The sequence below is a fragment of the Erwinia sp. INIA01 genome (assembly GCF_025947915.1).
Lineage (GTDB): Bacteria > Pseudomonadota > Gammaproteobacteria > Enterobacterales > Enterobacteriaceae > Erwinia > Erwinia coffeiphila.
This window is the reverse complement of sequence record NZ_JAPDNC010000005.1, coordinates 230,506-345,848: the sequence shown is the minus strand read 5'-3', so window position 1 is coordinate 345,848 and position 115,343 is coordinate 230,506. Positions and strand designations below refer to the sequence as shown.

Genomic DNA, 115,343 nt, shown 5'->3' with positions numbered 1-115,343 from the left:
GATAGCCGCGCTCGGCGATCAGCGGAATATGCAGACTGCTGGTGGGGAGCAGAGCGGTGGAAGCGTGGCCCGCAGCCAGAATGTAGTGGTCCGCGTGCAGCCTGCCTCCGTCGCCGGTCAGGCTGCGGATACGTCCCTCGCTGACCGCCAGCCGCTCGGCGCGGTAGCGCTGCCAGCGGCCTCCGGCGGCGATAAAATTTTGCCGTAGCGTCTCCAGCAGTGCGGCCGGATCGCGCACGGCGGCGGTGTGGTCAACGGCGGTAAAAATGGCTCTTTCGGCCGCGATCTCCGGGAAACAGCGGGCAATAGTTGCAGGGGAGATAAGGCGTGTCGGTACGCCAATCTGCTCCCGCAGCCGGGTGGCCAGCGAAGCCATCACTGCCTCTGCGCGAGTGGATTCATGGCGGGAAACGGTGCTGCCGGGGCGAAACAGCGGCGTCCAGGCCTCTTCACCCAGCAGCTCACGCCAGCCCTCAATGGCCTGATGATGCAGCCTGTGCAGCCCATCGCGGCTGCGCAGAAGCTGCGCCTCGTTGGCCATCGTCAGGCTAAGCCGCAGCCAGTGCAGGGCGGTGGGTAGCGCGTGTGGCCGGACGATCACGCTCTTCCTGTCGCCGAACAGCAGGGCGGGCAGCTGTCGCCAGAAGCCGGGCGTCGCCATGGGCACCACCGAATTCGGCCCGACCATCCCCGCACTGCCAAATGAGGCACCCGCGCCGGGGCGACTGGCATCCAGCAGCAGCACCGAATGCCCCTCACGCTGAAGCCGGAGTGCGGTGGCGCAGCCAATCACCCCGGAACCCATTACGATGCAGTCCGTACTCATGCCGTCGGCAGCGTGAAGGTGGTGTGGCTGGCGAGAAAGCGCTGGGTATGCGGCAGAGAAGGGCGCAGCAGGATCTCATCCGGCGTGCCCTGCTCGTAGATCTTGCCGTCGCGCAGAAAGACGATGCGGTCGGCAACGTGCCACGCAAAACCCAGCTCGTGGGTCACAATCGCCATGGTCATGCCCTCATCGCGCAACGCCTTGATGGTGTTCAGCACCTCGCCGACCAGTTCCGGGTCCAGCGCCGAGGTCGCCTCGTCAAACAGTATCAGCTCCGGCTTCATCGCCAGCGCCCGCGCAATCGCCACGCGCTGCTGCTGCCCGCCAGAGAGCTGGGTAGGCAGCGACGTAGCTTTATCCGCCAGTCCGACCTTGGCAAGATAGTGTTCGGCGATGCTTTTCGCCTCGCTGGCGCTGCGGCGCAGAATATGGGTCTGCGCCACGGTGATATTGCGCTCCACGGTCAGGTGCGGAAACAGGTTAAACTGCTGGAATACCATACCGGTTTTCTCGCGCAGCGCCTGCAAATCGCGGTCGTCGTAGCGCCGCGCACCGTCGCGTGCGGGTTTACCCAGCGGCTGGCCGTTGAGGACAATCTCGCCGCGATCGGGTGTTTCCAGCAGATTCATGCAGCGCAGCAGGGTACTTTTCCCGGAGCCGCTGGCCCCGAGGATCACCACCACTTCACCCTTTTCAATGCGCAGATCGATGCCGCGCAGCACCGGCTGCCCGCCGAACGATTTTTGGATATTGCGTAACTCAATCATAACGACCTCGATTTGGCGGGGGCATAGCGGGCCTCAATCAGCCACGCCAGCGCGCTTAACAGCAGGATAAACACCATAATGATGCCCGCTACGGCGGTGTAGGTTTCCACCGGGCGATATTCGCTGTCGCTGATCATCCGCGCCTGGCTCAGCAGCTCAGGGAAGGCGATAGTCGCCGCTACCGCGCTGATTTTGACGATCTCAATCACCTCGTTAACCAGCGCGGGCAGGCTGTGGCGCAGCGCCTGCGGCAGCATCAGCACCGCAAACGCCCGGCGGCGGGAAAAGCCCAGCATACTGGCGGCTTCCCACTGCCCGGCAGGCAGTTTTTGCAGGCTGCCGCGTAAAATCTCGCAAAAGTAGGCGGCGGTATACAGGCTGAACGCCAGCCAGGCGGTCAGAAAGCGGCTTACCTGCATCCCGGTGTACAGCGGCAGGGCGTAGAAGAACCAGAACAGCACGATCAGCGCGGGCAGATTGCGCAGCAGATTAACGTAGATCTGCCCCACTGCGCGCACAAGCGGGCGCGGTGAAAGGCGCAGCAGCGCCAGCAGGGTGCCGAGCAGGAAACCGCTGACCATAATCGCCAGCGACAGCTGTACGGTGTTGAGTAACCCTTCCCACAGCACCGCGCGGTAGTTGAGCAGGAAATGAAAATTCAGGCTGTAGTTCATCGGCGCACCTCCTGCTGCCAGCGTCGTTCAAGCCCGCGTGCCGCCAGGCCGATCATCGCCAGCAGGACGAAGAACAGCCCCCCGAGCAGGGTGAAGGTTTCCAGCGGGCGGAAGGTTTGCGACGAAATCCGCCCGGCGTTATACACCACCTCGCTGAAGCCGATCACCGACGCCAGAGTGGTGGTTTTGATCAGATCGATCATCCGGTTCATAAACGCGGGCATCACGTGGCGCAGCGCCTGCGGCAGCACAATCAGCCGAAAGCGCGTCCAGCCACGCATATTCAGCGCGGCGGCGGCTTCCCACTGGCCGCGATCGACGCCCTGAATCCCGGCACGAAACACTTCACAGAAGAAGGCGGCGGCCTGCAGGCTGATGGCCAGCACGGCGGAGGTCAGCGGCGCGGGGCTGAAGGCAAACAGGATCGGCGCGGCAAAGAAAAACCAGTAAATCAGTACGATGGCCGGGGCCGAACGGAAAAAGGCCACGTAAAGCCCGGCAAAAGCGCGGAGCAGCGCCGACGGCGACAGGCGCAGCACCGCCAGCAGCAGGCCGAGGGGGATGGCGGCCAGCAGTGACCAGGCCACTAACAGCAGCGTACCCTCAAGCCCTTCCAGCAGCAGCGGCAGCAGCCGGAAAACCTGGGAGAAGTCCCATTGATAATGCATAACGTCCTCAGTGACTTCAGGCGAAGGAGGCGGGCGCTGAACGCCCGCCGGAAACGGATCGCATTACGCGGATTCGCGCTGCACCGGGATCACGCTTTTCGGATCGATGCCGCGGAACTTCAGGAAGGTTTCATAGAACTGCTGCGATTTGCCGGTGTAGTAGAAGTAGCCCGCACAGGTGTTCAGGTAGTTCAGCCAGCGGGAGTCGTTCTCCTGGCGCACCGCAATGCCGCCGGGAATATAAACCTTCGGTGCGGGTACCAGGGTTTTACCGCTGCCGATGCGCGCGCGCGCCAGGTCGGCAGCCACGGCGGAAATCAGCCCGGCGTTAATGCGCCCGGCCTGGAAAGCAGCAAAAATTTCCGCACTGCTCTGGAAGCGGCTGATGTTGGCCTTCGGTGCCTCCTTGGTGATGAACTCATCCCAGGTGGTGCCAAGGCCGACGCCGATAGTAAAGCTCGGGTCGTTGATCTGCTGCCAGTTTTCAATTTTGGCATCGTCCTTCGCCAGCAGCGCCAGCGGATACCACAGCAGCGGGGTGGGGATAAAGTTCACCGACAGCGCGCGGGCCGGGGTGGCATCCAGCAGCACGAAGGTATCAAACTGCCCGGTTTGCAGCCCGGCCACGGCGTTTGCCCAGGTGGTTTCTACAATCTCCAGCTGCACGTTCATCGCATCCGCCACCGCTTTGGCAAAGCTGATGCCGACGCCGCGCCAGGTCACGCCATTGCTGACTACCGCGCCCGGCAGGTCCGAGCCGCTGCTGTCTTTAAAGTACCAGGGCTCCATCACCGGTGCGCCAATGCGCAGGATTTTAGTTTTCTGGATGCGATCCCAGGTGCTGTCGCCGGGGTTCAGCGGCTGCGGGGTGGATTCGGCGGTGGCAATCAGCGGCAGGCTGGCGGCGGCAAAGGCCAGCGGCATGGCGGTAAGAAGCTCGCGACGGTTCATGATGGTGTTCTCCTGGTGAAGTAATAAAAAAGTTAAACGCTGATTTTGCTATAGATTTTTTTAACCAACCCGGTGCTGTGCCAGGCATTGCTGACGCCGCGGTTGACTGCCACGCCCTGACCCGGCCCGTAGACGAAGGATTCCCCCAGCGCGTTGCTCAGCTCGATTTCTCCCTGCACCGGATACATCAACTCGTAGTCGCCAAAGGCGGCCAGGCGACGGGTATAGGGCGTTGCCTGCCAGATCCCCACGCTGAATTTTCCGTCGGCGCTGAGGTACAGCACGCGGCGATGCACCGTCGGGCGTTCGGCGGAGCTAATCAGATCGGCGGCAGGCCCGTCGATGAGACCCAACTCCACGTCGGCGTCCACTTTGAACGGCTGCGCAGTGGCAGGACCGGCAGCGAGCGAAAACGGCGGTGCATCGCTATGGCCGTCAGCAATTGCCTCCGGCTGATAGGCGCTGAACCACACCCGGGTGCCCGCTTCGCTGCGCAGCGCAAACTGCGCACCGCGCGGGATCACCAGACTATCCTCGACGTTAGCGGTAATCTCATCGCCGTTGCTCAGCCGCAGCGTCAGCTGCCCACCGATAACAATCAGCCACAGATCGGCATCAAAAGCGTCGATCTGCTGAGAAAAGTCGCGCAGATTCGCAAAGCCGGAATAAACGCCGTGCTGCTCGTTTTTGCTGTAGTAAAAGGCACGCTCGATCAGCAGATCCTCATCAAGCTGCGGTCGGCCATCGAGCCAGCTGCGGAAAATATCGCGGCGCTGCTCGTCGCGGTGGTAGGTAATAATCGGATACATAGCAATCTCTGGTGTTAAGGATGAAGTGAAGAAGGCTCGCGGCCGTAGCGGGCATCGTTCAGACGATCCTCCAGCCGGTAGCGAGCGGTAAGGGAACTGACCAGCGGACGGTGGACGGCATGGAACCAAAGAGGCCGGACGTCGGTCAGCGGATGCACCAACCGATCTTCCTCTTCACCCCGCGCCAGCGCCGCCAGATCGCGCCCCATCAGCGTACCGATGGCGACGCCGCGCCCGCTGAAGCCGTAAGCGGCCAGCACGCCGGGCGCCAGCCGGTGCAGTCGCGGATAGTGATCGACGGTCATATCCACCCAGCCCGCCCAGTGATTTTCCCAGTTCAGCGTGGTGAGCTGCGGGAACATCATTTGCAGACGTTGGGTCGCGCCGTTAAGCCAGCCGTCGGCGTGGTGGCGAAACAGCGGGCCGTCCAGACCCACGTGCAGACGGCCATCGGGCCAGACGCGCACCCCGGAAAACATCCGGCGGGTGTCATTCAGCGGCTGGCCGCCGGGCAGGATCTGGCTGAGTATCTCCGGTGCCAGCGGCTGGCTGACGGCCTGATAGGCTCGCACCGGGATGATTTCACGCTGAGTGTGTTGGCCGAGCAGATCGCCGGTAAAGGCACCGGTAGCAAACACCACCTGGCCCGCCGTCACGCTGCCGTGAGGGGTGGCAACACGCCAGCCGCTGCCCGACTTTTGTAGTGAAGTAAAAGGTGACTGCGTGTAGATCTCTGCGCCTGCCTGCCCGGCGGCCCGCGCCAGTCCGCGCGCGTAGCCAAGAGGATTCAGCGCGCCGCCGCGTTCATCCAGCAGCGCGCAGCGATAGCGCTGGCTGCCGGTAAACTGCTGTGTTTCAGCGGCATCCAGCAGGCGAACCGGATAGCCGCGTCGCTGAAGGTCCTGCGCCGTAGTGCGCACCCACTGTTCCTTCGCCGGGTTATGCGCAGCGATAAGATTGCCGCTGCGCACCGCGTCGCAGCGGATGTCGTGCTGTTTTACCAGATTGAACACCACGTCCGGCGCGGTTTCGGCCGCGCGGTTAATACGTGCGGCGATTTCAGGCGGGAAATCCTTCTCTATTTGCGCGGGCATAAACTTGGCGGCAGCAGCGACCTGTCCCCATGCACGGCCGGAAGCGCCCCAGCCAATTTCCTGCGCTTCCAGCAGCACCGTGCGTACGCCGCTTTCCGCCAGGCTCAGCGCACAGGAAAGGCCGGTAAAGCCACCGCCGATCACCACGACATCAGCGTCAGTATCGCCATCCAGCTGCGGCCAGGCGATCGCCGGTTCAGCACGCTGGGACAGATAAACGGAAAGGGGTCCGGCGGTTTCTAAGAAAAGTTCAGCAGATTGAGGCATGGGTTGTTAACCGATCTAAAACCCAGACTATAGGGATTAACGGCAGGCAGCAGAAACGACAAAGCCTGCTTTGCTTATGCAGCCAGCGTATTTGGCCTGGCGGGCGGGCATCATGACCCGCAGAGGGGCAGCAATGAAGACGGCGGGATCTTTATTCGCTGTTATGCCGGGCGTTGAGGCAGAAAATAGCAACGAATTATTCGCTGTGCCGATTCGATTCAGCGCTTGGGAAATTAATTCCTTCAAACTTCCACATTAACGGTCAGGTAATTACGACTAATGGCGGCAATGAATAAAAGGATATATCTCATCGTACCACTTAAGGCTGGAAATAATATTTCCTGCTAACTTGTTGAATTATTTCCGCGTCTTTTGTTGTTATTTTTACCCACGCAAAAAGTGTTATTAAAATAAATAAAACATCTATTGCATAAGAAAGTGTGATCTTTATCACACATAAAGAATGCTAACGGTTATTGTCGTTGTTTTGTCAATTTTGGTAATGATATAACAAAAACCGCATAAGGGAGTGTAAAGGAATCTCCTTTATACATCAGGTTGTTGATCGAAATTTCAGGCTGTGAAGGCTTTTTCACAGCCTGCGGTAAGAGATTCTTAAAAAAGATAACATAAGAATAATTTGTTATTTTTATGTAAAATTAGCCCTTACAGAGCCTGTGGGGCAGTCTGCGTAACCGAAAGAGTCAATCGTGGGTCACGGCAATGCCGGTGATCTTTTGTTGGCTATAAATAAATTTTTTCGTGACTGAATTTACCCTGGTGATAATGGGTTTATTATTGCAAGGCAGTTGGCAACGCTATAATTATTATAATTTACACTGGAATGTACCGTGAGCAGATTCAGGTTTTTTAAAAGCCTTTACCTCATGGAGTATTACGATGAGATTTCATCGCAAAACTATCTTTGTCGCATTAAGCGCCGCGTCATTTATGGCAGGTGCGGCGTCAACCGACAAAAAAACCGATAACGAAACTAAACCGGGCGAACTGCCCACCATTACCGTCACCGCAGAAAAAGTGGCTAAAGGCGAACAGCAAACGCCAATCAGCATGTATACGCTGACGGATTTTGATATTGAACGACGCAAAATCGACAATATCTATGACGTTTCGACCTACATACCGAACTTCTACATGACCAAAGCGGGCAACACGTCCGATGCGGGATTCTTCACCATTCGCGGCCTGACGCCGGGCATGGAAGGCGAACAGGCCGTAGGCTTCTTCGTTGATGGCGTATACAGCGCGCTGTTCGACGCCGAACTGCTGGATGTTGACCGGGTCGAGGTGCTGCGCGGGCCGCAGGCCACGCTCTACGGTCGCAACACCGAAGCGGGCGTGCTTAACGTCATCACCAAAGATCCTGACACCGTGCCGGAATACAAAGTCGGCCTTTCCTACGGAAGCTACAACCGCACCCAGGCCGACGCGCTGGCAGGTGGCGCAATCGGCGACAGCGAAGACTGGTCCTACCGTACCGCGCTGAAATATGTTTACGGCGACGGCTACTTCAAACGTGAATCCGACGGCGCGAAAGACGTTGACCGCATCCGCGATTTCTACGGCCGCGTGAAGCTGCGCTGGCAGCCGATGGACGGCAACTGGGACGTGATCTCCATCTTTGAATCGCAGAACAAGCGCGACGGCAACTCGCCGTTCGTTAACTGGAACGACATCAAAAGCGGCCGTAAATACGTGAAGTCTGACTACGGCGGCCAGGCCGACGTCGACGTATGGAAAGCGCAGATGAAGGCGGTGTACTCGTGGGATACCATCGATTTCACCTCGATCAGCGCCTACAACCACGATAAAAAAATCGACAACGAGGATCTCGACTTCACCAACGTCGACGAAGCCAAACTGCTGATGGATCGTGAAACGCGCTACTTCTCGCAGGAATTCCGCCTGAACTCCACCGATCAGGGGCCGTTCAACTGGCTACTGGGTACCTACTTCCTGCACCAGGACGATAACAACACCATTGCCTACCGCTACAACTCCTACGACTACTTCCAGTCGGGCAACACGCAGATCAAAACCGACAACTACGCGGTGTTTGGTAATGCGGGCTACTACGTGCTGGATAACGTCGAGCTGGTGGCGGGCGTGCGCTACGACTACGACAAAAAACGCCTGCACTACACCTCAACCGGCACCATGATGGGCTATCCGACCGGCGACGGCGAAGACAACAACGATCGTTCGTTCGATGCCTGGCTGCCGAAGGCCGGAGTGAACTGGTACGTCACGCCGGAAGCGATGCTGTACGCCAGCATTTCCAAAGGCTACAAGAGCGGCGGCTTTAACACCCTTGGCCCGAACATGGCCCGCTCTTACGATGCCGAACACACCACCAACTATGAAGTGGGTCTGAAATCCGACTGGTTCGATCACAGCGTTCGCTGGAACACCTCACTGTTCTGGATCGACATGAAAAACCAGCAGACCGAAGTCACCTTCTATCCTGACTCCTACACCGCCAACAGCGGCAAATCGGTCAGCCGTGGGGTGGAAACCGACCTGACCTGGCAGGCGACCGACGCACTGCGTCTGGCGGCGAACGCGGGCTATACCGATGCCAAATTTAAAGACTTCCCGACCGAAGTCGATAACGGCACCGGCACCTACGTTTCCACCAACTACAAAGACAAACGTCCGGCGAATGCGCCAGCCTATAACTACGGCTTCAGCGCGGACTACAACTTCGCCAACGGCTTCTTTGTACGCACCGACTATAACGTCACCGGCAGCATCTACTTCGATAATGCCAACACCAAAAAACAGTCGGCCTACGGCCTGCTTAACCTGTTTGCGGGTTACACCACCAACGAGTACGACATCACGGCCTACGTGAAAAACGTCACCAACGAAACCTACGTCACCCGCGCGTTCAATATGAACGGTGACTGGTATGCCCGCGCAGGGGAACCGGTCAACTTCGGCGTCAGCGTTAACTACAAGTTCTGATGTAAGCGGAACCTCAGGTGGCTGCGTGCAGCCACCTTTTCTGGCCGTTTCTTGCGGCCGGGCTTTTTCAGCAGGGCCTTATTTTTTATATCCCCCGTGGGGAAATTGAGGGAGGTTGGATGAAGCGATCGTCTATTGCCAGTGGCTGGGTGAGAGAGAAACTGTTGCAGCATGCGCAACACAAGCCGGACAGCATCGCGCTGCGCTATCGTGACAAGCAGAACACCGATGAATGGAGCTATCGTCGGTTAGTGAATACCGCCTTCGCTATGGCGCAGGAGATGGGCGATTCGCTGAACGTGAATCAGCGTGCCATCCTGCTGATGCCGGGCGATGCCAATTTTATTGCCAGCCTCAGCGCCTGCATTCTTAGCGGCGTGGCCGCCATTCCGGTCCATCTGACCAACGCCTTTCGTATTCACCGCAGCGCCGGGGTTATCGGCCATATTGTCGAAGAAAGCGCGCCGGAATACATCTTCACCTACCGTGCGATGGTCGAAGAGATCCAGTCGAAGGGCTGGCATCATCAGCGCAAACTGATCGTCGTTGACGAGCTGCCTGCCAGCCTGGCATCGGGCGATCTGCCGGATAGCGCAGCGCTTGAACAGATCTACCATCCCGGCGGCCCGGTCTACCTGCAATACTCTTCCGGCTCGACCGGAAAACCGAAAGCTGTCTGCAACTACGACGACAATATTCGTGCCCAGCAGCAGCTGCTGTTGGATCTGCACTGCCGCTGCCAGCCGGAGGTGATCACCGCCAACTGGCTGCCGTTCTATCACGATATGGGCATGCTCAGCGGCCTGATGATGCCGCTGCTTTCCGGCGGCTGCTGCAACTTTATGCCGCCGGCGCAGATGGTGGCCGACCCGCATCAGTGGCTGAAGCTGATTGAAGAGTACGGTGCCAACGCCGTCGCCGCGCCGGACTTCGTCTGGGCGCTGTGCAACGAGATGGTCAGCGATGAACAGGTTGCCCGGCTGGATCTGCGCTCGCTGAAGGTGGCCGCCAACGCCGCCGAGCCTATCCGCGCCGATACCATGGCGCGCTTTACCGATCGCTTCGCCCCGGCGGGATTTGAACCGCAGGCGTTCACCCCGGCCTACGGCATGGCGGAGTCCACCCTTGCTATCACCTACAAACCGGCCAACACCGACTATGTGATCCAGCGCTTCAACGGCGCGGCGCTGGCGGCGGGCAGGGCGCAGCCGGATGAACACGGCAGGCCGCTGGTCAGCTCCGGGCGCGTCGACCCGCAGTGGCAGCTGCGAATTGTTGATGCCGACAGCCATCAGGCGCTGCCTGAAGGGCATATCGGCGAAGTCTGGGCCAGCGGCGCATCGAAAGCGTACGGCTACTGGAACAAGCCGCAGCTCAGCGCGGAAACCTTTGAAGCCACCGTTGCCGGTGAGCCGGAAGGGCATCGCTATCTGCGCACCGGCGATCTGGCCTTCCTGTGGCAGGGGGAGCTGTACATCTGCGGACGCCTGAAGGACATCATCATTGTGGCGGGTGAAAACCACATGCCCAACGATCTGGAACAGGCGATCGAAAAGCAGTGCGAAGAGATAAAAACCGGCGGCGTCTGCGCCTGTCAGGATACCGACAGCGGCGAGATCCTGCTGATGCTGGAGGCACGCCGCCATCAGAGCGGCGAGGTTTACACCGCGCTTTCCCGCGCCGCCTGCGCGGTGGTAGCGGAACACTTTGGTCTGACGGTGGGGCGCGTTGTTGTGCTGTCGCAGGGCAAACTGAAGAAAACCTCCAGCGGTAAGATCCAGCGCCGCCAGATGATGAAAGAGTGGCAGGGCAACGAGCTTAGCCCGCTGTTTGTCTGGCAGAACGATCCGATGGGCATCTCTGCCCTGGCTTATTACGCTGAAAATCCTGAAGGCGGGATGGCAGAGAAGGATCGCCTGTCTGCCGCGCAGCAAGGATTGGCTGAGTGTGCCAATCCAGCAAACGGATCTACCCGCGTTGATAATGCGGCGGCTGCACGATTAACCTCATCATCGTCATTGTCATCATCAGCAGCATTTGCCGATCACGACCTTGCGGCCAGCCGTGCTCTGAGCGATGAGATCCTGCCGTGGCTACACGACACGCTCTGCCGCCTGCTGTCTGTCAGTGAACTGGACCCGGCACAGGGACTGCTGGACGCCGGGCTGAGCAGCCTGCAGGCTCTGCGCCTGTGCCAGCAGATCAATGAAAAATACCGCTGCCGTCTGATTGTCACCGATCTGTTTGCCCATCCGACCCTGCTGCAACTGAGCGGCTGGATCGCCAGTCACACCGCCGTGCAAGGTGCGGACGAACAGCCTGTACCGCCGGTTAATGATAACGAGGTGGCGATTGTCGCCATCAGCTGTCGCCTGCCGGGCCAGCAGCATGAGGGATGGCAGAGTTACGCCGACTGGCTCTCCGCCGGGGAATCGGCGGTGCGCCACGAAGCCAACGACCTGCGCCACTTTGCGCTGCCGGTGGGGGCGCTGGCGGATATCGACGGCTTCGACGCCGCCTTCTTCGCCATCAGCCCGAAAGAGGCGCAGTTGCTCGACCCGCAGCAGCGCATGCTGCTGGAGCTTAGCTGGCACCTGTTTGAACAGGCGGGCTGGCGGCCGGAGAGCCTGAAAACGGCGTCGCTGGGCTTCTGGATCGGCCAGAGCGGCAGCGAGTTCGGCATGCAGCTGATGCAGCAGAACGATCCCGACTACGCCAAAAGCTGGCTGGCAACCGGCATCAGCGCCAGCGCCAGTTCGGGCCGTCTGGCGAAGTTTTACGGCACGCGTGGCCCGGCGCTGACGTTGGATACCGGCTGTTCCTCGTCGCTGGTGGCGCTGGACTGCGCGGTGCGCAGCCTGCGTGCAGGACAGTGCCACGCGGCGGTGGTCGGCGGGGTTAACCTGCTGCTCTCCGCGCAGGTGGAACAGGCGCTGACCAACGCCGGGATGCTCTCGCCGAACGGCCGCTGTGCCACCTTTAGCGATAAGGCGGACGGCTACGCGCGCGGCGAAGGCGCGGTGATGATGCTGCTTAAACCCTATGCTCAGGCGCTGCGCGATGGCGATCCGGTGCTGGCGGTGATAGAGAGCAGCGTAGCGGCGCAGGACGGTGAAAGCAGCAGCCTGACCGCACCGAATCCGCAGGCGCAGGGCGCGATGATGCGTCAACTGCTGGACGAAGCGGGCTGCCCGGCGGACGCGGTTTCGCTGCTGGAAACCCACGGCACCGGCACCGCGCTGGGCGACCCGGTGGAGCTGAGCGCCGTAGCGACGGTGTACGGCGACCGCCAGCAGCCGCTGCCGCTGGGAGCCAGTAAAACCCAGCTCGGCCATCTGGAAGCGGCTTCCGGTCTCTACTCGGTGTTACGCGCCGTGGCGCAGATCCAGCGCCAGCAGCACTTCGGCCACCCGCATTTCAGCCAGGTGAATCCGCAGCTGGTGGAAAGCTGGCCGCGCTATCGCTATCCACAGCAGACGCAGTCAGCCCGCGTGGAACGGGTGGCGGTAAACGCCTTCAGCTTTACCGGCACCATGGCATCAGCGCTGATTAAGCGTGCGGAAACGGCTTCACTGCCCGCTTCTCGCGAAGAGGTTAGCGGCCTGCTGCCACTCAGCGGCCACAGCGAAACTGCACTGCGGCAGACCGCCTCGGCGCTGGCCGATGTCCTGGCGAAGCACCCGGAAAACGCCGCCGCGCTGCTGGATGCCTGGTGCGCCGGGCGCGAACATCATTTCCCGCTGCGCGCGCTGATCCGCTACCGTTCGCTGGATGAGTTAATCAGCCAGCTGAAACAGCCGGAGATCGTCACCACCGAACGCCTCAGCCGCTTCCGCCAGGCGGATAACGCCGAACAATGGCTGAGCGGCGGTCGCTTCGACTGGCGGCAGGGCAGAGAGCAGGCGCATCCGGCCGCGCTGGCGCTGCTGCCGCTCTATCCGTTTGACCGCCAGCGCCACTGGCCGCCGGGACTGCGCTTCACGCCGTCAGCATCGGACACGACAGCGGAGCCGGGCAGCACAACGCGCGAAAGCAGCGCCAGTATTGAGGGACAATCCTCGCCGGACCAGCCAGGCAGCGAGTTCGTGCGCGGCTGGGTGGCAGACACCCTCAGCCTGTCAGCGGCGGATCTGAACGGCGATGACGATCTGCTGACGCTGGGGCTGGACTCCCTGCAAATGCTGGACCTGGTGGATGAGGGGAAAAAGCTCGGCGTTGCCCTGACGCTGGCGCAGCTGTTTGAAAAAACCACCCTCAACGCCTGGCAGCAGTGCTGGCAACAGGCGGAGCGGCAGGCGGAATCTGCCCCGCAGGCTGAAAAGGCGCAGGTACAGTGGGACGGCGGGGCCTTTACCCTGACCCCGGTGCAGCTGGCCTACTGGCGCGGGCGTCAGGGCGATCGCCAGCTGGGCGGCGTGGCCTGCCAGATCTATCTGGAGCTGGACTGCCCGCCGCTGGCCGATGAACGGCTCAGTGCGGCGCTGAACCAGCTGCATCAGCGTCACCACCTGCTGCGGATGCGCATTAATGCCGATGAGCAGGGGGTCATTGAAGCCTGGCGTCCGGTGACCGTTGACAGCTATCACTGGCAGGCGCTGGCCGATGACGAGGCCGAAAATCAACGCCTGGCGCTGCGTGAAAAACTGTCCCACCGGGTGGCGGATCTCAGCCGGGAAAGCGGCTTCCATCTGGCGGCCAGCCACCGTAGCGAAGGCAGCCGCCTGCATATCAACATTGATATGGTGATTGCCGACGGCATGAGCGTACAGATTCTGCTGGCCGAGCTGAGCCGGGCGATTAATCAGCCGCAGGCGGCGTGGCCCGCGCTGGAATACAGCTTCCCGCAGTATCTGCTGGAACAGCAGCAGAACGATCTCAGCGCCAGCCGCGACTACTGGCAGCAGCGACTGGTGCAGGGGCTGCCGCAGGCACCGCAGCTGCCTCGGCAAAGCCAGGCCGGGCAGGGCGCACCGCGATTCAGCCACCGTGACTGGCAGCTGGACGCGGAACGCTGGAGCCGCCTGAAAGCACTGGCGCGCGGGCAGGGCGTTACGCCGTCGATGCTGCTGGCGGGCTGCTACGCGGCCACGCTGCGCGGCTGGTCGGCGGTGCCGGATTTCAGCCTGAACCTCACTATTTTTAACCGCCGTGGCGATCATCCTCAGCTGCCGGAACTGGTGGCGGACTTTACCACGCTGCTACTGCTGGCCTGCGAAAGCCAGCCCGACGACACCCTGCTGGCCGGTATCCGGCGGCTCAACCAGCGCTTTATGGCCGACTTCGATCGCGCCGACTACAGCGCGGTGGAGGTAATGCGCGACGGCGCACAGCTGCACGGTCGCCAGATGGATATGCCAGTGGTGTTCACCAGCAATCTGGGCCGGGATCTGATCGGCAGCAATACGCTCGGCGAGCTGCACTACTGGATTTCGCAGACGCCGCAGGTGTGGATTGACTGCCAGGTGATGGAGCATCAGGGCGCGCTGCTGCTGTGCTGGGACAGCGTCGATTCACTGTTCCCGCCGCAGATGGTTGAGCAGATGTTTGGCTTTATGTGCCGACTGATCGACGGCATCGCCAGCGACGAACGGCTGCTGCATGCCCCGGTGGCGCACCATGTTGATAGCGCCACGCTGGCGCAGCGTCGGCTATCGCAGGATCGACACACCGTGCCGCCGTTCAGCCCGCGCCTGCTGCCTGCGCCGTTCTGGCACAGCGTGCAGCAGCAGCCGCAGCAGCGAGCGCTGGTGGATGCCGACGGCGATCTCAGCTATCGGCAGCTCGGCAATCAGGCTCGGGAACTGGCCTGGCGACTGCGTGAAGCGCGGGTGCAGCCGGGCGATCGCGTGGCGATCCTGCTGCCGAAAGGCCGCCAGCAGATCGTCGCGGTGCTGGCCTGCCACGCGGTGGGCGGCATTTATGTGCCGCTGGATGTGGCGCAGCCGCCAACCCATTTACAGCAGATTATCCGCCAGGCGCAGGTGCGAATGGTGGTGGGCGCGGGTGAAAATATTTTCGACGCCGGTCAAAACCCGGCGGATACGTATGGAACTGCGCCGGTCGCTGGCGAGGCCAATGCATCCGCCTCCGCACAGCATGCTGAAAAACCGGTCAACGCGTCTGCCGTGACTGGCCATGCTGATGACGCGTTTACCGCTCCCGCCGCGAATATGGAATACACCTGGCTGGATATCACCCAATCCTGCGACGCGCTGCTGCCATTGAGCGAAATCGCCTGCGGCAATCCGGCGGATGCCGCCTACATCATCTTTACCTCCGGTTCCACCGGGGTGCCGAAGGGGGTGATGGTCAGCCATCAGGCGGCGGCAAACACCGTGGATGAGATCAACCACCGCTACGTCGGCGAGGGTGCGATGCGGGTCTTCGCGCTGTCGGCGCTGAACTTCGACCTCTCGGTGTACGACATTTTTGGCGCACTCTCCTGCGGCGGCACGTTGGTGATCCCGGCGGAGGGCGAAGAGAAAGACGCCCCGCGCTGGCTGAACCACCTGCATCAGCAGGAAGTGACCCACTGGAACAGCGTTCCGGCGCTGTTCGATATGCTGCTGACCGCCGCAGAACACGATCCGCGCGGGCTGCCGCCGTCGCTTAACCGGGTGCTGCTTTCCGGCGACTGGGTGGGGCTGGATCTGCTGCCGCGCCTGCGCGCGCTGGGATCGCAGGCCGGATTTACCGCGCTCGGCGGCGCAACCGAGGCGGCCATCTGGTCAAACGCGCTGGACGTTGAACAGATCGACCCTGAATGGCAGGCGATCCCCTACGGCTATCCGCTGGCCCACCAGTCTTATCGCGTGGTGGATCGGCAGGGCCGTGACTGCCCGGACTGGGTCGCCGGTGAGCTGTGGATCGGCGGCGTCGGGCTGGCGATGGCCTACTACGGCGACGAAGCCAAAACCGCCGCCAGCTTCGTTATGCAGGGCGGCGAACGCTTCTACCGTACCGGCGATCGCGGGCGCTTTGTTCCCGGCGGCTGCCTGGAATTCCTTGGCCGGGAGGATCGGCAAATCAAGCTGAACGGCTACCGCATCGAGCTGGGCGATATTGAAGCCCAGGCCGAGCGTTTCAGCCGGGTGGGCCGCGCGGTGGCGATCTATCTGGACAAACCGCATAAGCACTTACGGCTGTTCGTTGAGGGGGAAGCGCAGCGCGAAACCCGGGCCACGGCGACTCTGACTGCGCCGCTGCCGAACGCCTTAGCGGTGGAAGAGACCGCTCAGCAGGAAGCCCACGCGGTGCGCCATCTGCTCTGCCAGCTGCTGACCACAAAGCTGGGTCTGGCGATCAGCGAATGGTATCAGCCGGATGCGCTGCTGGCTAAGGCGCAGATCGCCCGGCGCTATCGGCCGCTGGTGCGCCACTGGCTGAGCTGGCTGGTCGGGCAGGGCTGTCTGATCTCCGGCGAGCAGGGCGTGAAAGCCGGGCAGTGGCCGGGCGAATTTACCGCGCCGCCGCACCCGTACCTGGCGGCAATCGTGCAGTCGCTACAGCAGCGGCTTGAGTGGATCGCTGGGGTGGTACGCGGCGAGCAGAATGCGCTGGTACTGCTGGACGATCCGGTGCTGTCGCCGGAAACGCTGGTGGCCGGATCGCCGGAAACCCAGGCGGCTATCGATGCCGTGGTGGCGCAGATTGCCGCGCTGGCAGAGCAGCTACAGCGCCCGGTGCGCGTGGCGGAGCTGAACGGCCGCAGCGGTCTGTTCGCCAGCGCGCTGCTGGCGGCGCTGCCGGAGTCGGCGATTGAATACTGCCTGGTGGAGTCGGCCTCATCGCTGCGCCAGCAGGCCGAGTTCCGCCTGAGCGGCTATCCGCACCGCAGCCTGCTACTGGCGGCTGCGGACCCTTGCCGCTTCAGCGCCGACGTGGTGCTCAGCAACAACGCGCTGCACCGCTTCAATAACATTGCGACAGGCGTTCAGGCCCTGCGCGGACTGTGCGCCGCCGACAGCCGTGCGCTGATACTGGAAACGCTGACCCTCAGCCCGCTGGCGCAGCTGACGGTGCTGCTGCTGCCGCAGGAAGCCGCTTACGCCGATCGCCGCCGTGGCAGCCTGTCGCCGCTGCTTTCCGCCGACGGCTGGCACGCGGCGCTGGCCGAACAGGGGATGACGGTGGCATCGGCCTGCGCGGTGGGCACAGGCGCGCTGCTGCTGCAAAGCCTTGCGGGCCGGTCGCGCGCGATGCCGGACGCCGCCGCCCTGCGTAGCTGGCTGCAGCAGCAGCTGCCAGCGTACATGCTGCCGCAGCAGATCCATCTGCTGGAGGCGATGCCGCTCAGCGCCAATGGCAAAGTGGACCGCCGTGAACTGGCGGTGCGCGCCGCCGCTGATGCGCAGGCGACGGGCAGTACGGTCAGCGCCGCGCTGCACGGCGAGCGCGAGCATCAGGTCGCGGCGGTGTGGCAGCAGGTGCTCGGCGTGATGCCGGACGCCGCCAGCAACTTCTTCCAGCTGGGCGGCGACAGCCTGCACGCCACTCGGATTGTGGCGCAGCTCGGCGATATCGGCATCGGTGGTGCCACTCTCGGCCAGCTGTTCGCCAGCCCGGTGCTGCGTGATTTTGTCGGCCAGCTGCCCGAACAGCAGGCCAGCGTGCAGATTGCCGCCCTGGCCCACGATGCCAAACAGCGCTACCAGCCGTTTGCCGCCACCGACGTACAACACGCCTACCTGACCGGGCGGCAGTCCGGCTTCGATCTCGGCGGCGTGGCCACTCACTACTATTCGGAATATCAGGGCGAGGCGTTTGACGCCGCGCGGCTGGAGCAGGCGCTCAGCCAGCTGGTGGCGCGTCACGATGCCCTCCGTCTGATTTTCGACGAACAGGGAATGCAGCGCGTGCTGCCCGAGCAGCCCGGTGCCGCGCTGACCGTGCTGCGCTGTGCGGCCGCAGAATGGCCGTCCTTTACCGAACAAACGCGTGAAAACCTCTCTCACCGCGTGCTGGCACCGGGTGAATGGCCGCTGTTCCACGCCACGCTGATTGAAAGTGACGACGGACAAAATCGCTTCTGCCTGGGGCTGGATAACCTGGTCCTGGACGGGCTGAGCATGCAGATGTTTATTGCCGAGCTTGCCGCACTGTATGCCGATCCGCAGGCCGCGCTGCCAGCGGTGGATATCGGTTTCCGCGATTACGTGACCGCCGTTCACGGCAAGCAGCGGCCGGAATCGGAACAGTACTGGCTGGATCGGTTGGAAAACCTGCCGGATGCCCCGGCGCTGCCGCTGGCCTGCGATCCGCGCACCCTCGGTACGCCGCGCTTCCGTCGCCGCAACGGCTGGCTATCTGCTGAACGCTGGCAGCAGCTGACCGCTAAAGCGCGTCGCCATCAGATCACCCCGTCGTGCCTGCTGCTGACCTGCTATGCCCAGGTGCTGGCTCGCTGGTCGGCGTCACCGTCGCTGAGCATCAACGTCACGCTGTTTGACCGCCAGCCGGTCCATCCGGCGATCAATCATGTGATGGGCGATTTCACCTCGCTGCTGCTGCTGGCCTGCCACCACCAGGCCGGTGAGAGCTGGCAGCATCGCGCTCGCCAGCTTCAGCAGCAGCTGGGCGACGATCTGGCGCATATGGATGTCTCGGCGGTGTGGGTGATGCGCGAACTGAGCCGCCTGCGCGGCAGCGCGCAGACCATGATGCCGGTGGTGTTTACCAGCGCGCTGGGCGCGCAGAACGCCGACTATCCGCAGGCTGACTTCCCGCCGTCGATCTGGGGCGTCTCGCAGACCCCGCAGGTGTGGATTGACCATCAGGTCTTTGAGCGCGGCGGCGAGCTGCACTTCAACTGGGACGTCGTGGAGGGGCTGTTCCCGGCGGGTATGGTGGATGAGATGTTTGCCGCCTACGGCGATCTGCTGCGCCAGCTCAGCGAAAGCGAGAGCTGGGACGGTGTGATTCAGCCCGAACTGCCCGCGCCCCAGCGGGCCGCACGGCATCAGGCTAACGGCGTCACGCTGCCGCAAGACCCCCGTTCACTGCACGGTCGGGTGGCCGATGCCATGCGTGAGCATGCCGACCGCACCGCGCTGATCGACGGCGAACGCCAGCTGAGCTTCCGCCAGCTGGAGCTGAAAGTGCAGCGGCTGGCGCTGGCGCTGCTGGAGCAGGGCGCACAGGCCGGGGAGCACATTGGCGTGGCACTGCCGCGCGGCAGCGAGCAGGTGATTGCGGTGCTGGCCGTGCAGTGGATCGGCGCGGCCTACGTGCCGATGGCCGTCTCGTGGCCACTGCACCGCCGCCAGCAGATCGTCAGCCAGGCGGCGATCCGGCGAGTCATCAGCGGTCATGATGTTGAGTGGCCGTCGGACATTGCGCAGATTGCCGCCGATGCCCGCCCGCTGGGTTCACGACTGCCTGCCGCCGCGCAGGTGGAAGCGGATGCGCTGGCCTACATCATCTTTACCTCCGGCAGTACCGGAACCCCGAAAGGCGTGGCCGTTTCCCACGCGGCAGCAGTGAACACCCTGGTGGCGATCAATCAGCTGTACGGCGTAACGGAACGGGATCGCGGGCTGGCGCTGTCGGCGCTGCATTTCGACCTGTCGGTGTGGGATATCTTTGGCCTGCTCTCGGCGGGCGGCAGCCTGGTCACGGTGTCCGGGCAGGATGAAAAAGACGCCTGGCGCTGGCTGGCGCTGGGGCAGGAACACCGCATCAGCCTGTGGAACAGCGTTCCGGCCCTGCTGGAAATGGTGCTGCCGCTGTGTGAAATGCAGGATGCGCCCGCCGTGCTGGCGGATCTGCGGCTGGTGATGCTCTCCGGCGACTGGGTGTCGCCAACGCTGGCGCAGCGGCTGCAAGCCGTAGCCCCGCAGGCACAGGCCATCGCGCTGGGCGGTGCCACCGAGGCATCGGTCTGGTCGAATCACTGGCCGATAGCACAGCGCGTTGACGGCTGCCCGTCCGTTCCCTACGGCGTGCCGCTGCCGAATCAGGCGTTCCGCGTGGTTAACGATCTGGGCGACGACTGCCCGGACTGGGTGCCGGGCGAACTGTGGATCGGCGGGTGCGGCGTGGCGGCGGGGTATTTTGGCGATGAGCAGCGAACCGCCAGCCAGTTTGTCACCCTGAACGGCCAGCGCTGGTATCGCACCGGGGATATCGGCCGCTGGCTGCCCGGCGCGGTGCTGGAGTTCCTCGGCCGCCGCGACAATCAGGTGAAAGTCTCCGGCTATCGGCTGGAGCTGGATGAGATCCGCCTGGCCATCGACAGCGCACCGGCGGTGAACGATGCGCTGGTATGGGTAGCCGAACAGGGCGGTCGCCCGGCGCTGGCGGCGGTGGTGCAGTCCGCACAGCAGCCGGACTGGCGCGCGCTGGCGCAGCATCTTGCCAGCCTGCTGCCGGCTTATGCCATCCCCTCTCTGTGGGGCTACTGCGACAGCTGGCCGCTGACCGACAACGGCAAGCGCGACCGGCGTGCCATTGAAGCGCTGGCCCAGGGTGTGGCGCGACAGGCGGCGGATCGCCCGCTCAGCGACGCGGAACGGCAGCTGATTGCGCTGCTGGCTCCGCTGCTGGAGCGCGACGACATCGATATTTACGACAACTTTTTCGCCATCGGCGGCGACTCCTTTATTGCCACGCGGCTGGCCGCCGCTCTGCGACGTGAACACGGAACAGAGCTGCCGCTGTGGAAAATCTTCCAGTTACAAACGCTCGACCGCATCGCGGAGGCCGTGGCTTCCGCCTGCGAGCAGGCGTCGGATACCCATTTTGAGGAAGGAACGTTATGACCAGCCATTCACCATCGGCGCAGCAGGCGCTTTACCTGCTGCTTTCCCTTGAAAAACAGCAGGCGCAGTTCTGGTTAGATGCGGGCGCGCTGAAGTTTCGCGCCCCGCAGGGGGTGATTGGTCCACAGCAGGTTGAGCAGCTTAAGGCGCTGAAACCGCAGATTATCGCACTGCTTGAGCAGTGGAGCCGCGAAGATACCTTTATCGCCGAGCCGCAGGACCAGCACCTGCCGTTTGCGCTCAGCGACGTGCAGTCCGCCTACTACATTGGTCGCCAGCAGGCGTTTAACTTCGGCGGCATCGGCTGCCACGGCTATTTTGAAATCGAAGCCTCGCGCTGGGATGCCCCGCGGCTGGAGGCGGCCTGGAACCGGCTGGTGGCCCGCCATGCGATGCTGCGTGCCGTCGTCAACCCGCAGGGCGAGCAGCAGATCCTGCCGTCGGTGCCGCACTTTGACATCGCCAGCCGCAATGCGTCGCCGCAGGCGCTGCGCGAAGAGATGTCCCACCGGGTTTATGCCACCGACCGCTGGCCGCTGTTCGATTTACAGTTCAGCCACACCGACGCCGGTGACTGCCTGCACTTCAGTATCGATCTGCTGATTGCCGACGCGCTGAGTATTCAGATCCTGCTGGCCGAGCTGTGGCGTGAATATCGCGGTGAGTCCGCCGGAGATGAACTCACCGTCAGCTTCCGCGATGTGATCCAGTATCAGCAGCGCCAGCAGCGGCATCGCCGCTATGCCGAAGCGCGAGATTTCTGGCTGGATCGGCTGGAAAGCCTGCCGGAATGCCCGCAGCTGCCGCTGCTGCCGGAGGCCGCCAACGAGGGAACGCCGACCTTCTTCCGCCTCAGCCAGCAGTGGGACGCTGCGCAGTGGCAGCGCCTGCGGTCACGCTGCCAGCAGCAGGGCGTGTCGCCCTCCGCGCTGCTGCTGACCCTGTATGCCGAAACCATGGCGCGCTGGTCCGCCAGCCGTCATTTCTGCCTCAACCTGACGGTGATGGATCGCCCGGACGTGCACCCGCAGGTGGCCGCGCTGATCGGTGACTTTACCTCGGTCAGCCTGCTGGAGGCGGATCTGCGCGCTATCTGCACCCTCGGCGAGCGGGTAAACCAGCTGCAAACCCGGCTGTGGCAGGACCTGGAGCATAATGCCTTTTCCGGCGTGTCGACCATTCGTGAACTGGCCCGCCAGCGCGGCAGCCAGCGTGCCCGTATGCCGGTGGTGTTTACCAGTGCGCTGGTCAGCGATGATCACGCGCCGGATACCGCCAGCGCGCTGCCGGGCGATGCGCACTTTACCTGGGGCATCAGCCAGACCCCGCAGGTGTGGATCGACTGCCAGGTGATGCTGTTCCAGGGCGGGTTGCTGATTAACTGGGATGTGATCGACGGCGTGTTCCCCGAAGGCACCGTGGCGGCGATGTTTGATGCCTTTAGCAGCCAGATCGCTCGGGTGCTGGAGGACGATCGCTGCTGGCAGCAGCCGGTCCAGCTGCCGCTGCCCGGCGCGCAGCAGCAGACGCGCGCACGCGCTAACCACACCGCCCGCGATATCCCCAGCGGATTACTGCACGACGATCTGATGCTGCAGGCGGCACAGCGGCCGCAGGCGGTGGCGCTGATTGATGACGACGGTGAAGTGACCTATGGCGAACTGCTGCACCAGGCGCAGACCCTGGCCGCAGCGCTGGCCGCTGCGGGCCGCTATGCGCTGGTGCTGAACGTGCGTCGCCAGCAGATTATCGCCGCGCTGGCGGTGCTGCTGGCGGGCGGCACCTATATCCCGGTCGACGCCGGGCAGCCGGAGCAGCGCATCGCCCAGATCGTTGCCGACGCCGGGGTGAAGGCGGTGCTGGTCGCCGGGCAACTTGAGCAGCAGGCGTGGCAGCAGCAGGGCGTGGCGGCGGTGGATGTATTGCATCCCGTGGCGCTGGAACCGCAGACCGTAGCGGCGCAGATCGATCCGCAGGATGCCGCCTACATTATCTATACCTCCGGCAGTACCGGGCAGCCGAAAGGCGTGGTCATCAGCCATGATGCGGCACGCAACACGCTGCACGATCTGCAACAGCGGCTGGCATTAACCGCCGACGACCGCCTGCTGGCGCTCTCCCGCATCAGTTTTGACCTGTCGGTGTTCGATATCTTTGGCGTGCTCGGTGCCGGTGGCGCGCTGGTGCTGCCCGCCGAGGCCGACCAGCGCAACCCGGCGCAGTGGGCGCGGCTGATCCGCGAACATCGGGTGACGCTGTGGAACACGGTTCCGGCGCTGATGAATATGCTGACCGGCTATCTGATGACCGAAAACGCCACGCTGGATTCGCTGCGTTCGGTGATGATGTCCGGCGACTGGATACCGGTGGGGCTGCCCGCGGCCATCGCCCGCTGCGCGCCGCAGGCCCGTCAGCTGAGCCTTGGCGGCGCAACCGAGGCAGCGATCTGGTCCAACAGCTGGCCGATCGACCCGAAATATCACTATCAGCAAAGCATTCCGTACGGCCTGCCGCTGGCTAATCAGCAGTTCCGCGTGGTCAACGCGGTGGGCGAGGACTGCCCGGACTGGGTGCCGGGCGAGCTGTGGATCGGCGGGCGCGGCGTGGCCCTGGCCTACTGGGGCGACGCGGAGAAAACCGCCGATCGTTTTATCACCGACGAGCGCGGCGTGCGCTGGTATCGCACCGGCGATCGCGGCTGCTACAACGCCGACGGCGTGCTGATCTTCCTGGGTCGACTGGATCAGCAGGTGAAAATTCGCGGGTATCGCGTGGAGCCGGGCGAGATCGAAGCGGCGCTGTCGCGGCTGCCGCAGGTGGCGCAGGCGTCGGTGGTGGTGCGCGGTGGTGCGATGCAGAAAGAGCTGCACGCTTACGTGGAACCGGCGATGCTGGCGGCGGCCGGTCCGCAGGAAAATGCCCAGTGGCAGGCGGTAGTGCCGTCGCTTCAACTGGCGGCGAGCAGCGTGACAGCTTCACTGGATCGCGGGCAGATTGCCGAACTGACCGACGCGCTGGACCGCGTGGCGCTGATGCATATGGTGAAGGCGCTGTGTGACTGCCGGGCGCTGAACGTCGGCCAGCCGGTAACGCTTGATGAGATGATGCAGAGCGGCGGCGTGGCGGAAGAAAACCGCCAGCTGGTGCGCCGCTGGCTGCGCGCGCTGGTGCAGCACAACATGCTGGTGCAGGACGGCGACCGCTATCGCTTGCAACAGTCGGTTGATACCGCAGCGATCGCCCGCCTGTGGCAGCGCGGCGAACAGCTGATTGCCGGGCTGGACGACAACGGCGGCCTGCTGACCTATCTGGAGCGCAGCAGCCGCTGCCTGCCGGAGCTGCTGCGCGGCGAAGAAGATCCGCTGAATCTGCTGTTCCCGGACGGCAAGCTCGATGTGGCGACCCACGCCTATCAGAACAACCTGATCAGCCGACTGATGAACCATCTGCTGCTGCACGCGGCGGAAGAAAAGGTCCGCACGATGGCCGAACGCCGTCGGATGCGGGTGCTGGAGATCGGCGCGGGGGTTGGCGGCACCAGTAACGTGCTGATCCCGCTACTGGCGGGCTATGACGTCGAGTACACCTTTACCGACGTTTCGCCGTTCTTCCTTAACGAGGCGCGTCAGCGCTATCAGCAGCACGACTTCGTGCGCTATCAGCTGTACGACTTTAACCGCCCACCGCTGGAGCAGGGGCTGGACTGTGGTCAGTTCGACATGATCGTCTCCAACAACGTGCTGCATAACGCGGTAGTGGCGCGCGACGGGCTGGCTAATCTGCGCCAGCTGCTGGCCCCCGGCGGCTGGCTGCTGATTATCGAAGCCACCCGCGACAACTACCAGCTGATGACCTCGATGGAATTTAAGCACGGCCTGACCGGCTTTGCCGACGAACGTCTGGAGTTTGACTCGCCGTTTATGCCGCAGGATCGCTGGCTGGCGGCGCTGGATGACGTCGGGGCGGAATCCCTGTGGGCGTGGCCGCCGGAGCAGGATGCGGTATCGCGCCTGGGCCAGAGCTTTATGCTGGCGCAGTTCAACTCCCGCCGCCAGCGCTGTGAACCGCAGGCGCTGCTGGCCGCCCTGAAAGTGCAGCTGCCCGCCGCGATGATCCCGGCCCGACTGGCGGTGCTGGAAGCGCTGCCGGTAACGGTGAACGGCAAGATCGACCGCCGCCAGCTGCCGGAGCTGCCTGCCGCCGCCGAAAGTACGGCGCAGTCGGCCAGCGAGGCGGGCAGCGACGCGCTGGAAACCCAGCTGCTGAGCCTGTGCCGCGAACTGTTGAATAACGCCGCCATCGGGCCGGAGGATGACTTCTTCGCCAGCGGCGGCGACTCGCTGCTGATCACCCAGTGGGTCAGCCGCATCCGCGAAACGCTCGGTGCCGACCGCGTGCCGTGGGAGGGCAGCCTGCGTCAGGTGCTGCAACAGCCGACGGTGCGCGCGCTGGCGGACTACCTGCGCGAGCAGGGCGCGGCGCAGGAAGAGAGCGGCGACGGCTACGCAAAGGTCGCCTGCCTGAAGCCGGGCGACGGCGAAGCGGTGTTTATTTTGCATGAAGGCAGCGGCACGGTGCTGCCGTGCCTGTCGCTGGTGGAGGCGCTGAGCGGACCGGTATACGCCATCAGCGTTGCCAATACCGAGGCCTTCCTCGACCTGCCCGCCGAGGGGCTGATCGCGCGGCTGGCCAGCGACTATCTGGCGGAGATCCGCGCCGTCGCGCCGGATGCCCACCTGTTCGGCTACTGCAAAGGCGGCCTGCTGGCCTATGAGATCGCCCGTCAGGCGATGGAAAACCAGACCCCGCTGGCGTCGGTAACGGTAGCCAGCAGCTACCGCATTCCTTATGTGATTGACGATCCGCTGATGATCGATATGGCTATCGTCTGGGCGCTGGGCATTGATGCACCGTGGCCGCTGGACAGGCTGGAGCTGGAGGAGGTCTATCAGCAGATCCTGCACCGCAATCCGGCGTCCATCACCCCGCAGTGCGTGGCGCGCGTCGCCCGCGAACAGGGCAAAACCGCTTTCGCCAGCGCCTATGAAGAAGTACAGCAGCGCACGCCGGAGCAGCGTCTGAACGAGCTGACCGCCGCCATCGTCGGCAATTCCGGCGGCCAGCCTGCGCTGGCCGAGGCCGAGTGGCAGCGCATGTGCGCGGTGTTCCGCCACAGCATTCGCGGCATCTGCTGCTACAAGCCGGGCTTCTTTGCCGGGGAGATGACCTTCGCCTGCCAGCAGGGGGATACCTATCTGCTGCCTGCGCTCCAGCGCGATATGAAATCGTTCTGGGAAGGGGTGTGCATCGATGAAGTGCGCTATGTCGATTTGCAGGGCGACCATTTCAGCTGCATGAGCGCGGAAAACGTCGCGCCGCTGGCGCAGCATCTGGAACAGCAGCGGAGGGCAGGATGAAACACATTATTGTGATCGGCGGCCGGGGGGAAGTAGGCCGTGCGGCGGTGGCGCTGCTGCGGTCGCTCGATTACCGGGTAACGGTGGTCGGGCGCAGCCCCGGCGGGCTGGAAGCGGACTACCGGCAGTGCGACATCTTCGATGCGCAGGCGCTGGCGGACGTCTGTCGCAGGGCCGATCTGGTGCTCAACGCCGCCGGTCCGTCTTCGCTGATTGGCGCTCGGGTGGCGCAGGCGGCGCTGCTGGCGGGGGCGGGCTACGTTGATGTGGCGGGCGATCCACCGCTGTGGCGTGAAATCGCCCAGGACGGCAGGCTGCAACACGCGCTGGCCCAACGCGCCTGCGTGCTGGGAGCCGGGTTAACCCCCGGCCTGGCGGCGATGCTGCCGCGCTATGCGCTGGCGCGGCTGGCGCACGTTTCCCATATCACCCTTTACGGCGGCGGCATCGAGCGCTTTACCGCCGTTTCCGCAGCGGATTTCATTGCCAGCCTCAATCCTTATCAGGAGCAGGGCCGGGCAGGTACGGTGATTGCCAACGGGGAAATGCAGCGGGCTTCGGCGCAGCAGCGGGTGAAGATTCCCACCGCCGCCCGGCCGTTTGACGCGCTGCCGTTCCTCAGCTTCGAACTGGAACAGCTGGCCGGCGAGTTCGGGCTGGGCAATCTGGCCGCTTACAGTCTGGTGGCCGATGCGCAGATGCTGCTGGCCTGCCAGCAGCAGGATGAGGCGCAGGCGGAACTGGTACGGCTGAGCACTGAGCTGGCCGCTGCCGAAGGCGAACAGCAGCACTTCTGGCTCCAGGCGCGGGGCACCCAGGCCGGGCAGCCGGTCAACCTGGAGCTGCGGCTGCGCTTCGCCAACAGCTACCGCCTGACCGGCAGCGTGGCGGCGCTGGCGGTGGATGCGCTGCTGCGCCAGCCAGCGGGCGGCCTGAAGTGGCTGCCGCAGGTACTGACGGCTGAACCGCTGCTCAATGCGCTGCACGCGCATGGTCTGCTGGCGCAGTTCACTTCCAGCGTGCTGCCTGCCGAACAGCCACAGTTTACCGAGGGGGAGCTATGAGCCGTCCGTTACGCGTGGTGGTCTGCGGTACGCTGTTTGGCCAGGTCTATCTTTCCGCGTTTAATCAGCCGTTCGCCGGGTTTGAGCTGGCGGGCATTGTGGCGCGCGGCAGCCAGCGATCCCGCGATCTGGCGGAAAAGTACGGCGTGCCGCTTTATCAGCACGTGGACGATCTGCCGGGGGATATTGATATCGCCTGCGTGGTGATCCGCTCGGCCATCGTCGGCGGGGCGGGCAGCGAGATCGCCCAGGCGCTGTTGCAGCGCGGCATCTCGGTATTGCAGGAGCATCCGGTTTATCAGAGCGACGTGGCGCAGTGCCTGAAGCTGGCCCGTAAACACGGCTGCACCTACCACGTAAATACCCACTATCCGCACAGTCCGGCGGTGCGGCGCTTCATCCGCGTGGTGCAGAACGCGCTGGCGGAGCAAAAGGCGTTGTTTATCGACGCCACCTGCGGCGTGCAGGTGATCTGTAGCCTGCTGGATATTCTGGGCCGCGCCTTTGGCCGCTTCGCCCCCTGCGCCTTTGAAGCGCAGGACGGCTGGAGCCAGGCGCTGCGATCGCAGATGCAGGGCACGCCGCCGTACAGCCCGCTGCGCGGGGTGATTGCCGGGGTGCCGATCGCGCTGAATCTGCAAAATCAGCTCGACCCCGCCGATCCGGATAATCATTTCCACATTATGCACCGCATCTGCGTGGGCCTGCCGGGCGGCAACCTGCTGCTGGCCAATACCCACGGTCCGCTGCTCTGGCACGCGCAGATGCATATCCCGCGCGAACGGACCGAAACCGGCTGCCGTGAACCGCTGCCGCCGGAGCATGCGCCGCACTATTACCGCACGCCGCTGTACGCGCTGGCCGAGGATAACCGTGACGATCTGGACGGCGTGCTGGCGGAACAGTGGCCGTCGGCGGTGCGCCATGCGCTGCGTGAGTTTGCCGCGCGGATGGCCGATCCACAGCCGCAGCATGCCCAGCAGCTGCTGGCGCTGACCGCCGCCTGGAAGGATCTGATGAGCCAGGTCGGCAATCCGCAGAGCGTGACCTTCGACGCGCCGCCGCCGCTGCCTGCCGCCGCGTGGGCCGCGTTTAATCAGGGCGAGGAGCAAGACGATGACTGAACAACCTTTACGCCTGCTGCGTGCAGGCACCTCCCGGCAGCTGGTCTGCTTCCATCACGCCGGGGGCATGGCCGAGTACTTTCTGCCGTGGCGCGACGGCGTGGCGCAGGAAAGTGCGCTTTACGCCACCCAACTGCCGGGCCACGGTGCGCGGATGAACGAAACGCCGCTGACCTGCCTGCATCAGATGGCCGATCGGCTGGCCGCCGCCTGCCACTTCCTGCCGCGCCGTCCGACTTTTTTCTTCGGTCATAGTATGGGGGCGGCGCTGGCGTTTGAAGTGGCGCTGCGCCTGCAAAAACAGGGCAGGCCGGTGGACGGGCTGGCGGTGTCCGGCCGCCTGCCGCCGCACCGCAACAGCGGCAGCGACTACTACCGCCAGAGCGACAGCCGCCTGCTGGATAAAGTCACCCGGCTTTCCGGTGATGAGATGCCGTCGGGCCAGGCCAGCGAGCTGCTGACGCTATTGATGCCGGTATTTCGCGCCGATTTTCAGGCGATTGAAACCTACCAGCGCCGCTGTGCGGAAAAACTCAGCTGCCCGGTCTTTGCCGCCGTCGGCGAGCGCGACAGCGAAGTGTCGGTGGAGGAGATGTCGCAGTGGGAAAGGGTGACCGGACATCGCTTCAACCTGAAAGTGTTTAGCGGCGGTCATTTCTATCTTCAGCATCAGCGCAGTGCGCTGCTGGATTTTTTAAACCGCGAGTGTGACCGTGCATCCGGTGCCTCGGTGAAGGAATATCATGAAATATAATGCGAATATCGTCAGCCTGTTCGGCCTTTACTGCGCGCAGGGCACGCCGCTGGGCTTTGCCCTGTTTGCCCTGCCGGGAATACTGCGCGAGCAGGGGGCGGATCTGCGCTTTATCGGCCTGGTTGGCCTGAGTATGCTGCCGTGGGCGTTTAAGTTTATCTGGGCTTCGTGGCTGGAGAACCGCCGCCCGTGGGGCTTCCGCGCGCTGCCTGCCGGGCTGGCGTGGATACAGCTGTTAAAACTCTTGTCGCTGGCGGCCATCGCGGCGCTGTTCTGGTTCGATCCCGCCGGTCACATTATCGGCCTGGTGTTAATGGTCACGGCGGTGAACCTGTTCTACGCCACTCAGGATGTGGCGGTAGATGCGCTGGCGGTGCGGACCTTCGCCGGTAGCCGCCACGTTAACGTCAACGTCGGCCAGGTGGCGGGCTTCAGCCTCGGCATGCTGGTGGGCGGGGTGGTCAGCCTGTATGTCTTTTACCGCACCGGCTGGCAGGGCACGGTACTGCTGTGCCTGCTGATCCAGGTGGTGTGCCATTTGCCGTTCCAGCTTCATCTGCGCCACTTTGCCCGCCAGCCCGCTGAAGTGGCACCGCTGGGTGAGAAGGGCGCGGCGCTGCGCTATATCTTCCGCCGCAAACACTGGAAGCCGGTGATCCTCACCGCGCTGCTGTTTAAATCCGCCAGCACCCTCGGTGCCAGCCTGGTGTCGCCGCTGCTGGTGGATATGGGCGTCAGCCTCGACCAGATTGCGCTGATCTCCGGCAGCGTGCTGATCGTCAGCTATATCGCCGGGGCCGTGGCATCCGGCGTGCTGCACCGCTGGCTGAGCAGCGCGCGGCTAACGCTGATCGGCCTGTCGGGCAGCCTGCTGTGCTGGCTGGGGATGGCGCTGTCTTTAAGTGCGGATCGCGCCTCCACTCAGTGGATCTTCACCTTCTTCGTGCTGGAAGGTTTCTTCTTTAACCTGTGCTGCGTGGCGCTGTTCGCCTGGTTTATGTGCTGGAGCGAAGGGGAAAAAGACGGTTCGGTGGTGCAGCCTGGCACCGACTTTACCCTGTTGCAGTGCTGCGAAGTGCTCGGCAGCAGCACGGCAATGGTGATTGGCGGCACGCTGGCGCACTACCTCGGGTTTGCCAACACCTTCTATATGGCGGCCCTGTTCGGCGCGGTGATTGCGCTGGTGATTATGCGCTGCTTCCGCCGCGTGCCGGACCGTTCACCCGATGAACCGCAGCCGCTGAATGAGGTGGCGCAATGAGCGAGCCGCAAAACGGCAGCGCCTTTCGCTGGCTGATGGCGCTGGTCAGCACCCAGCGGGCGCGGCTGGCGCTGTCGATGAGCCTGGCGGTGTGCTATTCGCTGCTGGCGCTGGTGCCGTACGTGCTGGTCTGGCGGCTGGTGGACGGCATGCTCAGCGATCGCGCGCTGACCGCCGGACAGGTGTGGCAGTGGGTCGGGCTGGCGGCGCTGGCGCTGGCGCTGAAAATCGCCCTGCAGCTCACCTCCGGCCTGCTGTCGCACCAGGCGGCCTTCCGGCTGCTGTTCGACCTGCGCCGCCGGGTGATCGAACGGGTCGGCAGGCTGCCGCTCAGCGTCTGTCATCAGCATACTTCCGCCCGGCTGAAGAAGATTATTTCCGACGATATCGGCCGCATCGAAACCTTTGTCGCTCACCATCTGCCGGATATGGCGGCGGCGATAATCACCCCGCCCGCCGCCGCGCTGCTGCTGTTTTTCTTTGACTGGCGGCTGGCGCTGGTGGCGCTGATCCCACTGCCGGTGGCGATCCTGATGCAGTGCTGGATCTTTCGCGGCTTCAGCGGGCGCATCGGCGACTATCACCGGGTGGTGGCGGATCTGCATACCAGCATCACCGACTTTGTGAAAAGCATGCCGCTGGTAAAAACCTTCAATATGACGGTGGACTCCCATCGCCGCTATGCCCGCGCGGTGGATGAGCACTATCAACTGGTCAGCGGCTGGCTGCGCGACACGCGTACACCGATGGCGCTGTTCAAAATCAGCATCGACATCGGGCTGCTGTGCCTGATGCCGGTGGGGATCTGGCTGTTCGCCCAGGGCGAGGTGACGCTGGCGACGCTGTTTATGTTCCTGCTGCTTGGCGTGGGGCTGATGGAGCCGCTGTTTAACCTGCTGCAGTTTGCCGGGATGTTCAGCGAGCTGCTGAAAGGGGTGGAAAACATTCGCGACTTCGCCACCATGCCCGTGCAGCAGGAAGCCGGGCAGTGGGCGACGCTGAAGCACTACGATATCCGCTTCGAGCAGGTCGGTTTTGCCCACGGCAACAGTCAGAAAGCGACGCTGGAAAACCTCAGTTTTACCGCTCATCAGCATCAGATCACCGCTATCGTTGGCCCCAGCGGCGCGGGGAAAACCACCGCAGCGCAACTTATCCCCCGGCTGTACGAATATCAGCGCGGCGAGGTGCTGATTGGTGACGTGCCGATCACCGCGATGCCGCTGGAGCAACTGATGTCGCTGGTCAGCGTGGTATTCCAGGACGTGTTTATCTTTGAAGAAACGGTGGAGAACAATATCCGCATGGGCAACACCGCGCTGAGCGAGCCGCAGATCCGGGCGGCGGCGTGTGCGGCCTGCGCCGATGACTTTATCCGCGCCCTGCCGCAGGGCTATCACACCCCGATACGGCCCGGCATGCTCAGCGGCGGGCAGGCGCAGCGGCTGGCGATTGCCCGCGCCATCGCCAGAAATGCGCCGATCCTGATCCTCGATGAAGCGACAGCGTTTTCCGATGCGCGCAACGAGGCGCTGATCCAGCAGGCCCTGTCGGCGCTGATGCAGGGCAAAACGGTGCTGGTGATTGCCCACCGGCTGAACACGCTGACCGAGGTCGATAAGATTGTGGTGATGTCCCAGGGAACGAACGTGGCGGAAGGGCCGCACGCTGAACTGCTGGCGGCCTGCCCGCTGTATCTGCATATGTGGCAGGCGCACCAGCAGGCGCGCGAATGGCATCTGCCGGTACGGCAGCCGGAGGTGGTGCATGAATGATATTTTCAAGCTGATGAAACAGGTCGGCAACGCACTTAGCGGCCTGCGCAAAATGGTGCTGCTGACGGTGCTGGATGCGTTTCTCGCCTCGGTGCCTTACGCGCTGCTGTTTTACATCCTGCTCGACATGCTTTCAGGCGCGCCGGATTTGCGCTGGCAGTTCACGCTGGCGGCGGGCTGCCTGCTGTTGATGCTGGTGCGCGTGGCGCTGGCAAGGGTGCTTAACTTCAACCTGTCGCTGATGGGCTTCCGCGCCGGGTATCAGCTGCGCAAATCGCTGGGGGAGCATCTGCGGCGGCTGCCGATGGGCTTCTTTTATCGCACCGATATGAGCAGCGTGAACAATACGCTGCTGAAGGATATCGATATGAGCGAGAAGATCTTCACCCATCTGTACGCGCCGTTTATCGCCAGCGTTTCCGTGGTGTGCTTCTTCGCGCTGGGCCTGCTGTTTAAGGACTGGCGGATGGGGCTGGCGATGCTGTCGACCCTGCCGCTGGCGGTGGCGGCTTTCCTGCTGACCCGCCGCTACGCGCGCCGCTGGACGGCGCAGATGCAGGCGCTGATGTTCCGCCTGAACGACGCGCTGATGGAGTATATCGACGGCATTAAAGAGTTGAAGGCCAGCCGGATGACCGGGCAGGCGTTTGGCCGACTGGATAAGGTGCTGGAGACGACCTGGCGGCAGTCGTTGATCGCCGAGAAGGCCAGCGCCTGGCCGGTTTACAGCTTTAATCTGCTGGTGGAGTGCGGATTTATCGTGCTGCTGGCGGCGGTCAGCTGGGCCTGGCTGGGGCAGACCCTGCCGATGGCCGAGGTGCTGATGTTCCTGATCGCCGCCGTGCGCTTCTTCCGTCCGCTGCTGAATATTTCGATGTTCCTCGCCGAGCTGAACTACTTTGGTCTGGCCGCCGGGCGCATTGCCACAGTGTTCGATCTGCCGGAGCTGCCGCAGGGCAATGAGATGCGCGATCCCGACCGGCTGCGCATTCGGCTGGAGAACGTCAGCTTTGCTTATCCTGAGAAACCGGCTCTGTTCGAGCGGCTGAATCTGACCATTGAGGCACAGCAGGTGACCGCGCTGGTCGGGCCGTCCGGATCGGGGAAATCAACTCTGGCATCGCTGATTGCCCGCTTCTGGGCGCTGGAGGGCGGCACTATCTGGGTCGGCAGCGATTCGCAGCGGATTGATACCGCGAAGATGGACGCCAGCCACTGGCAGTCGTATATCAGCGTGGTGTTTCAGCAGAGCTACGTGCTGAACGATACCATCGCCAATAACCTGCGGGTGGCGCAGCCGGATGCGGGTTTGCAGGCTCTGCGGCGGGTGTGCGAAGCCGCGCGGCTGCTGCCGCTGATCGACAGTCTGCCCGACGGGATGGATACGCTGGTGGGCGCGGGCGGGGTGCATCTTTCGGGCGGCGAGCTACAGCGGCTGTCGATTGCCCGCGCGCTGCTGAAGGATGCGCCGCTGATTATTCTGGACGAGGCCAGCGCGTCGCTGGACCCGGAAAATGAGCGCGATATCCAGCTGGCGATGCAGTCGCTGACCGCCGGGAAAACGGTTCTAGTGATTGCCCATAAACTCTCTTCGGTGCGCTATGCCGACCGGATTGTGGTGATGAATGACGGGCGGATTGTGGAGCAGGGGGATCATCAGCAGCTGATGGCGGCGGACGGGCTGTATGCCGAGATGTGGGGGCTGCAGCAGCAGGCGATGAGCTGGCGGCCGGGGGCGACGGTAGCATAACTGGTCGGCTGGTCGGCTGGTCGGCTGGTCGGCTGGTCGGATCGTTGGCAGGTTGGCTGGGCGATCGGGGCCAGACCGGTGATGGCTGTGCGAAGGTCGCCCGGGCGATCGTGGTCAGGGCCGGGGGGAGACTGCGCACGCCGGAGCGGCAAAACCCGCATCCCTGCGTGCCTCGGAACGCGCCGTCCGTGGCGCGTTACGCCCGGCTTAGCGCAGTCTCCCCCCGTCCCTTTGATATCGGAGATGGCTGTGGGAAATCTGGCTCTACAGACTGAGTCCGTAACGTGGTTTTGTGAAGTGTACTAAGTTTACAGATTGAATTCGGTGGTTGTTGTCCGTGCGTCAGGCTATAGGGACATACTTGCGCCAGTGCAGCAAGCCGCCCCAACGCCTTCAACCGTGCAGCCATTTGAAGCGATGTTTGCAGCGACCGGTTTTGCTCAAATCCCCTTAGCTGCTCAGATGCAGCGGTTACTGGAAAGTTGCCGATCGATCTGGGCAGAAATGTCATCCAGTAGCTGATAGCGTTTGCGGTATTCGGACCTTTTTTTGCTCGGTATATCTTCAAGTGCCTTTCTGTGAGTGCTGGTAGGGAGCAAATAATAATCATCAAATGATGGGTAGCCGCCTGATGTTTCCCAGAATTCATCATAGTCTGCATGCATGTGTTTTTTACGGTTCCTGTATCTCAGTGACTGATAAACATGCGTTCTGTTAGATACGGCCAGTACTGTCTTCACCTTAAAGCGTTGCGCGATAGACAGTAGGAACTCGAAAACCAGCCTTTTGGGAAACATGCCGTGAAGATTTTTAGTCGCGCGCTGGATCCTTTCCTGAGCGCTTTCACCATTGGGACCCTGTAAGCCTCCCACCATCATCCCTCTTACGCCGTCACACTCAATCAGCGTGAAGGTGACGGAGCACAGCAAATCACCCGCGCCATCGCTAAGAATAAGACTGGATTCGCCTTCTCGGTCTAATTTGTGCGTGGAGACAAAGTTAAGACGAAACGATTCTGCGTATTTCGTTTCAAATTCTGCGATACACAGCGAGTTATCAAGATGCCGGTTAAAAACATCGGGAGTGACAACCGTCTGCATAACGGTGTAATGGTACAAAATCGCCTCCAACCCATCCTGTCGACTGAGGATGCTGGTCAGATAAGGGCGATGTAGTCTGCACGGCAGGCGCGGCTGAGCAAGCAGGAGTTTCTCGTAGCTGGGATGCCCGGTAAGCAGTTTTAACAGTTTATGCGTCGTAAACGGCATAAGCAGACTGCGCGCTAAAAACTTGTGACGGAATTTTTTCGAATTCCAGAGTTCATGGGGGATATGTTTTCCCTGAAAAAGCGACAAACAGAGTTTCCATGGCGATAAGGGCAGGGGAAGCATTATTACATCATCTTGATGGGACATAATATTCCTTTATGATTCGATGAGGTTGTCATCAGTCATGAAAATTAAAATTCAGGAGATTTTCAATTCTTCTGTTTCATCATGAAGTATTGAATTCAAGTATCTGAACAGGATTTCATAAGTCTGTTAATTCTGATTCGGGGATTTATCAAGACATTATCAAGATGAGAGGGTTTGGTTTTGATGCTTTCGATAGGTTAATAAGAAGAGAAGGTAAGAACTGTATTCCTTAATGCGGCCTTGACCTTGTGTTGACATAATGATTATACACTCTGATTTTTTAAAGAGTGTTAATTTCATGATTAATCTTAAACGACGTTTATATGGCTGGTCGACGTGCAGTGCAGAAATATATCGCGCGTGTTATGAGATGTTCGGCGGCAGCGTTAACGTTCACCCTGACGTCCTGGATTATGCAACGCAAAAAACAGGTAAGAAACTGGCGTATTATCATAAGAGGGTGAAGGGAAACGTTGTAGCAGCCTATCCGGTCGTTGATGATAAAGATATCGGCGTTAACCTGTGGTCCCGCTATCCCTTTTCTTATGATGAAGTCCTTTTCCCATTAGATAAAACAAAACGATTTCTTCTGCCGGAATCAGGTAATCGGATATCGCCTCTGATGAAAGAGTGTCTGTTAAATGTCAATTACACACTGGCCCGAAAAAAGACCATTTGTTTGGTAAAGGAATCATTTTCTAGCCGAACGCATAAAAATCGGCGAAATGAGTATCGGAAGTTTCTTGCGGCAGGTGGGATATGTATTGATCAGGTTCAGTTTACCGCTGAAGAACTGGTAGATATCTATATCAAACTATTCAATGACAGATTTAAAAATAAGGTGAGATGCTATGGCAGAGAGGAACTGAAGGACACAATAACCTCTCTTCGGCATCTTATGTTTGGCTATGTACTTTTTGTTGGGGAGGAGCCCTCCGCCTTCGATCTTGTTTTTAGTGCAGAAAGTTCGGGCATGATATATTTCGATGTTCCGAATGGTGGCGTTAATCCGAAGCATTCGGCATTGAGTACGGGAAGTTTACTGATGTGGAAAAATATTGAGTCTGCAAAACGTTATGCTGAAGAAAGGAATAAAATTATGCATTTTTCAATTGGTTCTCTTGAAGCCGAGTGGGATTACAAACGAAGGTGGGCTAACGTCATGAAGACCGGAAAGGTGGTGATTTAATTCTCTTATTTAAAGGGTTAACCTGTATATACCAGGTTAACCTGGGGCAGGATTATTTATTGGCGTCATTATCCTTAGGGAGGGAAACGGTAAATGTCAGTCCACCATCCTCATTTTTTTTGACTGAAATTGAGCCATGATGAGCATGGCAGATAGCATCCGCAATCGATAATCCCAATCCTGAGCCCCCGGAGTTTCTTGATCTGGACGTTTCGGCGCGAGAGAATCGTAAAAACATTTCTTCTAAAAAGGGATCAGACACACCATTGCCATAATCCCTGACATTCACGAGGATATTGTTGTCTACATTCAAGAGGGTAAGGTCTATTATTTTTCCCTCTGCGGCATATCTTAACGCATTATCCAGTAAAATAGAGATGACCTGGCCTACCCTGAAATGATCGGCATAGCACATCAACTCTTTTTCACCATAAATATTCACCTCCACACCCAGTTCCAGTAGTTTCGGCTTGAGCCATGACACTTTCTCTCGAACCACGTCGTTGATGGCAATTTTTTGATAATTGAGATACAGCTCGCCTGCCCGCGCCAGTGACAGGAGATGAAGATCTTCAACCAAATGGTTAAGGTGCTGTAACTGCCGCATGACCATTAAATGCTGATCCGCATCGGGACTGAAGACGCCATCAATCAGCCCCTGTAGTCGACCTATAGCCGCGGTAAGGGGGGAACGCAGCTCATGCGCAATGGCAACATGTGACGCTTTTAATTCTTTATCATAACGAGCGAGCTGCGCCGACATGAGATTTAAGTCTTCAGTCAATCGGTTGAGTTCGATGGGTACCGATCCCGGCGTTTCCACCTTAACGCCAAAATTGCCTTTAGCAACCGCGCGTGCCACCTCGGCCAGATGAGAAATATGTTTTGATAAGGGTCTGACAGCTCTTAGCGTGATGAAAATGATGACTGGGATAGAAGCCATGACGAGAGAGATCACCAGAGCCCAGTCGGAAAATTCAAAATCTGGATTGGAAAATTCTAGCCCGTACCATTTGTCAATAATTTCATGATAGCGATTTATGTCGATCGTAGGGTCTTTAATCAAGAAATTAAGTTCATTCCGCTCACTCTCTGGTATTTTGTTTTTCATTAATACGGAAGGAATGTAATATCTTAACCAAATAATGGAGGTGATTATAAGGATAGCGCCTATCGCCAGTGAAAGCAGTCTGGTGCAGATCCAGCGCCAAAGAGTGATAGTGTTTTTTTTATTTTTTGAAAATAAATAATTTCGAAATTTCATTTGTCGCTAAACCTGTAACCAATGCCTCTAATGTTAGTAATCATTCCTTTTTTTCCGGCGAGATCCAGTTTTTTTCTTAAATTGTAGACATGAGTGTCTACTACTCGTTCCAGAGCATCACTTTCCGGGTCACAGGCTTCAAGAAGCGACTGGCGACTAAAGGCCTTAAAAGGATGAGCCATGAAGGTAAACAAAAGCTTCATCTCTGTTGGTGTCAATTCCAGATGATTATTCCTCCCTTCGATTGCGACGTAGGCTCTGAATGCATCGGTGTCGGCATGAATATTTTCAAACTGCAGTTCCTTTACTATTTTTACAGCTGAACTCCGTCGTAAAACGGCATGGATCCGGGCAACCACTTCTCCGGGATTGTAAGGTTTGACGATATAATCATCAGCACCAAATCTTAACGCACTGATTTTATCACTGCCTTCACCAATCGCGGTGATCATAATGATTGGGACGTCGCTCTTTCTTCTGATATCCAATAAAACTTCGGTGCCGCTCTTATTTGGCAGCATTACGTCAAGAAGAATCAGGTCCGGTTTCCAACTCAGGATAAGGTCATATCCTCGTTGTCCATCACTGGCTATCATCGTGTGGAATTGATCCCTTTTTAGATAGGCTTCAAGTACATTTGCTGCATCCAGGTCATCTTCTACGATTAACACTTTTTTCATCTTGATAAAACCTTGATGGTGAGTTGTCAGTATCTTGACTGGGTCAAGTAATAATCTTTGTTTCAGGAAGTATAAGATATATTTGGGGAATGAAGAAGATGAATTTTAAATGCTTATCCACTGCGGGTGTTTTTACAGGCGTGTTTTTTTCAGGATTGGTTAGTGCAGCTGAAAATGAACACCATGTAAGTACAGTTGGTTTAGGCTTTGTCAGCGCCGGGAAATACAGCGGTTCTGATGACAGAACCTTCACTCCGTCGCCTTTCTTTCATTTTCAGTACAATAACATTTTCCTGGATGATGCCGAAGGGCTGGGGATGATGTTTGAACTTACGGATGGATTTTATTTTTCACAGGCGCTGGGATATTCATCCGGACGTAGTGATAAAAATTCAAGCTGGAAAGAAGGCTCAGCAAAACTCAAAGGAATGGGGTCGATAAAAGGAGCATTAACTTCATCGACCACGCTGGGTTGGAGTTACGGTAACCAATTCTCTATTGAAGCGAATTTAACCGCGCCATTAACCGACAGTCAGGGGGTTAAATATCGTGCGGGAATAAATTACAACATATGGTCCAATGACAGTGATACGTTGGTTATTGGTTCTAATGCAAACTTTGGTGATACCCGATCGAATAATACCTTCTACGGAATATCCGAGACACAGAGTGCGCATTCGGGGTATGCGAAATATAAAGCAGGATCGGGATTATACAGCGTAGATACCCGCCTGACATGGACACATATTTTCAATAAGAACTGGTGGAGCTATGCTGACGTCAGCTACACTAAACTCGGTAAAAACGTCCGCGAGAGCAGTATCGTATTTAAAGACCATTCCACCGATTTTTCAGTCGGGTTGCTTTATTCGTTCTGAGTGAAGGGCGGGAAGCGAGAGTCATGGTTCCGGTTAAAAAATCGGTATGGGCTCTCGCCTTAGATATCAGTTCAGGGCTATATAATCATTCATACCTGTTCGTTCAACGTGCGGTATCCGCCAGTTGCCGACTTTAAGTGAGGGATATGATGACTAACGCAGAACTGAATCAACGACGTCAGCAGGCCACACCTCGTGGCATCGGCGTGATGTGTAATTTCTTTGCCGAACGGGCGGAGAATGCCACGCTGTGGGATGTGGAAGGCCGCGAATATATTGATTTTGCCGCCGGGATTGCGGTGCTGAATACCGGGCATCGCCATGCAAAAATCATTGAGGCCGTCACCCGGCAGCTGACGCAGTTTACGCATACCGCCTACCAGATTGTTCCCTATGAAAGCTACGTCTCGCTGGCCGAGAAAATTAACCAGCGCGTGCCGATTGCCGGGCCGTGCAAAACGGCATTTTTCTCAACGGGCGCAGAAGCGGTGGAAAACGCGGTGAAAATTGCCCGCGCGCATACCGGGCGCCCCGGCGTTATTGCTTTTGGAGGTGCGTTCCACGGTCGTACCTTTATGACCATGGCGCTGACCGGCAAAGTGGCTCCCTATAAGCTCGGTTTCGGGCCGTTCCCCGGACAGGTCTTCCACGCCCGTTATCCGAACGCACTGCACGGCGTATCCACCGAAGAGGCCCTTGCCAGCCTGGAAACGCTGTTTAAAACCGATATCGACCCTAAGCAGGTGGCGGCGATAATTCTGGAACCGGTCCAGGGGGAAGGCGGTTTTAATATTGCTCCGGCCGATTTTATGCGGGCGCTGCGTGAGCTTTGCGATCGGCACGGTATTTTGATGATTGCCGATGAGGTACAGGCCGGTTTTGCCCGCACCGGCGAGATGTTTGCGATGGAGCATTACCCAGATGTGGAAGTCGATTTGCTGACGATGGCGAAAAGCCTGGCGGGTGGTCTGCCGCTGTCGGCGGTGGCCGGTAAGGCCGAGGTGATGGATGCACCTGCGCCAGGTGGACTGGGCGGTACTTACGCGGGGAATCCGCTGGCGCTGGCTGCCGCACATGCGGTGCTGGATATTATCGACGGTGAGCGGCTTTGCGAACGCTCCCGCCGCCTTGGCAGCGAACTGGCTGAGGTGCTGAACGGCCTGAAAACGGAATGCGCGGCAATTGCGGAAGTTCGCGCGCTGGGATCGATGGTTGCCGTTGAGCTAAACGATCCCGCTACCGGCCAGCCGTCGGCGGAGCTAACCCGCCTGGTGCAGCAGAAAGCGCTGGAAAACGGTCTGCTGCTGCTCTCCTGCGGCACTTACAGCAACGTTATCCGCTTTCTCTACCCGCTTACGATTCCTGATGCCCAGTTCAAAAGGGCACTGGCGATCCTGAGCGATGCGCTGAAAGCCATCTGATCGCCTTTCTCACCGAATAAAGGCCTGCATAATGCAGGCCTTTTGCGTTGTTGGGCTGCAAACAACGGGTTCAGCGCTAAAAAGCCAAATTATGCGAATTGTTGCCCGCCAATAGGCTGATTGCCCGACGGTTTTCATTACTCCTCTCAGAAAGTAAGGAAAAGGCTATTAAATATATAGGGTGTTTCAAATGTGACCCGCTTAAACCCGCGTATAGAGTAGCCAGAGAATAACAACAGGAGTAGAGCAATGAGCAATTCGACCGATCAAGAAGCAAACGATGCAAAGCCGATTGTTGAAGCAGACAGAGAAGCCCCGGCCGGTAAATGCCCTTTCCATGCGGGGAAACCGAATCAAACCTCCGGCGGCGGCACGGGGAATCGCGACTGGTGGCCTAACCAGCTGCGCGTTGACCTGTTAAACCAGCACTCCTCCCGATCTAATCCGTTAGGTGAATCTTTTGATTACCGCAAAGAGTTCGCCAAACTCGACTATTCCGCGCTGAAAGGCGATCTGAAAGCGCTGCTGACCGATTCGCAGTCCTGGTGGCCCGCCGACTGGGGCAGCTATATCGGGCTGTTTATTCGTATGGCGTGGCACAGCGCGGGGACCTACCGCTCGGTTGACGGACGCGGCGGCTCCGGACGCGGCCAGCAGCGCTTTGCGCCGCTCAACTCCTGGCCTGATAACGTCAGCCTGGATAAAGCGCGCCGTCTGCTGTGGCCGGTGAAGCAGAAATACGGCCAGAAAATCTCCTGGGCCGACCTCTATATTCTTGCCGGTAACGTGGCGCTGGAAAACTCCGGTTTCCGCACCTTCGGCTTCGGTGCCGGGCGTGAAGACGTCTGGGAACCGGATCAGGATGTGAACTGGGGTGATGAAAAAACCTGGCTTGAGCACCGTCACCCGGAAGCGCTGGCGCAGTCGCCGCTGGGAGCAACCGAAATGGGGCTGATCTACGTCAACCCGGAAGGTCCGGAACACAGCGGCGATCCGGCTTCGGCGGCTCCGGCCATTCGCGCCACCTTCGGCAATATGGGCATGAACGATGAAGAGATCGTTGCGCTGATTGCCGGCGGCCATACGCTGGGGAAAACCCACGGAGCGGCACCGGCCAGCCACGTCGGGACCGATCCGGAAGCCTCGCCGATTGAAGCCCAGGGCCTGGGCTGGGCCAGCAGCTACGGCAGCGGGTCCGGTGCGCATGCCATCACCTCCGGGCTGGAAGTGACCTGGTCGCAGACGCCAACCCAGTGGAGCAACTATTTCTTCGAGAACCTGTTCAAATACGAGTGGGTGCAGACCCGCAGCCCGGCAGGGGCGATTCAGTTTGAAGCCAGCAATGCGGGGGATGTGATCCCCGATGCCTTCGACAGTGCGAAGAAGCATAAGCCAACCATGCTGGTCACCGACCTGACCCTGCGCTTTGACCCGGAATTCGAGAAGATTTCGCGCCGCTTCCTGAACGACCCGCAGGCGTTTAATGAAGCCTTCGCCCGCGCCTGGTACAAGCTGACCCACCGCGATATGGGGCCGAAAGCACGCTACATCGGACCGGAAGTCCCGAAAGAAGATTTAATCTGGCAGGACCCGCTGCCGCAGCCGGTTTATCACCCAACGGTCGGCGATATTGCGTTACTGAAAGAGAAAATCAAATCATCCGGTTTGACGGTCAGTGAGCTGGTGTCGGTGGCGTGGGCTTCGGCCTCCACCTTCCGCGGCGGCGATAAGCGCGGCGGTGCCAACGGGGCTCGGCTGGCCCTGCTGCCGCAGCGCGAATGGGAGGTCAACGCCGTTGCCGCCCGCGTGCTGCCGAAGCTGGAAGCGATCCAGCAGTCGGTGCAAAAAGCTTCGCTGGCGGATGTGATTGTGCTGGCCGGTGCGGTGGGCGTGGAGCTGGCGGCGAAGGCGGCCGGAGTGGACATCGAGGTGCCGTTTACCCCGGGCCGCGTGGATGCACGTCAGGATCAGACCGATGTCGATTCGTTCGCCTGGCTGAAGCCGCTGGCCGACGGTTTCCGCAACTATCGCGGGCACGGCGGCGGTTCGACTGAAAACCTGCTGATCGATAAAGCCCAGCAGCTGACGCTGACCGTGCCGGAACTGACGGTGCTGGTGGGCGGGCTGCGTGCGCTGGGTGCCAACTACGACGGCAGCCAGCACGGAATATTTACCGACCGGCCGGGCGAACTGACCGCCGACTTCTTCGTAAATCTGCTGGATATGCGTACCGAGTGGAAAGCGACAGATGCCAGCGCCGAGCGGTTTGAAGGGCGCGATCGTCAGAGCGGAGAGGTGAAATATACCGCCACACGTGCTGATCTGGTGTTTGGCTCCAACGCCGTGCTGCGCGCTTCGGCGGAGGTTTATGCCAGTGAGGATGCGAAAGAGAAGTTTGTGAAGGACTTTGTTGCCGCCTGGAACCGGGTGATGAATCTGGACCGCTTCGAACTTTGACCGACTTTTCCCCGGTGATATCCGCCGGGGAGAACAGACGCCCGCCCGGTTTATGCGGCGAAGGCCGAACGTTATACGCTTAACGTCCGGCTTCGCGGTTTGAATCGCGGCGGGCTTTTTGTTTGATGTATAAAGGCTTAGTGGCTTTGATGAAATGGTAAGAGAATCATTTTATGCGCTTGCAGGATCGCGCGGCTTTGAAGTAATAAAATTATTCTTGCTGCGGATATATCAGAAATTACCTATTGTACAGTTCGTGATTACAACAGGATAGCGAGGGGCGGTGACAAATTATGGTAGCCGATAATATTGAACAACGAATCTACGAGCTTGTAAAACCTTATGCAGGTACGTATCTCTTTACCAAAAAAAATATCACTCTCACGCCTGAAACAGACTTGGATTTTGATTTAAGTATTGATGAACTTGAAGCCGAGGATTTGATGGCTGAGTTTTTTAACACTTTCCTCGTTCAAAAGGGACGCTTCAATATTAAAACATATTTCCCGGATGAGAATATGTCGCTAAACCCATTCAGAAAAAACGCCCCGACAGCTGTTCCTGATTTTACTATTGGAATGCTCATAGCATCAGCCAAAGCGGGTCGTTGCTTATACGATTAAAAAGGAGTTTTACTATGGCCGTACCTGTTCACCTTTGGTTGAAAGATGATGGCGGAGCTGCGATCAAAGGTTCTTGCGATGTCAGAGATCGTGAAGGAAGCATCGAACTTCGCAGTATTCACCATAATCTGTGTATCCCTACTGATATGAATACAGGGAAACTAACAGGAACTCGTCAACATGCGCCCTTTCAATTTGAAAAGGAGATTGATAGTGCCTCCCCTTACATTTATAAAGCTGTTGCTACAGGGCAGGCGTTAAAAAGTGCCGAAATTAGGTGGTATTGTATTAATGATGCGGGGCAGGAGGTTGAGTATTTTAATATCCTATTGGAAGGTGTGAGGGTTATTTCAGTTACACCTACGATGCATGATACCCGGACCAGCACAGGGACCGGACACATGGAAAGTGTTGCTCTGCGATATGAAAGAATTACCTGGAAATATGTTGATGGTAATATTCAGTACACCGATGCATGGAACGAACGAGCAACTGCATAATCATGCAATAAATTTATGTTGGGTTGCCGCCAGCCAAAATCCCTTAAAGTAATACCACCGCGCCTGTCTGATGTGCTTTCGCAGGCGCAGCGGCTATCGGTAAGTATGTTACAGCGCTTTCTGCGGATGGTTCGCCTTAAGCTTTTTGCTCTGCGTATCAGATGCCGAAACCGATTCAATCTTCAGCACAAAAGTCAGCAGCGCATAGATCCCGCCGCCGGACACCATCGAGACAATCACGCCAATATTAGCGGTGGCAAACAGGCTTTTGCGGGCTTCATCGGTCAGTAAAAATCCGACGATATGTGCGATATAAGGATCGCTGGAGGTAATGGTCCCCAGGCCGACCAGCGTGGCGACGCACAGCGCCAGCAGCGCCGTCTAGCGTCCGCTTCTGCCGCCCGATTCGGGTTTGTTGGCCAGGGTCACATCCCAGCCCAGGCGCTTCTGCCGCACGAAATCAATCAGCTGAATAGCTCCGGCGGAGCCGATGACCACCGAGATCGACGCCAGGAATGACTGGAAGGTCGACAGGAAGGAGTCGGAGATAAACATCAGATAGAACGCACCGAAGCCGATAATCAGCGCATTGATCGCGGTGGTCGCCGCGCGGCTGACCGGCAGGCCGAGCGCCAGCAGCGCCAGACCGGAGCTGTAGATACCGGTAATCGCCGCCGACAGCAGGGAGATAATAATCACCACGGAGAACGGTACGTAGAACCACATTGGCAGCAGGTCGGTCAGCGAGGATATCGGTGACTGCGCCGCCGCTGCGCTGAGGTCGGGGTTGCTGTCGGCCAGCAGGGTTCCCAGGATCAGCAGAATACTGACCGGGAAGGAGATGCCCGCCGTGGTCCAGAAAATCACCTTCGAGGCCGGGGTTTTCTTCGGCAGATAGCGGGCAAAATCGCCGCCGTAGTTCAGGAAGCCCAGTCCCACCATGGTCATCGCCATCACCGCGCCGCCGATCCAGGTCAGCAGGCTGCCCTGATGGGCGCTGACGCCCACGCGATCCCAGTGAATGTGCGGCAGGATCAGGAAAATAAAGATAATGCTCATAAATCCGGTCAGCCAGGCGATGTATTTTTCCACCTTCATAATCAGCTGATGACCATAGACCGCCACCGACATGGTCAGCACCAGGCTGAGAATAAACCAGCCGAGTATGCAGCCGAGCGTCGGCTTACCGTCGGCCAGTGCGAAGGCGGCGGGCCAGAGTTTGGCAAACAGCGCCGCGCCGGAGGTGGAGGCGAGGGTGATCAGGGTGATCTTCCAGCCCATATTGGAAATATAGGCAAACAGAGTCGGGAATTTATTGCCGTGATAGCCAAAGCAGAAGCGGGTCTGGGTCAGCGTCGGCAGGCCGGTTCGCGGGCCGCCGACAGCCAGAATACCCACCAGGAAGCAGGAGATCAGATAGCCGACAATACCGGCGCTGATCGACTGCCAGACATTCAGTCCCAGGGAGTAAACGTAAATCCCGTAGGCGATGCCGAGGATTGAGACGTTCCAGGAGAACCACACCGGGAACAGCCCGGACGGCGAGCCGTAGCGTTCAGATTCCGGGACGGTATTGACGCCGTTGGCTTCAACTTTTAGCCCGCCGGAGGTGGGCTGCTGTGTAGAGTTTGTCATCGGATAAGCCTTATCAAGAGGTTCAATCGCTAAAAATGGCGGTTTCTAATGCCAGCCGGAACATATTGTCTAACGCGGTTTGTTGTTGTTCTTCGGCGGGTTCTTCGCCGGTATTGCTGTTAATGCAGGCGGTCAGCAGGCTCAGTGCCCTGGCGCGATGCTGTGCGGCGAGGGTATACAGCGCCGAGGTTTCCATTTCGACGGCCAGTATGTTCATTTTGCGCAGCGCGGGCAGCATCCCGGCGGGCTTGTCGTACAGCAGGTCGTTGGTGAAGGTGTTGCCGAACTGCGCGGGGATCTGCTGATGTTGTGCCACGGTCCAGCAGTGGCGCAGCAGATCGAAATCCGCCACGGCGGCGTAGTCGTAGCCGCCGAAGCGGTCGCGGTTGACCGACGACGAGGTGCCCGCACCGGTGGCGACGATAACGTTGCGCATATCCACGCCGTCATCCACCGCGCCGCAGGTGCCCACGCGGATCAGCGTTTTCACCTCAAAGCCGGTAATCAGTTCGTGGACATAGATCGAAACGGAAGGGATGCCCATGCCGTGCGCCATGACGGAGAGGCGTTTCCCCTTGTAGTAGCCGGTGTAGCCGAACATGTTGCGGGTATCGCAGACGCGTCTGGCGTCGGTCAGATACGTTTCCGCAATACGCTGCGCGCGCAGCGGATCGCCCGGCATAATTACGGTGTCGGCGAAGTCGCCGGGTCTGGCGTTAATATGTGGCGTCATCAGAGTGCTCCTGCTGTGGTTCAGGCCCCGATGGTAGAAATCCCCGCGCGGCGTGAAAAAGGCAAATGTCCGGGCCTGGCCGACGGCGATCACAAAATTCATTTATTTGCCGTTCTGTGCGGCGGTGAATCCACAGAAAACGCGGTGTGCTGAAGAAAGGAGTGCGAGAATGAACGGCTGATAGCGTATTGACAATGCTTCAGCCGGGCGGCTAGTCTCAGCCACTTTTTTGCCGTTGAGAGCGCGATATTATGACAATCATTCAGCAGTTTGCGCAGCGTGGGCATCAGATCCTGCGCGATGCGGTTAATGCGGCACAGTTGAAAAGTAAACTGATGGGAGCCGGTGAGGTTATCCTGCGACAGGGTGAGGAGATTAAAGCCCTTTACTGGATTGCGCTGGGTGAATACACCATGCATTACAACGCGGGCAACGGGAAAACCTTCAGCCTCGGCCAGCGCTTCGTCAGCGATACGATCATCGGGGAAATTGAATATCTGACTCATACGCCCAGCCAGTTTTCGGTGGTGGCCCATGAATCGATGACGGTGAAGGTGATCCCCCGGGTGATGATGGACGAGCTGCTGACCCGTCATGCGGAGGTTGGCGTCTGGCTCAGCCAGCTGCTGTCGACCAGCTACCAGCGCGGTATGGCGAAAACCATGGAGCGTTTCCTCCAGCCGCTGATGTTAAATATCGTGTCGGATCTGTATGAACGGCATCAGCAGAACAAACCGCTGGTCGATTTTTCACAGGTTTATCGGGAAGCCGAACGCTTTGGCTGCTCCGAGCGCACCTACCGCCGTGCGCTGCATCAGCTGGTGGACGAAAAGTATCTTGAGAAGGTCGCCAGCGACTATGTCATTTGCGATATCGATAAATTCCGCCAGCTACTGTTGCACCCGGAGAAATAAACCGGCCGATGGCGGATCGGCCATCTGCGCTCACGCTTTCAGTACGGATGAAAAGTAACCCGCCGTGGCGGCGGGTACTCTGCTATCAGGCAAAGAAGCGTTTTGCCAGCCGCTTCGCGCCGATCAGCGCCAGCGCCTGGGTGGGGGCATTGGTGTTGCCGCTGGTGATGGTCGGCATGATCGACGCATCAATAACGTACAGGTTTTCCACGCCGCGCACCTGCAGACTGGCATCCACCACCGCGTCGTCATCGCTTCCCATACGGCAGGTGCCCACCGGGTGCCACATAGTGGTTGCCACGGATTTGACAAAGGTCTCGATCTCTTCATCACTCTGCACTTTTGCTCCTGGCATCAGTTCCTCTTCAAGAATACCGGCCAGCGACTCCTGCTTCATTACTTCGCGGATCGATTTCACCGCCTGAACGCCCACGTCGAGGTCCCACTTATCGCCGATGAAGTTCGGATCGATCAGCGGCATCTCCAGCGGATCTTTGCTGGCGAGGCGAACCGATCCCCGACTGCGCGGTTGCAGTACGACCAGGGCAAATGTGACGCCGGAGCGGGTGCCGGTCGGGCTCAGGCCGTTGGTGGAGATGATCGGTTCGTGGTAGCACTGCACCGTCGGCTCTGCCGCCAGATCCAGCGGATTCCAGTAGGAAACGGTTTCGATACCGTTGCCGGATGCCGGGCCATCTTTGGTGATGTAGTAGCGCATACCGGCTTTAATGGTGCCAAAGCCCAGCGCGGCGCTCTGATAGCCGAGTACGCCTTTCACGTAGGCGCTGACCGGGATAATCGGATGATCGTGCAGGTTTTCCCCGACCGCAGGCCGATCGACCTTCACGTCGATGCCGAATTTTTGCAGTTCCGCCGCCGGGCCGACACCGGAATGCATCAGGATTTTCGGTGACTGCACCGCTCCGGCGGACAGAATGACCTGGGCGGCGTGAATGCGCTGGATTTCACCATTGACGTCCACTTCCACGCCGGTGGCTTTGTTTTCTTCAATCAGCACGCGGCGCACGGTGCGGTCGGTCAGCAGCGTCACCCGTCCGGAATCGACGTGGCGTTTCAGATGGGCGACGTACGCGCTACAGCGCTTCTGTTCACTGACGTTGCTCTGTACCGGGGAAACCCCGAGCTGGCTGTCGCCGTTGTAGTCGGCATTGTACGGCACGCCGTATTCCTGGAATGCCTTCATGCAGTACTGATTCAGGGGATTGATACCGTGGGGCAGCTGTACCGCCAGCGTGCCTTTAATGCCGTGATGCTGATTGTGGAAGGTGTCGTTTTTTTCCTGCTCGATAAAGGTGTCCCAGATGTTTTCAAACGACCAGTCAGCATCGTGGCCGCTGGCTTCATGCCAGTAGTCAAAGTCGCGCTTTTGCCCGCGCACGTAGCACATCGCGTTGATTGAGGTGCCGCCGCCGACCACTTTGCCCATGCGAAAACGTCTGACTGTGCCGTGCTGCGGCGTGGTGTCATAGGGCCAGACGTGGCGATCTTTCGCCAGAATCTGGCCGTAGCCCGCCGGGATATGGATCATCGGATCTTTATCTGTTGATCCGGCTTCCAGAACGGCGATTTTTGCCTGGGTATTTTCGGCCAGATAACCGGCCACCACGCATCCTGCCGCGCCGCTGCCAATCACCAGTACGTCGTAATCTTGCTGACTCATTCTTTTTCCTTACTGCGAGTTATTTTGCATAGCCGTCATTAATTAACAGCAGGTGGGAGGGCTATTTCTGTTATGCAATATGATTAATTATGTGAAAAACATCAATTGAGAAGTTAATAAATAGCCGGGAATGATAAGAAAATGACATTTTTTAAATTATTGATAAATAATAGATAAAAATTAAATGCACCGCAGGATAAAATTAAATGCACCGAGGAATAAAATTTTTTGTATCCAGATTGTTAGATTGGCCACACTGAAAGTATGAATTAACGTTTTTACCGCTGACGATATTCATACCGCGCTGCGGAAACGTAACGAATGCTATTAATGACGGGAGCAAAGAATAGAAATGATTAATCAACAGGGTATTACCGAACTCTTTCATGGTCAGAAGCGGGCATTTCTTGCCGGTAAAACGCAGAGCGTTGAGCAGCGTACTGCGGCGTTGCACAAGCTGAAGCAGGCTATCCTGGCTAACCGCGAGGCAATTCATCACGCGCTGGAAAGCGATTTGGGTAAAACGCCGGACATCGTCGATCTGGCGGAAATCGGCGCAGTCATCGAGGAAATTGACGGCGTGCTGGCCGGGCTGGCCGGGTGGGCTGAAGATGAGGTGTTTCCCCTCAGCGGTTTTCTCGCCGGTTCCGAAGGGCGCATCTGCGCTGAACCGTACGGTGTTTGCTATATCATCGGCCCGTTCAACTATCCGTTTAATCTGGCGCTGACGCCGCTGGTGGGGGCGATTGCCGCGGGCAATACGGCCATCATCAAGCCTTCAGAGGCCACACCCGCCACCTCGGCGGTCATTAAGACCGTGGTGGAGCAGGCTTTTGCCGCGGAGTGGGTGGCGGTGGTTGAAGGAGGCCGGGCGGAAAATGAACTCCTGCTGTCGCTGCCGTTTGATTTCTTCTTCTTCACCGGCAGCCCGGCGGTGGGCAAGATCGTGATGAAGGCCGCCGCCGAGCATCTGGCCCCGGTGGTGCTGGAGCTTGGCGGTAAATGCCCGGTGGTGGTGTTTGAGGACGCCGATCTGGACCATCTGGTTGAGCGGCTGGCCTTCAGTAAATACCTGAATAGCGGGCAAACCTGCGTAGCACCGGACTATCTGCTGGTGCCGGAGGCGCTGCGGGATACGCTGGCATCGAAGCTGGCGGCGGCGCTACGGGCCGGTTTCAACGGGCAGTCGATCGGCAAAGTAGTCAGCGAGCGGCAGATTGAAAAGCTGGCAGGCTATCTGGAAAAAACCGGTGGTAACGTGGTGGTCGGCGGCGGTTACGATAAGGCTTCCCGGCAGTTTGAACCAACGGTGGTGACGCACGTTGGCTGGGACGATGCGCTGATGCAGGATGAGATCTTTGGGCCGATCCTGCCGATTATTACCTACGCCGATCTGGACGAATGCCGTCAGAACATCATCACCCGCCATGCTAAACCGCTGGCGCTGTATGCGTTCAGCCGCGATGAAGAGCGCGCGCTGGCGTTTATTAAATCAATCCAGTCGGGCGATGCGCAGATCAACGATATTCTGACCCACGTGTTATCGGCAGAACTGCCGTTTGGCGGCATTGGGCCATCGGGAATGGGAAAATATCACGGCAAAGCCAGCTTTGATGTGTATTCGCACCGGCGCTCGGTGCGCACCGTTAGCTGCAAATAATACGGACGTTAATGCGGGCGCGCTGCCCGCATTTCCCTTGGGCTGAGGCCAAAATGCCGACGGAACGCCTGGGAAAAATGGGACTGGCTGCTGAAACCGCACTGCCAGGCAATTTCGGCCATTTGCATGCCGCTGGTCAGCGGCCGGGTCAGCAGGCAGCGAGCCTCTTCCAGCCGCATCTGCCAGACCAGCTTCATCAGCGACAGGCCTTCTTCCGCCAGAATGCGGTTCATGTAGTTAACGCTCAGGCGCATATGATCGGCGATCGTTTCGGGACTCAGATCCTGCGCCTGCAAATTCAACGCAATATAGTCCTTAATGGCGACGATATTGTGCATTTTCGACACTTTCTTCGCGCTGGTAACTTTTTCGCTGCTTAACAACACCTCGCCCAGCGTGGCGATAATCATCTGGCTGCCGATGGTGGCCAGTGCAGGGCTGAGCTGCTGCGACTGGGAAACATACTGATCGATCAGCTGCGTCAGCCAGGCGAAATCTTCAGTGGCAAGCTGCGTTGAGTAGCCGCCATGCTGCTGTGCGAGTGGCATAATGCGCTGGCACAGCGCACGGTCGCAGCCGATGACATACAGCGAGGTGGGCGCGGTAAATGTCTCTTCAAACTGCGGATTCCACGGCATTAATGACAGGGAACCGTGCGGCAGGGACAGCTCGCCGAAGCGGTTTTCGATGCGTATATCCCCCTCTGTGACCAGTTTAAATACCACCTGGTTGCTGAAAGGCGTATCGCGGCAGGGCGCGAGTGCATCGCTGAAAGCGCTGAACTGCGAAAATGTCGCCGCCGGAGTTTTCAGATAGCGGAAATGGCCGTCTGAAAGCGGCGTGGCCTGTGGTGGTTTGAGGAACTGCAGGCCGTAAGATTCGGCCAGAAACAGCGAGAGGTCGGTGCTTTTCATCCTGCTACTCCTGGCGTTATAGCGACAGGGGCCAGTATAAAATAATGTTCTGGCGGCATCTAGCGCGCTTTCACCGCCGTTTCCAAATCGACAACGCCGAAAGCCTGCAACAGCGCGGTGATCTTCGGTGAACGGTGGCGGGAGGGCGAATAGATAAGATGCAGCGGGCGGGTAAAGCCGGAAAAGTCGGGCAGTACTTCCACCAATTTGCCGCTGGCAATCAGCGGTTCCACGGCGAAATCCATCACCTGCACCAGCCCGATGCCGTTGAGCGCGGCGTCCAGTAGCACATCGGCGTTATCGACGCTCATATTGCCCGTCACGCTGACCCGCAGATCTTCTCCCTGATTCCGAAACATCCAGTCTGTACTGCGCCCGTCCTTTTGCCCTTTCACCGTCAGGCAGTTGAAATGGCTGAGTTCGGCAGGCGTCGCGGGGCTACCGTAACGTGCAACGAAGGACGGGGAAGCGACGGTGACCAGCCGCAGATCTTTTATCCGGCGGGCAATCACCTGCTGATCCTCAACGTCGCCGATGCGAATGGCGGCATCAAAACCGTCCTCAATGATATCTACCACGCGATCGCTCATTACGGTATCAATGGTCAGCTGCGGGTGGCGATGCAGCATGTCCGCCAGCAGCGGCATGGCGACCAGGCGGCCAAAGGCGGAGGGCGTGGTGATTTTCAGCGCGCCTTCGACCACGCTGCTGCGCTGATCTAAGCGGTGCTCAATCTCATCCATCTGCCGGATCAGTCCCCTGGAGGCTGCATAGAGAAACTGCCCGTCCGGCGTCAGGCTGATGCTGTGGGTGTTGCGGTTGATCAGCGAGATTTTCAGGTCTTCCTCCAGTCGGGCCACGGAGCGGGAGATGCCGGACTGAGTGAAGCCCAGTGCGTGCGCCGCACGGGTAAAGCTTTGCAGCTCGCCGACCTTAACGAATATTTTTAACGCGTTCAGATCCATATCGTTGCCATTCTCTGTTTGCCGCTGTGGAATATCGCCCGACTATATTAGCGAGTTTGTCACTTCAGGGATAACGGGATGCTTATGATTTTTATCATAACCAATATGAATATCGGCGCGTTTACCGGACAGCGATTTTTAAATTAAGGTCGGAATCATCTAAAACGCTGTATTACTACCGGATGGTTATTATGCCTTTGCCAATATATATACTGGGATTTACGTTATTTGCCATGACCACGTCTGAATTTATGGTGGCCGGATTAATCAGTTCGATGGCGCAGGACCTGCAGGTTTCTATTTCCGATATCGGTTATCTGATCACCATTTATTCACTGGGGATGGTGGTTGGCGGTCCGCTGCTGGCGGCCGTTTTAATTAAGGTGGGTAATAAGACCGCGCTGCTCGTCATCAGCCTGCTGTTTCTTGCGGCGCAGAGCGTTGCCACCTTTTCGCACTCCTGGGAACTGCTGGCGGTGGCGCGATTCTTTACCGGTTTATCCTCTGCCGCATTCTTTGGTTTTGCTCTGCTGGCGGCGTCGAAGATGGTCGATCCTGCCCGTTTTGGCGTGGCGGCGTCGATTGTGTTAGGTGGAATGATGATAGCGATGGTTTTTGGCCTGCCGCTGTCAGCGCTGCTCGATCGCTATCTCGGCTGGCGTGCGGCATTTTCTCTGGTGATTGTGCTGACCGCGCTGGCTGCGCTGGGAATTATGCTGTTTGTTCCCGAGGTGAAGGCGGAAAAACAGGGCAGTATTCGGGCTGAGGTGAATTCTGTATTTCACCCCGGACTGTGGCTGGCCTACAGCACCAGCTTCTTTATTATTGCCGCCACCTTTGCCGTATTCAGCTATTTCGTGCCTTATTTTTCCGGGGCTGCGGGTTTCTCAACAAAATCGATCCCCGCCATTCTGTTTGCCTACGGTTTATGCAGCGTGATCGGCAATATTATCGTTGGCCGCGTGGCGGATAAAATGCCGCTGCGGGTGATATTTTACGGTGGCCTGCTATTAATTGCGGCGCTGATCGGGCTTTACACGCTGGTGGAAAGTAAAACCGCCGTGCTGCTATCGGTGATGATGATGGGACTGACCGGGATTACGTTGACGCCCGCGATGTCCGCCAGGGTGTTCAGGGTGACCGAAAACACCTCGCTGATTAATACTCTGCATACCTCGGTGATCTGCCTTGGCGTGGTGGTTGGGTCGTGGGGCGGCGGCTACGCTATTGATGCCGGGTTGGGTTTTCGCTCACCGATTCTGCTGGGGCTGGTCCTGGCCGCGATCGCTATGCTGACCATGCTGCCCGGCGTGCGGTTGCGCCGGAGAAGGATGCTGCAAGCGTAATTGCACTAAGCAGAGGCGATGTAAGCCGAAACCTGTCAGAGCCTGAAGGGGACAGATGCAGTAACGATGAGCAGGCCGCTTTTGCTGAGGGCAGAGGCGGCCTGCTGTTCAGTGAGTTACTCGTTGCCCCACTGATTGAGGAAATTGGCGATGTCGTCAATCCGCTCCGCTTTAATACCGGCTTCCGCTGCCATCTCTCCCTGCGCTTCTTCGCTGATCTCTTCATTGTTCGCCAGGCGGGTGAGCAGTAGCTGGAAGTAATGTGCCAGTGAATCAAACTCTGCCTCATTCACCGGCAGCGCGGTTTCCTCCGCATATTCTTCGGCCATATCGTAGTATTTCAGAGGGATGTTATTGCTCATTGTTTGCTCCGGGTGTTAGCACCGGGCCAGCTGTGGTGTGCTTTGTCTGGCCCTGTGAATATCGTTATCCAGTTATTCTCTGTTTTGCCGGTCTGTCAGCGCGATCGATCTCAGATCTTCAGCATTTTCACCGTGGCATCCACGTCTATCTCATCTTCCGAGAAGATTAATGTCGTCCCCTGGAAGGTGTTGATCGCCAGTTTTTTTATTGAACGCATTTCGTCAGGATTCACGGCAGCTTTAGGTTTAATGCTGCTCATCAGCGCACCCACGGACAACACCACATGTTCTTTATCAATGCGGGTGTCGGCAGGCACTTCTTCGTTGTAAACCAGCCAGGATTTGATCGAGGTGAGCTTAATTCGTTCACCGGCAATAAAGATGTATTTGCTCTCTGGAGCGACCTTGACGTTGAAGGCGGACAGGCCCTTGTTATTGGTGGTTGGTTCGAAGGTAACCGCCGCGTCTTTCTTTATCAGGTCCGGGTTGGCGACTTTGATCACATGAAAATAACGGTTGTCGCCGTTTTCATCTTTGATAAATCCAAAGCCTTTGTCTTTAAACCAGGTTGTGATCGTTCCGTTCATCGCCATTTTTGCCTACTTAATCGTTTATCTACTCGGTTTTTGCAGCGCGCAGTGTAAAACACAATCCCCGCGCAGACCACGCCTTTGCTATCAGTCTGGATGATAAATTTCAGCTGTGCCAGGTTGGCGGGGCAGGGCATTAATCAGAAGGAGTAAGGACCGGGTCAGTAACCCCGTCGCAAATTCGTTCCCCGGCTTAAAATGGGTTATTATCCGCAGCCACTTTCGCTCCGGGTGACCTGATGTCCGAGATTATCGACACCTTTATTGCTCCGCCGTGCCATGACAGCATCGAAACGCTCTATCAGGATCAACATCTGGTGCTGATCGATAAACCCAGCGGGCTGCTGAGTCTGTCGGGGAAAAATCCGCAGAACCTTGATTCGGTTCACCACCGGCTGGTTAAAATTTTTCCCGGCTGTACGCTGGTGCATCGCCTGGATTTTGGCACTTCCGGACTGATGGTGATCGCCCGCAATAAGGTCGTCAACGCTGCACTGTGCCAGCAGTTCAGCCAGCGATCGGTGAGCAAGATTTACAGCGCTCTGCTCTGCGGGCATGTGGTCGCTGATGAAGGGCTCATTGATGCGCCTATTGCCAAAGATCCTGCGCTTTTCCCGTTGATGTCGATATGCGCCGTCAATGGGAAACCTGCACGCTCCCGCTATCGGGTGGTTGAGCGCTTCGGGCGCCAGCTGCCAGATGGAACATTCCTGCCGCTGACGCGAGTTGAGCTGACGCCGGAAACCGGGCGCACGCATCAGCTGCGTATCCACTGCCAGCATCTGGGGCATCCAATTTTAGGCTGCGATCTTTACGGCGGGCTGCGGCTGCCCGGAACAGAGAAGACTGCGCGGCTGAAGCTGCATGCCAGCGAGCTGCATTTTAACCATCCGCTTAGCGGAGAGCGTATTGAAGCCCGTTGTGAAGCGCCGTTCTGATCTTGCTGATGCTGATGCTGATGCTGCGGCGATCGGACACCGCAGCCTGAGATGAGCCGACACGAAAGTCAGCTCATTCTTCGAACCGCATCGCGCGGGTATCACCACATCAGATCGTCCGGCACTTTGAAATCGGCGTACGGATCGTCCTCATCCTGCTCTTCCTGGCTCAGCGTGCTGTTTAACACAATGCTGCTGGCATCGCGCTGGGCGATTTTATCGGCAACGACGGCCGGGATAATTGCGTAGGTATTTTCACCCACGTTATCTACGCCAAGACGTGCAATCGCCAGACGGCCGTTAATCAGCTGGGCCTGAGTCGTTTTATCCACAAAAATTTTCTTAATCAGCGTGCCATCGGTAAAGTTAAAGCCGATATCGCCTTTTGAGATGATGATACGGTTCATCTCAATCAGCTGTTTTACCTGCGCTTTATACTCTTTCGCTAACGAAGCCTGCTTCTGCTGTTCGCTCAGCTGCTTGTCGCGCTCAATCTGCGCCTTCTTATTTTCTTCCACGGCTTCCCTTGCTTCACGCGCCTGCACCCGCGATTTCTTCGCCGTTCGTTGCACTTTTTCCATCTTTTTGCTGCTCACTAAGCCAGCTTTGAGCATCTGCTCTTGTAAGGTGAGTTTTGACATCTTCGCTTCTGAATCCGTTGAATGATGTCAGAGATTATACCTGGTTTTTTTATGGCTGTGCCAGGGGTAGCGGCCCGGCTGGTGGAGAGCATTCTGATCGGCCCCGCTGTGATTCTGCTATGTCGTTTTGGCGCAGCGCTGTTTTGATGAGTAATCACGTTATAAAACACCGTTAAATTAGCACGATTACTGGAATGAGCTTCCAGCTAATTCATTATTTACCGTATGGATTTAATGTAACTCCAATATATATAATATGGCATGGCTATTATCTTTTAAAAACTCGAGGTATGGGATGTCGTACAGGAATGGAAACTATTGCGCCTTTTACGTTGCGGAACCTTTTCATGAAGGGAATTTAGGTGCTCATGCAACAAAAGATTTTGTTTATTACAACATGCTGCGTATGTGGGAAGCGAAAGATGATACGTTCCCCTTTATTGACTCGCATGATAAAACCTACAATGTCAGGGATGGCAGCGATTGGGAAAAAACACTTAAGCCTCGTCTGCGGCAGCGCCTGAAACATTCAAAAAATATCGTGCTTTTTTTGAGCTCGCAAACCAAATCTTCCCGCGCTCTGATAGAAGAAATTGACTATGGTATAAACGATCGGGGACTGCCGGTTATTGTTATTTATCCAGAATATGATACGGCGAAGAGTTTGCTGGAAAATAATAATCTTAAACAGTCGATAAAGGATCTGTGGGAAAAAATTCCTGTGCTCAAAAATTCAATGTCGTCCGTAGCTACTCTCCATGTTCCGCTGAATAAGAAATTAATTACGCGCGCGCTTGGCGATAAGGATTTTACCGTTAACGGTAAGATTGATTCCGGAGCGTATCGTTATACGTCTTAACGCAGGGAGCGAGCAGAGATGTTAAAGGTTAAACTGTTTGATAAGAAAGTCAGGGATGAATTTTTTAAATATGCCTCGGGTATTACCGGTGCTATCACCGCTTACATCCTCTTCTGGGATATTCCCGATGAATGTAAAACGCTCGCTGGCATTATATGTATCCTTCTTTTGCTCGGCATCTACGCGTTTGTATGGCGTCGGGCGAATAAATTAACTTCTATCGATTTAACCGTTGACGGAACGACGGTGACGATTAAGGCTGGTGATATTTTTAGTCAGCCGGGTCTGAAAGCCATCGCGTTCAACGAATACTTTGATACACAGGTCGATGAGAAGATCATTGCCAGCCGAAGCCTTAACGGCATTTTCATCAATAAACACCTTAACCGCGACCTGGCGGAGCTTGATGAGCATATCGCTAACTATCGTTTCGAACGGGAAGATATGATTGGCGTCAATGAAGAGCGAGTGAGCGGGAAGAAACAGCGTTACCAGCTGGGGACAATTTGTGTCTGGCAAGATTATCTGCTGACGGCATTTGCCCGTTTCAGTGAGCATAATGAAGCGCGTTTAACAATGGCAGAATACCTGACGTTTTTGATTAACTTCTGGGATCGCGTTAATCGCGTCTATGCCATGGAGAGTGTTTCCGTGCCTATTTTCGGTTCCGGAATAACCCGAATAAAGGAGCACAGGGGAATTAGCGATGAAGAGCTGCTTAAGATTATGCTGTGGACATTCCGCGTGAGTGAAATGCGTTTTTCCTATCCTGCAAAGCTCACCATTGTTATCCATCAGGATAAAATCAAAAAAATTAATCTCTTTGAGCTTCAGTCATCTAAAAATGGGCTATGAATTTTCTCATATAATCAGCCTGGCCGTATTTATTAAGTTCATTTTCAAACATTCGGATAGGGGGTGAAGCGGATTTTTTATTATCGCGGCTTCACTTTCCCGAAATTTCACATAACGCTCAACACAACAGAGGAGTGAGCTTTTATGGTCTATCGTACAAAAACCTATCTGGCCGGGGAATGGGATGGCGACAGTGATGCCATTGAGCAGCTGCATACATGGAATGAAAATAATTACTGGAGTTTGTCTTTCACCGATGCACATAGTTTAACCCAGGCCAGGGACAGCAGCCTGAATTGCAGCATCAAGGCTTCTTTAGCTACCCGGCTTAATGCGTCAAAAACCTTCGTACTGATTGTGGGTCGTAATACCAAAGATGCCAGAAGCGGTGGCTGTCGATATTGTGCGAGCTACAACAGCCTGTGGGAGTATTGCGACAGGGGGCGGGCGGTCGACCATCGTAGTTATATTACCTACGAATGCGAAAAAGCAGTAAAAGATAAACTGAAAATTGTGGTGCTTTACAACGCCGCGTCCGTCAATAAAGCCAAATGCCCGGACGCCGTAAAATACGCCGGCACTCATGTCGCCATGTGCTACAAGGAAGATGGGAAATATTACTGGGATTATCAGGCGGTGAAGGCAGCGTTAGGTGCCTGAGTGCAGTTCCTCCCGATCTTCTGCCTGTTCTTGCAGGCAGGAGATCGAGAAAGCGATATTCACCAGTGACCACTCAGCATTTCATCACATCAGCGGGAAATGTTTTGGCTGAACACATTAAGAAAGGAGTAACGCGATGGGCAGAACGCTGGAGCAGCTTATTGCGGATGAAAAACCTGAAGTCGTGGCCAAAGCTCAGGCGATGGCGACGGACATCCTGCTCAACATTCACCTTGCCGAACTGCGTGAGAAAGTGCAGAAAACTCAGGTGGAAATGGCGCAGGCGCTGGGCATCAAACAACCGACCATTGCAGGGATGGAAAAACCGGGGCGCGACCTCAAGCTTTCCACGCTTAAACGCTATGTTGAAGCCACAGGCGGTAAACTTCGCCTGGATATTGAACTGCCTGATGGTTCTCACTACGGATTTGTACTGTAATTCGTAAAGTGGCATGAAAAACAAAAAGCCCGCTTAAGTTTCCTTAAGCGGGCTTCTCTAAATATGGCTCCTCTGACTGGACTCGAACCAGTGACATACGGATTAACAGTCCGCCGTTCTACCGACTGAACTACAGAGGAATCGTGTGAACGGGGCGAATACTAATGGCCCTCAGGGTAGATGTCAAAACCCTTTTACTTAAAACACTACCGTTTGCTGAAGGATGCAGCAAAATGTCGTTATTTTCCTCATTTCCCTGATAAAACCGGCGCATCGCACCCGTTTGCCGTGCCTTATTGCGTCACGATTTCCCCGTTGCGCAGGGTGATCAGCTGGTCTGCCACGGAAAAATAGCGGTCATCGTGGGAGATCGCCACCACCAGCTTGTTTTGCGCCTTCAGCTCGGGCAGAAATTCGGTATAAAAGCGCTGGCGGAAGGTGGGGTCCTGGTCGGCTGCCCATTCATCAAAGATAATCGCCGGGCGGTCGTCCAGCCAGGCGTGCAGTAGCGCCAGCCGTTTGCGCTGCCCGGTGGAAAGTTCGGTGGTGGTGAAGCGCTGGTTTTCCACGGCAACTTTGCCGTTTAACTGGAGTTTTGTCAGCAGCGGTGCCAGCTGCCCGGTGCTTATTTCGGGATGCAGCAGCTCGTCAAACAGAAAATAGTCGCTGAATACCGTACTGAACAGCTGGCGGTAGTCGTCGCGCTGCGCGTCGGAAACCGGCTGGCTGTTAAGCAACACCGCACCCTGCTGCGGCACGTACAGCCCCAGCAGCAGTTTGATTAGCGTGGTTTTGCCCGAGCCGTTATCGCCGGTGATAAACGTGATCTGGCCGGGGCGCAGCGTCAGGTCCAGCGGCCCGATGGCGAACGGCTGTCCGCCCTCATAGCGCCAGCTTAGCTGCTGCAACGTCAGGCTGTGCAGCGGCAGCGCATCGGCCGGAGCGGGGCTGTCCAGTAGAATATCCGGTTCCGGGGTCTGAAAGCTGTCGGCCAGTTCGGCCAGCCGCCGCAGGGCAATGCGCGCCTGGTCGGCAATCGCCAGCCCGCCGGCCAACTGGTCAAACGGCGATTTGATATACAGCAGCACAATCACCGCCGCGCCGATGGTCAGCTGCCCGGCATTCAGCCAGGGTTTACCCACCAGCATCAGTGCAATGGCGATAAAGAACAGCGCCGAGGCCACCCCGTCAATTATCCACATGCGGGTCATCGCCCGGCCTTTCAGCCGGGCGATAGCATCAACGTCGCGGCTCAGAGCCCGGTGATACACCGCCGCCCGGCGGCCGCGATCCAGCCGCAGTTCCTTCGCCCCCTGTATAATTGCCAGGTACTGCTTCTGCAGGCTGTCCTGCGCGTGGCGCACCTGCTGGTAATCGGCGATCCAGCCGCGGCGCGATCGCCCGGTCAGCAGCATGCCGCCCAGCAGAAACAGCAGCGAAATGGCGAAAATCAGCGGCGAGAGATACAGCAGATACAGCAGTCCCGCCAGCGCAATCGAGAAGTTGATAATGTAGCTGGCAAAGTTGTAGGTGAAGGCGCTGACGGTATCCACATCGTCATTCAGCACCGCCAGCATCCGGTGCGGGCGAAACTGTTCGATAGCCCCAATCGGTGCCTGCAGTATCCGTGCGGAAAGCTCCTTGCGCATCCCGGCAATCATCCGCTGCCCCAGGTGACTATTAATGCAGCCCGCCAGCGACTGGCCGCAGGTGCCGCCCACCAGCAGCAGTGCAAAGGCGGCCCAGAACGACAGCGACAGTTCCCCGGCCTGCAGCGAGTGATTGATCTGCCCCAGCAGGGCGGTAGTGGCGAAACCGCTGAGTATCCCGACGGCGGTGGCAAACAGCAGTGTCAGCCAGAACGGGCGGATCAGGCCCAGGGTGACCCGGGTCAGTGGAAAGCGGCGGGAAGCGGAATTCATGGTTTTCTTCTCATTAACAACAGATGCCAGGGGGCACCGATAAAGGTCGCCAGCAGCCCGGCGGGCAGCTGCTGCGGATAAATCAGGTTACGACCGAGCCAGTCGGCCAGCAGCATAATGCCCGCACCGCCCAGCGCCGCGCCGAGCATCTGTCCGACGGGGCGCTGAAGGCCGCTCATTCGCGCCAGGTGCGGCGCCATCAGCCCGGCAAAGGTCAGCGGACCCACCAGCAGCGTAGCGGCGGCGGTGAGCAGGGCGGTCAGGATCACTATCGCGCCGCGCGCCCGGTTCTGCGGCACGCCCTGGCCACGCGCAACGTCATCGCCCAGCGACAGCAGCAGCAACCAGCGACCGTGCAGCAGCGCCACGACGGTCAGCACCAGCGCCAGGCCGGCCAGCGCCACGGCCTGGCCGGGCAGAATGCGGTAGGTCGATCCGGCCAGCCAGTCCTGTAGCACCATGGTCTGCGGGGTGATAGTGGTCATCATTAATGCGGTAACGGCATTGATTACCGTGCTCAGGCCAATCCCGGTCAGCAGCAGCTTATCGGCGCTGAACGCGGCGCGGCGGCCGGTGAGCAGCATGGCGACCAGTGCCAGCAGCGCGCCCAGACCGGCCCCGGCCAGCAGCAGTCCGGAGGTGGCCGCAGCAGCGACCAGCAGCGTCAGCATCACCCCCAGCGAGGCACCTGAGGAGATGCCCAGTAGCTCCGGGCTGCTCATTGGGTTAGCGGTTAACCGCTGCACCAGCACCCCGGCTACGCCGAGCATCGCCCCGGCACAGGCCGCGCCCAGCACCCGTGGTCCGCGCAGGGAGAGCAGCGCATCCAGCGGCGTTCCCCAGCTGAACGCCCAGCCGCCGGGAACGCGGCCAAAACACAGCGCCAGCAGCAGCAGCGTCGCGACCGCCGCGGCCATTGGCCACAGCACCCGTGGCGCGGCCGCGCGGCGCACCCCGGCACCGGCCGCGCTGGCCTTCGGCAGGCTGTGCTGCTTCAGTCGGGGGATCAGCCAGATCAGCAGCGGCGCGCCAAGCAGCGCGGTCAGCGTGCCGGTCGGCACCCCGAAGCCCCAGCGGGCCAGCCACTGTGCCAGCTGGTCGGTCAACAGCAGCAGCGCACCGCCCATCAGCGGCGTCCACAGCAGCTGCTGGGCAAGCCGCCGTGCGCCACCCAGCCGCACCAGCACCGGGGCAGCCATGCCGATAAAACCGATGATCCCGGTCACGCTCATCACCGAGGCGCACAGCAGCGTCCCCAGCAGCAACGCCAGCATCCGCACCCGCTGTACCGGCACGCCCAGGCTACGGGCGGCGGTATCATGCAGCGCGAAGGTGTTCATCGCCCGGAGCAGCATGACCGCCAGCAGCAGGGCGATCAGCAGGCGCGGCAGCAGGAAGCGCACCCCGTGCCAGCTGTTCTGCTCCAGCGCGCCGCTGCTCCAGATAAAAATCCCCTGCAAATCGCTGCCGGAAAGTAGACCGATCACGCTGGCCAGGCAGCCGGCATACAGCGTCAGCATCAGCCCGGAGAGGGTCAGCGACTGCGGCGTGGTGCTCTGCCGCCGCGCCTGCATGACAATCAGCAGCGCCGCCAGTAAACCGCCAAGGCTGGCCAGCATCTCCTGGCCCAGCCGCAGCAGCGAGGGCAGCCAGACGGCGGCCACGGTCAGCATCAGCTGTGCCCCGGCGGAAACGCCAAAGGTGGTGGGATCGGCCAGCGGGTTGCGCAGGGTCTGCTGAAACAGCAGTCCGGCCAGTGAAAAGCCCATTCCGGCCAGCAGCGCCATACAGAAGCGCGGCAGCGTGGAATAGTGGAACAGCAGCTGGCTGATGTTCTCCGGCGACGGCGAAAAGGCTGCGGCGGCCAGCTGGTTCAGCGGTAACGATTGCAGCCACTGCGGTACTGCAAACAGCAGGGCGGCCAGCAGCAGGCCGCATACCAGCGCGGCGGGATGGCGCTGGCGTTCAGCGTTCAGGGTGACCAGTGTCACAGGTAAACCGGTCTTAGCAGGGCATCCTGCAGTTTGTCGGTGAACTCCGCCGCCAGCGGCAGTCCGCCGAAGATCTCGAAACGTGGGATCATCAGCACCCTTCGCTGTTTTACCACCGGCAGCAGCCGCCAAAGCGGGCTGGCATGCAGCACGCGGCGCGCCGCACGGGTGTCTTCCCCGTAATCCATCACCAGCAGGGTGATATCGTCATAGCTGGCCAGGCTCTCAATCCCGGCGTTGGTAAAACCGAAGTTATTGGTGCTGCCCTGCCAGCCGTCTTCAAAGCCCATCTGCGCCAGCACCCCGGACATAATGCTCTTCCTGCCGTAGACGGTCATATGGCGGCCATCGGACGACAGCCCGGCCACCATCACCTTGCGCTGGCGCACCGCGCGCAGGTTATTTGCGGCGGCGGCGATATGGTTGTTCAGGTCCTGAATATAGCGTTCGGCCGCATCCGGTCGGCCAATGCGTGCGGCCAGCCGCCGCGTCTCGTCGCAGGCCTGGGCGAAGGCATCGCCGCTGTCGCGGTAAATATCGAGGGCGATCACGGGTGCCACCCGCTGCAGCTGGCGCTGAATAATCGGGCTGATGGTCACGGTCACGATCAGCTCAACCTGGTAATGCTTCAGCAGTTCCAGATTGGGTTCGGAAGGGTCACCGGCATCCGGGATACCGGCGGGCAGAAACGGCGTGGTGCCCATTTCGTTGTAAAAATCGCTGCCGACGCTCACCGTCGGCAGCACACCCAGCGCCAGCAGCGTCTGGGTGCCGCCGCGATCGGGGGTGGCGATGCGCTGAGGATAGCGCGCGCTGAACCCCCGCTGCGGCAGGCCGGTGAGCAGCAGCAGGGCAGTATATTTAAGCAGTTGACGGCGCTGCATCTTCGCTACTCAACAGGCCCGCCGCAGGGCGGGCAGGTTTGGGTTAGAAATCAACGGTTGCGGAAAGCGTTACGGTGCGCGGTTCCCCGGACATCACGTAGCTGTCGCAGCAGGCGCTGGCCCAGTAGTTGCGGTTCGCCAGGTTAACTACGTCCATCCGCAGGGTCACCGGTTTGGCCATCACTCCGGTTAACAGATAGCGCAGCCCGGCATCAAACCGTGTCCAGGAGGGCAGCGTGCGGCGCGGCGTATCGGTATCGAAGAACTGCTTGCCGGTATAAATCGCCCGTCCGGTCAGTGTCAGCCCCTGCAGCCACGGCAGATCCCATTCCACGCCCGTATTGCCCTGCCACTTTGGCGTACCGGAGGCGGTTTTACCATCATTGGCCCCGTCCTGGGTTTTAGTCAGCACCGCATTAATATAGCTGACGCCGCCGAGCAGGCGCAGGCCGTCAACCGGCTCACCGAAGGTTTGCAGCGAGACGCCGCGGTTACGCTGTTCGCCGTTCTCGTTCACCGTATTGGTGGTGCTGTCGGTGGTGGTGGACGGCTGGGTCAGCTGGTAGACGCTCAGCGTGGTGCCGAAGTAGCCCCAGTCGGCTTTCACCCCGGCTTCAACCTGCTTGGTTTTATACGGCGCGAAAACATGACCGGCGTTAGCGTAGCCGGTACCGACGGTACTGCCCTGGCGCAGGCCCTGAATATAGCTGGTATACAGCGAAATATTCTGCCACGGCTTCACCAGCAGGGCGACGGAAGGGCTGAGGGCATTTTTGCTGTAGCTGTCGCTGATGCCACCGTTGGTGGTGTCATAGTCGCTTTGCTCAACCCGCTGCAGGCGGCCCCCGGCGGTCAGCTGTACCCGATCGTCAAGAATGGAGAGGGTATCACCCAGCGCCAGGCCTGAAAGCCGGGCGGTACTCTGTTTCGGCAGCGACGGCGTAGGGAAATCCGGCTCGTCGGTCCAGTTCGGGTTATAAATATTGTTGGTGACCTCGTCGCCGACGGTGGCCCCGCCGCCCCAAACGGTGCGGTGCAGCGTGGTGGCCTGCGCATTGATCTGGTGGTCAACCGGGCCGGTGGTGAATTTTGCCGCGATACCGACTTCCGCTGAGCCGGTTTTGGTTTTACCCGGGCTGATCCACGGCGTGGTTGAGATATCGCCGCTGTCATTCAGCAGCATCGGCTGACCAATCTCGATATCGCTCTGGTGATTAATATCCCCGCCAACGGCGGCGTGGACGGTGACGTTATCGGTCATATCGTATTCGCCGCGCAGTGCGCCAAAGGTGTCTTTATTGCCGAAGCGGGTCCATGACGGGCTGATATTGTTAGTACTTTTCGGCGCCTGCGGAATGGTGATGCCGCTGGGGATGTAGAAATAAGGCACTACGCCGCGCGTCAGCGTATCCTGGTAACCGGCATCCAGCGAAACGCGGGCGCGATCGCCACGGTAATCCAGCCCGATACTCGCCAGCCCCAGATGCTTCTTATTATTGTCGACCGGGGTATTCCCTTCCGACCATGCGCCGTTAAACCGCACGCCAAACTGGTTTTCATCGCCGAAGCGGCGGCCGATATCCACTTTGGCACCCACCTGGCTCTTGCTGGTGTAGGTGGTAGTCAGGCGGGTGATTGGCGCATCGGTGGCGCGCTTCGGTACGATATTCACTGCACCGCCGACTGAACCTCCGGGAGGCATGCCGTTCAGGAAGGCGCTCGGCCCCTCCAGAAATTCGATGCGGTCGGCAATATCCGGCGAGATGCTGCTGATCGGCAGCATGCCGTACAGGCCATTAAAGCCCACATCCTGCGACTGGACGTTAAAACCGCGCACGTTAATCTGGCTGGCGGAGCTGCCGAGGCTGGACCATTCGGCCCGGGCGGACGGGTTTAAATCGGCGATCAGCTGCATCACCGTCGGTGCCGGGGTGTTCTCGATCTGCTGCGCGGTATAGCTGGTCTGCGAAAATGGCGTATCCAGCAGGTCTTTATTACCCAGCATGCCCAACTGGCCGCCGGAGGCAACCTGGCCGCCCGGATACGGCTCCGGCTGGGCAATTTTGTCCGTGGCGGAGGCGGTAGCGGTCACCAGCAGAGTCTGATCCTGCCGAACGCTGGCGTCGGTCTGGGCTGTGGTGGTTTTATCCGCAGCAGTGGCAAGAGCGCTCTGCGCGAGCAGTGCGAGGATCCCGGCCTGAATCAGGCTGATTTTAGCCAGTGGGAAACGTTTTTGATAAACGGCCATTCCGGCACAGACTGGCGCATTAACTGATGAAGCCTTACTCATTGTTGTTATAGCCTCTGAAAGGGGGATCTGTACTGCTCACTGTCTGCTTAAAATGGAATAATTTACTGATTTATAAGTTTATTATGTCTTACTATGCCGGAGTCGATCCTGACCAAACTGCGCGGTTCCCTTGAATGTTGGCAAAGAGAATGATAATTATTTTTCTTTAAAAGAGAAGTCTGCCGCTGTCGCCTTTGATGGGTGATTGCGGAATACCCATCGAATCGGACGAAAGTTGTCGCCGCGGCTGGGTACTTGATTAATCCGGTGGTTTCGGCCGCCCTCTGATTGCCGACAGGAGAGCAGTGAATGGCCAGTCCGCCTTGTGCGCCGCAGTTTACGGAAAGCTTTAGTCTGGCTGCATGGCAGAAGCGCACCGTGCCGTCACATTTTGCCTCCTGGCATTACCGGCATGACGAATGTGAAGAGTGGCACTCGCACGATAAAGCGCAGCTGACCTACGCCAGCGAGGGCGCATTACAGATCCACACCGCCGATGGTATCTGGACGCTGCCGCCCGGCCGCGCGCTGTGGATACCCGCCGGACAGCCGCACCGCACGCACGCTCAGGGGCAGGTGACCACCTGCAACTATTACTGTGCTGAAAGCCGCCATATCGCTGAGTTTGTGCCGCTGATGGCCAGCCCGCTGGCACATGAGCTGCTGGCCGCGCTGATCCGCCATACTCAAAGCGAAGCGAAGCCCGGTGAAGCGGTCTGGCTGATGGAGCATCTGCTGCGGCTGGAGCTGGCACAGGGGGCCGTGGCGACGGTGCCGTTCCTGCCGCTGCCGCGCGAGCGCCGCCTGAAGCAGGTGGCCCAGCGGCTGATGCAGGATCCGCAGTCAGATGCCGGGATTGAGGGGCTGGGGACGGCCGTGGGTGCCTCCACGCGAACGCTGTCGCGGCTGTTTCGCCATGATACCGGGCTGACCTTCAGCCAGTGGCGGCAGCAGCTACTGTTGCTGAAATCGGTCGGGCTGATGGCGCAGGGCCATTCGGTAGAGAATACCGCCCGCCAGCTGGGCTACGTTAACGGCAGCACCTTTAACGCCATGTTCCGCAAAACCCTGGGGGAGACGCCGCAGCGCTACTGGCGTCAGGGAATATGAGGGCGGGCAGCCTGAACGCAAAAGGGCCAGCCAGAAAGGCTGACCCTGATACAGACACATCGTGAGCGGTAATGCGTTATAACCCGCGTGAAATGAGGGGATCGCGCAGGCCCGGCGCAACCGCAGAGGACTACACTTCCAGACCGGCCCTGAACTGCCCCCACTTAAAGACCGAATTCACCCCAATTGACAGGAATGGCTCCGGCGGCGTCTTATTCGGGCCCGGTGATGCCAGCAGGAAGTCAATCAGCTCGTTGCGCTCACCGGCGATCATATCCGCCAGCAGCTTCCCGGTTGCCGTACCGCGGGTGATCCCCAGACCGTTACAGCACAGCGCGCCGTAAACATTCGGCGCCAGCTGGCCGAAGAAGCCTTCATGGTTTTCCGACAGGCAGATTGCACCGCTCCATGAATATTCCAGATTCACACCGGACAGCATCGGGAAGCGCCGTTCAAAGGAACGACGGTGATTTTCAATATAGCGTTTTAGCAGATGCTCGCGCGGGCGACCGTTGGGGTTAAAGCTGAAGCTGTTACGCACCAGAATACGGTGGTCAACGGTACGGCGAATCGTACTGCCGAACGGATGCGCAGGGATCACGCCCCATACCGGCTTGCCGCCCAGCCGCGCCTGCTCTTCTTCATTCAGCGGGCGCGTCAGACTGCCGTACAGGAAGGTGGGCAGCAGTGTGCGCTTCAGGAAACCAAAATCTGAGGCAAACGCATTGTTGGCCAAAATCAGCTTATCGGCGGTGATAGTGCCGTTATCGTGCATCAACGTGACTTTATCGCCGTAGTCGATAGAGGTAATCGGCGTGTTCTCATACAGCGTGACGTTAGATGGCAGACTGTCCGCCAGGCCTTTCACCAGTGCCGAAGGCTGCACCAGCACCGTGCCGGGGATAAACAGTGCCTTCTTATAGTATGAAATGCCGATGTGATCCGGCAGATCGCGCTCGTCTATCATTTGGGTTTCGCGGCCAATTTTCTCCAGACCGCTGCGATAAGCTTCCAGCACGGCAATACCCGCACCGCTTACCGCCGCCTGATATTTACCGGAGTCGCTCATCTGGCACTCAATACCGTGAGTTTTCACGATGTCGCGCAGATAGTCCTGGCCAAGCGTATTCAGCTTCAGTACGCGTTTTGCGGTAGTGATATCGCCGATGTAGTCCTTCGCCCCGATGTCATGCGGCACGTCGATAGCGAAGCCCGCGTTACGTCCGGCGGGACCAAAGCCGACTTCCTGCGCTTCAATCAGTACGATCTCGTCGTCGGGGAAATTCAGCGCCATCTGGCGAGCGGCGGCAAGCCCGGTCAGGCCTGCGCCCACAATTGCCCAGCGGGTCTGCGTTTGCCCGACGTGAGCCGGGCGCGGCGTGCGCGGTTTACTGGTGTGATACCACCCCGGAAGCGCATCGTCGGCGGGCAGAGAGGTTATTTTTTGCACTTGGGTATACTCCCGTTTATATGCGGTACAGAGGGGATTAACGGATCAACCGGTTCTGTCAGCCAGCAATCGCCGCAGCGACATTCTGCTTCACGCCGGCAATCACCGCTTTCAGCTCCGCCTGCTCTTCTTCCGTCAGGCCCAGCAGCGGTGCGCGAGCCGGTCCGGTGCTCAACCCGGTCAGATCCACACCGTGTTTAATCGCCTGTACGAATTTCCCGCCGTCGAGGTAGTTCATCAGTGGCATCATCGCCGCCATAATTTTGCGGCCTTTATTGAAATCTTTTTCCACTACGCAGGCCTGATACAGGGCCACGTGTTCCTGTGGAATAAAGTTGGAACCGGCACAGACCCAGCTGCGTGCGCCCCAGGCAAAGAACTCCAGTGCCAGATCGTCCCAGCCGCAGGAGAGGGCGATGTTCGGGAACTTAATAGCCAGCAGATGCAGGCTGTTCAGATCGCCGGAGCTTTCTTTAATCGCCACCACGTTTTTCGATTTGCTGACCTCGGTGAAATAGGTTTCACCCATGCTGATACCCATACGACCCGGGTAGTTGTAGAGCATGATCGGCAGCTGCGCGGCTTTGTCGACGGTCAGCGCGTGGTGGGCGTTTTCCAGTTCGGTCGGCAGCGCATACGGCGGCGAGGTGACCAGAATGGCATCGGCTTTAATTTCGCGGGCGTGTTTAGCAAAGGCCACGGCATCTTCGGTACGGATAGCACCGGTGCCAATCACCAGTGGCAGGCGGTTAGCCGTGACCTGGCGTGCGCGCTCGGCCAGCGCCAGGCGCTCTTCCACCGTCTGCGCGTAATATTCACCGGTCGAACCGCCAATAATAATGCCGTGAACGCCACCGGCAATTAATGACTCCAGCACTTCATCAAAACGGGCGAAATCAATCGAACCGTCAGCAGCGTATGGGGTAACGGCAGGGGTATAAATACCATCAAAATTAATCATATATTCTCCAGGTCAGGTATCCGGGCAGCGTTGACTTAACGCTGAGCGGGTATTTGATGAGATCCCGCCGTCCGCCGAAGCCGGAAAAATACGGTTCGACTGGGACAGGTTCACTCCATTTGCTAACAATCTGCCAACAAGTTCACGGGCAGGCAATATGTGGATTTTTTTTGCATACATAAAAAAGACAAAGAAAATACGCATTAGCAGTATGAAAATACAAATGATTTTTATTAATCTGTTTAAAATCATATAATTAAAATATTATTTTTAGCTGATAATATTCTGTTTTGTTTTCAGATGGCGATCACATTCCTGAATAATGCCCACCGTGAGCGTATTTACAGTGTGCAGTCGGGGGGTATAGGTTCAACATGAATTTAACCTGGAGTTAACAGCACTTTTCCCCTCGATAGCCTCACTGGCACGGGTCGCCTTCCAGTACTGAGGCTCAGCAATAACGGGGAGAATGGTTAAATAAAAAGGATGTGTTCTTCAGGTGAATTTAATTTCGCGATAACGCGAAAAAAATAACAGGAGCCGATAAACAATGAACGGGTAAGGTTTACCGAAGAGAAAAAGATAACCGATATCAAGACTTACATGACGTTATAAAAATTAAATTAACGAAATTTCTGAATTATCGATCTGATTCAGAGCGAATTTCTGTACCTGCAAAATATGAATCCTTACAGGAGATTCACTGTCATGAATAAGAATAATATATCTATTGAGGATGTACCCTTAAATGGTTTTCACCAGTTGATGACCGTCCGCGCCGGGGGAGGATGGATCCTTGATGGCTATGTGCTGAGCATTATCGGCGTAGCGATCGTGCAGTTTTCGGGATACCTGCATCTGGACTCCTTCTGGCAGGGACTGGTTGCGGCATCGGCGATGTTCGGCACCTTCTTTAGCGGATTCCTTGGCGGCTGGCTGACCGATAAAGTTGGCAGGCAGCGCCTGTTCTTCGTCGGGCCGATTCTGTTTATTCTGGGTTCGATAGGCACATTCTGGACGGAATCCGGGGTGATGTTGTTCTTCCTGCGCTTCCTTATAGGCGTGGGGGTGGGGCTGGAATATCCGGTGGCCGGATCGTTGCTAACCGAATTCCTGCCGCAGAAAAATCGCGGTCCGCGCCTGGCGGGGCTGACGATCCTGTGGTTTGCCGGTGCGGCACTGGCTTACATTGTCGGTAATGCGATTCTGGCTCACGGCGGTGATGACGCCTGGCGTTACGTGCTGGCCAGCCCGGCGGTACTGGGTGTGGCATTGTTCCTGATTCGTCTGGGTACGCCGGAATCTCCGCGCTGGCTGGTCAGCAAAGGCCGCCTGGCGGAAGCTGAGCAGATTATCAAAAAAGTGTACGGCGCGACTTTCTCGCTGGCTAATCTGCCGAAAGAGTCCGAAGAGCAAAAAGTGTCCATCCGCACATTGTTAAATGCAGGCTACGGCAAACGTATGCTGTTCGTAGCGGTGTTCTGGAGTGCGGCGGTGGTGCCGATGTTTGCGGTCTACTCGTTCGCTCCGGTGGTGCTGCAGGCGCTGAACCTCAAGGACGAGTGGGCTTCAATGGGCTCGGTGATTATCACGCTGCTGTTCGTAGTGGGCTGTATTATCGCCACCCGACTGATTGACACCATGGGCCGCCGCAAGCTGATTATTCACAGCTTCCTGTGGTCAAGCCTGGCCCTGCTGGGACTGGGTGCGGCTTCACACGGTTCTGAAATGCTGGTGCTGGCTCTGTTTGGTGCCTACGCGGTGTTTATCGGTGGGGCGCAGGTGCTGGAACTGGTGTATCCGAATGAGCTGTTCCCGACTGAGGTTCGTGCATTCGCCGTTGGCATGGGGTCTTCACTGTCGCGTATTGGTTCTGCTGCCGGGACCTGGCTGGTGCCTTACTCTCTGGCGACGCTGGGTATTGGGCACACGATGTATGCAGCCGCGGTAGTGTCCATTATCGGTCTGTTGGCTTCTATCTGGCTGGCGCCGGAAACTAAGGGGATGACCCTGGAGAAGGCGGCTTCACTGAGTCGTTAATTGTTAGTCGGCTAAACCGTGAGTCCTTGCGCCGCCGCAGTTTATTCTGCGGCGGCGTTTGTGTTTGTTAGCGTCGTTTTCTGGCGTTGTTTGCTGGAAACGGGTGGCTGCGCAGACGGGTGAATCCCTCTCCGGAGCGGGTCCTCACGCCGCTGCGCGGTGCCTTCACTCCGTTCGTCAGCCAGCCGGACCGGTACAGACGCGCGTCCTGCGTAGGATTCACACGTCTGTGCCTTATTAACTGTGTTGTCTGATGTGCCAGCGCAGACGGGTGAATCCCCCTCCGAAGCGGGTCCTCGCGCCGCTGCGCGGTGCCTTCACTGCGTTCGTCAGCCAGCCGGACCGGCACAGACGCGCGTCCTGCGCGGCTGTACCTTTCGCCTGCGTCCATGCAGGCGAATCCTGGCCTCCTCACTCCATTCAGCGCTGCGGATGCTCCTGCGTGGGATTCACCCGTCTGGGCTTTCATCATCAGAGTTGCCTGATAAAGGACTCGCTGTTTACTCGACTGCTGAGTTTCATTTGAACCGTTGGTTAAAGTAGTTAGCAACGGAGATGATAGTGGCTCGGTTTCTTCAGCGGGGGCGTTTGCATTTGTTTGGCGTTGTTTGCTGGAAAAGGGTGGTTGCGCAGACGGGTGAATCCCCCTCCGGAGCGGGTCCTCGCGCCGCTGCGCGGTGCCTTCACTGCGTTCGTCAGCCAGCCGGACCGGCACAGACGCGCGTCCTGCGCGGCTGTACCTTTCGCCTGCGTCCATGCAGGCGAATCCTGGCCTCCTCACTCCATTCAGCGCTGCGGATGCTCCTGCGTGGGATTCACCCGTCTGGGCTTTCATCATTGGAGTTGCCTGTAAAGGCGCGATCAAGGTTATTCCGTCTCGCGTATGTCATCTAAATTATTTTCAAGCAGCGAGTAAGAAAGAAAAGGGTGGCACGGTATTGAGCGGCTAAAGGGCAATCCGCAGCGCTGAGGTGCAGGCATCTGGCCAGGAGACGGCGACAGGACGTCGTCGTCAGGTGGAATCGCAACAGGGACGTTGCGTTTCCGCCGGTCCGCCCGGCCGGATGCCGGAGCCGAAGGAACCGCGAAGCGGCGCGAGGACCGCCCGGTAGCCGCTCAATACCGGGACACGACCCACATCACCGAAGCGACAAACAAGCAATCTGAACAGTTCCCCCGGCAGCCGCTCAATACCGGGACACGACCCACATCACCGAAGCGACAAACAAGCAATCTGAACAATTCACCCGGCAGCCGCTCAATACCGTGGATCCCCCCACCACCGCAGCGAAAAGTCCATCTCCATCACCCGACATTTCATTTACAGCCCCCAGCCGGGTTGTGACCTTGCTCGGGTAACAAAAAAGCAATTGCCGTCAGTCTCAAATCTCTTGCGCCAGATCTCACTTTCCAGCGTTTCCATGAGCGATGTTAGAGGTGTGTCAAATTTTTGTTATTTGATGATTTTAAAACACGCGTTTCGGTGCTTTATTAGTGAAAGTTTCAATTAACTTTAATATGAAACAAAAAAACTGCTCTGCGGCAACGTAGGCAGGGGACAGGAAAAGTAAAACAGTGGTTTGAATTTAAGATGTTGTTTTGTAGTGAATTATTCCGATGAAGTGCTAATAAGAAAATAGTCATACACGAAATAGTAACCCCCTACATTTTACTAAAGTCGTCGGTCACGTTGAAGGAATGTAAAAGAAATTTTTCATTCGACGTCTCAGCCAGCCTGCGCATGCTAACGATAATAAGGGCTCCGCCATGAACGTGAAAAAAACAATTTTAGCGTCACTGTTAGTATGTATGTTACCTGTCACAAGTTTCGCCAAAGAAGTCCAGGTTGGTGTTTCTATGGCACTGTTTGATGACAACTTCCTGACTATTGTGCGCAATTCCATCAGCAAGGAAATGAAGAAAGAAAACGTCGACGGGCAGATCGAAGATGCCAAAGGCGACGTAGCCCAGCAGCTGCAGCAGGTGCAAAACTTTATCGGCCAGGGCGTTGACGCAATCATCGTTAACCCGGTTGATACCAACGCAGTTAAACCGATTGTTGACCTCACCACCAAAGCCGGCGTTCCGCTGGTGTTCGTAAACCGTAAACCCGCGACTGAACTGACCAGCAAAATGGCCTACGTCGGATCTGACTCCGAGCTGGCGGGCCGTCTGCAGATGGAAGCGCTGGCTAAAGCAATGGATTACAAAGGCAACGTGGCGATTCTGATGGGGGATCTGGCTAACGAAGCAACGCGCGACCGTACCAAAGGCGTGAAAACCGTAGTGGCTAAATACCCGGGTCTGAAAGTCATTCAGGAACAGACGGCGAAATTCACCCGTAACGACGCGGTGGACGTAGTCAGCAACTGGATGACGGCGGGCGATGATATTCAGGCTATCGCTTCCAACAACGACGAAATGGCTATCGGTGCCCTGCAGGCACTGGGCAAAAACCCGAACAAAATCGTGATCGCGGGCGTGGATGGTACACCTGATGCGCTGCAAATGATCAAGAACGGCAAGATGGTTGCCACCGTGTTCCAGGATGCAAAAGGACAGGGTGAAGGTTCCGTACAGGCTGCCGTTAAGCTGGCAAAAGGTGAAAAAGTTGAGCAGAACGTGATGATCCCTTATCAGCTGATCACCAAAGAAAACTACGCAGAATTTACCAGCAAAAACCTGAAATAACCGTTGCCGATAACAGTTGTACGGAGGTGTTAAATGTCCGCATATGCGCTTGAAGCCGAAGGCATCAGCAAGTTTTTCCCGGGAGTTAAGGCGTTAAGCAACGTATCGCTGCGCGTCAAACCCGGAACGGTGCATGCTCTGATGGGTGAGAATGGCGCGGGCAAGTCCACTTTAATGAAGTGCCTCATCGGGATTTACCGTCCCGATGAGGGACAAATCCGCATTAAAGGCGAGCCTGTGCAGTTTACCGATACGCTGGATGCGCTGCGTTCGGGAATTTCCATGATTCACCAGGAGCTTAATTTGGTACCGCATATGACGGTCGCCGAAAATATCTGGTTGGGTCGCGAGCCGATGAAACTCGGCTTCGTCGACCACGGAAAACTCAATCGTTTGACCAAAGATCTGCTGGTTAAACTGAATATCCGTCTGCGGCCTGACCAGATGGTTGGCGATCTGAGCATTGCCTCCCAGCAAATGGTTGAAATCGCGAAAGCGGTGTCCTGGAACTCGGACATCGTGATTATGGACGAACCGACGTCGGCACTGACGGAAACCGAAGTGTCGCATCTGTTCGCCATCATCCGCGACCTGCGCGAGCAGGGTAAAGCCATCATCTATATCAGCCATAAAATGGATGAGATCTTCGCCATTACCGATGAAGTCAGCGTGTTCCGTGACGGCACCTGGGTGGCCAGTGATTCCACGTCGAGCTATTCGCGTCAGTCGCTGATTACACAGATGGTAGGGCGTGAATTAACCCAGCTGTTCCCGAAATTTGATGCGAACATCGGCGAAGATGTCCTGACCGTGCGTAATCTGACGCGTCAGGGCGTGTTCCACGATGTCAGCTTTAACGTACGCCGTGGCGAAATCCTCGGTGTTGCGGGACTGGTGGGTGCCGGACGCAGTGAAGTGATGGAGAGCCTGTTCGGCATGACCTCCATCGACAGCGGCGAAATACTGATTGACGGCGTGCCTACCACGATTGAATCGCCGGCGGCGGCGATCGATAAGGGGCTGGCATTCCTGACCGAGGACCGTAAAAAGTCCGGCCTGTTCCTGGTGCTGTCGGTACTGGAGAACATGAGCATCGTCAAAATGACTAACTACAGCGCCAAAGCGGGCTTTGTTAATCATGGCGACATGGCGAAGGACTGCCTTGAGCAGATCCGCAAGCTGAATATCAAAACGCCGACAATGGACCAGATCATCAATAACTTGAGTGGCGGTAACCAGCAGAAGGTGCTTATTGCGCGCTGGCTGCTGGCCCAGCCCAAAATTCTAATCCTTGACGAACCTACCCGTGGTATCGACGTCGGTGCGAAGGCGGAAATATACCGTCTGATCAGCGAACTGGCGAGTCGTGGCGTTGCCATCATCATGGTTTCTTCCGAACTGCCGGAAATTCTGGGCATGAGCGACCGGGTCATGGTTATGCACGGCGGTCGTATTACCGGCATCCTCAATAAAGAAGATGCTGACCAGGAAACCATTTTGTCGTTGGCGTCCGAGTAAGGGCGTAAGGTAAATAAAATATGAGTGATATGAAAATGACAACGCAACAGTCAACTGAAGCACCCTCATTCTTCAGTAATCTGAAAAGCAAGATGCCGAAAGATACCGGTATTTTCGTGGTAATGGTCGGTATCGCGCTGATTTTCGAAGCCTTTGGTTGGTATGTTCGCGACCAGTCATTCCTGATGAACCCTAACCGCCTGGTGCTGATTGTTTTACAGGTGGCGATTATCGGTATTATTGCCGTCGGGGTGACCCAGGTCATTATTACTACGGGTATTGACCTGTCGTCCGGCTCGGTGATTGCCTTAACGGCGGTGGTTGCCGCCAGTCTGGCGCAAACCTCAGACAGCCTGTCGCCGATGTTCCCGTCGCTGGTGGATATGCCTGCGGTGATCCCTATCGGTGCGGGGATCGGGGTCGGTCTGCTGTGCGGTATTCTGAACGGTGTGCTGATTACTAAAACCGGTATTCCTCCGTTTATCGCCACGCTGGGTATGATGGTTTCTGCCCGTGGTCTGGCACAGTACTACACCCAGGGTAACCCAATCAGTTTCCTGTCTGACGGCTTCACCGCTATCGGTCAGGGCGCTATGCCGGTGATTATCTTCCTGGTCGTAGCGGTCATCTTCCATATCGCTCTGAAACACACTCGCTACGGCAAATACGTTTACGCTATCGGCGGCAACATGGTGTCGGCGAAAGTGTCCGGTATCAACGTTAACAAGTACCTGATCATTGTTTACACCATCGCCGGTGGCCTGTCCGGTCTGGCGGGTGTGGTGCTGGCGGCTCGCGTCAGTAGCGGTCAGTCAAGCATGGGTCTGTCCTACGAACTGGATGCGATTGCCGCAGCGGTTATCGGCGGCAGCAGCCTGATGGGCGGCGTGGGTCGCATCACTGGTACGCTGATTGGTGCGGTGATCCTCGGTCTGATTAAGAGTGGCTTCACCTTCGTGGGCGTTGATGCCTACGTGCAGGACATCATCAAAGGGATGATTATCGTGGCGGCAGTTTCTATCGATATGTACCGCAACCGTAAGAAGCGCTAATCGCACCAACTGAATATATTCGCTTACGGACCGGGGGATTGTTAACGATCCCCCGGTTTTTTTGTTTTTGTATTGCGCCATAACACGGTTGTTACGCTTCAGGGGAGTTATAAAATGCTGCGAGACGACGGGAAGCGGCTTTTTTTTTGACGTCTGGATTTCGTATTTTCAACATGTTATACCAAGTGAAAATAATCTTACTTTCCAGTAAAATTCCCCATTAAAGATTGATACATTTCATCGCGTTCTTGGAGTTACAGTGAAAAAAATTAATATCGCCTTTGTGAAAGCCAACTGGCATACAGAGATTGTGAGCAAGGCATTAGAGGGTTTCCGTCAGCGCATCGCTCAGGAAGATAACGTTGATGCCGTGATTAATGTCTTCGACGTTCCCGGTGCATTTGAAATGCCGTTAGTGGCCCAGAAGCTGGCGAAAACCGGCAAATATGATGCGATCGTCTGTGCTGCGCTGGTGGTTGACGGCGGCATTTACCGCCATGATTTCGTTGCCCAGGCGGTGGTTGATGGCCTGATGAACGTGCAGCTGGCCACCGAAGTTCCGGTGTTCTCCGTTTCGCTGACCCCGCATAATTTCCAGCCGGTTGACGAAATCGTGCAGTTCTACGATAAGCACTTTGTTAAGAAAGGCGCGGAAGCCGCGCAGGCCGTTCTGGCCGTTAATAGCCTGGTGATTGAATAATTTTCATCTTCGGATGCCTTTACCCGTAAAGGCATCCGGCTATTGTCGTTAAAGCCCCGATTTATTTCTCTGTTTCCCGACTCTCATTCCCTTTCTTTTTCTATTTTAAAGATCACCTCAGCCGGGCGGGCGAAATGCCGAAGCGCGTTCTGAAGCGTGCCGAAAAGCGCGCGGCGGAAAGATAGCCGCTGGCGTCGGCAATCTGCGTCAACGGCCAGCTGGTGGTTTGCAGCAGGGTCATTCCGTGCTGTAGCCGTACCTCGCGCAGTAGCGCATCGAACTTCATATTCTCGCCATTCAGCCTGCGCCGCAGCGTGGCTTCGCTCATTGCCAGCGCGTGACCGGCAATTTTCGTCGTCCAGCGCCTTTCCGGCTGCTGTTCCAGCAGTCGGCGAAGCCGTTCACCGGTACTGCTGCGCGACGGCGGAGAAAATGCCAGCCCCAGTTCTGCCAGGCACAGCAGCAGATCGAACAGGCGAATCTCAAGCCGCGCATCGCTCAGGCTCTGTTCCTTAAGGTTTTCCAGCAGCGGCAGCAGTGCGGGAAGAAGTGCGTCGAAAGCCCTGGTCGTACGCAGCGCGCTTTCGGTATTTTCAGCGGCGCTGGCGACTGCCGGATAGAACTGGCGAAAGCGATCGAGCGTCGCTTCACTGACGGTAATAAACAGCGAGCGGAAAGGCGAACCGTCATCGGCAGGCTGTTTGTTCAGGTCAATGAACTGCCCTGGATTCACCAGTGCAAAGCCATCATCGGGCGTCAGCGTTCGCGGGCCGTGGGGAAACAGGAAGGTCAGCGTGCCGGAGAGGATCAGCAGCAGGGTCGGGCTGTGAAAGTGGAACTCGGAAATCCGCTGCTCAGTGCGCATTTGCGAATGCGCAACGCCACACAGGCCATCGCGCAGCCATGCCTGCCCGCCGGGCAGCGGCAGCACCGCCCCCGGCACACGCGCGGCTGGCCGCTCATGATGATCAAGGGAAGGGCGGTGCACCGTCATTGCCGTCAGCCTACAGTCGGGTTCAGGCTGTAAAGCCCGGTGATCTGCGCGCTGCCCAGCACATCGGCCACCGCGATTGCCGTCAGGACGTTAGCGCCGTTCAGCTCACCCGCAACGTTCAGGGTGCTGTTCGCCAGCGCGTAGACGGTGAAGACATAGTGATGCATCAGCTCATCGTTCCACGGCGGGCAGGGGCCGTCGTAGCCGAAATAGTGTCCGCTCATGTCCTTATCGCCGGAGAACCACGTGGTGTAATCATTCACGCCGTGGCGCAGGCCGTTCGGCGCTGCCGGACCGGGCTTGCCGCGTGGGGTTATCGCATCGGACTGGCTTCCGGCTGCAATTTCGCTGACGGATGCCGGGATATCCAGCAGCAGCCAGTGGTAGAAATCGACGCGCGGCAGCGATGCCTCTACCACTTTACCTTCCTGGTTGACGTTATCGCCAACGGACGGAACGTCCGGGTCGTGGCAGACAATCACCAGGGATTGGGTGCCTTCGGGGAGATCCTGCCACGCCAGGTGCGGGTTACGGTTAGCGGAGAGGCGAATGTGATTTTCGCTGTCCGCTACGGCAAAGGCGAATTCACCGGGAATGAGCTGGCCGTCGGTAAAGCTGTCGCTGTGAAGTTTCATGAGTGCTCTCTGTGCTAAGCGGTTGATTAAGATGTCGTTCGGATAGCGATCATCATATCGATAGCGAGGAGTGAGAAACTTCCCAATCCGCTCAATGTTATTTCTTATAGCGTCATTTTGATGGTTAGGGGAGTTTTTTTATGTGTTGCTGAGTTGAGGAGTTGAGGAGTTGAGGAGTTGAGGAGTTGAGGAGTTGCTGCATGTTTGGCTTCTGGCCTGTCGGTGCAGGGTGGGTTCGCGGACTCGGCGTGAACACGTCCGTGTGGCCTCGATTCGCGCATCCCTGCGCTCAACGGTCCGCGAACCCACCCCGCACCGATTGCCGGTAAACTCAGGGTGTCGCTGCCCTCAACAAGACGCAACCAACATCTATTTCTGAAGGCGACCGTTTCGCAGCAAAGCGACACGAAAGCCTGAGAGGGAGACCGTGACGGGGAAGATAAGCCGGGTGTCTGCCGCAGGGAGGCGGCAGCCAGGCCCCCAGGGATGGGTCTACGGCGTCCCGGCGTTTAGCCCCGTCACGCTCGCCCATAACCAAAGCTATCAGCAGCGCTGTCCCTCTGTAATGGTCTCCGTCCTCGATCCCTGAAGCTAAGCTTCTATTGCGAAACGTTCGCCTCCTCCACAATCCGCACCTCACCAACGCATCATTTGCACCATCACCGTGCGCCCAAACCTTGCAAATAATCCCGCTGAAACGCCAATCCGAGGCAATACCCCTTAGTGGGTAATCAGATTCTCTTATTTTACCGCCTGTTAGGCGGTCAGTAATAAGCCACTCGATTGTTTGTCAATTTCTGGCACGTCAATTGCAAAGATATATCAGTCAGAGTGAAAACTTATTACAAACGCCAGCTCAAACTGGCACTCGGGGATACGAGACGGAGGCAAAATGAACTTAAGACGACTGAAATATTTCGTGAAAATCGTCGATATCGGCAGCCTGACCCAGGCCGCTGAAGTCCTGCATATTGCACAGCCAGCGCTCAGCCAGCAGGTTGCCACGCTGGAAAATGAACTCGACCAGCAGCTGCTGATCCGCACCAAGCGCGGCGTTACGCCGACCGAAGCGGGTAAGATCCTGTATTCCCACGCTCGCACCATTTTGCGCCAGTGCGAACAGGCGCAGCTGGCGGTGGTCAACGCCGGCCAGGTCCTCACCGGGCAGGTCTCTATTGGGCTGGCACCGGGCACGGCCGCCTCTTCGCTGACCATGCCGCTGCTGCAAACGGTACGCGAACAGTTTCCCGAAGTGCTGGTCTATCTGCACGAAAACAGCGGTTCTTCACTAAACGAAAAAGTGATGAATGGACAGCTTGACATGGCGGTACTTTATGACCGTTCCCCAACTGCCGGTATTACCAGCATTCCGCTGCTGAAAGAAGAATTATATCTGGTTGGCACCACCGCCTGCCCAGGCCAGCACGTCGACCTTGCCGCCGTTGCCGAAATGAATTTGTTCCTGCCGCGCGACTATAGCGCCGTACGTAAACGCGTGGATGAAGCCTTCTCCCTGCGCCGCCTCAGTGCCCGAATTATCGGTGAAATTGAGTCCATCGCTACGCTGACCGCCGCCGTTTCCAGCGGGATGGGCGTTACCGTTCTGCCTGAGTCCGCCGCGCGTGCACTGGTCACCTCGACTAACGCCTGGATGGCGCGGATCAGCAGCCCGACGCTGAATCTGCCTCTGTCGCTGAATGTTTCTTCCCGCCAGCCGCTGTCACCGTCAGCGCAGGCGGTAAAGAATATTTTACTGTCGCTGCTCAACAGACCGGTCGTTGAAGATCGCGAACTGATGCTGGTTGGTTAATCCCTCTGTGCCGGGCGCGCAGCCGCGCGCCTCACTTCTGCCTTATCGCTAAAAAGCATATAAAACCTCTTTTTATTATTTGTTGCTATCAATTTGCATCCTTAACATGAAGGAAACCAGCAAATAACAGAGGGAGGAAAGCGCGTGAATTTTCAGCAACTTAAAATCATTAAGGAAGCGGCACGCTGCGAGTTTAATCTCACCGAAGTGGCTAACGCGCTGTTCACCTCTCAGTCAGGAGTCAGCCGCCATATTCGCGATTTGGAAGATGAACTGGGGGTAGAGATTTTTATCCGCCGGGGAAAACGCCTGCTGGGGATGACCGAACCCGGCAAAGCGCTGTTGACCATCGCCGAGCGCATTCTCGATGAGGCAGGCAAAGTCCGCCGTCTGGCGGACGTGTTTACCAACGAATCCAGCGGCGTTCTGACTATCGCCACTACCCATACTCAGGCACGCTACAGCCTGCCGAAAGTGATTAAGGCGTTTCGCGCACTCTATCCGCACGTGCGGCTGGAGCTGAATCAGGGATCGCCACAGGAGATTGCTTCCATGCTGGTCGCCGGCGAGGCCGATATCGGCATCGCCAGTGAGCAGGTGGTGAATAATCCGGCGCTGGCGGCGTTCCCGTGGTTCAGCTGGCACCATGCGCTGCTGGTGCCAAAAGGCCACGAGCTGATCCAGCAGCAGCCGTTAACGCTGGCGACCCTCAGCCGCTATCCGCTGATCACTTATCGGCAGGGGATCACCGGACGCTCGCGGGTGGATCGCGCATTCCATGCCGCCAGCCTGAAGCCGGATATCGTCCTTAGCGCCCAGGACTCCGACGTAGTGAAAACCTACGTTGAGCTTGGGCTGGGTGTGGGCATCCTGGCCGACCAGGCCTGCCAGCTGGATGAAAACTCGGATCTGGTTCGCCTTGAGGCGCGCCATCTGTTCGAGTCCAACACCGTCTGGCTGGGCCTGAAGCGCGGGCAGCTGCAGCGTAACTACGTCTGGCAGTTCCTGGAGCTGTGCAACGCGAATCTCTCACTGGAAGAGATCAAGCGCCAGGCGCTGGCACTGAGCAACGAAGAAGAACCGGCTATCGACTTCCAGATCTGACCGCCGCCGTTTCGGCGGTACGGACTGCCCAAAGAGCATCGCGCAGCCACTTGTGTGCGCGATCGCCCTCCAGGCGTCGATGCCAGAACGGACGAGCGCCCTCCATCCGCGAATACCAGAGCAGGGCGACCGCCAGCTCAACCGCTAATCCAGCCCCAGAAGAGCATTCAGTTCAGCGATTTGCCGTTGCCACTGCTGCTGTAATTCCGGTTTCTGATGTCTGGGCCTGCGCGCCCGATCTTCTGCCAGTTTACTTTCCAGCTCCAGAAGCGCTGTCAGCCAGTGTTCCTCTTCGTTCGTGGCAATGACGGCCGCGGCCACCGGTGTTTTTTCTGGCGTTGCGGAATCCGGCACCGGCGTATCGGCCAGCAGGGCGTAAACCGGCGCCAGACTGTGCCACTCCGCCAGCCGCTGCTGATGAATAAGCCAGTATCGGTTGCAGCTCTGCTCAATCAGCATCCGGTCGTGAGAAACCAGCAGTACCGCACCGCTAAAAGTTTTTAGCGTTTCCGCCAGCTCTTCTTTCCCTTCCATATCCAGATGGTTGGTCGGCTCATCCAGCAGCAGCAGCGAGTAGTTCGCCAGCGTCAGCCCGATAAACAGCAGCCTTGAACGCTCGCCGCCGCTCAGCGTGCTGACTTTTTGCTGATGGCGAAGATACGGAAAACCGGCACCGATCAGCGCCATTTTCCGCTGCTCTTCGGTCAGCGGCGCAAAGTTTGCCAGCGCATCCGACAGCGTGTCCTCATCCTGAAGCTGTTGCAGGCTCTGGTCGTAATACCCCGTACGCACTTTGGGATGGAAAATCACCCCATCACTCTCGGCTTCCATTCGGCAATATGCCTGCCACAGACGTTGTAGCAGCGAGGATTTTCCGCAGCCGTTACGGCCGACCAGCGCAATTCGGTCACCGCTTTTCACCCGGAGCTCACCGACTTCGAACAGCACCGGCGCGCCCGGCGCTGGCCGCACCTTAAAGCCAGAAAATGCCAGCACGCGATCCGCCGGTAAGGCTTCACCGCGAAGCCGCAGCTGCCACTGACTGCCTGCGGTGACATCGGTTTGCTCTTCCTTCATCCGGTCGACCTGCTTTTCCATTTGTTTGGCTTTACGCGCCAGGCCTTCGTTGTCGTAAACGCTGCCCCAGATGGCCAGCCGTTTGGCGCTTCTGGTTACTCGGTCAATCTCCTTCTGCTCGGATTGGCGGCGCAGTGCGTCTGCCGCATCTTTCTCCGCCAGCGCCCGGCGCGCCTGGGAGCAGGGGAGACGGATAAATTGCAGCCGGTTGTCGCGCAGAATCCAGGTACAGTTGGTGACGCTGTCCAGCAGGCTGCGATCGTGGGAAACCAGAACAAAACTGCCGTTCCAGTTTTGCAGAAACTGCTCAAGCCACAGCAGGGTGGGCAGGTCCAGGTGGTTGCTCGGCTCATCCAGCAGCAGTAAATCCGGCTGACGGATCAGCGCACGTGCCAGCATCAGCCGCGTATGCTGCCCGCCGCTGAGCGTTCCGGCGGTCAGCGCCCAGCTATGTTCCTCAAAGCCCAGCGTCGCCAGCAGCACTTCGGCCTGCCAGCGTTCCGGCTGATGCAGGCTGCCGGGCAAATGGTTCTGTACCGCATCGATCAGCGTCGCATCGTGCAATGCCGCAGGAAGATGCTGTTCTACCGTTGCCATAATGCAGTGGTTTGCCAGTGTGATCGTACCGGACAGGGCCGCCAGTTCTCCGTTAAGGATTTTCAGCAGGGTGCTTTTTCCGCAGCCGTTATGGCCGATCAGCCCGATGCGGTCGCCTTTCTTCAGGCCGAACGAAATCTCGGTCAGCAAAGGTCCGAAAGCGTTATCGAAGGATAAGGATTGTGCAGATAATAATGTCATGGTGCTTACTCAAGTTTTACAGGCAAAGAGATGCCTCTCGTCAATAAAGCCGACGATAACCGGTAAGCCGGAGGGAAGTTCTCAGATTGTCAGTCAGCTTCGCTCAAGCTGGTTATCGCAGCACGATACCGGTAACGCTTGAGCGGTGACGATCGCTAAGGACGAGTGAAATTAAAAAAACTTCACGGGTCAGCATGGCAATCCTCCTTATGTAGTCTGTAGGTGAATGAGTGGGCTGATTATATTGGGGATTTCCGAATTGTGCTACTGTCGAAAATCCCCGCAGGAGGCTGTGTGGCGGCAGTACACATTTACCAGCGCAGTTTACGGCCGGAATATTCCACAAAATGGTGGCCGCCTTTGCCACGGTAGGCGTCAAACTGGTCGACAATCCCGGTGGCGCTTTCTTCTACGGTCAGCGTGGCATTTTCGCCGCCCATATCGGTTTTCACCCAACCCGGATGAATGGACAACAGCGTCAGCTCCTGCTGCTCCGTCGCTTCCTGCAACCCGCGAGTCAGCATATTCAGCGCGGCTTTACTTGCGGAATAGAGCGGATAGGTTGCGATCTCATTCTCGTTGAGGCTGGAAAGTTCAGAGGTCATCAGCGCCAGCACGCCGGTGCGGTGATTCAGCAGCGGGATAAATTCAGCCGCGGTGCGAACGGGGGAAATGGCATTGGTTAACAGCAGCTGAATAATCTCTTCATCACTCGCCTGATGAATGTCCTGATGGTCGGGGCCAAACACGCCTGCATTGATAAATATCAGATCAAAATGGTGGGCGGAAAGCGTGTTTTTGACCGCTTCCCGGGCTGCGGATTGATTGATGTCCAGTGTGACCCATTCCACCGCTGCGGGGCTCTTTTCCGGAACCGCCCCTCGTGTTGTTGCCGTTACCTGCCAGCCACGCTTTACCAGTACGTCCACCACACCCAAACCGATGCCGCGTGAAGCGCCGACGATCAATGCTTTTTTAGAATCAGTCATATTCATCCTTTTATTTAATGCATTAACGTTAAGTTATCGCGTTGATTGCGTTCGAACGTGCGTTTCAGTATGGGTCAGCCTGCCGCAGGCAACAATGGACAGGTGTGCGATCTGCCCTGTTGGCTAGGTTTATTGTGAAGATGCTGCCATCGATCGCGCATTCCATGCCGCCAGCCTGAAGCAGGCTATCGAGGTCCGGAACCGATCGTAACGTCTTCGGCATGACACACTTCCCGCAGGCAGTCGCGCAGCCAGGCGTGTGCGCGATCGCCATCCATTCGCGGATGCCAGATCATCGATATTTTCATGGTCAGCGGCGGGAGGGGAAGGGGCAGGATGACGGTGCCGTGGCGCAGGTTCTGCGTGTAGCGCAACGGCACGGTGGCAATCAAATCCGATCCCCGCGCCAGCGCAATCGCGGCGGAAAAACCGTCAACAATCGCGATAATATCCCGTTCAAGGCCCAGCGCTGCCAGCGCCTCATCCGCTCTGCCTTTCAGCTCACCGCTGCGCCCGGTCAAAATATGTTCCCCTGCGGCATAGCGCGCCACGGTCAGCGGAACGTCCGCCAGCGGATGGCCTTCCCGCACCACCGCAATCAGCCGATCCTCAAACAGCAGACGGGTACGCAGTTCCGGCCCGGCTTCGGCGTCTACTACGCCAGTGACCAGATCGACGCTGCCGTCGCGCAGCGTCTGACTGCTGCGGGTCAGCTTGGGCACAAAGCGCAGCCGCACCCCGGGTGCTTCCCGGCGTACGCGGGCAACCAGCGCCGGGCCAAAGTTTTCCACAAAGCCATCACGGGTTTGCAGGGTGAAAATGCGATCCAACGTCGCCAGATCCAGCGCCGCCGCGGGGCGCAGCGCCGCTTCCGCCTCATCGACCAGGCGGGCAATATGCTGGTTTAGCTCCAGCGCGCGCGGCGTTGGCACCAGCCCGCGTCCGGCGCGCACCAGCAGCGGATCGCCGGTCACCTGCCGCAGACGTGCCAGCGAGCGGCTCATGGCGGAGGGGCTGAGCTGCAATCGGCGTGCGGCGGCCGCCACGCTGCCTTCGCTGAGCAGCGCATTGAGGGTAAAGAGGAGGTTCAGATCGGGTTTGCTCATACGCTGATGTTAGCACAGCGCAACAATGAGATGGCGTTACATGCACGAATAACCTGCAATTCGTGCATCTTCCGCCTTATCAGCAACGGGTTTAGGCTGCGGGTAAATCAATATGGAGAGGCATCCATGAGCCAGACCTGTTATCAATCTTCACCTTATTCATCCGCCGCGCTCTGCGCGCTGGCGCTGACCACCATGCTCTCCTCTATGAGCAGCAGCATCGCCAACATCGGCCTGCCCGCGCTTGCGGCGTTCTTTCACGCCTCGTTTTCCCAGGTCCAGTGGGTGGTACTGACATACCTGCTGGCGGTGACCGGTTCGGTGCTGGCAATGGGCTGGCTGAGCGATCGCTTTGGCCGCCAGCGACTGCTGGCCGCAGGTGTGCTGCTGTTCACTTTAGCTTCGCTGGCCTGCGGGCTGGCCGGTCACCTCGGCTGGCTGATTGCCGCGCGGCTGATCCAGGGGCTGGGGGGCGCAATCATGCTGGTGAACAGCCTCGCGCTGGTGGTGCAGGTGGTTCCGGCCGATCGCAGCGGGCGGGCAATGGGCGTGATGGGATCGCTGTCGGCGCTCGGCACCGCGATGGGACCGGCGTTTGGCGGCGTGCTGGTGGCGGCGTTTGGCTGGCGGGCGCTGTTTTTGATTAATCTGCTGCCCGGCCTGCTGCTGTGGTTGCTGATCCGGCACAGTCTGCTGTCGCCGAAGGGTTCCGCTTCTGACAAGGCAGGTGAAACCGCAGCAGTAACCACCGCGAAAGCCGGAAGTCCGGCATCGGTAATGCCAGCAGACACGGCAGCCATAGATCGTTCAGGCGCAACGGCTGATGCAGGCGTCATGCCACCTTCACCGTCAACGGCGGGGAGTAAGCTGAATCCGCTGCTGCGCCAGCGGGCGCTGATTGCCGGGCTGCTGCTCAGCCTGGTGGTGGCGGCGGTGATGATGACCACGATGGTGGTTGGGCCGTTTTATCTTGCCGCTGGCCTGTATCTCAGCCCGCGTCAGAGCGGTATGCTGATGGCGCTGGGGCCGCTGGTTGCCGTAGCCACGGGTCTGCCCGCCGGGCAGCTGGTGGATCGCATTGGTTCGCCCCGAGCCACCGCGTGTAGCCTGCTGGCGGTGGCGGCCGGATGCGGGCTGCTGACCGAACTGCCGCAGGCGATGGGCCGCAGCGGCTATGCCATCGGACTGATGCTGCTGACGGCAGGTTATGCGTTATTTCAGGCCGCCAACAATACCGCATTGCTGAAAGGGGCCGATCCGGCGCGGCGCGGGCGAGTTTCCGGCATGCTGAATCTGAGCCGCAATCTGGGATTTATCGCCGGTGCAGGGCTGATGGCGACAGTTTATGCCACGGTGGGGCGGGATCTTCCCGCGGTGGATGCGGCTTCGCGCGGGCTGAGCGTCACTTTTGGTCTGGCCGCCGGGATGGTATTGCTGGCGCTGATTGTCGCCCGGCCATGGCGAAATTCGCCCACGGCATAAAATTTCGTTTCGCCATCGAAAACCCTTTTCCGGGCGTATCCCTGCGCCGCATAGCGCAGCATATATTGCTCGCTCTCCGCTACATTGGATAACAGAGGATCGATAACCTATTCAGGAGTTGCCATGTTTGCATCACGTTTACGGGACGCCACCCTGCTGCGCCAGCAGGCCTTTTATGCCGGAGCCTGGCAGGGCGCGATTAATGGTGAAACGCTGCCGGTGATTAACCCGTCCAGCGGTGAAGTGCTCTGTACCATCCCTGCACTGGGTGCCGAAGAGACTCAGCGGGCGATTGACTATGCGGAAGCGGCACGCAAAAGCTGGGGCAAAACCACCAATGCCTCCCGCGCGCTGCTGCTGGAGAAATGGCATCAGCTGATCCTCGATAACGCTGACGATCTGGCGGTGATCATGACCGCTGAACAGGGCAAGCCGCTGGCGGAAGCCAAAGGCGAAGTGCTGTACGGTGCCGGTTTCGTCAAGTGGTTTGCCGAAGAGGCGCGCCGCATCTATGGCGATACCATTCCCGCGCCGAGCGAAGATCGCCGTATTCTGGTGCTGAAGCAGCCGGTAGGCGTCGCGGCGGCCATCACGCCGTGGAACTTCCCCATTGCGATGATCACCCGTAAAGTCGCACCGGCACTGGCGGCGGGCTGCCCGATTATCGTCAAACCTTCCGAACTGACGCCGCTGTCGGCGCTGGCGCTGGTTGAGCTGGCCCAGCGGGCCGGTATTCCGGCAGGTGTGCTGCAGGTGGTGACCGGCCTGCCGAAAGAGATCGGCGAAACGCTGACTGGCAGCCGCACGGTGCGGAAAATCTCCTTTACCGGGTCCACCCGCGTGGGCCAGCTGCTGATGCAGCAGAGCGCTGACAGCATCAAGCGCCTGAGCCTGGAGCTGGGCGGCAACGCGCCGCTCATCGTCTTTGACGATGCCGACCTCGATATCGCCATCAGCGGCATTATGATCAGCAAGTTCCGCAACGCCGGTCAGACCTGCGTTTGCGCCAACCGCATCCTGGTGCAGCGCGGCATTTATCCAAAGGTGGTGGAGCGTCTGCTGGCCGAGGTGGCGAAGCTGAAGGTCGGTGACGGCTTCGCCGACGGCAGCACCATCGGCCCACTGATCAATGCGGCGGCGGTAGCAAAAGTGAATGCCCATATCTCCGATGCCGAACAGCTCGGCGCGACGGTACTGACCGGCGGCGTCAGCAGCGGCGATGGCACCTTTGTTGCGCCAACGGTTCTGGGTGACGTCACCACGCAAATGCGTATTGCCCATGAGGAAACTTTCGGCCCGGTTGCACCGCTGTTTATTTTTGATACGGAGGAGGAAGCGATTAATATGGCGAACGATACGCCATTTGGTCTGGGTGCTTACTTCTTCACCGAAAATATACGCCGGGCGTGGCGAGTGGGCGAAGCGCTGGAATTCGGAATGGTCGGATTTAATACAGGTTCCGTCTCGCTTGAGGTTGCGCCGTTTGGCGGCATTAAACTCTCGGGAATAGGCCGCGAAGGCTCCCGTTACGGTATTGAAGAATATCTGGAATCCAAGGCGTTCCATTTCGGCAGCTTGTAAATACTTTTTTTTAAATTCTTCGACGAAGCCCGCACCCCAAAATGGTGCGGGCTTTTTTATTTGTGATGGCTATCACTTAATCAAAATCAATATTGTCTCTGCTCTTCTCTGGTGCAGTTTTAGTACCAGAATCACCATCATGGTGCGTTCATTTTGTGATGAAAATCATCTATTTAAATAGTCGGTTTAACTGTAAAAAATACCCCGCTATTACGGCACAAAATTTTTTTGACGTCTGTTTTACGCATTTTTATTTTTTAGCTGACTGGCATACTTTCTGCATTACTTAATACAAAGGCGAATAACCAAAGCCGAAAACATTGTTAGTCAGCCAGCCAGATAAGGTGCCGATAAATAATCTTCCGGCCCGATCTGAATAAGGATTCAACATGCTAAGTTTTGACCCGGAAAAAATAGCATTACCCGCAGGGCACTACATTAACGGCCAGCATCAGGCCGGAGAAGGCAGTGCGCTGCTGGTGAATCGTCCTTCCGACGGCCTGCCTGCCGGGCAGCTGTATGAAGCCGACGCGCAGAAGGTGGATGAAGCAGTCAGCATTGCGGATCGCTCGGTGCGCGAAAGCGGCTGGGCCAGCTGCCCGCCGCGCCAGCGCGGTGCGGTACTGCGGCGCTGGGCCGACCTGATCGCCAGCGACACCCAGCTGGCGCAGCTGGAATCGCTGGGATCGACCCGCCCGATCAGCGACGTGATTAACCATGAAATCCCGTTTACCGCCGAAGCCATTCGCTTCTATGCCGAATGTGCCGATAAGTACAGCGGCGATGTGCTGCCAACCCGCGATGCCAGCCTTGGCATGCTGGTGCCGGAACCTTACGGCGTGATCGGGGCGATTACCCCGTGGAACTTCCCGCTGTCAATGGCGTCCTGGAAATGCGGCCCGGCGCTGGCAGCAGGAAATGCCGTGGTGCTGAAACCGTCCGAGCTGACGCCGTTCTCTACCGTGCGTATGGCCGAGCTGGCCGTGCAGGCGGGCCTGCCTGCGGGCGTACTGAATATCGTGCAGGGCGGCGGTGCTGTTACCGGTAGCGCGCTGGTCGCCCACCCGCTGGTGCGCAAAGTCTCCTTTACCGGTTCTACCGCCACCGGGGCGCGCATTATGAGCGACGCCGCGTTTAACGGCATGAAGCCGGTGACCCTTGAGCTGGGCGGCAAAAGCCCGCAGCTGGTGTTTGACGACGCGGGCGATATTGATGAAGTCGCCGGACGTATTCTGCGCGGCTTTACCGCCAACGGCGGCCAGGCCTGTGTGGCCGGTACACGGCTTATCGTCCAGCGCGGTATCGCCGATGCGCTGGTCAGCAAACTGATCGAACTGTGCCAGTGCTTCCGTCCCGGTGTGACCTGGGATGAGAACAGCCGCTACGCGCCGATGATTGATGCCCGCCAGGCAGCGAAAGTGGCCTCGGTGGTCAGCAGCGCGCGCCAGCAGGGTGCCGAAGTGCTGGTTGGTGGTGAACGCTTTGCCGACACCGGCGAAGGCTACTTCTGGCAGCCCACGCTGCTCAGCGCCGTCAGCAACGATAACCCGGCGGTGCAGGAAGAGATCTTCGGGCCGGTACTGACCGTGCAGATCTTCGACGACGAAGCCGAAGGCCTGGCGCTGGCATCACATCCGACCTACGGCCTGTGCGCCGGAGTACATACCAAAAATATTGACCGCGCCCTGCGCGCGATGCGCGGAATCGCCGCCGGTACGGTGTGGATCAACCGCTACGGTCGCTCCGGCGACTTCATTATTCCAACCGGTGGCTTCCACGGCTCCGGCATTGGCAAGGATTTAGGTCGCCAGGCGTTTGAAGCCTGCCAGCGCTATAAAAGCGTGCTGATCGACTTCTGAAACCCTTAACTCAACACCGAACTCTGAAGAGGTAGCGTAATGGCTGTGTTCAAACCGAAATTTATCACCTTCGACTGCTACGGCACGCTGATCAACTTCGATATGGCCGGTGCAGCCGCCGCCATCTTCGCCGATCGCATCAGCCCGGAGCAGATGAGGGCGTTCACCGACGACTTCTCCGTTTACCGTATGGATGAAGTGCTGGGTGCCTTCAAGCTCTATCCGCTGGTGGTAGCAAACGCGCTGTTCCGCACCGCAAACAAGTGGGGCGTGGAATGCACCCAGGCCGACTGCGACGCGGTTATGACGGCCTGCGCCACCTGGGGTCCGCATCCTGATGTCCCGGCTGGTTTGGCGAAAGTGGCGAAGGAATTCCCGCTGGTGCTGCTGACCAACTCCACCGATGAACTGATCAAAAACCACATCCCGCGCCTGGGTGCACCAATTCACATGACCATCACGGCGGAAGAAGTAGGTGCCTACAAGCCGCAGATGAAAGGCTTTGAGTACATGCTCAACAAGCTGAACTGCGGACCGGAAGAGATCCTGCACGTCTCCAGCAGCCTGCGCTACGACCTGATGACCGCTTACGATCTGGGCATTAAAAACAAAGTGTTCGTTAACCGCGGGCACGGACCGGCCAACCCGGCCTATGAATACACCGAAATCAGCGATATTGGCGGTCTTCCGGGCGTTGTAGGGCTGTAAGGCACAGAGGAACAGGCGATGAAACTGGAATCATTCTGGCAGGCAACCGCACCCGAGTTTACCGGTGCGACCGTTGGCGACTTACCGGCCACGGCGGATGTGGTGGTGATTGGCGGAGGCTTTACCGGCATCTCTGCCGCGCTGAATCTGGCGCGCAGCGGCGTTAACGTGGTGGTGCTGGAAGCGGGGCAGGTGATGAGCCAGGCCTCGGGCCGCAACGGCGGCCACTGCAATACCGGCGTGGCGCAGAACTTTTCTGCGCTGGTGGCAAGCCAGGGCGTTGAGCAGGCGACCCGCTACTATCGCGCCTTTGCTGACGCCGTGGACTACGTGCAGAGCGTGGTGGTGGATGAGCAGATCGACTGCGATTTTCGCCGCTGCGGCAAGCTGAAGCTGGCCAGCAAAGCATCGCATCTGCCGTCGCTGGTCGCAGCCTGCGAGATGATGAAGCGCCATGTTGACCAGGATGTGGAAATTCTCAGCCGCGACGATGTGCGGCGTGAAATAGATTCACCCGATTTTCACGGTGGCCTACTGCAGCAGCACGGCGGCCAGATGCATATGGGTAAATTTGGCGTCGGGCTGGCGGAAGCCGCCGCGCGCGCCGGGGCAGCCATCTATCCGCACACTGCGGTGACCGGACTGACCCGTCTTAACGGTTATCGCCACCGTGTCAGTACCGTGAAGGGCGACATTGTGGCGGAAAAAGTGCTGATGGCGACCGGTTGCTCCAACATCGGTCCGTTTGAGTGGTTCCAGCGCCGCATTATTCCGGTGGGCAGTTTCGTCGTGGTGACTGCCCCACTGGAAGAACGCGTGCTGAACCGCCTGCTGCCGGGCGATCGCACCTATGTGACCTCGCTGAATCTGGGCAACTACATGCGTACCACCGCCGACCGTCGTCTGGTATTTGGCGGCCGTGCACGCTTCGCCATTAGCAGCCCGACCTCCGATGCCCGCAGCGGTGATGTACTGAAGGCCGGTATGCAGAAGATGTTTCCTTCCCTCGGTCATGTACCGATCGACTACTGCTGGGGCGGGCTGGTGGATATGACCGCCGACCGCCTGCCGCACGCGGGGGAACACGAAGGGGTGTTCTACTCGCTGGGCTACAGCGGTCACGGTACGCAGATGTCAGTGTGGATGGGGCGGGTGATGGCCGACCTGGTAGCAGAAAAGGCCAACAACAATCCGTGGCAGCGCAGCAGCTGGCCCGCGGTTCCCGGCTACTTTGGGAAACCGTGGTTCCTGCCGGTAGCGGGCCTGTATTACAAGGCTAAGGATCGGCTCTCCTGATAACTGCCCGCTTCGGGCCGCGCAGTGGCGCCGCCCGATTCAGACAGGTTATCGCAGATTAACAACGCTTTAGGGGTGTACTGATGAGTAAATTTCGCAAAGAATTTAGCCATGCTAACCCGTCCTTAACCCAGGCCATTACGGATGTGTCTCTCTCTCGCCGCAGCATGATGAAACTGCTGTCGGCGGGCGCGGTGATGAGCACCGGCCTGATTGGCTTCCCGGAGTTCAGCTATGCGGCCGAAACCCCGGTACTGGGCGGCAAGCTGCGTGCAGCGGTAGCCAACGCCTCGGCCAGCGACACGCTTGATCCGGCCAAAGGCAGCAACAGCGGCGACTACTGCCGCCTGTTTATGTTCTACAGCGGCCTGACCGAACTGGATAAAGACCTGAAGGCGCAGCCTGCGCTGGCGGAAAGCATTGAAAGCAGCGACGGCCTGACCTGGCAGGTAAAACTGCGCCAGGGCGTGACCTTCCACAACGGCAAGGCGCTGACCGCAGAAGACGTGATTTACTCCCTGAGCCGTCATAAAGATCCGGCGGTGGCGTCAACGGCCATCACTCTGGCCGGACAGATGAAAGAATTCAAAGCGGTCAGCCCGTCTGAGGTGCAGATCGTGCTGGAGCAGGCCAACTTCGACCTGCCGTCGATTCTGGCGACCAGCTCCTTCCTGATCGTACCGGACGGCACCAAAGACTTTACTAAAGCCATCGGCACCGGTCCGTTCACCCTGAAAGAGTTCCAGCCGGGTGTGCGCACCGTCGGCAGCAAAAACAAAAATTACTACAAGCCGGGCCTGCCGCGCCTGGACGAAGTGGAGCTGATGGGCGTGACCGATCCGGCCGCGCGCGTGAATGCCCTGATGTCCGGCGATCTGCAAATGGTATCGACCCTGTCGGCCAACGACGTGAAGCGCCTGAAGCAGAACGGCAAGTTCAACGTGCTGGAAAGTAAATCCGGCATGTACAGCGACCTGATCATCCGCACCGATACCACGCCAGGTAATAACGCCGACTTCGTGCTGGCGATGAAGTATCTACAGCCGCGCGAAATGATCGTCAAAACCGTGCTGCAGGGCTTCGGCGATGTCGGTAACGATACTCCGGTTCCACCGTGGCATCCGATGTACAACAAAGAGCTGCCGCAGCGTCCGCTGGATATCGACAAAGCGAAGTTCCACCTGAAAAAAGCCAACATGGTCGGCGCGAAAGTGGAAATCATCACCACGCCGAACATCGAAGGGGCCGTTGAAGGTGGCCAGCTGATCCAGCAGATTGCCCGTTCGGCCGGTCTGAACGTCTCCGTACGTCGCGTGCCGTATGACGGCTACTGGTCATCACACTGGATGAAAGATCCAGTGGGTTACGGCTCGGTCAACCCGCGCCCGACGCTGGATATGCTTTTCTCCCAGTTCTACCTTTCCACCGCGCCGTGGAACGAGTCCGGCTGGAAAAACGAGCAGTTCGACCAGCTGGTGGCCGCCGCCCGTGGCGAAAGCGACCAGGGCAAACGCAAGCAGATGTATGGCGACATGCAGAAGCTGGTGTATGACAACTGCGGCACGCTGATCCCGGCCTTCATCAGTTCGATGGACGGCTGTAGTAACAAAGTTAAAGGGGTTGAGGCCTGGCCGTCAGGAATGATGATGGGCTATCGCTTCCACGAGTTTGCCTGGCTCGCTTCCTGATAAGGAGAACGGCGATGAATCGGTACATTTTCAAACTGATATTCCGGCGCGTAGGGTCGGGTTTACTTACGCTGCTGATCGTCTCAATGCTGGTGTTCTTTATCACCAGCATGCTGCCGGGCGATGCAGCACAAATGATCCTTGGCCAGTCAGCTACCCCGGAAACGGTGGCGGCGCTGCGCCAACAGCTGGGTCTGGATCAGCCGCTGATTGCGCGTTACTTCGGCTGGCTGGCCGGAATGCTTCAGGGCGATTTTGGTACCTCGTTCGCCAGTAATCTGCCGGTCAGCCAGCTGGTGTCGCAGCGTATTCCGGCGACCTTCCAGCTGGCGGCCACCACCACCGTGGTATCGGTGCCGCTGGCACTGATCATCGGCATCGCAGCCGCCATGAAGCGCGGTTCGATGCTGGACCGCGCGTTAGTGGTCGGCACCATGTCGGTGGTGGCGGTGCCGGAGTTTCTGGTGGCGACCGTTGCCGTGCTGATTTTTGCGGTGAAGTTACAGTGGGTCCCGGCGATGTCGCTGGGGTCCACCCACCAGGATTTCCTTGGCTTCCTGCGCACCTTCGCGCTGCCGGTGGTGACGCTGTGCTGCGTGGTGGTGGCACAGATGGCGCGTATGACTCGCGCCGCCATCGTCAACCAGATGGACAGTCCTTACCTGGAAATGACCCTGCTGAAAGGCGTTTCGCCGCTGCGCGCCATGCTGCGCCACGCGCTGCCTAATGCCGTAGGGCCGATTGCCAACGCCATCTCGCTGAGTCTGTCCTACCTGTTCGGCGGGGTAATCATTATCGAAAGCATCTTCAGCTATCCTGGCGTCGCCAGCCAGCTGGTGGATGCGGTAAGCAACCGCGATCTGCCCGTGGTCCAGCTGTGCGTGATGTTCTTCGCCTGCTGCTACCTGGTGCTGCTGCTGGCCGCGGATGTGCTGACCATTGCGTTTAATCCTAAGTGGAGGGGCTGATGAACACACTCACGCTGCCGTGGCGCTTCTTTCAATCTCTCAACATCAGCGGCCGCATCGGCCTGCTGATCGCCCTGTTCTGGATCGTTATGGCGATATTCGGTGGCTCGCTGGCCCCGCATAACGTCGAGGATATCGGTGCCGGTCCGCTGTTTGGCGATATCAGCCGGGAGTTCTGGTTTGGCACCGACTATCTGGGCCGCGATATCTTCAGCCGCGTGCTGGTTGGCGCACGCTACTCGATTGGCCTGGCGCTAACGGCCGCCGTTCTCGCCAGCCTGGTGGGTACGCTGCTCGCGCTGCTGGCCGCGGTCGCCGGTCGCTGGCTGGAAGAGGTGCTGGGCCGTATCAATGATGCGATGCTGGTACTGCCGGGGAAAATTCTGGCGCTGATGATTGTCGCGGTGTTCGGTTCATCGCTGCCGATGCTGATCCTGACGGCGGTGATCACCTACTGGCCGGGTGCCTACCGTATTGCCTACGCCATGGCGTCCAGCCTGCGTTCAATGGACTACGTGCAGGCATCAAGACTGCGCGGCGAGAGCCGTCTTTACGTGGCGATCCACGATATTTTACCGAATATGCTGCACCCGATGCTGACCGATTTCGGCCTGCGTTTTGTCTACATCGTGCTGATGCTCAGCGGCCTGAGCTTCCTCGGCCTGGGCGTGCAGCCACCGTATGCCGACTGGGGCACGCTGGTGCGTGAAAATCTTCAGGGGCTGTTTGACGGCTCCCCGGCGGTGCTGATGCCGGCGGTGGCGATCGCCAGCCTGACCATCGGTGCCAATCTGTTTATCGACAGCCTGCAGGCAATGCGCCCGCTGACGCTGGCTAAGGGGACCGCATGAATATTACGCCACACAGCGCCACGCCGATGGTGTCCGTCGAAAACCTGCGGGTGACGGCCAACAGCGACGACGGCCGGGAAATCACCCTGGTTTCCGATATTCGTTTTACCGTACAGAAAGGGGAAGTGCTGGCGCTGATCGGCGAGTCCGGCTCGGGCAAAACCACCATCGCGCTGGCGCTGATGGGCTATGCCCGCCACGGCTGCCAGATTGCCGGAGGCACCGTACACGTGGCCGGCACCGACGTCACCTCGCTCACGCCATCCCAGCTTTGCCAGTTTCGCGGCAACAAGGTCGCCTATATCGCCCAGAGCGCGGCGGCCTCGTTTAACCCGGCGATGAAAATTATGGACCAGGTGGTGGAGCCGGTAGTCATCCACGGGGTGATGAAGCGCGCCGATGCCGAGAAAAAAGCGGTGGAGCTGTTCCGCGAGCTGGCGCTGCCGAACCCGGAAACCATCGGCGAGCGCTATCCGCACCAGGTTTCTGGCGGCCAGCTGCAGCGCCTGATGACCGCTATGGCGCTGATTAGCGATCCGGACGTGGTGATCCTTGATGAACCGACTACCGCGCTGGATGTGACCACCCAGGTGGAAGTGCTGAAAACCTTCCGCCGCGTGGTGCGCCAGCGCGGCACCACCGCCATCTACGTCAGCCACGATCTGGCGGTGGTGGCGCAGATGGCCGATAAAATTCTGGTCTTGCTGAAGGGCAATATCGCCGAGTACGGCACCACCGAGCAGCTGCTGCGTGCGCCGCAGGCCGAGTACAGCCATCAGCTGCTGGAAGCGGCCCGGCAGAAACCGCGCCAGAGCCCGTGGCTGTCGGCCAGCGAAGCCGAGCAGCCGCTGTTGCAGGTGCGGGATCTGTCGGCGGGCTATGGGCCGCTGGACGCCGAAGGCCAGCCGAAAGTGAAAATTTTGCAGGATATCAACTTCAGCCTGTACCGCGGCCAGGCCATCGGTATTATCGGTGAGTCCGGATCGGGGAAAACCACCCTGGCCCATGCGATTGCCGGGATGAACAAGCCCTGCGGCGGCCACATTCTGTTTAACGGTCACTATATCGAAGGCGATATGCACAAGCGGCCGGAAAACGAGCTGCGCCGCATTCAGTATGTATTCCAGATGGCCGATACCGCGCTGAACCCGGCGCACAGTATTGAAACCATCCTCAAGCGCCCGCTGAAGCTGTTCCACGGCCTGCGCGGCCCTGCGCTGGAGCGCAGAATGCTGGAGCTGCTGGACCTGGTTCGCCTGCCGTGCAGCGTACTGTGGCGTCGTCCGTGGTCGCTCTCCGGCGGTCAGAAGCAGCGTGTTAACCTGGCGCGCGCGCTGGCGGCCGAACCGGACCTGATCCTCTGCGACGAGGTGACATCCGCGCTGGATACCGTGGTTGCGGCGGCGGTGCTGGATCTGATCACCGAGCTGCGCCGTGAGCTGGGCCTGTCGGTGCTGTTTATCAGCCATGATTTGCACGCCGTTCGTTCAGTGTGTGACGAGATTATCGTGGTGAAAAATGGCCGCATGGTGACGCAGGTCGCGCGTGAAGATTACGACAAGCCATCCACCGAGCTGTACTACGAGCGGCTGAAGCGTGCAGTGCCGGAACTGCGCCAGGGCTGGCTGGATGAGCACGAAGAGAGCGATATCGCGCTCTGAATGATGACCGACAGCGCGGTGGTCTGAACAGGCAATACCTATATCAGGCCATCGCCGCTAACGTGACTGATTGATTGCGGGGAGAGTCCATCGTTGAGTACGCCCCGTTAAACCACTTTTTCAGAGGTAACAGAGAACATGCCCGCACCGATACGATACGTACAGGACAGTCCTTACTTCCCGCCGGAAGTGGATGTGGTGGTGATCGGCGCCGGTATTGCCGGAGCGGCCGCCGCCTACGAGCTGGCCAAAAAAGGCGTCAGCGTGGTGCTGATTGAAAAGGGCCTGGTCGGCGGCGAACAGTCGAGCCGCAACTGGGGCTGGTGCCGTCAGCAGAACCGCGACGAGCGCGAGCTGCCGCTGATCATTTATGCCCTACAGCGCTGGGATGAGCTGGCGGGTGAAACCGGTGAAGAGCTGGGCTTCCGCCGCAGCGGGCTGGTTTACGCCTCCCGTAATCAGGACGATATCAACGCCTGGGAAAAGTGGAACCAGATGGCGAAAACCTACGGCTTCAGCAGTGAAATTCTCACTGCCGCCCGCGCCAAAGAGATGACGCCGGGCAGCACCACTGCCTGGCTGGGTGGCGTGCATTCGCCGACCGACGGCCACGCCGAACCGTCACTGGCGGCACCCGGCCTGGCAATTGCCGCGCAGAAGCTCGGCGCGAAAGTGTTTCAGCAGTGCGCGGTGCGCGGGCTGGATATCTCCGGCGGGCGCGTTAGCGGCGTGTGGACCGAGCGTGGGCTGATTAAAACCAGCCGGGTGATCTGCGCGGGCGGGGCCTGGACCTCAATGTTCTGCCGCCGCCACGGTATCGATCTGCCGCTCGGCAACGTGATCGGCACCGCGTTCCGCACTAAACCGATTGAGCAGGCGATTGCGCTGCCGCTGTATACCCCGGGCTTCGCCTGCCGTCCGCAGATGGACGGCAGCTACACCATGTCGGTATCCGGCCGTGGTCGTCTGGAGCCGGGTGCGCAGGGGCTGCGCTATGCCCGCCAGTTCTATCCGACCTTCAAGGCGCGGCGTAAAAACCTGACGCTTAATCTGGGCCTCAGCCCGTTCTTCAACGGCCCGGAAGCGTTCGGCCGCTGGCAGATGGACGGCACATCGCCGTTTGAAAAAATCCGCATTCTCGACCCGCGCCCGGATATGGCGATGGTGCAGGAAGGCATCGACGCCATGCGTAAAGAGTACCCGGCGATGGGCAAAATCCAGCTGGAACAGGCGTGGGGCGGCATGATTGACAGCACGCCGGACGCGGTGCCGGTCATTTCCCACGTCGGCAAACTGCCGGGGCTGATTATCTCGGCGGGCTACAGCGCGCACGGCTTCGGTATCGGGCCGGGGGCAGGCCGCCTGGCTGCCGATCTTGCCAACGGCGATACACCGATTGTGGATGCGACCCCGTATCGCTATGAGCGACTGGTTGACGGTTCCGGCCTTAACGCGCCGGGCATGATGTAAGGAACGACGATGACAATTGAATTCGTAGCGATGAATGAAACTCATCTGGATGCCGCCTTTGCGCTGACCCAGAGACTCAAGTGGCCGCACCGCCGCGCCGACTGGCAGCAGGCGCTGCTGCTGGGGGAAGGGATCGTGGCGCAGGAAAACGGCGAAGTGATTGGCACTATCCTCTGCTGGCACTGGGGGCGTGACTATTCCACCCTCGGGCTGGTGATCGTCGACGATGCCCAGCAGGGCCGCGGCATTGGCCGCCAGCTGATGCAGATGGGAATGGATAAACTGGCGGGCAGCAACATTCGCCTGCACGCCACCGAGGCGGGTAAGCCGTTGTATGAAAAACTCGGTTTTGTTGCCACCGGGCACATTGAGCAGCATCAGTGCCGCGAGCTGCCGACGGTTAGCGCCCCGGCCTGCGCGCCCGGCCAGCGGCTGCGTGCTGCGGCAGCTCAGGATGCCGCACTGCTGACCGCGCTGGACCGCCAGACGCTGGGCCAGCATCGTCCGCTGCTGATTGCCAACCTGCTGGACAGCGCCGAGCGTTTCCTGGTACTGGAAGAGAACGGTGCGCCTGCCGGTTTCGCCTGCCTGCGCCGCTTTGGTCACGGCTATGCGATTGGCCCGGTGGTGGCCCGCAGCGCACAGAGCGCCAGGGCGCTGATCGGTGAACTGCTTAGCGGCGTCAGCGGCCAGTTTGTGCGCATCGATACCGATCGTGCAACGGGCCTGGGGCCATGGCTGAACGAGCTGGGGCTGGTGGAAGTGGACGCCCCGGTCACGATGTATAAAGGGGACGTCTGGCAGCCGGAAAGCGGCGGCATGCAGGCGTTCGCGCTGATGACGCAGGCGATGGCGTAATGAATATTGTCTATAAATCGGAGCCCGAACGCGGCCGTAAGTGGGCCTCTCTGCTGGCGGATCTGGCGCCCGGTGCCAGCTTCCGCCAGTGGCCGGAGGTAGGTAACGCCGAAGAGGTGGAGTACCTGGTGGCCTGGCAGCCGCCGGAAAACATCATGCAGCAGTTTCCTAATCTGAAGGTGCTGTTCTCGGTTGGTGCCGGAGCGGATCAGTTTGACTACGCCAGCCTGCCGCCGTCGCTGCCGGTGGTGCGGATGATCGAGCCGGGACTGACGCAGGGGATGGTGGAGTACGTGACTTTTGCCGTGCTCGGCCTGCACCGCGATATGCCGCGCTACCTGCAACAGCAGAGCAAGGAAATCTGGCAGGCGCACAGTATGCGATCCGCGGCCGACTGCCGCATCGGCGTGATGGGGCTGGGCAACCTCGGCGAGGCGGTGCTGAAACCGCTGGTGGCGATGGGCTTTGACTGCGGCGGCTGGAACCGCAGCCCGCGCGATCTGCCCGGCGTGCGCTGCTGGACCGGTGAAGCGCAGCTGAGTGAATTCCTGGCACGAACCGATATTCTTATCTGCCTGCTGCCGCTGACAGCCAGTACCGAAGGCATTCTGAACGCCGACCTGTTCCGCCAGCTGCCGCGCGGCGCTTCGCTGGTTCAGGTGGGGCGGGGACCGCAGCTCGATCACGACGCGCTGCTGGCTGTGCTGGATGAACAGCATCTGGCGGCGGCGGTCATCGACGTCACCGTTCCCGAGCCGCTGCCCGCCGGGCATCGCTTCTGGCAGCATCCGCAGATCTGGCTGACGCCGCATATCGCCAGCCAGACCCAGCCGGAAAGCGCTGTGGTTGCGCTGCTGGAGAACATTCGCCGCTTTGAACGCGGAGAAACCATGGTCGGCCTGGTCGACCGGGAAAAAGGATACTGATATGGATATTTCTCAGCTGGTCGCGCTGCGCCGCGATCTGCATATTCACCCTGAACTGGCCTACAACGAGCACCGTACCGCGGCTATCGTCGCCGAATTCCTGGATGATCTGGGCATTGAGGTGCATCGCGGTATCGGTAAAACCGGGGTGGTGGGTGTACTGAAGCGCGGCAGCAGTACGCGTGCAATCGGCCTGCGTGCCGATATGGATGCGCTGCCGATGAACGATCTCGGCAGCCAGCCGTGGAAAAGCCAGACGGCGGGCGTCTGCCACGCCTGCGGCCACGACGGCCATACGGTGATGCTGCTGGGTGCCGCCGCGCAGCTGGCCTCGAATCCTGATTTTGACGGTACGGTGAATTTTATCTTCCAGCCGGCGGAAGAAGGGCAGGCCGGGGCGAAGGCGATGATCGAAGACGGTCTGTTTACCCGCTTCCCCTGTGATGCGGTCTACGCCATTCATAACTGGCCGCAGCTGCCGCTCGGCGTGGTGCAAACCCGTCCCGGACCGATTATGGCGGCCGGAGATGCCTTCAGCATTACCGTTCACGGCGGCGGCGGGCATGCCGCGCAGCCGCAGCTGACGCCGGATACCCTGCTGGCGACCAGCGAGCTGGTGGTGGCGCTGCATACCATCGTCAGCCGCAACCTCGACCCGTGCGATCCGGCCGTGTTAACCGTGACGCGGATCAACGGCGGTTTCTCGCACAATATGATCCCGGCGGAAGCCACGCTCAGCGGCACGGTGCGCGCCTTTGACAGCGCAGTGCAGGACACCATTGAACGCCGCATGCGTGAACTGGCCGCCAGTGTGACCGCCGCGCACGGCCTGACGGCAACGGTGAAATACGAGCGCTACTATCCGGCAACCATTAACAGCGCTGAAGAGGCGGCGGTGGCATTACGCGCTGCGCGTCGGGCGGGGCTGGAACACGGCGAAGCGGTAAAACCTGCGCTCACCTCGGAAGATTTCTCCTTTATGTTGCAGGCAAAACCGGGGGCATATCTGTGGCTTGGCTCCGCCGACAGCCGCCCGCTGCATCATTCAGAATATGATTTTAACGATGCGCTGATCCCTTATGGCATTCGCTGGTTCCGTGCCGTTGTTCAGGAAACGCTCGGCGTAAAAATATAACCGACAGATTAGCCCGAATTACGAAAGTTAATGCTGCTGCCGGTCCATCAACGGCAGCTTACCCCCATGGCTTATTGCGATACTTGGCAAATACAATTTTCACGTCAAAGAGGCAAAGAAATGCATAATTTACTGGCTGAGCAGCAGACATTTTCTGATAACGCACTGTTACTGGATACCCGCGCAGAGAACGTTCCGCGCGGCGTAGTAACCGCACACCCGATTGTGATTGCTAAAGGCAAAGGATCGGAAGTGTGGGATGTGGAAGGAAATCGCTATTTAGATTTCGTTGGTGGCATCGGCGTATTAAACGTTGGCCACAATCACCCGGCGGTAGTGAATGCCGTTACCGAACAGCTGCAGCTGGTTTCCCACGCCTGTTTCCAGGTGGCTGCCTACCCGGGCTATATCGAACTGGCAAAGCGCCTGAATAAATTAGTCGGTGCCGGTGAAGAATTTAAAAGCGTATTTTTCACCAGCGGTGCAGAAGCAGTAGAAAATGCGGTGAAGATCGCCCGCGCGCACACTAACCGCCCCGGCGTGATTGCCTTTGACGGTGCCTTCCACGGCCGTACGTTATTAGGCGTGACCCTGACCGGGATGAGCCAGCCGTATAAACAGAACTTCGGTCCGTTCCCTGGCGATGTTTACCGCGTACCGTTCCCGAATGCCTTCCACAATATTTCGGAAGCGGACTGCTTAAAGGCGCTGGATACCCTGTTCGCGGTGCAGATCCTACCGGAGCGCGTAGCGGCGATTATCATTGAACCGGTGCAGGGCGACGGCGGCTTCCTGGCGGCGTCCCCGAGCTTTATGCAGGCGCTGCGTGAGATCACTCAACGCCACGGCATTCTGCTGATCTGCGATGAAGTGCAGACCGGCTTTGGCCGTACCGGCAAGATGTTTGGTTTCCAGCACACCGGCATTGTGCCGGATCTGGTGACCGTGGCGAAAAGTCTTGGCGGCGGCCTGCCGATTTCCGGCGTGGTCGGTAAAGCGGCGATCATGGACGCACCGACTCCGGGCGGACTGGGCGGCACCTACGGCGGTAACGCGCTGGCCTGTGCGGCTTCGCTGGCCGTGCTGGATCTGCTGGAGCACGATAACCTGCTCGAGCGCTCCAACCAGCTTGGTGAACACCTGAATGCGCGCCTGCTCCAGCTGGCGGATAAATACGCCTGCATCGGTGAAGTACGCGGTATTGGCTTTATGCAGGCGGTAGAGATCATCGATTTCGAAACCAAACAGCCGGATGCGGCGCTGACGCAGAAAATTCTGGATTGCGCCTGCCAGGAAGGCCTGCTGTTAATCAAGTGTGGCCTGCATCGCAATACCGTGCGTTTCCTTGCGCCGCTGGTGACCAGTGATTCGCAGCTGGAAGAAGCGCTGCATATCTTTGATATTGCACTGGCTCGTGCAACGGGTCGACTGGGCTGAACGACAGTTCCTCATTGATATTATTGTATTTATTGATAATAACGGCTGGATGGTATGGCACGGTAAATCGCTGGCGTAAGTTGCGGAAAGCGTGCTATACCATTGGAAATTACCTGAAATATCTGACGCGCAGAACATCCCACTGCGCGGTGGATAGGGAAGGGTTGTGACAATGTAGTAACAATGAGGGCGGTTATGAACGGCTTAATGAAACTGGACCGTATCGACATCAACATTCTGGTGCAGCTGCAAAAAGATGGCCGTATCAGCAATGTGAATCTTGCCGATGCCGTTGGGCTGTCGCCCAGCCCCTGTCTGCAGCGCGTCAAGCGCCTGGAAACCGCCGGGTTTATCACCGGCTATGAAGCCCACATCAATCTGACCAAGATTACGGATTCGGTGACGGTGTTTACCGAGGTGACCCTTTCCGGCCATCGTCGCGAAGATTTTATGAAGTTTGAGAACGCTATCCGCGAAGTTGATGAGCTGATGGAGTGCCATCTGATCACCGGCGGTTATGACTATCTGTTACGGTTTATCACCCGCAGTATTGAGCATTATCAGGAAGTGATTGAAGGGTTGCTGGATGCGAAAGTGGGGATTGATAAGTACTTTAGTTATATTGTCATTAAGTCACCGATTATGAAAAGCAGCGTGCCGTTGCGTTCGCTGATTACGCGTCATACCCAGGTTGAGTTTTGATTTGGCTGGTTAGCTGGTTAGCTGGTTAGCTGGTTAGCTGGTTAGCTGGGATCGCTGCGGCATGGGTGGCAGGGCTTCGGCCTCTGCGGCTGCCGGGCGGTCCTCGCGCCGCTTTGCGGTGCCTTCGGTTACGGCACCCGGCCGCACGGATCGGCGAAGACGTGTCATCCCTGACCCGACTTCGCCTGCCGCCAACATCCCTGTTGGCGGCTCCTGGCCAGCTGCCTTCACCTCAGCGCTGCGGATTACCCGCCAGCCGCAGAGGACGATCCCCCTCGAAGTGTGTGCTTGCTGCTTTTGTTGCTGGTTCTGACGAGGAAATCAGGCTGGCAGTGGCAGAAAGCTGGCTTCTCCGGTTCCATGGTCTTCACCTCAGCGCTGCGGATTGCTCGGCAGCCGCAGAGGCCGATCCACTCGAAGTGCGTGCTTGCTGCTTTTGTTGCTGGTCCTGAAGAGGAAATCATGCTGGCAGTGGCAGAAAGCTGGCTTCTCCAGTTACATGGTCTTCACCTTACTACTGTGGATTGCCCGGCAGCCGCAGAGGCCGGACTCACCTTATTCATCTGACAAACTTCAATACCTGAGATGCTCTCTTTCCGTGATTTTTCTATGCCTGAACTGGGCAATGTGCTGTCATTTCTTGTCAAAACCAACGCTTATCTGGCAAAGCAGGTGGGCAGGAGTCTTTCTGAAGGGCAATCCGCAGCGCTGAACGCAGTGAGGAAGCCCGGATTCGGCCACAGGGATGTGGACGAAAGGCGCAGTTGCGCAGGACGCGCATCTGTGCCGGTCCGTGAGGCTGACGAACGAAGTGAAGGTATCGCGAAGCGACGCGAGGACCGCCCGGAAGGAAGACACCTGCCTTCCTGCGAAACATATAACCCGCAGAATACGCCCCGATACTGTCATTTCGAGGAGATTATTTCTTCTTATTCAGCATCGACTTCAGATCGGCAAACGGATTGTAGGTGGCCTCACCGACATCTTTTTGCGCATCTTCACCCGCAACAACGGTGGTGCCGTACTGATCTGCCTCGGTGTACTTCGAGTGCTCGTGATCGTGGCAGTACAGGCACAACAGCTCCCAGTTGCTGCCGTCTTCCGGGTTATTGGTATGATCGTGATCGATGTGGTGAACCGTCAGCTCGCGGAGGTTGGAATAGACAAACTCGCGTGAACAACGACCGCAGACCCACGGATAAATTTTGAGTGCTTTCTCACGGTAGCCGCTTTCCAGCCGCGCGTAGTTCTTAGGGATAAAAGCCATTGCCGATGTTACCTGTGATAGAACGATGAATTCAGAATAGTGCCGTCAATATACCTCATTATTGAGAGTAAGGATAAATGAAGTATGCCGTACGAACCCTGATTTTAATGGCCTTCACCAGAGTCCGTAATGCCTGAATTTCAGTTTCGATAATCCGGTAAAACGATGAACACTGAGGCGTAGCCGCAGGATAAAAAAAAGTATCCAGCGCAAAAATGTCACCTGGTGAAACAGATGACGGCAGCTAGAGAAGTTTCGTAAGGTGGCAAACAAGGTAAATGAAAAGAGGAGGCCATCATGAGGAGATTTCAGGGCAAACGCATTCTAATCACCGGCGGGAGCAGCGGTATGGGGTTGGCCGGCGCGCTGCGCATTGCCAGCGAAGGAGGGCAGGTGGCTATCACCGGTTTGAATGAAGAGCGCCTGGCGAAAGCCCGCAGACTGTTACCGGGCAACACGCTGATCCTGAGAAATGATGCCGCCGCTGAAGAGGATACTACCGCACTGGCGGTGGCCGTCAGCGAGTGGGGCTCGCTGGACGGACTATGGCTGAATGCCGGTTACGCGGAGGTGGGGGCACCGGAGTCCGTTACGGCCGACGGTTTTAACCGGATGATGAATGCCAATGTTCGCGGGCCGATGCTTCAGTTAGCTGCACTGTCCGCCTCGCTAAATCCCGGCGCATCCGTACTGGTTACCTCGTCATCTTCGGTTTATGAAGGCGCGGCGATGACCAGTCTGTATGCCGCGACCAAGGGCGCGACCGTGGCGATGGTGAAAAGCTGGGCCGCTGCGCTGGCCGCGCGCAACATCCGCGCCAACACGCTGGTTCCCGGTCCGATCGAGACGAATTTTCGGCACTTTATGCCGGAGGAGTCCCGCCAGCAGTTTGAGGATTTCGTGGTCAGCCAGGTGCCGCTGAGGCGAGCGGGGACAGCAGAAGAAGCCGCCGCCGTCGCGCTTTTCCTGCTATCCGACGACGCTTCTTACGTGACCGGAAGCCAGTACGCGGTGGATGGCGGGTTGGTGCATTACTGATGTGACGTCTGATTTTATGCCGCATCAGACTTAAAGCGTTTTTATTTACGCCGTTTGCGATGCACATGTAGCAGAACCTGAACGCGATCCCCTGCGGGGGATCTGACCTGGCCACGGCCTTCTGTGGGTATATTGATTGATGATCTCTGCCGTAGCAGCTATAACCCCGAAGCTTCCGTAGAGGTGATTTACCGCTTGCGTTATTTTCATCCTTCGATGAAATACGGCTATTCTCTCATTCCCGCCAGCACCGATATCAATGCCCCTGCATCAGTCATCTCTGATATCCATTCGGCTGGAATTACTTTTAGCATTCCGCCATTCCGCCATTCCGCCAGCAGTGGCTATTTAAATAGTTTTATCTTAATAACGCCGCAGCAGAGAATGTCACTTTTACCGCCATTTCTATAAACCGTGCCAATATTCTCTCCCAACGTAGATAAGGCGATCGAGAAAGAGAGTTAAGATTCAGTGATGTGAAGATTTCAATTGAAAAAGTTCACCGATGTTATTAATTGGGTGTTGTCGATTGATTTTCGGATTTTTCAGGAATTTTTATTCTGGAGTAAGGATTTTGTAAAAATTATACTTTCATGCTGAAAAATAACGTTAAATATTGTAAGGAATACAATGAAAAAGCTACTCCTCTGCGGCATGGTTCTACTCTCTACATCCTGCGCTGATTTCCAGCAGACCGTTGGCGAAAAAATGAAAGCGGTCAATGCGGCGCTCAATACCAATAGCACCAGCACCACCGGTACGCAAACCACGGCCTCGGTAAAACAATCCGGTAAAATCACCAATGAACAGTGCAAGACTAGCATTGGTAAAAGCAGAACCTACTTCGAACAGATTCTGGGCTTCAAACTGAATGAATCTAATTCTTCTGGCTACACGTCATTCTCAGAAACCTACAACCTGCAAATTTCCGATCGTAAAGATCGTTTCGGCGGAAATCTGGCTATCTGCATCATCTCAATCGACCCGCAGACCAATAAAGTAACCACCTTCTCGATGCCGACATAATCTAGCCTCGGGTTTAATTACAAGGGGCGATATTCCTGCCCCTTGTAAGATGATTTACTTTCCAGCCGTTCATCCTGATATTTTCTGCTTCTGCTTCTGCTTCTGCTTCTGCTTCTGCTTCTGCTTCTGCTTCTGCTTCTGCTTCTGCGTCGACAACTAAAAAATCCATCCATGAACAATTGGTTTTATACAGGCAACCCGGAAATCGAACAGCAGACGGATGGTGGCCCCAAAAGGGGCAATCCACAGCGCTGAACGGAAAGAGGAAGCCAGGATTTGGCCGCATGGACGCGGCCAAAAAACACAGCCGGGGCAGGACGCCCCGTCTGTGTTGTTCCGACAGGCTGATGACTGAAGTGAAGGAATCGCGAAGCGACGCGAGGACCCGCCCCGTTGGGGGCCACCACCCGTCAGCGTTATCGCAGTCACCACAGCCGACTAAGCCCTTTAAATTACAGACTCGATCCCCCATCAAATCGACAGACGACGCAGAAAATTTCCCCACCCACCCGTAATTCCCCACAAAACGCCGTAGTCACCCCCCGTTACAAAAAAATCCCGCCGCCAAAAACCGTACACTCATTTTATCCCCACAAAAAACAGGTCAGGAGCCACCATGCTACAGCCGCTCGTTCCCATCATTGCCGAATGGCAGCGCGACGACTATCTGCTCAGCAGCGACCCAAAACGGCTGGATGTGGCATGGGTCCACCATCAGCTTTCTGAAAACAGCTACTGGGCCAAAGGACAGCCGCTGGCGCAAACGCTGCGCGCCCTGGCGGGATCGCTCTGCTTCGGCATCTATCACCGGGGCCGGCAGGTGGGATTTGGCCGCCTGATCACTGACTACAGCCGCTTTGCCTACCTCAGCGACGTGATCATTGACCCGTCGCAGCGCGGCCACGGGCTCGGCGGCTGGTTTGCCGCCAGTATTTTGCAGCACCCTGAACTCAAAACCGTAAAACGCTGGATGCTGGCCACCGACGATGCCCATGAGGTCTATCGCCGCGCGGGCTGGCAGCCGGTGGAAAAGCCACAACGATTGATGGAATTCATTCCCACCCACCCAGAGGATCACACCGCATGAGTTACCGCGTTGGCGTCGATATTGGCGGCTCGTTCACCGATTTTGCCGTGCTGGACGAGCGAGATAACAGCATTCGAACGCTAAAAGTTCTGTCGCGCCCCGACAGCCCCGGCAGCGAAATTACCACCGGCCTTGCCCAGTTCCGCGAGCGCGACGGCATCCAGCCGCAGGAAATCAGCGCGTTTACCCACGGCACCACCGTCGGCGTCAACGCGGTGATCCAGCGCAAAGGCGTGCGGCTGGCGTTGTTTGCCACAGACGGTTTCTGCGACGTGCTGGAGCTGGCCCGCCTGAAGATCCCCCATATCCACGATCTGTTTTCACGCCGCCCGGCTCCGCTGATTTCCCGCGATCGGGTTTTCGCCATTCGTGAACGCACTGATCGTGACGGCCGGGTATTGCAGGAGGTCGACAGGCAAAGCGTGGTAGAGGCGATTGACGGCGCGCGGGCGGCAGGCTGCGAGGGGATCGTGGTTTCGCTGCTGCACAGCTATCGCAACGGCGGCAACGAGGCGCGGGTGCGGGAACTGGTCGCTGAGCTGGCCCCGGATCTGCTGACCTCCTGCTCGGCGGAGATCTGGCCGATTATTCGTGAGTACGAACGCACCATCACCGCAGTGATCAACGCCTACGTACAGCCAAAGGTCATCCACTATCTCGACTCGTTCGAGCGGGCGCTAAAAGAGATGGGCGTTCCTGTACCACCACGTATCACCAAGTCCAACGGCGGAGTGATGGGGCTGGCGCAGGCCAAAGCGGAATGCGTACAGATGGTGCTTTCCGGTACCGCTTCCGGGGTGATCGGTGCCAGCTATATTGCGGAAAACTGCGGCTTTGACCGTCTGCTGAGCCTGGATATTGGCGGCACCAGCGCTGATGTGGCAGTGATTATCGATGGTCGCCCGGAATACGGCAGCGGTGAAATTATCGGTGACTTCCCGATCTACATTCCGTCGGTTTCCGTCACCTCGGTGGGACAGGGCGGCGGCTCGATCGCCTGGATCGACAATCTGGGGGTGTTACAGGTGGGGCCGGACAGCGCGGGTTCACTGCCTGGCCCGGTCTGCTTCCGCCGCGGCGGTACAGAAGCCACCGCCACCGATGCCTTTGCCGCCTGCGGCATGATCGGCCATGGCGATCTCGGCTACAACGCGGTGCAGGTCGATGTAGCAGGGGCGCGGGCGGCGGTGCAGAAACTGGCCGAACCGCTGGGCATCAGCATTGAAGAGACGGCAGAAAACATTATCGCGCTGGCGATTTCCAGCATGTACAGCGACACCAGCGGGCTAATATCCCGTTTCGGCCTCGATCCGCGCGAGTTCTACTTCCTTGCATTTGGCGGTGCCGGGCCGATGATGGGCTGCTTCCTGGCGCGCGAACTAAAGCTGAAAGGCGTGGTTGTACCGCCAACACCCGGCGTGCTTTCGGCGTTGGGCGGGCTGGTCGCCGATATCAAAAACGACTTTATCAACACGCTTTACTGCGATCTGAACCCGGCTGCCAGTGCCGCTCTGCATGATGCCAGCGGCGTGTTGCGCGATGAAGCCGAAGGCTGGCTGCAGCGCGAGTACGGTGGCGATCTGCCGTACCGGCTGAGCTTCTCCGCCGATATGCGCTATCGCGGCCAGTCGTTTGAAATCGACGTGGCGCTGGAGGAAGAATGGCTGCGGGCGGGCAATCTGGCCGCGATCCGTCAGGCTTTCGATGCCCATCACACCCGCCTGTTCGGCCACCACGATGAGCATGCGGCGGTGCAGCTGATTAACCTGCGGCTGGTGCTGAGTTCGCCTACGCCAAAACCGCAGATGAACCTGCTGGCCGCCGCCGAGGGTCCGGTGCAGGTACTGCGCCAGGTGGAAGCCTGGATCGACGGGCGCTGGTGGCAGGTGGATGTGGTTTCCCGCTCCGCGCTGGCCGCCGGGCACCAGCTCACCGGCCCGGTTATCGTCGCGCAGGACGACTGCACCACCTGCGTACCGCCGCAGATGCAGGTCGACGTCGACCGCTTTGGCAACCTGATTATCACCCCCGTTTCCGGAGAACATCATGGCAATTGATGGCCGTAACCTGCAGATCCTCGCCAACTACTGTGCGGCCGCGGCCGACGCGATGGCGTTTACGCTGATGCGCACCGCGCATTCCACCTTTGTTAAAGAGACGGAAGATTTTTCCTGTCAGATCGTCAGCCGCGACGGGCTGGCATTTGCCTCGCCGCGCAGCTTCGGCGCGCCCTGGTACAGTGGGATTGACTACGGCCCGGTGCTGGCGCTGATCGACGGCTATCAGGAAGGGGATATCTGCATCACCAACGATTCCTATGCCGGAAATGTGGCGACCCACTCGCCGGATATCCATATCTGGAAGCCGGTGTTCCACCAGGGTGAAATCGTCTGCTTTGTGGTCGGCCATATCCATAATACCGACGTGGGTGGCGCGGTGCCTGCTTCACTGTCGCGATCCCTGACCGAGATCGTGCAGGAGGGCATTCGCATTCCTCCGCTGAAAATCATCAGCGGCGGCCAGATGAATGAGGCGGTAGCGCAGATTATGCGGCTTAACGTGCGTGCGCCGGACCAGAACTGGGGCGATTTCAACGCGCAGATCGCCTCGGTGAATATTGGCGAGCGTAAGGTGCAGGAGATTATCGCCCGCTTCGGCATCGATGACTTCCTGACCGGCGTTGAAGGGATTCTCGACTACGCCGAGCAGCAGGCGCGGTCGATTATCAGCACGATTCCCGACGGTGAATACTTCTATGCCGACTACGCCGATGAAGACGGCGAGGGGGGCTATCCGTGCCGCATCGCCATTACGCTGCGGATCAAAGGCGACAGTCTGGAGCTGGACTACACCGGCAGCGATCCGCAGCTGGCCTCATCGCTGAATATGCCCACCGGCGGCCGCGAACGGCATCCGCTGGCACTGGTGGGCGTCACTTATGTGCTTTCGACTCTCGACCGTTCCCTGCTGCTGAATGCCGGTACTCTGCGGCCAACACGCGCCATTCTGCCGCCGGGCACGATAATGAACTGTGAGGCTCCAGCGGCGGTAGGGATGCGTTCGCTGACCTGCGCGATGTCGCAGATCGCCACCGTGGGGGCGTTTTCGCTGGCGATGCCTGACAGGCTGCCCGCTAACTCGCCGGGCGGTAATTCGATTATTAATATCCGTACCGTGGATGCGCAGAACCGAACCGTGGTGGCTTCACTTGGCCCGGTCGGCGGCGGTGCGGGCGGCACGCCAAAACACGACGGACCGGACGGTTCCGGCGGGCTGTCGGCGTTCCTGAAGAACACACCGATCGAGATCAACGAGGCCGAAGTGCCGGTGCGCTTCCATCGTTACGGGCTGGCGGCGGACAGCGCCGGAGCCGGGAAGTACCGCGGCGGGCTGGCAACGGAGATGGCGTTTGAGGTGTTCGCACCGAATACCACCATCACCGCGCGCAACCGCAACCGCTCAGTGTTTTCCTCCGCCGGTGCGGCGGGTGGGCGTGCGGGGAGCACTTCCTGGTTCCGCACCACGCGCCCCGACGGCAGCGTCATTGAGCACGGCAATACCGATGTCATTCACTGTGGGCCGGGAGATGTGGTGACGGTGAAAGGGCCGGGCGCGGGCGGCTACGGCGCGGCAAAAGATCGCGATGCGCAGGCGGTGCTGCGGGACGTGCAGTGTGGATTTCTCAGCGAGCAGGCGGCGCGCGAGCAGTACGGCGTGGTGATGCAGCGCGGTGAAATCGATCTGTCTGCTACCGAAGCATTACGGGCGGCAATGCCGGGTGCGGGCGATAAGCATTTTGATGTGGGGGCGGCGCGCGAAGGCTTTGAGGCGCTGTGGACGGAGGATCGCTATCGTCTGCTGACCGCATTCCTTGCCGAGCGGCCTGTAGTGTGGCGTCATTTCCTTAAGCATCAGGTATTTGCTGCGGTACAGAAGGGCGAGGGGAGCGATCTGCCGCTGGATGAGCAGATGGCGGTGCTGTTTGCGCGGCTGATGGCGCAGTTTCCGGCGCTGAGTGCGGCATAGCGGGGGACCGTTTTGCCTGACAGTATCGGTGATAGCGCTGGCTGTTGTTGATATTGTTGGTGCTGTTGGTGCTGTTGGTGCTGTTGGTGCTGTCGGTAAGTCGCGGCGATCGCGCGGGCTGGCCGTGCCCCCGTCTGGTCCTGTCCTCGCGCCGCGATGCGGTGCCTTCACTGCGTGCGTCAGCCTGACAGACCGGCACAGACGGGGCGTCCTGCCCCGGCTGCGCCTTTCCCCCGCGTCCGTGCGGGGGAATCCTGGCTTCCTTTCTGCGTTCAGCGCTGCGGATGTCCCGCCCGGGTGCACGGCCAGCCTGCTGTTTTCTTCGGTGTTGCCTGAAAAACATCAGGTTCGGTTCAGCCTTGTGTGAGCAACTGCATCTGGTCTTACTACCCGTTTGCATTTTTCTCGACCATCGCCAACAAAATCTGGCGGTACACATTTTGAATGTTAGAGTGTTTGCTGTGTGCCAGAGGCGGACGTTGTTAAAAGCGTGATATGTTGATGAAGAGTGTGGCATAAAGTTAACATCTTCAAGGAAAGAGGTTTGTCAGATGAATTTAGAAACTGCGCGTTTAATGTTTGAGCCCTTTCATGATTCACACTACGAAGGCTTAAGGTTGATGGATAACGATTCCGGCGTGATGCGTTATATCAGCAAGGGTATTGTTAAGACACCGGAAGAGACTTGGGAAAGTATCAGGCGTGTTCAGGCCCGTTGGGACAAATACGGATTTTCGTGGTGGGCTATCAAAGAGAAGGCTTCCGAGGCCATCGTTGGCGCAGCATGCCTCCAATACCTGGCAAACGTTGAGGGTGAACCCTTAGAGATTGGCTGGCGACTCGTCCCGGAACAGAATGGCAAAGGCTATGCAACCGAAGCGGCTAAAGCGATTATTAATTTTGCGGCTGAGCAGATTGGCGCAACGTATTTAGTGGCTGTTGCTGATCCAGAAAATATGCCCTCTCAGAGAGTGATGCAGCGATTAGGTATGACTTACAAAGCAATAGAACAGCATTACGATGTGCCCTGCGTAGTTTATGAACTTAGCCTCCAGCGCGATCAATCGTAATGGGGATGTTTACACAACGTCCGCTTCGTGCCAGAAATCGGACCAATTTACGCCACATAGTGACAAGGAATACAATACAGATAACATGGCTATTAGATGCCAACTTATGGACTATAAAATTATGATAAATATGGAAGTAGGAACGCCAGTTGACTACCCGATTTTATTGAAGATCTGGGAATCATCCATACGTGCTACGCATGATTTTTTACAGGAGCAGGATATCCAGACGCTACGCCCCCTAATACAGCATACGTATCTTCCTGACCTGACTATCACGCTCGCACGTCTAGCCTGTGACAATTCGATCGTGGGTTTTACTGGTGTATGCGAAAAGCGTATTGAAATGCTCTTTGTGGAAGCAGACCAACGCGGGAAAGGCATCGGCAAGTTACTTCTGTTCCAAGCTACCAACGAGCAGGGTGCTCATGAACTTGACGTAAACGAACAGAATCTTCAGGCTATTCTCTTTTATAAAAAATACGGTTTTGAAACTGTTGGTCGTTCTGAAGTTGACG

Annotated in this window: 87 protein-coding genes, 1 tRNA gene and 1 pseudogene (2 of these 89 only partly in view); 56 read left to right on the top strand and 33 right to left on the bottom strand. The window is 58.4% G+C overall.

Annotated elements, in window-relative coordinates:
* From OMR58_RS11620 to OMR58_RS11590, 7 genes are all read right to left on the bottom strand, one after another.
* Positions 1-826: the 5' portion of an NAD(P)/FAD-dependent oxidoreductase gene (locus tag OMR58_RS11620; protein ID WP_264545987.1), read on the bottom strand. 452 nt of this gene lie to the left of the window's left edge; only the first 826 of its 1,278 coding nucleotides appear in the window; the start codon lies at positions 824-826; its stop codon lies off the left edge, out of view.
* The gene (locus OMR58_RS11615) at positions 823-1,593 is read right to left on the bottom strand and encodes an amino acid ABC transporter ATP-binding protein (RefSeq protein WP_264545986.1); all 771 of its coding nucleotides are present in this window, start codon (positions 1,591-1,593) and stop codon (positions 823-825) included. The genes OMR58_RS11620 and OMR58_RS11615 overlap by 4 nt, the downstream gene beginning before the upstream one ends.
* Positions 1,590-2,267, bottom strand: coding sequence for an amino acid ABC transporter permease (locus OMR58_RS11610; RefSeq protein ID WP_105592664.1), 678 nt, complete (start codon positions 2,265-2,267; stop codon positions 1,590-1,592). Before OMR58_RS11610 ends, OMR58_RS11615 begins: the two co-directional genes overlap by 4 nt.
* Positions 2,264-2,935 carry an amino acid ABC transporter permease gene (locus OMR58_RS11605; RefSeq protein ID WP_264545985.1) on the bottom strand — a complete coding sequence of 224 codons (672 nt, stop codon included), beginning with the start codon at positions 2,933-2,935 and terminating at the stop codon, positions 2,264-2,266. Before OMR58_RS11605 ends, OMR58_RS11610 begins: the two co-directional genes overlap by 4 nt.
* Positions 2,936-2,998: 63 nt before the next feature.
* Positions 2,999-3,886 carry a transporter substrate-binding domain-containing protein gene (locus tag OMR58_RS11600; protein WP_200546613.1) on the bottom strand — a complete coding sequence of 296 codons (888 nt, stop codon included), beginning with the start codon at positions 3,884-3,886 and terminating at the stop codon, positions 2,999-3,001.
* A gap of 32 nt (positions 3,887-3,918) precedes the next feature.
* The gene (locus OMR58_RS11595) at positions 3,919-4,695 is read right to left on the bottom strand and encodes a cupin domain-containing protein (RefSeq protein WP_264545984.1); all 777 of its coding nucleotides are present in this window, start codon (positions 4,693-4,695) and stop codon (positions 3,919-3,921) included.
* Between the two features lie 14 nt (positions 4,696-4,709).
* Positions 4,710-6,056: an NAD(P)/FAD-dependent oxidoreductase gene (locus OMR58_RS11590; RefSeq protein WP_264545983.1), complete on the bottom strand. Its 1,347-nt coding sequence runs from the start codon at positions 6,054-6,056 to the stop codon at positions 4,710-4,712.
* Positions 6,057-6,956: 900 nt separating this feature from the next.
* On the opposite strand from OMR58_RS11590, the gene OMR58_RS11585 reads away from it, so the two are divergent.
* The 9 genes from OMR58_RS11585 (at position 6,957) to OMR58_RS11545 (ending at position 33,948) form a co-directional block, all read left to right on the top strand.
* Positions 6,957-9,044: a TonB-dependent receptor gene (locus OMR58_RS11585; protein WP_264545982.1), complete on the top strand. Its 2,088-nt coding sequence runs from the start codon at positions 6,957-6,959 to the stop codon at positions 9,042-9,044.
* A 119-nt stretch (positions 9,045-9,163) separates the two neighbouring features.
* Positions 9,164-20,803 carry a non-ribosomal peptide synthetase gene (locus OMR58_RS11580; RefSeq protein WP_264545981.1) on the top strand — a complete coding sequence of 3,880 codons (11,640 nt, stop codon included), beginning with the start codon at positions 9,164-9,166 and terminating at the stop codon, positions 20,801-20,803.
* On the top strand, positions 20,800-26,220 hold the full coding sequence (locus OMR58_RS11575; RefSeq protein ID WP_264545980.1) for a non-ribosomal peptide synthetase: 5,421 nt from the start codon (positions 20,800-20,802) through the stop codon (positions 26,218-26,220). The genes OMR58_RS11580 and OMR58_RS11575 overlap by 4 nt, the downstream gene beginning before the upstream one ends.
* The gene (locus OMR58_RS11570) at positions 26,217-27,284 is read left to right on the top strand and encodes a saccharopine dehydrogenase NADP-binding domain-containing protein (RefSeq protein ID WP_200560734.1); all 1,068 of its coding nucleotides are present in this window, start codon (positions 26,217-26,219) and stop codon (positions 27,282-27,284) included. Before OMR58_RS11575 ends, OMR58_RS11570 begins: the two co-directional genes overlap by 4 nt.
* On the top strand, positions 27,281-28,408 hold the full coding sequence (locus OMR58_RS11565; protein WP_200560735.1) for a Gfo/Idh/MocA family oxidoreductase: 1,128 nt from the start codon (positions 27,281-27,283) through the stop codon (positions 28,406-28,408). Before OMR58_RS11570 ends, OMR58_RS11565 begins: the two co-directional genes overlap by 4 nt.
* Positions 28,401-29,162 (top strand): thioesterase II family protein, encoded by a 762-nt coding sequence (locus OMR58_RS11560; RefSeq protein ID WP_200560736.1) that lies wholly within the window; start codon positions 28,401-28,403, stop codon positions 29,160-29,162. The genes OMR58_RS11565 and OMR58_RS11560 overlap by 8 nt, the downstream gene beginning before the upstream one ends.
* Entirely contained in the window at positions 29,152-30,423 is a 1,272-nt protein-coding gene (locus tag OMR58_RS11555; RefSeq protein WP_264545979.1) for an MFS transporter, read from the top strand. Before OMR58_RS11560 ends, OMR58_RS11555 begins: the two co-directional genes overlap by 11 nt.
* Positions 30,424-30,500: 77 nt before the next feature.
* A complete protein-coding gene (locus tag OMR58_RS11550; protein WP_347710570.1) occupies positions 30,501-32,198 on the top strand; it encodes an ABC transporter ATP-binding protein in 1,698 nt (565 codons plus the stop codon).
* Positions 32,191-33,948 (top strand): ABC transporter ATP-binding protein, encoded by a 1,758-nt coding sequence (locus OMR58_RS11545; protein WP_264545977.1) that lies wholly within the window; start codon positions 32,191-32,193, stop codon positions 33,946-33,948. The genes OMR58_RS11550 and OMR58_RS11545 overlap by 8 nt, the downstream gene beginning before the upstream one ends.
* Before the next feature lie 458 nt (positions 33,949-34,406).
* On the opposite strand, the gene OMR58_RS11540 is transcribed toward OMR58_RS11545, so the two are convergent.
* A complete protein-coding gene (locus tag OMR58_RS11540) occupies positions 34,407-35,363 on the bottom strand; it encodes a VirK/YbjX family protein (protein ID WP_200560738.1) in 957 nt (318 codons plus the stop codon).
* Between the two features lie 298 nt (positions 35,364-35,661).
* Between OMR58_RS11540 and OMR58_RS11535 the strand changes: the two genes are divergently transcribed.
* Positions 35,662-36,552 carry a GNAT family N-acetyltransferase gene (locus tag OMR58_RS11535; protein WP_264545976.1) on the top strand — a complete coding sequence of 297 codons (891 nt, stop codon included), beginning with the start codon at positions 35,662-35,664 and terminating at the stop codon, positions 36,550-36,552.
* 52 nt (positions 36,553-36,604) lie between these two features.
* Here the strand turns inward: OMR58_RS11535 and OMR58_RS11530 are convergent, their stop codons facing one another.
* Both OMR58_RS11530 and OMR58_RS11525 read right to left on the bottom strand, forming a co-directional pair.
* Complete coding sequence (locus OMR58_RS11530; RefSeq protein WP_264545975.1) at positions 36,605-37,816, bottom strand: sensor histidine kinase; 1,212 nt, start codon at positions 37,814-37,816, stop codon at positions 36,605-36,607.
* Entirely contained in the window at positions 37,813-38,496 is a 684-nt protein-coding gene (locus OMR58_RS11525; protein ID WP_444861312.1) for a response regulator transcription factor, read from the bottom strand. Before OMR58_RS11525 ends, OMR58_RS11530 begins: the two co-directional genes overlap by 4 nt.
* Before the next feature lie 89 nt (positions 38,497-38,585).
* On the opposite strand from OMR58_RS11525, the gene OMR58_RS11520 reads away from it, so the two are divergent.
* From OMR58_RS11520 to OMR58_RS11500, 6 genes and pseudogenes are all read left to right on the top strand, one after another.
* Entirely contained in the window at positions 38,586-39,374 is a 789-nt protein-coding gene (locus OMR58_RS11520; protein WP_264545974.1) for a MipA/OmpV family protein, read from the top strand.
* Between the two features lie 149 nt (positions 39,375-39,523).
* Positions 39,524-40,795, top strand: a complete 1,272-nt coding sequence (locus OMR58_RS11515) for a 4-aminobutyrate--2-oxoglutarate transaminase (protein WP_264546052.1) — start codon at positions 39,524-39,526, stop codon at positions 40,793-40,795.
* 249 nt (positions 40,796-41,044) lie between these two features.
* Positions 41,045-43,252, top strand: coding sequence for a catalase/peroxidase HPI (gene katG / locus OMR58_RS11510; RefSeq protein WP_200560742.1), 2,208 nt, complete (start codon positions 41,045-41,047; stop codon positions 43,250-43,252).
* Positions 43,253-43,462: 210 nt separating this feature from the next.
* Positions 43,463-43,552 (top strand): annotated as a pseudogene (locus OMR58_RS26005) (STM2901 family protein); the annotation flags it as partial.
* Positions 43,546-43,875, top strand: a complete 330-nt coding sequence (locus tag OMR58_RS11505) for a DUF1493 family protein (protein WP_264545973.1) — start codon at positions 43,546-43,548, stop codon at positions 43,873-43,875. The pseudogene OMR58_RS26005 and the gene OMR58_RS11505, both read left to right, overlap by 7 nt.
* A 14-nt stretch (positions 43,876-43,889) precedes the next feature.
* Positions 43,890-44,375, top strand: coding sequence for an Hcp family type VI secretion system effector (locus OMR58_RS11500; RefSeq protein WP_264545972.1), 486 nt, complete (start codon positions 43,890-43,892; stop codon positions 44,373-44,375).
* Positions 44,376-44,483: 108 nt separating this feature from the next.
* Here the strand turns inward: OMR58_RS11500 and OMR58_RS11495 are convergent, their stop codons facing one another.
* The 3 genes from OMR58_RS11495 to deoD form a co-directional block, all read right to left on the bottom strand.
* Positions 44,484-44,615 (bottom strand): hypothetical protein, encoded by a 132-nt coding sequence (locus OMR58_RS11495; protein WP_264545971.1) that lies wholly within the window; start codon positions 44,613-44,615, stop codon positions 44,484-44,486.
* A 141-nt stretch (positions 44,616-44,756) separates the two neighbouring features.
* On the bottom strand, positions 44,757-46,010 hold the full coding sequence (locus tag OMR58_RS11490; protein ID WP_264545970.1) for a purine-cytosine permease family protein: 1,254 nt from the start codon (positions 46,008-46,010) through the stop codon (positions 44,757-44,759).
* Between the two features lie 22 nt (positions 46,011-46,032).
* Positions 46,033-46,743 (bottom strand): purine-nucleoside phosphorylase, encoded by a 711-nt coding sequence (gene deoD, locus OMR58_RS11485; protein ID WP_105592633.1) that lies wholly within the window; start codon positions 46,741-46,743, stop codon positions 46,033-46,035.
* 251 nt (positions 46,744-46,994) lie between these two features.
* Between deoD and OMR58_RS11480 the strand changes: the two genes are divergently transcribed.
* Entirely contained in the window at positions 46,995-47,657 is a 663-nt protein-coding gene (locus OMR58_RS11480) for a Crp/Fnr family transcriptional regulator (protein ID WP_264545969.1), read from the top strand.
* A gap of 85 nt (positions 47,658-47,742) precedes the next feature.
* Here the strand turns inward: OMR58_RS11480 and OMR58_RS11475 are convergent, their stop codons facing one another.
* A complete protein-coding gene (locus OMR58_RS11475; protein WP_264545968.1) occupies positions 47,743-49,338 on the bottom strand; it encodes a GMC family oxidoreductase in 1,596 nt (531 codons plus the stop codon).
* A 352-nt stretch (positions 49,339-49,690) separates the two neighbouring features.
* Here OMR58_RS11475 and mdlD point away from each other — a divergent pair, with 352 nt between their 5' ends.
* Complete coding sequence (gene mdlD, locus OMR58_RS11470) at positions 49,691-50,998, top strand: NAD(P)-dependent benzaldehyde dehydrogenase MdlD (protein ID WP_264545967.1); 1,308 nt, start codon at positions 49,691-49,693, stop codon at positions 50,996-50,998.
* An 8-nt stretch (positions 50,999-51,006) separates the two neighbouring features.
* Here the strand turns inward: mdlD and OMR58_RS11465 are convergent, their stop codons facing one another.
* Together OMR58_RS11465 and OMR58_RS11460 are read right to left on the bottom strand one after the other, a co-directional pair.
* Positions 51,007-51,912: a helix-turn-helix transcriptional regulator gene (locus tag OMR58_RS11465; RefSeq protein ID WP_264545966.1), complete on the bottom strand. Its 906-nt coding sequence runs from the start codon at positions 51,910-51,912 to the stop codon at positions 51,007-51,009.
* A gap of 59 nt (positions 51,913-51,971) precedes the next feature.
* Positions 51,972-52,877, bottom strand: a complete 906-nt coding sequence (locus OMR58_RS11460; RefSeq protein WP_264545965.1) for a LysR family transcriptional regulator — start codon at positions 52,875-52,877, stop codon at positions 51,972-51,974.
* 182 nt (positions 52,878-53,059) lie between these two features.
* Here OMR58_RS11460 and OMR58_RS11455 point away from each other — a divergent pair, with 182 nt between their 5' ends.
* Positions 53,060-54,223 carry an MFS transporter gene (locus OMR58_RS11455; protein WP_347710568.1) on the top strand — a complete coding sequence of 388 codons (1,164 nt, stop codon included), beginning with the start codon at positions 53,060-53,062 and terminating at the stop codon, positions 54,221-54,223.
* 116 nt (positions 54,224-54,339) lie between these two features.
* Here the strand turns inward: OMR58_RS11455 and OMR58_RS11450 are convergent, their stop codons facing one another.
* Both OMR58_RS11450 and OMR58_RS11445 read right to left on the bottom strand, forming a co-directional pair.
* Positions 54,340-54,585 carry a DUF2543 family protein gene (locus OMR58_RS11450; protein WP_200560752.1) on the bottom strand — a complete coding sequence of 82 codons (246 nt, stop codon included), beginning with the start codon at positions 54,583-54,585 and terminating at the stop codon, positions 54,340-54,342.
* A gap of 110 nt (positions 54,586-54,695) precedes the next feature.
* A complete protein-coding gene (locus OMR58_RS11445; protein WP_105592626.1) occupies positions 54,696-55,178 on the bottom strand; it encodes a cold-shock protein in 483 nt (160 codons plus the stop codon).
* Between the two features lie 236 nt (positions 55,179-55,414).
* On the opposite strand from OMR58_RS11445, the gene OMR58_RS11440 reads away from it, so the two are divergent.
* On the top strand, positions 55,415-56,113 hold the full coding sequence (locus tag OMR58_RS11440) for an RluA family pseudouridine synthase (protein WP_264545963.1): 699 nt from the start codon (positions 55,415-55,417) through the stop codon (positions 56,111-56,113).
* 101 nt (positions 56,114-56,214) lie between these two features.
* Here OMR58_RS11440 and OMR58_RS11435 read toward each other — a convergent pair whose 3' ends face one another.
* Positions 56,215-56,754, bottom strand: coding sequence for a DUF2058 domain-containing protein (locus tag OMR58_RS11435; protein ID WP_105592624.1), 540 nt, complete (start codon positions 56,752-56,754; stop codon positions 56,215-56,217).
* 295 nt (positions 56,755-57,049) lie between these two features.
* Here OMR58_RS11435 and OMR58_RS11430 point away from each other — a divergent pair, with 295 nt between their 5' ends.
* The 4 genes from OMR58_RS11430 (at position 57,050) to OMR58_RS11415 (ending at position 59,567) form a co-directional block, all read left to right on the top strand.
* Positions 57,050-57,613, top strand: a complete 564-nt coding sequence (locus OMR58_RS11430) for a TIR domain-containing protein (RefSeq protein ID WP_264545962.1) — start codon at positions 57,050-57,052, stop codon at positions 57,611-57,613.
* Between the two features lie 18 nt (positions 57,614-57,631).
* Positions 57,632-58,468: a macro domain-containing protein gene (locus tag OMR58_RS11425; RefSeq protein ID WP_264545961.1), complete on the top strand. Its 837-nt coding sequence runs from the start codon at positions 57,632-57,634 to the stop codon at positions 58,466-58,468.
* A gap of 144 nt (positions 58,469-58,612) precedes the next feature.
* The gene (locus OMR58_RS11420; protein WP_200560756.1) at positions 58,613-59,128 is read left to right on the top strand and encodes a TIR domain-containing protein; all 516 of its coding nucleotides are present in this window, start codon (positions 58,613-58,615) and stop codon (positions 59,126-59,128) included.
* Positions 59,129-59,264: 136 nt separating this feature from the next.
* Positions 59,265-59,567 (top strand): helix-turn-helix domain-containing protein, encoded by a 303-nt coding sequence (locus OMR58_RS11415; protein WP_105592619.1) that lies wholly within the window; start codon positions 59,265-59,267, stop codon positions 59,565-59,567.
* Between the two features lie 64 nt (positions 59,568-59,631).
* On the opposite strand, the gene OMR58_RS11410 is transcribed toward OMR58_RS11415, so the two are convergent.
* From OMR58_RS11410 to OMR58_RS11390, 5 genes are all read right to left on the bottom strand, one after another.
* Positions 59,632-59,707: transfer RNA gene (locus OMR58_RS11410), tRNA-Asn, on the bottom strand.
* 153 nt (positions 59,708-59,860) lie between these two features.
* Positions 59,861-61,489: a cyclic peptide export ABC transporter gene (locus tag OMR58_RS11405; protein WP_264545960.1), complete on the bottom strand. Its 1,629-nt coding sequence runs from the start codon at positions 61,487-61,489 to the stop codon at positions 59,861-59,863.
* Positions 61,486-63,480: a Fe(3+)-hydroxamate ABC transporter permease FhuB gene (fhuB, locus tag OMR58_RS11400; protein WP_264545959.1), complete on the bottom strand. Its 1,995-nt coding sequence runs from the start codon at positions 63,478-63,480 to the stop codon at positions 61,486-61,488. Before fhuB ends, OMR58_RS11405 begins: the two co-directional genes overlap by 4 nt.
* Entirely contained in the window at positions 63,477-64,364 is an 888-nt protein-coding gene (locus OMR58_RS11395; protein WP_264545958.1) for an ABC transporter substrate-binding protein, read from the bottom strand. Before OMR58_RS11395 ends, fhuB begins: the two co-directional genes overlap by 4 nt.
* A 43-nt stretch (positions 64,365-64,407) precedes the next feature.
* The gene (locus OMR58_RS11390; RefSeq protein WP_264545957.1) at positions 64,408-66,654 is read right to left on the bottom strand and encodes a TonB-dependent receptor; all 2,247 of its coding nucleotides are present in this window, start codon (positions 66,652-66,654) and stop codon (positions 64,408-64,410) included.
* A 309-nt stretch (positions 66,655-66,963) separates the two neighbouring features.
* On the opposite strand from OMR58_RS11390, the gene OMR58_RS11385 reads away from it, so the two are divergent.
* Positions 66,964-67,764 (top strand): AraC family transcriptional regulator, encoded by an 801-nt coding sequence (locus OMR58_RS11385; RefSeq protein ID WP_264545956.1) that lies wholly within the window; start codon positions 66,964-66,966, stop codon positions 67,762-67,764.
* Between the two features lie 130 nt (positions 67,765-67,894).
* Here the strand turns inward: OMR58_RS11385 and OMR58_RS11380 are convergent, their stop codons facing one another.
* Both OMR58_RS11380 and OMR58_RS11375 read right to left on the bottom strand, forming a co-directional pair.
* A complete protein-coding gene (locus OMR58_RS11380) occupies positions 67,895-69,214 on the bottom strand; it encodes an NAD(P)/FAD-dependent oxidoreductase (protein ID WP_200560763.1) in 1,320 nt (439 codons plus the stop codon).
* Between the two features lie 58 nt (positions 69,215-69,272).
* Positions 69,273-70,175, bottom strand: a complete 903-nt coding sequence (locus tag OMR58_RS11375; RefSeq protein ID WP_200547914.1) for a dihydrodipicolinate synthase family protein — start codon at positions 70,173-70,175, stop codon at positions 69,273-69,275.
* A 708-nt stretch (positions 70,176-70,883) separates the two neighbouring features.
* Between OMR58_RS11375 and OMR58_RS11370 the strand changes: the two genes are divergently transcribed.
* From OMR58_RS11370 to OMR58_RS11350, 5 genes are all read left to right on the top strand, one after another.
* Positions 70,884-72,215, top strand: coding sequence for an MFS transporter (locus tag OMR58_RS11370; RefSeq protein WP_264545955.1), 1,332 nt, complete (start codon positions 70,884-70,886; stop codon positions 72,213-72,215).
* Positions 72,216-73,982: 1,767 nt separating this feature from the next.
* Entirely contained in the window at positions 73,983-74,906 is a 924-nt protein-coding gene (locus tag OMR58_RS11365) for a sugar ABC transporter substrate-binding protein (protein WP_105592613.1), read from the top strand.
* A 33-nt stretch (positions 74,907-74,939) separates the two neighbouring features.
* Positions 74,940-76,424, top strand: a complete 1,485-nt coding sequence (locus tag OMR58_RS11360) for a sugar ABC transporter ATP-binding protein (RefSeq protein WP_200560766.1) — start codon at positions 74,940-74,942, stop codon at positions 76,422-76,424.
* Positions 76,425-76,453: 29 nt separating this feature from the next.
* The gene (locus OMR58_RS11355) at positions 76,454-77,476 is read left to right on the top strand and encodes an ABC transporter permease (protein ID WP_172606588.1); all 1,023 of its coding nucleotides are present in this window, start codon (positions 76,454-76,456) and stop codon (positions 77,474-77,476) included.
* A 259-nt stretch (positions 77,477-77,735) separates the two neighbouring features.
* A complete protein-coding gene (locus tag OMR58_RS11350; RefSeq protein ID WP_105592610.1) occupies positions 77,736-78,176 on the top strand; it encodes a 6,7-dimethyl-8-ribityllumazine synthase in 441 nt (146 codons plus the stop codon).
* A gap of 112 nt (positions 78,177-78,288) precedes the next feature.
* Here OMR58_RS11350 and OMR58_RS11345 read toward each other — a convergent pair whose 3' ends face one another.
* Positions 78,289-79,170: a helix-turn-helix transcriptional regulator gene (locus tag OMR58_RS11345; protein ID WP_264545954.1), complete on the bottom strand. Its 882-nt coding sequence runs from the start codon at positions 79,168-79,170 to the stop codon at positions 78,289-78,291.
* Between the two features lie 5 nt (positions 79,171-79,175).
* Positions 79,176-79,805 carry a YbhB/YbcL family Raf kinase inhibitor-like protein gene (locus tag OMR58_RS11340; RefSeq protein WP_264545953.1) on the bottom strand — a complete coding sequence of 210 codons (630 nt, stop codon included), beginning with the start codon at positions 79,803-79,805 and terminating at the stop codon, positions 79,176-79,178.
* A gap of 892 nt (positions 79,806-80,697) precedes the next feature.
* Here OMR58_RS11340 and nac point away from each other — a divergent pair.
* A complete protein-coding gene (gene nac, locus OMR58_RS11335; protein ID WP_105594829.1) occupies positions 80,698-81,615 on the top strand; it encodes a nitrogen assimilation transcriptional regulator NAC in 918 nt (305 codons plus the stop codon).
* A gap of 144 nt (positions 81,616-81,759) precedes the next feature.
* Positions 81,760-82,719, top strand: a complete 960-nt coding sequence (gene cbl / locus OMR58_RS11330; RefSeq protein WP_200547918.1) for an HTH-type transcriptional regulator Cbl — start codon at positions 81,760-81,762, stop codon at positions 82,717-82,719.
* A 144-nt stretch (positions 82,720-82,863) separates the two neighbouring features.
* On the opposite strand, the gene OMR58_RS11325 is transcribed toward cbl, so the two are convergent.
* The 3 genes from OMR58_RS11325 to OMR58_RS11315 form a co-directional block, all read right to left on the bottom strand.
* Entirely contained in the window at positions 82,864-84,594 is a 1,731-nt protein-coding gene (locus tag OMR58_RS11325) for an ABC-F family ATP-binding cassette domain-containing protein (RefSeq protein ID WP_264545952.1), read from the bottom strand.
* A gap of 311 nt (positions 84,595-84,905) precedes the next feature.
* Entirely contained in the window at positions 84,906-85,583 is a 678-nt protein-coding gene (locus tag OMR58_RS11320; protein ID WP_200547920.1) for an SDR family oxidoreductase, read from the bottom strand.
* A 185-nt stretch (positions 85,584-85,768) separates the two neighbouring features.
* Positions 85,769-86,689, bottom strand: a complete 921-nt coding sequence (locus OMR58_RS11315) for a LysR family transcriptional regulator (protein WP_264545951.1) — start codon at positions 86,687-86,689, stop codon at positions 85,769-85,771.
* Between the two features lie 126 nt (positions 86,690-86,815).
* On the opposite strand from OMR58_RS11315, the gene OMR58_RS11310 reads away from it, so the two are divergent.
* The 15 genes from OMR58_RS11310 to OMR58_RS11240 all read left to right on the top strand — a co-directional run bounded on the left by OMR58_RS11310 (position 86,816) and on the right by OMR58_RS11240 (position 105,311).
* The gene (locus tag OMR58_RS11310; RefSeq protein ID WP_264545950.1) at positions 86,816-88,171 is read left to right on the top strand and encodes an MFS transporter; all 1,356 of its coding nucleotides are present in this window, start codon (positions 86,816-86,818) and stop codon (positions 88,169-88,171) included.
* A 123-nt stretch (positions 88,172-88,294) separates the two neighbouring features.
* On the top strand, positions 88,295-89,752 hold the full coding sequence (locus OMR58_RS11305) for an NAD-dependent succinate-semialdehyde dehydrogenase (RefSeq protein WP_200560773.1): 1,458 nt from the start codon (positions 88,295-88,297) through the stop codon (positions 89,750-89,752).
* 389 nt (positions 89,753-90,141) lie between these two features.
* Positions 90,142-91,611, top strand: a complete 1,470-nt coding sequence (locus OMR58_RS11300; protein ID WP_105594836.1) for an aldehyde dehydrogenase family protein — start codon at positions 90,142-90,144, stop codon at positions 91,609-91,611.
* 39 nt (positions 91,612-91,650) lie between these two features.
* Positions 91,651-92,319 (top strand): haloacid dehalogenase type II, encoded by a 669-nt coding sequence (locus OMR58_RS11295; RefSeq protein WP_200560774.1) that lies wholly within the window; start codon positions 91,651-91,653, stop codon positions 92,317-92,319.
* An 18-nt stretch (positions 92,320-92,337) separates the two neighbouring features.
* Positions 92,338-93,615, top strand: coding sequence for an NAD(P)/FAD-dependent oxidoreductase (locus OMR58_RS11290; protein ID WP_200560775.1), 1,278 nt, complete (start codon positions 92,338-92,340; stop codon positions 93,613-93,615).
* A gap of 83 nt (positions 93,616-93,698) precedes the next feature.
* The gene (locus OMR58_RS11285) at positions 93,699-95,303 is read left to right on the top strand and encodes an ABC transporter substrate-binding protein (protein ID WP_264545949.1); all 1,605 of its coding nucleotides are present in this window, start codon (positions 93,699-93,701) and stop codon (positions 95,301-95,303) included.
* A 14-nt stretch (positions 95,304-95,317) separates the two neighbouring features.
* On the top strand, positions 95,318-96,271 hold the full coding sequence (locus tag OMR58_RS11280) for an ABC transporter permease (protein ID WP_105594840.1): 954 nt from the start codon (positions 95,318-95,320) through the stop codon (positions 96,269-96,271).
* Positions 96,271-97,122, top strand: a complete 852-nt coding sequence (locus OMR58_RS11275) for an ABC transporter permease (RefSeq protein ID WP_105594841.1) — start codon at positions 96,271-96,273, stop codon at positions 97,120-97,122. Before OMR58_RS11280 ends, OMR58_RS11275 begins: the two co-directional genes overlap by 1 nt.
* On the top strand, positions 97,119-98,783 hold the full coding sequence (locus OMR58_RS11270) for an ABC transporter ATP-binding protein (protein WP_264545948.1): 1,665 nt from the start codon (positions 97,119-97,121) through the stop codon (positions 98,781-98,783). The genes OMR58_RS11275 and OMR58_RS11270 overlap by 4 nt, the downstream gene beginning before the upstream one ends.
* Before the next feature lie 138 nt (positions 98,784-98,921).
* Complete coding sequence (locus OMR58_RS11265) at positions 98,922-100,253, top strand: NAD(P)/FAD-dependent oxidoreductase (RefSeq protein ID WP_200560778.1); 1,332 nt, start codon at positions 98,922-98,924, stop codon at positions 100,251-100,253.
* Positions 100,254-100,262: 9 nt separating this feature from the next.
* Positions 100,263-101,111, top strand: coding sequence for a GNAT family N-acetyltransferase (locus OMR58_RS11260; RefSeq protein ID WP_264545947.1), 849 nt, complete (start codon positions 100,263-100,265; stop codon positions 101,109-101,111).
* Positions 101,111-102,037 carry a 2-hydroxyacid dehydrogenase gene (locus OMR58_RS11255; protein ID WP_264545946.1) on the top strand — a complete coding sequence of 309 codons (927 nt, stop codon included), beginning with the start codon at positions 101,111-101,113 and terminating at the stop codon, positions 102,035-102,037. The genes OMR58_RS11260 and OMR58_RS11255 overlap by 1 nt, the downstream gene beginning before the upstream one ends.
* Positions 102,038-102,044: 7 nt before the next feature.
* A complete protein-coding gene (locus OMR58_RS11250) occupies positions 102,045-103,172 on the top strand; it encodes a M20 aminoacylase family protein (RefSeq protein WP_264546051.1) in 1,128 nt (375 codons plus the stop codon).
* A 120-nt stretch (positions 103,173-103,292) separates the two neighbouring features.
* Positions 103,293-104,609: a 4-aminobutyrate--2-oxoglutarate transaminase gene (gabT, locus tag OMR58_RS11245; RefSeq protein WP_264545945.1), complete on the top strand. Its 1,317-nt coding sequence runs from the start codon at positions 103,293-103,295 to the stop codon at positions 104,607-104,609.
* Positions 104,610-104,804: 195 nt separating this feature from the next.
* Positions 104,805-105,311 carry an Lrp/AsnC family transcriptional regulator gene (locus OMR58_RS11240; protein ID WP_105594848.1) on the top strand — a complete coding sequence of 169 codons (507 nt, stop codon included), beginning with the start codon at positions 104,805-104,807 and terminating at the stop codon, positions 105,309-105,311.
* 919 nt (positions 105,312-106,230) lie between these two features.
* Here OMR58_RS11240 and yajD read toward each other — a convergent pair.
* A complete protein-coding gene (gene yajD / locus OMR58_RS11235) occupies positions 106,231-106,578 on the bottom strand; it encodes an HNH nuclease YajD (protein ID WP_123329247.1) in 348 nt (115 codons plus the stop codon).
* Positions 106,579-106,875: 297 nt separating this feature from the next.
* On the opposite strand from yajD, the gene OMR58_RS11230 reads away from it, so the two are divergent.
* The 3 genes from OMR58_RS11230 to OMR58_RS11220 all read left to right on the top strand — a co-directional run bounded on the left by OMR58_RS11230 (position 106,876) and on the right by OMR58_RS11220 (position 108,642).
* Positions 106,876-107,616, top strand: a complete 741-nt coding sequence (locus OMR58_RS11230) for an SDR family oxidoreductase (protein WP_264545944.1) — start codon at positions 106,876-106,878, stop codon at positions 107,614-107,616.
* Positions 107,617-107,739: 123 nt separating this feature from the next.
* Positions 107,740-108,027 (top strand): hypothetical protein, encoded by a 288-nt coding sequence (locus OMR58_RS11225; RefSeq protein ID WP_264545943.1) that lies wholly within the window; start codon positions 107,740-107,742, stop codon positions 108,025-108,027.
* 219 nt (positions 108,028-108,246) lie between these two features.
* On the top strand, positions 108,247-108,642 hold the full coding sequence (locus tag OMR58_RS11220; protein ID WP_105594853.1) for a hypothetical protein: 396 nt from the start codon (positions 108,247-108,249) through the stop codon (positions 108,640-108,642).
* A gap of 13 nt (positions 108,643-108,655) precedes the next feature.
* Here the strand turns inward: OMR58_RS11220 and OMR58_RS11215 are convergent, their stop codons facing one another.
* Positions 108,656-108,811 carry a hypothetical protein gene (locus OMR58_RS11215; protein WP_264545942.1) on the bottom strand — a complete coding sequence of 52 codons (156 nt, stop codon included), beginning with the start codon at positions 108,809-108,811 and terminating at the stop codon, positions 108,656-108,658.
* A gap of 447 nt (positions 108,812-109,258) precedes the next feature.
* Between OMR58_RS11215 and OMR58_RS11210 the strand changes: the two genes are divergently transcribed.
* The 6 genes from OMR58_RS11210 to OMR58_RS11185 form a co-directional block, all read left to right on the top strand.
* Positions 109,259-109,729, top strand: coding sequence for a GNAT family N-acetyltransferase (locus OMR58_RS11210; protein ID WP_200560786.1), 471 nt, complete (start codon positions 109,259-109,261; stop codon positions 109,727-109,729).
* Positions 109,726-111,786: a hydantoinase/oxoprolinase family protein gene (locus OMR58_RS11205; protein ID WP_200560787.1), complete on the top strand. Its 2,061-nt coding sequence runs from the start codon at positions 109,726-109,728 to the stop codon at positions 111,784-111,786. The genes OMR58_RS11210 and OMR58_RS11205 overlap by 4 nt, the downstream gene beginning before the upstream one ends.
* Positions 111,776-113,755: a hydantoinase B/oxoprolinase family protein gene (locus tag OMR58_RS11200; RefSeq protein ID WP_264545941.1), complete on the top strand. Its 1,980-nt coding sequence runs from the start codon at positions 111,776-111,778 to the stop codon at positions 113,753-113,755. Before OMR58_RS11205 ends, OMR58_RS11200 begins: the two co-directional genes overlap by 11 nt.
* Positions 113,756-113,799: 44 nt before the next feature.
* Positions 113,800-113,943: a hypothetical protein gene (locus OMR58_RS11195; protein WP_264545940.1), complete on the top strand. Its 144-nt coding sequence runs from the start codon at positions 113,800-113,802 to the stop codon at positions 113,941-113,943.
* A gap of 363 nt (positions 113,944-114,306) precedes the next feature.
* On the top strand, positions 114,307-114,825 hold the full coding sequence (locus OMR58_RS11190; RefSeq protein ID WP_264545939.1) for a GNAT family N-acetyltransferase: 519 nt from the start codon (positions 114,307-114,309) through the stop codon (positions 114,823-114,825).
* 106 nt (positions 114,826-114,931) lie between these two features.
* Positions 114,932-115,343: the 5' portion of a GNAT family N-acetyltransferase gene (locus OMR58_RS11185; protein ID WP_264545938.1), read on the top strand. Its footprint extends 50 nt past the window's final position; only the first 412 of its 462 coding nucleotides appear in the window; it begins with the start codon at positions 114,932-114,934; the stop codon falls past the right edge of the window.

Excerpts from the sequence above, each read along its gene's own strand:
- OMR58_RS11615 (WP_264545986.1), bottom strand. The coding sequence starts at position 1,593 with ATGATTGAGTTACGCAATATCCAAAAATCGTTCGGCGGGCAGCCGGTG.
- OMR58_RS11610 (WP_105592664.1), bottom strand. The coding sequence starts at position 2,267 with ATGAACTACAGCCTGAATTTTCATTTCCTGCTCAACTACCGCGCGGTG.
- OMR58_RS11605 (WP_264545985.1), bottom strand. The coding sequence starts at position 2,935 with ATGCATTATCAATGGGACTTCTCCCAGGTTTTCCGGCTGCTGCCGCTG.
- OMR58_RS11600 (WP_200546613.1), bottom strand. The coding sequence starts at position 3,886 with ATGAACCGTCGCGAGCTTCTTACCGCCATGCCGCTGGCCTTTGCCGCC.
- OMR58_RS11595 (WP_264545984.1), bottom strand. The coding sequence starts at position 4,695 with ATGTATCCGATTATTACCTACCACCGCGACGAGCAGCGCCGCGATATT.
- OMR58_RS11590 (WP_264545983.1), bottom strand. The coding sequence starts at position 6,056 with ATGCCTCAATCTGCTGAACTTTTCTTAGAAACCGCCGGACCCCTTTCC.
- OMR58_RS11585 (WP_264545982.1), top strand. The coding sequence starts at position 6,957 with ATGAGATTTCATCGCAAAACTATCTTTGTCGCATTAAGCGCCGCGTCA.
- OMR58_RS11580 (WP_264545981.1), top strand. The coding sequence starts at position 9,164 with ATGAAGCGATCGTCTATTGCCAGTGGCTGGGTGAGAGAGAAACTGTTG.
- OMR58_RS11575 (WP_264545980.1), top strand. The coding sequence starts at position 20,800 with ATGACCAGCCATTCACCATCGGCGCAGCAGGCGCTTTACCTGCTGCTT.
- OMR58_RS11570 (WP_200560734.1), top strand. The coding sequence starts at position 26,217 with ATGAAACACATTATTGTGATCGGCGGCCGGGGGGAAGTAGGCCGTGCG.
- OMR58_RS11565 (WP_200560735.1), top strand. The coding sequence starts at position 27,281 with ATGAGCCGTCCGTTACGCGTGGTGGTCTGCGGTACGCTGTTTGGCCAG.
- OMR58_RS11560 (WP_200560736.1), top strand. The coding sequence starts at position 28,401 with ATGACTGAACAACCTTTACGCCTGCTGCGTGCAGGCACCTCCCGGCAG.
- OMR58_RS11555 (WP_264545979.1), top strand. The coding sequence starts at position 29,152 with ATGAAATATAATGCGAATATCGTCAGCCTGTTCGGCCTTTACTGCGCG.
- OMR58_RS11550 (WP_347710570.1), top strand. The coding sequence starts at position 30,501 with ATGAGCCTGGCGGTGTGCTATTCGCTGCTGGCGCTGGTGCCGTACGTG.
- OMR58_RS11545 (WP_264545977.1), top strand. The coding sequence starts at position 32,191 with ATGAATGATATTTTCAAGCTGATGAAACAGGTCGGCAACGCACTTAGC.
- OMR58_RS11540 (WP_200560738.1), bottom strand. The coding sequence starts at position 35,363 with ATGTCCCATCAAGATGATGTAATAATGCTTCCCCTGCCCTTATCGCCA.
- OMR58_RS11535 (WP_264545976.1), top strand. The coding sequence starts at position 35,662 with ATGATTAATCTTAAACGACGTTTATATGGCTGGTCGACGTGCAGTGCA.
- OMR58_RS11530 (WP_264545975.1), bottom strand. The coding sequence starts at position 37,816 with ATGAAATTTCGAAATTATTTATTTTCAAAAAATAAAAAAAACACTATC.
- OMR58_RS11525 (WP_444861312.1), bottom strand. The coding sequence starts at position 38,496 with ATGAAAAAAGTGTTAATCGTAGAAGATGACCTGGATGCAGCAAATGTA.
- OMR58_RS11520 (WP_264545974.1), top strand. The coding sequence starts at position 38,586 with ATGAAGAAGATGAATTTTAAATGCTTATCCACTGCGGGTGTTTTTACA.
- OMR58_RS11515 (WP_264546052.1), top strand. The coding sequence starts at position 39,524 with ATGACTAACGCAGAACTGAATCAACGACGTCAGCAGGCCACACCTCGT.
- katG (WP_200560742.1), top strand. The coding sequence starts at position 41,045 with ATGAGCAATTCGACCGATCAAGAAGCAAACGATGCAAAGCCGATTGTT.
- OMR58_RS11505 (WP_264545973.1), top strand. The coding sequence starts at position 43,546 with ATGGTAGCCGATAATATTGAACAACGAATCTACGAGCTTGTAAAACCT.
- OMR58_RS11500 (WP_264545972.1), top strand. The coding sequence starts at position 43,890 with ATGGCCGTACCTGTTCACCTTTGGTTGAAAGATGATGGCGGAGCTGCG.
- OMR58_RS11490 (WP_264545970.1), bottom strand. The coding sequence starts at position 46,010 with ATGACAAACTCTACACAGCAGCCCACCTCCGGCGGGCTAAAAGTTGAA.
- deoD (WP_105592633.1), bottom strand. The coding sequence starts at position 46,743 with ATGACGCCACATATTAACGCCAGACCCGGCGACTTCGCCGACACCGTA.
- OMR58_RS11480 (WP_264545969.1), top strand. The coding sequence starts at position 46,995 with ATGACAATCATTCAGCAGTTTGCGCAGCGTGGGCATCAGATCCTGCGC.
- OMR58_RS11475 (WP_264545968.1), bottom strand. The coding sequence starts at position 49,338 with ATGAGTCAGCAAGATTACGACGTACTGGTGATTGGCAGCGGCGCGGCA.
- mdlD (WP_264545967.1), top strand. The coding sequence starts at position 49,691 with ATGATTAATCAACAGGGTATTACCGAACTCTTTCATGGTCAGAAGCGG.
- OMR58_RS11465 (WP_264545966.1), bottom strand. The coding sequence starts at position 51,912 with ATGAAAAGCACCGACCTCTCGCTGTTTCTGGCCGAATCTTACGGCCTG.
- OMR58_RS11460 (WP_264545965.1), bottom strand. The coding sequence starts at position 52,877 with ATGGATCTGAACGCGTTAAAAATATTCGTTAAGGTCGGCGAGCTGCAA.
- OMR58_RS11455 (WP_347710568.1), top strand. The coding sequence starts at position 53,060 with ATGGTTATTATGCCTTTGCCAATATATATACTGGGATTTACGTTATTT.
- OMR58_RS11450 (WP_200560752.1), bottom strand. The coding sequence starts at position 54,585 with ATGAGCAATAACATCCCTCTGAAATACTACGATATGGCCGAAGAATAT.
- OMR58_RS11445 (WP_105592626.1), bottom strand. The coding sequence starts at position 55,178 with ATGGCGATGAACGGAACGATCACAACCTGGTTTAAAGACAAAGGCTTT.
- OMR58_RS11440 (WP_264545963.1), top strand. The coding sequence starts at position 55,415 with ATGTCCGAGATTATCGACACCTTTATTGCTCCGCCGTGCCATGACAGC.
- OMR58_RS11435 (WP_105592624.1), bottom strand. The coding sequence starts at position 56,754 with ATGTCAAAACTCACCTTACAAGAGCAGATGCTCAAAGCTGGCTTAGTG.
- OMR58_RS11430 (WP_264545962.1), top strand. The coding sequence starts at position 57,050 with ATGTCGTACAGGAATGGAAACTATTGCGCCTTTTACGTTGCGGAACCT.
- OMR58_RS11425 (WP_264545961.1), top strand. The coding sequence starts at position 57,632 with ATGTTAAAGGTTAAACTGTTTGATAAGAAAGTCAGGGATGAATTTTTT.
- OMR58_RS11420 (WP_200560756.1), top strand. The coding sequence starts at position 58,613 with ATGGTCTATCGTACAAAAACCTATCTGGCCGGGGAATGGGATGGCGAC.
- OMR58_RS11415 (WP_105592619.1), top strand. The coding sequence starts at position 59,265 with ATGGGCAGAACGCTGGAGCAGCTTATTGCGGATGAAAAACCTGAAGTC.
- OMR58_RS11405 (WP_264545960.1), bottom strand. The coding sequence starts at position 61,489 with ATGAATTCCGCTTCCCGCCGCTTTCCACTGACCCGGGTCACCCTGGGC.
- OMR58_RS11395 (WP_264545958.1), bottom strand. The coding sequence starts at position 64,364 with ATGCAGCGCCGTCAACTGCTTAAATATACTGCCCTGCTGCTGCTCACC.
- OMR58_RS11390 (WP_264545957.1), bottom strand. The coding sequence starts at position 66,654 with ATGAGTAAGGCTTCATCAGTTAATGCGCCAGTCTGTGCCGGAATGGCC.
- OMR58_RS11385 (WP_264545956.1), top strand. The coding sequence starts at position 66,964 with ATGGCCAGTCCGCCTTGTGCGCCGCAGTTTACGGAAAGCTTTAGTCTG.
- OMR58_RS11375 (WP_200547914.1), bottom strand. The coding sequence starts at position 70,175 with ATGATTAATTTTGATGGTATTTATACCCCTGCCGTTACCCCATACGCT.
- OMR58_RS11370 (WP_264545955.1), top strand. The coding sequence starts at position 70,884 with ATGAATAAGAATAATATATCTATTGAGGATGTACCCTTAAATGGTTTT.
- OMR58_RS11365 (WP_105592613.1), top strand. The coding sequence starts at position 73,983 with ATGAACGTGAAAAAAACAATTTTAGCGTCACTGTTAGTATGTATGTTA.
- OMR58_RS11360 (WP_200560766.1), top strand. The coding sequence starts at position 74,940 with ATGTCCGCATATGCGCTTGAAGCCGAAGGCATCAGCAAGTTTTTCCCG.
- OMR58_RS11355 (WP_172606588.1), top strand. The coding sequence starts at position 76,454 with ATGAAAATGACAACGCAACAGTCAACTGAAGCACCCTCATTCTTCAGT.
- OMR58_RS11345 (WP_264545954.1), bottom strand. The coding sequence starts at position 79,170 with ATGACGGTGCACCGCCCTTCCCTTGATCATCATGAGCGGCCAGCCGCG.
- OMR58_RS11340 (WP_264545953.1), bottom strand. The coding sequence starts at position 79,805 with ATGAAACTTCACAGCGACAGCTTTACCGACGGCCAGCTCATTCCCGGT.
- nac (WP_105594829.1), top strand. The coding sequence starts at position 80,698 with ATGAACTTAAGACGACTGAAATATTTCGTGAAAATCGTCGATATCGGC.
- OMR58_RS11325 (WP_264545952.1), bottom strand. The coding sequence starts at position 84,594 with ATGACATTATTATCTGCACAATCCTTATCCTTCGATAACGCTTTCGGA.
- OMR58_RS11320 (WP_200547920.1), bottom strand. The coding sequence starts at position 85,583 with ATGACTGATTCTAAAAAAGCATTGATCGTCGGCGCTTCACGCGGCATC.
- OMR58_RS11315 (WP_264545951.1), bottom strand. The coding sequence starts at position 86,689 with ATGAGCAAACCCGATCTGAACCTCCTCTTTACCCTCAATGCGCTGCTC.
- OMR58_RS11310 (WP_264545950.1), top strand. The coding sequence starts at position 86,816 with ATGAGCCAGACCTGTTATCAATCTTCACCTTATTCATCCGCCGCGCTC.
- OMR58_RS11305 (WP_200560773.1), top strand. The coding sequence starts at position 88,295 with ATGTTTGCATCACGTTTACGGGACGCCACCCTGCTGCGCCAGCAGGCC.
- OMR58_RS11300 (WP_105594836.1), top strand. The coding sequence starts at position 90,142 with ATGCTAAGTTTTGACCCGGAAAAAATAGCATTACCCGCAGGGCACTAC.
- OMR58_RS11295 (WP_200560774.1), top strand. The coding sequence starts at position 91,651 with ATGGCTGTGTTCAAACCGAAATTTATCACCTTCGACTGCTACGGCACG.
- OMR58_RS11290 (WP_200560775.1), top strand. The coding sequence starts at position 92,338 with ATGAAACTGGAATCATTCTGGCAGGCAACCGCACCCGAGTTTACCGGT.
- OMR58_RS11285 (WP_264545949.1), top strand. The coding sequence starts at position 93,699 with ATGAGTAAATTTCGCAAAGAATTTAGCCATGCTAACCCGTCCTTAACC.
- OMR58_RS11280 (WP_105594840.1), top strand. The coding sequence starts at position 95,318 with ATGAATCGGTACATTTTCAAACTGATATTCCGGCGCGTAGGGTCGGGT.
- OMR58_RS11275 (WP_105594841.1), top strand. The coding sequence starts at position 96,271 with ATGAACACACTCACGCTGCCGTGGCGCTTCTTTCAATCTCTCAACATC.
- OMR58_RS11270 (WP_264545948.1), top strand. The coding sequence starts at position 97,119 with ATGAATATTACGCCACACAGCGCCACGCCGATGGTGTCCGTCGAAAAC.
- OMR58_RS11265 (WP_200560778.1), top strand. The coding sequence starts at position 98,922 with ATGCCCGCACCGATACGATACGTACAGGACAGTCCTTACTTCCCGCCG.
- OMR58_RS11260 (WP_264545947.1), top strand. The coding sequence starts at position 100,263 with ATGACAATTGAATTCGTAGCGATGAATGAAACTCATCTGGATGCCGCC.
- OMR58_RS11255 (WP_264545946.1), top strand. The coding sequence starts at position 101,111 with ATGAATATTGTCTATAAATCGGAGCCCGAACGCGGCCGTAAGTGGGCC.
- gabT (WP_264545945.1), top strand. The coding sequence starts at position 103,293 with ATGCATAATTTACTGGCTGAGCAGCAGACATTTTCTGATAACGCACTG.
- OMR58_RS11240 (WP_105594848.1), top strand. The coding sequence starts at position 104,805 with ATGAACGGCTTAATGAAACTGGACCGTATCGACATCAACATTCTGGTG.
- yajD (WP_123329247.1), bottom strand. The coding sequence starts at position 106,578 with ATGGCTTTTATCCCTAAGAACTACGCGCGGCTGGAAAGCGGCTACCGT.
- OMR58_RS11230 (WP_264545944.1), top strand. The coding sequence starts at position 106,876 with ATGAGGAGATTTCAGGGCAAACGCATTCTAATCACCGGCGGGAGCAGC.
- OMR58_RS11220 (WP_105594853.1), top strand. The coding sequence starts at position 108,247 with ATGAAAAAGCTACTCCTCTGCGGCATGGTTCTACTCTCTACATCCTGC.
- OMR58_RS11215 (WP_264545942.1), bottom strand. The coding sequence starts at position 108,811 with ATGGATTTTTTAGTTGTCGACGCAGAAGCAGAAGCAGAAGCAGAAGCA.
- OMR58_RS11210 (WP_200560786.1), top strand. The coding sequence starts at position 109,259 with ATGCTACAGCCGCTCGTTCCCATCATTGCCGAATGGCAGCGCGACGAC.
- OMR58_RS11205 (WP_200560787.1), top strand. The coding sequence starts at position 109,726 with ATGAGTTACCGCGTTGGCGTCGATATTGGCGGCTCGTTCACCGATTTT.
- OMR58_RS11200 (WP_264545941.1), top strand. The coding sequence starts at position 111,776 with ATGGCAATTGATGGCCGTAACCTGCAGATCCTCGCCAACTACTGTGCG.
- OMR58_RS11190 (WP_264545939.1), top strand. The coding sequence starts at position 114,307 with ATGAATTTAGAAACTGCGCGTTTAATGTTTGAGCCCTTTCATGATTCA.